The following is a 113,186-nucleotide window of genomic DNA, read 5'->3' on the forward strand; positions in this document are numbered from 1 at the left end:
CCCCCCCCACCACAACCCCACCCGCCGTGTGGCGCCCCCGCGGCCCCCCCCGCCCCCCCCCCCCCCCCACTACAGCGGAGGAGGCGCAACGATGTCGGAGACACCGTCGCGCGCCACCAGCGGACCAGCCCCATCGCCCAGGTCGAACGACCCGGCGATGGGGCCGGTGCTGCACCGGGATCCACTCTCCGGCACGTGCTCGTTCATCGATCAGCAGTTGCACAGCGCGCTCCGCGTGCTCGCCCCCAACCTGAGGCGGCACAGCCTCGCCCCCGGCGATCGCATCTTCGGCGTCGGTGCGGAGGTCGGGGCGGTCTCCATCATCGAACGAGGTCTCGTCGCACTGCGCAGCCCGGGTTGCGCGACCCTGATGCTGCTGCGCGACAGCGGTATCGTCGGCGACGTCGAGGTGATGACCGAGACCAGGGCGGAGAAGGAAGCCACCGCCTTGCTCGACACCGACATCGTCCGCCTCCCCGGCGACGAGTTCCGCTGGCTGATCCAGCGGTCCCCGGAGTTCGCCCTGCGGTGGAGCGATGCGATGGCGTGCCGGATGGCCGGGTACGAACGCCGGCTGCTCGACATGCTCGCGGGCGACATCCGCGCGCAGGTCTCGTCCCTGCTGCTGCACGAATTCGCCGACGCCGACATCACGCGGCTGACCCACCAGATGATCGCCGAACTGCTCGGCGTGCAGCGCAGCAGCGTCAGCCGGGTCATGAGCCAGCTCGTCCAGCACGACATCGTCGAAACCGGCTACGCGCAGATGCGACTGCGCGACCGCTCCGCGCTGGCCCGGGCCGCGCTAGGCTACTCGGCCGCCCGACACACCTGAGACCGCAACCAGGCGGGAGTTCAACACATGAACGGCAACACGGCGTGGAACCCGGACGAGGAATCCGAGATCCTCCGCCATCGCGAGGGTGAAGTGATGCGCGGCCTGCTCTGGGAGCTCAAGAAGGTCATCGTCGGCCACGAGCAGGAGACCGAGGAGATCGTGGTGTGCCTGCTCGCAGGCGGCCACTGCCTGCTCGAAGGACTGCCCGGGGTCGCCAAGACGCTGACCGTCAAGACGCTGGCCCAGGCCGTCAACGTGGACTTCACCCGCATCCAGTTCACCCCGGACCTGGTCCCGTCGGACATCGTGGGCACCCGCATCTACCGGGCTTCCCGCGAGGAGTTCGACATCGAGCTGGGCCCGGTGTTCACCAACTTCGTCCTCGCCGACGAGATCAACCGCGCACCGGCGAAGGTGCAGTCGGCGATGCTGGAGGTGATGGCCGAGCGGCAGGTCAGCATCGGCGGTCAGACCTGGTCGATGCCGCGCCCGTTCCTGGTGATGGCCACCCAGAACCCGATCGAGACCGAGGGCGTCTACCCGCTGCCCGAGGCCCAGCGGGACCGGTTCCTGGTCAAGATCCTCATCAACTACCCGCAGGCCGGCGACGAGCTGGAGATCGTGCGGCGGATGAGCAGCGGTGCGCCGAGCCCGAAGCAGGTCCTCGACGCCGACCGGCTCACCGCGCTGCAGGAGGCGGCCACCCAGGTCTACGTCGATCCGCTGGTGATGGAGTACGCGGTGGCGCTGGTGATGTCGACCCGCACGCCCAGCGAGCTCGGTTTCAGCGACATCGCCCCGTACCTGGCGTGCGGCGCGAGTCCGCGCGCGAGCCTCGGCCTGATCTCGGCGGCGCGGGCGTTCGCGCTCATCCACGGGCGCGGTTACGCGGTTCCCGAGGACGTGCACCACCTGGCTCCCGCCGTGCTGCGGCACCGGCTCATCCTGACCTACGAGGCGCTGGCCGACGGGGTCACCGCCGACGACATCATCGACAAGCTGCTGCACCGCGTGCACCAGCCCCGCCCCGCGAAGAACCGCTCCCCGCTGTGGGGTCGGTCCTGATGCAGGCGCATCACGAGGAACCGACCACCCGCAGGGTGCTGGCGCAACTGGAGCTGCTCATCTCGCAGCGGCTGGCCGGTGCCGTGCACGGCGACTACCAGGGGTTCTTCCCCGGGCCGGGCAACGAGGCCGGCGAGGGGCGGCCGTACGTGCCCGGCGACGACGTGCGGTTGATCGACTGGAACCTCACCGCCCGCACCATGCACACCCACGTCCGCGACCCGATCCAGGACCACGAGCTCGACGTGTGGCTGGTCGTGGACCTCTCCGCCAGCCAGTCGTTCGGCACCAGGGGTGGTGAGAAGCGGCAGCTGGCGCTGTTCGGCGCGGCCGCCTTCGGCTTCGCGGCCACCTGGCTGGCCAACCGCGTCGGAGCGCTGCTGCTCGTCGACGGCGAGACCGAGGTGCGTCCGCTGCGCTCCGGGAAACCCAACCTGCAGGCGATCCTGCACCGGATCGCGCGGATCAACATGCGCACTGCGCGTCCCGATCCGCCCGCCGGCCGCACCGATCTGCGCCCGGCGCTGACCCAGGCCGGGACGGTCGCGCCGCGACGCGGCTTCGTCGCGGTCATCTCCGACTTCTTGGTCGAACCGGGATGGGCCAACGAGCTGCACCGGCTGTGCCAGCGGCACACCGTGGTCGCGGTGGAGCTGGTCGATCCGCTCGAACTGCGGCTGCCCGCCGTCGGCGCGCTGACCGTGGAGGATCCCGAGACCGGGACCCGGATGACCGTCGACACGCTCGACGGGGGGCTGCGGGACCGCTACGAGGAGGCGGCCCGGCAGCAACGCGAGCGGATCGCCTACATCATCCGCAACGCCGGAGCCGAGCACCTCCAGCTGCGCACCGATCAGGACTGGATCGGCCAGCTGGTCCGCTTCTTCCAGCTCCGGCGCCACCGGCAATTCGGATATCGGCGGTCATCATGGGCTGGATGAGCTTCGCGTCCCCGGCGTGGTTGTGGCTTCTCGTGCTCGTCGCGGCGCTGGTCGTGGGTTATTTTCTGGTCCAGCGCAGGCGAATTCGGTACACGGTCACGCTGACCAACCTGGACCTGCTGGCCTCGGTGATGCCCCGGCGTCCCTCGTGGCGCCGGCACGTGCCGCCCGCGCTGATGCTGCTGGCCACCCTGATCATGGTGCTGGGCCTGGCCGGGCCCACGGTCCGGATGCCCGATCCGTCCCGCAACAGCGTCGTCGTGCTGGCCGTGGACGTCTCACCGTCCATGATGGCCAATGACGTGCCGCCGAACCGATCCGATGCGATGAAGACCGCGGTCCAGGACTTCCTGGAGTCGGTTCCCGGTGACACGGAGGTGGGCCTGGTCAGCTTCGCGGCTTCGGCCAACGTCGACGTCCCGCCGACCAGCGATCACCAAGCGGTGACCAACGCGCTCGGCGGGCTGCGGTTCCAGTCGAACACCTCGCTGAGCCAAGCGGTGCTGACCTCGCTGAACACCCTGCGCGCCACGGGCGGCAACGCCGCCGGGATCATCGTGCTCTCCGACGGCCTGAGCAACACCGGACCACCGCCGGAGGCGGCGATCGAAGCGGCCCGCCAAGCGCGCGTTCCGGTGTCGACGATCGCGGTCGGCACACCGGGCGGGAAGGTCCAGCTGGCCAGGGGCCCGGTGGACGTTCCGCTCGACACCAGGGAGCTGGAGCGCCTGGCGCGGGACACCGGTGGTCTCACCTTCACCGCGGCCAACGAGCAGCAGCTCCAGGCCATCTACAGCAACATCGGCCAGGACGTTTCGCCGCCGATCGTTCCCGTCGACATCAGCAGCTGGTTCTTCCTGTCCGCGCTGATCTCGATGGTGGTGGCCGGCGCCCTGTCACTGCTGTGGTTCGCCAGAATGCCGTGATGTCGGACATTGTCAGTCCTGGTCGCGCAGCCTCATCGTGAATTGCCGCAATCGCGCTGCGGCCGCGTGATCGGGGTCTTCCCTGCGATCAGCGAGACTGCTCTTGATGTCGAGGTACACGCGCAGTTCCAGCCCGCACGCACGGCAAGCGTCGAGGTGCTGCTCGAACACCTCGACGTCCGAGGGGTCGAGCTCGCCGTCGATGTAGCGCTGTAGCAGGGAAAGGGCCTCGAAGCACTGCTTCTGCCGCTCGCTCCTGGCGCGCTGCGCCCACTTCTGGGACCGCTGGTTTCGCCGCAGGGGTTCCAACCACGCTCTCACCGCACACCGCCTTCCCGGCAGTCCACCTCACGTGGGTGCAGACATTCGCCAGTCTACACCCCGGTTCTCGGCGCGATTCGGCCTTCGGGCATCTCGTCGGCACCCCCTGGTGTGACTTTGTGCCCTTTATAGCTCACGGGTTTCCCGGGATGGTTCGTATTAAGCCGGATTGCTCCTAGTACAACACCATCAACACCGAATGGAAGGCCCCCGCGCTGATCGAGGTGCGGTGAGTGCTGTCGCTCCGCGCGGTCACGGTCACGTACCACCCGTCGCATTCAAGCAGGCGTCTTCCACCCAGAAGGGGGTGTCGAGGCAGTGGACAAGTCCGACACTTTCTCCGTGGTCGAGAAGCAGGAGTTGTTCGACCTGTACATCGTCCCGGAGATCCCGCTGCTGCTGCGGGTCGCGCGGTCGCTGACCAACCAACCCGCCGACGCTGAAGACCTGGCGCAGGACACGCTGCTGCGGGCCTACCGCGGCATCACCGGTTTCGACGGCTACTACCCGCGGGCGTGGCTGCTGCGGATCTTGCACAACACCCACATCAGCAGACTTCGCCGGCGCACTCCGGCGCTGATGTTCGGCAACGGCGACCGCGACGAGACCGTCAGCGATCCCGCCCCGCACGTCTCACCGGAGAGCGTCGTGGTCGACGACTCCTTCGACGACGTCGTCGAGCAGGCGCTCGGCATGCTGCGGCAGCCGAACAAGAAGGTCATCGACCTCGTCGACATCGCAGGGCTCTCCTACGCGGAGGCGGCGATCGCGCTGCAAGTCCCGATCGGCACCGTGGTCAGCCGTCTTCACCGCGCTCGCAAGCAGATTCGCGAGCACTTGGCCGACCACGGCGACCGCCACCACCGGAGTGGATGAGACCGGATCACCGCGCAGGTCCGTCGACCAGCCCACGGGCCTGGTCGATCGGGACGGTGAAGCCGAGTCCGGCCGCCTCAGTGCCCTCCTTGCCGTTGGCGACCGCGGTGTTGATGCCGATGACCTCGCCGTCCATGTTGACCAGCGGACCACCGGAGTTGCCGGGGTTGATCGCCGCATCGGTCTGGATGGCGTCGCCGAGACCCGCTCCGTTGCCGGTCGGGACGTCGCGGTGCATGGCGCTGACGATCCCGCTGGTGACCGTTCCGGGCAGACCCAGCGGTGAACCGACCGCGATGACCTGCTGGCCGACCTCGAGCTGCTCGCCGTAGGCGAGCTTGGCCGGGGTCAGGCCCTGCACACCGTCGGCCTGCACGACCGCGAGGTCGCGGCCGGGGTCCTGCTGGACGACGTGGCCCTGCGCCTTCTTGCCGTCGTTGAAGGTCACCGTCACCGGTCCGCCCGCTGCTTTGGCGATGACGTGGTTGTTGGTCAGGATGCGCCCGCCCTCGTCGAGGACGACTCCGCTGCCGGTGCTCTTGCCCTGCGGACCGGACAGGTTGAGCGAGACGACGCTGGGCTGGACCGCGGCAGCGGTCGCCTGCGGCGAGGCGGCCGGCTGCGACGCGTACGAGACGAGCCCGTAGGTGGCGGCCGCGGTGGCGCCGCTGCTCAGCAGCGCGGCACCGAGCACCACCACTGCGGTCACGCCGCGCTTCTTGCCGGACGGCCGCTTCAGCCCCGCGCGCTCGGGAAACCGGGGGCGCGGCAGGCGCTTGAACCGCTCGCCGAGTCCGTGCAGGGGCGCGCGCTCGGTACTCGTGTCAGGCTTCGCCTCGGGAGTTTCGGTGGGTTCCGCGGGTTCGGTGGTGCCCCACGGGTCGTAGCTCCAGGGGTAGTCGTTCCGCACCCGCTGATACTGCGCCGGTGTGTACGGAGTGTGAGTAGGTGCTTGCTCCATGACCGGAATTCTCCGCACCAGACCCCGAGATCGCCAGCACTCGCTACGTTCGGTAAGTCACTCCACGCTTGGCAGGGTCTAAATGCCCGGATTATCCACCCCGTTCGGGTGAAGATCCTCGGCGCTCTCTTCCCGCACCCGTCGGGCACCCTACCCGAAACCCTTGGGACGGAAGTGAAAATTGCGCCTCGTGGGACGAGAGTGACCAGATCCCACTGCGATCCGGCCCGAGTTCCGTCACCGAACGTGCGCGCCACCTGGAACAGCACCAACGAAAACCGCCACCCGGCAGTCATTTCCCAACCAGGTTACCAAACCGGCGGCCACGGGTCAGGACCCCACGAGCCTTGAGGAGCGGAAGGCCGCCGGCTCGGGAGTTGCGTCCCGGGCCGGCGGCGGTGCGCGTCAGAGGGAGGCCGGGACGACCAGGAAGCTCCACGCCAGGATCGGGCCGATGCCGACGATTCCCGCCGTGTAGCCGATGATCTGCTTGTAGAAGCGCTCCCGGTCCACGCCGCGCGCGTTGCTGAGCACCAGCGCCCCGTTGGTGGAGAACGGCGAGGTGTCCACGATGGTCGTCGAGATCGCCAGCGCCGCGACGAGACCGACAGCGCTGAGGTGGCTGGCGAGCAGCAGCGGTACGGCGATCGGGATGATCGCGGTGAGGATCGCCGTCGAGGAGGCGAACGCCGACACCACGGCCACGACGAGGCACAGCAGCAGCGCGACGAACAGCGGCGCTCCCATCCCGGCGGCACCGTGCGAGATCGTCTCGATGGTGCCGGCCTTCTCCAGGATCTCGACGTAGGTGACCATGCCCGCCACCAGCAGGATCGTGGACCAGCTGATCCCCTCGACGGCCTTGGCCTGGTTCTTCATGTCCACCAGCGCCAGCACCGCGCCCGCGGCCAACGCGAGGAACCCGATCTCCAGGTGGAACACCAGCGCGCCGACCACGAGTCCTGCCAGGGCGACCAGCGTGAGCCCCTGCCGCCAGGTCACGTCCGGGTCCGCAGCGGACTCCTCGCCTTCGGCCATCGGTTCGCGGGCCGCTTCGGGCGTGCGGCGGCGCAGCAGCAGGAACGTCAGCGCCGACAGGAGGAAGTTGAACCCGAAGCTGGCCAGGAACAGCGCCAGCGGCGACACGGCGAGCGGGGTGTGGCCGACCATGCCCAGCACGAGCGCACCCGAGACGGCAATCGGCGAGAAGGCTCCGGCGTGCGCGCCGCTGATGACCATCATGCCGATCATCAGCTGGCTGATGCCGTAGCGGTAGGCGAAGTTCATCCCGACCGGCACCAGCAGCGCCACGGCGGCCGGGGTGAAGGTGCCGAATGCGGTGAGCACCGCGGCGACGCCGAACAGCACCCAGGGCACCAGCGTGGCCTTGCCGCGCACGAGCTTGATCCCGACCCGCACCAGCAGGTCGATCGTGCCGTTGCGCTGGGCGACCGAGAACAGGTAGGTGACGCCGACGATGGTCACGAACAGCGAGACGGGGAATCCCTCGAAGATCTCGTCCTCGGTGAGCCCGAGCGAGGAGGTGCCCACGACGAACGCGCCGATGAACGCCAGGATCCCGATGTTGATCGGTAACAGGGTCGCGACGACGAACATCACGCCGAGCGCGCCGATGGAGATCATTTCAGCAGACATCTTTGTCCTTGAGGTGGGAATCAGGCGGAATGCTAGGCGGGAATCGACTCGGGAACCACGATGTCGGCCGCGCACAGGATCCGGGCGGCGCGGCGGACGGTGACCCGCCGCGGCCCTGACGTGGTGAGATCACCGCTGGTGACGGTGATGACACCGGCTGCTGTGGCGATGCGGAGCTCGGCCGCGCCGGGGGCGCTGGAGGCCGAGTGGACGACCGACCCGTCGAGCAGGTTGGCGACCGCGACGCCGACCGCCGAGGTGAGCCCGATGGCCGGGTGCGGGGCGTTCATCGACAGCATCCGCACCGACACGTCGTGGTCGGCGGCGGTGACCTCGTCGCCCAGCGAGGTCCGGTAGGCGCGCGGCGGGCCGACGACGCCGACCTTCGGCACCGCGTCGGTGACGGCCTCGCCGGGTCGCGTCAGCCCCATCCGCTCGGCGGCGTGGTGGCGGAACCGCCGCAGCGCTTCCACGTGCGCACCCATCTCGCGGAGGCTCTCGGCGCCGGTGAGCCCGGCGGCGTCGAGCAGGACCATCGGCGCACCGGCGTCGAGCACGGTGACCCGGGCCCGCAGCCCGTCGATCTCCCACTCCTCGGCGACCTCGCCCGCGGGCAGCAGCGAACCGGTGGTGTCGCCTGCCGGGTCCAGGAACGTCAGACCCACCGCCACTCCCCCGGCGCGCGTGCCGGGAACGGTCTGGGTGCCGAACTCGGGAACCGCTCCGCCGGGGGTGTCCACCTCGGCTTCGAGGACCGCGCCGGTGTTGGTGTTGCGCATGACCACGCGCGTCCGGTCGCCGCTGACCGGGACCAGTCCGCGGGCCACCGACCACAGCGCGATCGCGGTCGCGCAGTTGCCGCAGTTGCTGCCCCACTCGACCCGGCCGGTGCCGATGCCGACCTGCGCGAACAGGTAGTCCACGTGCACACCGGGCGCACCGGAGGGGCGCACGACCGCGGCCTTCGACGTGGTCGGGGTGGCGCCGCCGATGCCGTCGAGCTGGACGGGGTCAGCGGCACCGTAGGCGTTGACCAGCAGCGCCTCGATGTCGCTGACCGACGCGGGCAGCTCGGCTTCGTCGAACAACCAACACTTGCTGGTGCCACCGCGGACCAGCGTTGCCGCAACGTGCACGCCAACCTTCTTCCTCGCTCCGAATCGTTGGCGCTCACCCTGACAAGACCCCGAGTTCAGTACAATGTTCGAACTCTTACGCTGGCTTAAGTTTCACTAATAGCTCATGGGAGGCGGCGTGCTCGACGTTCGCAGGGTGTTGCTCCTGGTCGAGGCGGCGGAGCACGGGTCGCTGACCGCCGCCGCCGACGCGCTGGCGATCACGCCGTCGGCCGCGTCGCAGCAGATGTCCCGGCTGGAAGCCGAGGTCGGCCAGCCGCTGCTGCACCGGATGCCGCGCGGGGTCCGGCTCACCGACGCCGGGCAGGCGCTGGCCGAGCGGGGCCGGGCCATCCGCCGCGAACTGCGCGGGGCGCAGGCGGATCTGGAATCGCTGGCGCAGCTCGACCACGGCACGCTGCGGCTGGGCTCGTTCCCGACCGCCAGCGCCTCGCTGCTGCCGCTGGCGCTGACGCGGTTCTCCCGCAAGCACCCGGGGATGCGCACCACGGTGCGCTCGGCGCTGTTCGCCGAACTGCTCGAACTCCTCGACACCGGTGAGATCGAGCTGGCGCTGCTGTGGGACTACGAGTGGAACCGCATCGACGAGCAGTCGCTGCACGTCGAGCACCTGCTCGACGATCCGACGGTCCTGGTCGTCCCGGCGAACTCGGAGCTGCTGGAGGAACCGAGCATCAGCCTGGCCGACCTGGCCAGCCAGGAGTGGATCATCCGCGCGGACAACCACCCGGTGGCCGAGGTGCTGCGGCGCAGCTGCCGCCTCGCCGGGTTCGAGCCCAAGATCTCCTACGAGTCGCACGACTACCAGGAAGCCCAGGCGATGGTGGCCGCCGGGCTGGGCATCGCGATCGCACCTCGCCTGGCCCTGACCAACCGCCGCCACGACGTGCGCCTGGTGAGCTTCGCCGCCGACGTGCCCGCCCCGACGCGGCGAATCCTGTTGACCCGCACGGCGAACCGCCCGCCGACACCGGCTGCCTCGGCCATGACCGACATCATCCGCGCGGTCGCCCAGCGCTTCACCGACTCCAACCTCCACCGCACCCAGCTCGGCACGGTGCGCACCGGGTGAGGCGGCTAACCGAGCGCCGCGGGGTGGACGACGGCGGCCGCGGCGACGAAGGCCGCGACCACGATGACGACGACGGCGAACCATCGGCGCACCGATGCCGGGTCGAGCCTGCCCGACATGCGCGCGGACGCGGCCGAAACCGCAGCAGCGGCCCCGGCGAAGACCGCCAGAACCCCGTAGTCGATCTGGTCGGCGGTACCGGCGTGGGCGGCGAGACCGGCGACCGAGTTGATCAGCACCACGACCAAGGAGGTGGCCACGGCCTGCTGCGCGCTCAGGCCGAGCAGCAGCGCGAGCGCCGGCACGACGACGAAGCCGCCTCCCACGCCGAACAGGCCGGTGAGCACGCCCACCGCCGCACCGGCCAGCACCGACTTCGGCAGGCAGCTGCGCCAGTTCACCCCTCCATCGCGGGTGCGGCAGGCTCCGACGTGCTCGTCACCGCCGCGCAGCATCCGCACGGCCACGACCAGCATGAGCGCGGCGAAGGCCAGCAGGAGCCACCGCTGCGGGACCGCACTTCCGAGCGCGGTCCCGGCGAAGGCCGCCGGAACGCCGGCCGCGCCGAAGACCAGCGCGACCGGCCACTGCACGGCGTTCCGGCGCTGCCGGGGAAGCAACCCGCTCACCGAGGACAACGCGACGATGGCCAGCGACGTCGGGATCGCCGTCTCCAGCGGTTGCCCGACCCCGTAGACCAGGGCGGGGACGGCGAGGATCGACCCGCCCGCCCCGAGCAGCCCCAGCATCAGCCCGATGACCGCGCCGAACGCCGTTGCCCACACCACGGGAAATCACCTCACCCGGCGGCGGTCAGCGCCGCCAGCTGGGCTGTGGGATTCGTTCGGGGCGTGCGGTTGTGCGGCAGCAGCGAGAGCAACCGGGCCATGGCGCACGTGTCGGTCAGCGCGGCGAACGTCAGACCACCGCCGACGAATCCGGCCAGCCACTTGACCTTCTCGTGGCGGGTGCTGGCCAGCACGCCGATGAGCACGAGCAAGCCGGCCGCCAGCCGCACCTGCCGTTCCATCGCCCACGCACCACGACCGCGTTCGAGCTCGCCGCCTTCGCCCTCCCAGGACGTGATTCCGCCGCGCAGGACGCTGAGCCGCTCCCATCCGCCGTTCTTCAACAGCGTGCGGGCCTGTTCGGCGCGGTTGCCCGAGGCGCAGATCAGCACCACGGCGTCTTCGTGGTGCGCGGTGAGATCCGCGTGCCGTTCCCGCAGCAGGTCCAGTGGGACGTTGTGCGAACCCGGGATGTGCGCTGCGGCGAACTCGCCGGGCGTGCGCACGTCGATGAGCCGGATTCGCGCGTCACCGCGCCGCTCTCGCAGTCGTGCGGGGTCCACGTGCGCCGGTAAGGACGGGGTCATGCCTGCGTTCCTCTCAGTCGGGGTGCGAGCTCAGCTGCTCATCGGGACGCCGGCGTCGGCGGCGCTGCCGAAGTGGTCGTCGATGAGCACGGCGGTGCGTCCTGCGCTCTCCAGCGAGGAGACCGCCGCCGTGGCGCGGTAACCGCTGCCGCAGTGCACCCACACCACCCCGGCGGGGACCTCGTCGAGCCGGTGCGCGAGTTCGTAGAGCGGGATGTGCACCGCGCCGGTGACGTGGGCGGCGGCGAACTCGTTGTTGGTCCGCACGTCCAGCACCACCTCCGGCGAGGGCAGCGGGCCGGCTCGCCCGTCCAGCGCAGCGGCCAGGTCGGCGAAGGTCGCGGTGCGCGTGCTGCGCAGCTGGCCGGGCTCGGCGGCCAGCTCGTCCGGGGTTCCCACGGCCGCACCGGCGAACTCGTCGATGCCGATGCGCGAGAGTTCCCGCTGCGCCTCGGTGACCTGCTCGCGGGATTCGCCGAGCAGCGTGATCGGCGCGCCCCAGTCGATCATCCACCCCAGCCAGGTGGCCATCGGACCGTCGAGTCCCAGGCTGACGGTGCCCGCGAGGTGCGAGACGACGAAGGCCTTGCGCGAGCGCAGGTCCACCACCCACTCGCCGAGTGCGAGCCGCCGCTGCAGCTCGTCCGGTTCGGCCCGGGTCGGTTCGCGCAGGTCCAGCGGCTCGGGACCCTCGGTGTTGCGGACGCCCATGTGGGCGTAGTAGGCGGGGTAGGCGTCCAGGCCTGAGAGGGTGTGCCGCACGAACTCGTCCTCGCCCAGCCTCAGCGCGGGGTTGCTGCGCTTCTGCTCGCCGAGCGTGGCCGAATCGCCTTGGGCCTGCGTGGCCGAGCAGAAGCTCCCGAACCCGTGGGTGGGCCAAACCTGGGCGCCGTCGGGCAGCTGCTCGGCGAGCTTGCGGGCTGAGGCGTGCTGCCGGCGGGCGAGGTCTTCGCTGTGCTCGGTGCCGAGCAGGTCCGTGCGGCCGGTCGTGCCGAACAGCAAGGAGCCGCCGGTGAACACGCCCACCGGGCCTTCCTCGCCTTCCAGCACGTAGGACAGGTGGTGGAAGGTGTGCCCGGGCGTGGCCACGACGCGCAGCCGCATCCGCGCGGAGAGCGCGACGACGTCGCCATCGGCCAGCCCGCGTCCCGCGAACGGCAGCTCGTCGGCGGAGGCCACGCCGTAGTCGGCGCCGGTCAACCGCGCGAGCTCAAGACCGCCGGAGACGTAGTCGTTGTGCACGTGGGTCTCGACGACGAGGGCGATGCGCGCTCCTGCGCGACCGGCCGCGGCGATCACCCGGTCCACGTCGCGCTGCGGGTCGACCACCAGCGCCACCTCGCCGTCGGAGGCCAGGTAGCTGCGATCCCCCAACGACGAGGTCTCGATGACCTCGACGGCCAGTCCTCCGGCCAGGCGCTCGGCCCGCTCCTCCAGGTTCGGCGCAGTCACGGTTGCACTCTCCCTCCACGTAGATACCCACCGGGGTATGCAGTAGGCACACTTGTCTCCTGGACCTGGTCGTGGGCGCGCTCAGGCGAGCGCGAGGAACAGCCGCTCGAGCTCCTGCTCGGTCATCGGCGGCTCGTCGCCGTCTTCCTTGGCCTGCTGGCAGTGCCGCATCCCGCTCGCCACGATCTTGAAGCCGGCGCGGTCCAGAGCACGGGAAACCGCCGCGAGCTGCGTGAGCACCTCAGCGCAGTCGCGCCCCTCCTCGATCGCCTCGATCACACCGCCCAGCTGGCCGCGCGCCCGCTTCAAGCGGGTCAGCGCATCGCCGACCATCTCCGGCTTCATCTCCACGGTCACCATCTCCCTTCGCCCAACCCAACGTAGCAAACCCCCGGGGGTATTCCGAGCGGACATCGTCCCCCGAGCTCTGTAGCCCGACAGCCGCTCCGACACGTCTTGCCTAAGGTCGTGGCATGTCGTTGCTCCACGCCAACTCGTCGGCGCTGCTCGTGGTGGACCTGCAGGAGCGGCTCATGCCGGCCATCGCCGGTGGGGACGCCGTGCTGGAGAACAACGCCCGGCTGGTCCGGGCCGCGACGCGGTTGGGCGTCGATGTCCGGGCGACCGAGCAGAACCCGCGCGGCCTGGGCCCGACGGTCGAGGAGATCGCGGCACTGCTGCCGCGCCCAGCTCAGGCCAAGACCTCGTTCGCCGCGGGCATCGATCCGGGCCCCGGAACCGTCGTCGTGACCGGCTGCGAGGCACACGTGTGCGTGCTGCAGACGGCGCTGGCGTTGCGGGAGCGCGGACGCGACGTCGCCGTGGTCGCCGACGCCGTCGGCAGCCGGGCCGAGTCGAACCGCGATCGCGCACTGGATCGCATGCGGGACCACGGCGTGGACGTGGTCACGGCGGAGATGGTCGTGTTCGAATGGCTCCACGACAGCGATGCACCCGCCTTCCGCGAGGTGCTCGAGCTCGTCAAGTGAGGAGCGAACCGGATGACCGTGCGAGTGGAACGCGCCGGATCGGTGCAGGTCATCACGATGGACCGGGCCGAGCGGCGCAACGCCTTCGACGGCGCGATGACCGAGGCCCTGGACGCGGCGTTGAACGCGTTCGAGGACGACGAGACCGCGCTGGCGGCGGTGCTCACCGGCGGGCCGGACTTCTTCTCCGCGGGTACCGACATCCGCGCCTGGGCCGGTGAGCCCACCGAGCGCGGCGGCCCGTACGGGATCGCCGGGCGCGCGCTGCGCAAGCCCGTGATCGCAGCGGTCGAGGGTGCCGCAGCCGGCGGTGGGTTCGAGATCGCGCTGGCCACCACGATGATCGTGGCTTCGAGGACCGCTCACTTCTCCTTCCCGGAGGTCGGCTTGGGGCTCATCGCCGAGTGCGGCGGCCTGTTCCGCGCGCCGCGCGCGCTGCCGCTCAACATCGCCCGGGAACTGCTGCTCACCGGGGAACGGCTCCCCGCCCAGCGCGCCTACGACCTGGGCGTGGTCAACCGGCTGACCGAACCGGGCGATGCGCTGCCCGAGGCCCTCGCGCTCGCCCAGCGCATCGCCGAGCAAGCACCGCTCGCCGTTCGCGAAACCTTGCGCGCCGCCGAAGCCGCCCACCCGGCCGACGACGAAACCGACTGGGCACGAACGACTCTGGCCAAGCAGCGCGCTCGCGCGTCCGCCGACGCCATCGAAGGCGTCGCCGCCTTCCTCGACAAGCGCCCACCGCGCTGGACCGGTGCTTAGATCTTCTCGGCGAGGAATGTGTTGATGTGGGTGCGGATGTCCTCGGCCATGTCGACGTCCTGGCCGTTGAGCCAGAGCAGTTCCAACCCTTCGGTCATCGCGAGGGTGCTCAGCGCTGCGGCGCGCGGGTCGACGCCCTCGCGCAGGGCGCCGTCGCGTCCGGCCTGCTCGTAGGCGGTCGCCACGGCTGAGGCGATGCGGGTGAAGCGGTCGCGGAAGTAGCCGTGGGCGGGGTGGTCGGAGTCGGTGGCCTCCGCCGAGAGGATCGTGTAGAGCTGCACCGCGCCGCGCAGGCCCGCTTGGTCGCGCGAGATCTCGACCAGCCCGGTCAGGAAGTCCAGGCCCGTGCGCCCCGCCAGCACCTGCTCGGCCCGCTCGTCGCGGCGTTCGAGCACCGCCTTGAGCAGGGCGGTCTTGCCGCCTTCGAAGTGGTGCAGCACGCCGGTCTGGGTCATGCCGACGGTTCGGGCGATCTGGTTCACCGAGCCCGCCGTGTAGCCGTGCTTCGCGAACACCGCGAAGGCGGCCTCGACGATCTGCTCGCGCCGCTGCGCGCTCTTGCGGTATTCGCCCCTGGGACCGGCCATACCAGGGAGAATATCCGATCTCCGCGAAAATTTTAAACCCTTTAGGTTTTTGTACACCAGTACCCCATGGGGGTATCTATACCCGAGGGGGTACAGGTGTCAATTCGCGCGCACGAGCCGGACCGTCAGTCCGTCGCCATCACCGGCGGGAACTCCGCGACCTCGGGTTCACGAGCGGCAGGTGCTGCTGGGGTCTCCACGACGCGCGGGGCGGGGTTGCGGTTCACCAGCAACCGCAGCACGTCCGGCCGCGAGTAGTGACCGACCGGGTCCGCAGCCGACTTGGCGATCGCGATCAACGCCGGATCGAGCTCGGCGTGCAGGATCCCTTCCTCGTCTTCCGGCAACGGCTCGGCCAGCGGCGAGCCCTCGGGACCGTAGATGCGCGCGTACCCACCACCGAGCTGCAGCAACTGCCGCTTGGCCTCGGTATCGCAGAACAGCTCCTGAGCCGCCTCGCCGATGACCGCCGTGGGCGCGACGACGAACGTCTGACCCTCGACCGCGTACATCAGGCTGGCCGCCGTGTTCACCTCGGGCGAGAGGGCGCGGGCCGCACCGCGGTAGATCGAGAAGCTCGGCCAGGCCCCGACGTGGATCTGCTCGTCCATGCTGTACATCGCGTACTTCGTCAGCGGCTGCAGGTGCTCCCAGCAGTTGAGCCCACCGAGCCGCCCCAGCGGCGTGTCGTGCACCTGCAGGTCGCTGCCGTCGCCCTCGCCGAACACCGTGCGCTCCACGTGCGTGGGTTTGAGCTTGCGCCGCACGGAGATCACCTCGCCGGTGTCGGAGATGAACGCCTGCGCCATGTACAAGCTGCCGGCCGCACGTTCGCTGAAGCCCAGCACCACGTGCACACGGCAGCGGGCCGCGGCCTCGGCGATCCGCTGCATCTCCGCGCCGTCGCGGGTCATCGAGTTCTGCGCGTAGCGCGGGACGTAGGCCATGCCCGCGGCCGGTGAGTCCAGCCAGATCCACCAGGGGTAGCCGGGGATGAAGGTTTCACCGAAGGCCACGAGCTGCGCTCCGCCTTCAGCAGCTCGGCCGATCAGCTCGATCGCCTGGTCCACCCCCGCGTTCAGATCGAGCCAGGCGGGCTCGGCTTGAACCGCCGCAACGCGAACTGCGCCCTGCATGGTGCCTCCTGAAACATCGCCAACAGCGTGATGGCTGTCACGATGCGCGCAGCGGGCGCCGCTCGGCTGACCGCACGTGCCGGCGTTACTGACCGGCTGTGCCGCATCGGCGGCGGTACTCAGCAGGCGTCTCTCCCGTGGCGGCGCGGAACGCCCGGTAGAAACCCGATTCCGTGGCGAAACCGCACGCCGAGGCCACCGCGCCGACGGGCCGATCGCGGTCCGCCGCGAGGAGCTCCCGAGCTCGTTCGACGCGCATCCGCCGCAGTCGCGTGGCGACGCCCTCGCCGTCGAGGGCCCGGTACAGGGTGCGCCGCGAGACGTTGCAGGCCTTCGCGACGGCGTCCGCGTCGAGCGTCGAGTCGGACAGGTTGCGCCGGAGGAAGTCGAGCACGCGCTGGCTCGTCAAGCTCTCGACCGCTTCTCGCGCCGGAGGAGCTCCACCCGCGTAGGTCGCTGCCGCCGACAACAAACCGATCGCGTGCGGCACGAGGCCGAAGCCTCCGTCAGACGAGTTCGCGGCCGTCTCCGACAACGACCGGAAGAACGCCGCCACGACAGCACCGGGCGTTCCTGCGCCCAGCGTCCTGCTGGTCAGCCCGCGCGTGTCGCGCAGCCACAGCTCGCGCTGGGGCACCTGCACGACCAGCTGGTGGAACGCCTCGTCGAAGTGCAGCGCGTACGGCCTGGTGCTGTCGTAGAACGCCATCTCACCGGGCGACAACTCCGCGACCCGGCCGTCCTGCTCGACCCGTCCACACCCCTCGACCTGGATGCTGGCCAGCAGGTACTCCTCCGTTCCCGCCGAGATGAGACCGCGCGTCCGGCGCACGTGCTGGCCACCCGCGACCACGGTGGACAGTTCCACGTCACCGACCGGAACGTGCTCGATCGAGCCGCTGAACCGGGGGCCGTCCACCGGCTCGGCGGCCAGTCGCACGAACGTCGCGCAGATCATCTCCCGCCAGTAGGCGAACGCGTCCCGCTCCCCCACCTCATCCGTGCTGAGCTGGGCATACCGATGACGATCCACAACAGCGGACACGTGTGGAGTATCACGCCAGGCGCCCGGGGGTGTCCAGCAGCGCTGAGCACCTGGCGTGATCGCCGTCCAGTCGCGTCAGTTCGCGGACTGGCCCTGCACGGCCGAAGTTCCGAGGTCGCTCTTGTCCAGGGGCTTGGTCGCCGAGACCGCCTCGGTCCAGGTGGCGGTGTCGGTGACCGCGGCCCAGTTGGAGTGGAGCAGGACCATGAGCGTCTCGTGCACCTGCTGGGCCGAGACCTTGCCCGCCTCGTTGGCCAGGTGGATGGCTCCGGTGGCGTCCGAGAGCACCTCGACGGCGAAGCCGAGCGGTTCGGCGGCCGCGGCCGTGGCGAGCACGCAGTTGTTCGTCATGTAGCCGACCAGGGTGATCGTGTCGACTCCGTTGGCGCGCAACCACTCCGCGAGGTCACCGGCGGCGAACACGCTGGAGTAGCCCTTGATCACGTGCTTCGACGCCGACGACGCGCGGCGCTCGATCTCGGGGTGCAGCTTCCAGCCCTCCGAGCCGGGGGCGAACACCGGTGCGCCTTCCGGGGTTTCGTGCTGAACCGTGATCACCGGAAGCCCGGCGTCGGCGGCGGTGTCCATCGCACCCGCGATCCGGGCCAGGGACTCATCGCGGGGCGGGTGCTGGACGGTCAACGGCCCTTGGAAGTACTCCTGCTGGGCGTCGATGACGACGAGGGCTCGGCGTGGGGCGTTCACTGGAAATCCTCCGGAGCTGTGGGGGTGATGGCCGGTCGCACCACCACCTCCCATCGTGCTGGCCACCGCTCCGGTACCGTGAGTGGCAGAGATGCCTCTCTTCGATGAAATCGGGCCAACCATGCGGATCGCCATCCACGCCTTCGACGGGATCACCACGTTCCACCTCGCGGCGCCACTGCTCACCTTCGGCGAGGTCGCCCGCCAGGACCTCGCCGAAGGCTGGAGCACCACCGTCTGGAGCTCCGACGGACGCCCCGTGCGCGCCGACGAAGGCGTGGTCATCGATGACCTCGCCGGCCCCGACGCGACCGCGTCGGCCGACGTGCTGGTGTTCCCGTCCTGGCCCGTGTCCCTGCCCGACCCCGAGCCGGGTTTCCTGGACCGCATCCGCGAGGCGCACGCGCGCGGCGCGACGATCATCGGGCTCTGCCTCGGGGCGTTCCCGGTGGTCGCCAGCGGTGTTCTCGACGGCCGCACCGCGACCACCCACTGGGCCGCCGCCACCGAGCTGGCCGACAAGCACCCGACCGTGCAGGTCCAGGCCGATGCGCTGTACCTCGACCACGGGGACGTCCTCACCTCGGCGGGCACCGCCTCCGCGCTCGACGCCTGCCTCCACCTCGTCCGGGCCCGGCTCGGGTCGACGGCCGCCACCACCATCGCCCGCCACCTCGTCATCGCCCCGCACCGCGACGGCGACCAGGCCCAGTACATCGAACGGCCGCTCTCCAGCAGCGACGACGGCCTCATGGGCGAGACCATCACGTGGGCGCTGGCGAACCTCAACCAGTCGCTCACCGTCGAGGACCTGGCCGCCCACTCGTCGATGAGCCCGCGGAACTTCACCCGCCGCTTCCGCGAGACCACCGGCATGAGCCCCGCGCGGTGGGTGCTCACCCACCGCCTCGACGAAGCGCGCAGGCTGCTGGAGACCACCACCTGGAACGTCAGCCGCATCGCCGAAGCCTGCGGGTTCGCCAGCGCCGTGACCTTCCGGCAGAACTTCGTCAAGCACTACAACACCACCCCGACCTCCTACCGGCACCGGTTCACCACCGCACCGTGATTCACGCGCGAGCGCGCCTCGTGGACACGGCGATGACCGCGGGAACGGTGATGAGCACCAGCGCGGCGCCGACCAGGGAGAGGATCGGGTAGCTGGTCGCCGCCACGACGAGGCCGGAGGCGATGCCGCCGGTGGCTCCGGCGACGGCAACGGCGACGTCGACCACGCCCTGGGTCTTCGCGCGGGTGTCGATGGCAACGGCGTCGGTGATGATGGCGGTGCCGCTGACGAGGCCGAAGTTCCAGCCGATGCCGAGCAGCACCAGGGCCAGGGTGAGCAGGACGACGGAGTCGTCGGGCGAAGCGGCGGCGGTGATCCCGGCGGCCAGCAGGGTCGTCCCGGAGGCGGCGACTCCCGCGGTCGGTCCGAAGCGGTCGGTCAACGCTCCGGTCAGCGGCGAGGGCAGGTACATCGCGCCGACGTGCATGGCGATGACGAGCCCGGAAGCCGCGGCGCTGTGGCCGTGATCGTGCATGTGCACCGGGGTCATCGTCATGATCGCGACCATGACGAGTTGGCTGAGGACCATCACCAGGACGCCGAGCCACAGACCGGGGCGGCGGCGCCCGGCAGGCTTCGCGCCCTCGGATTCCGCGCGGGCGTCGGGTTCGCCGGGCATCGAGCGGGCGAGCACGAGGGGATCCGGGCGCAGCCAGACGATCAGGACCAGCGCGGCGACGGCGAAGGCGGCACCGGAGATGAGGAACAGACCCGTCAGCGCCGGAAGCCCGAGGGCGGCGGCGAGGTGACCGGCGGGCGCGGCGAGGTTGGGGCCGACGACGCCGCCCACGGTGGTCGCGACCAGGACGGTGGACACGGCGCGTGCCCGGTTCCCGCTGGCGGCGAGGTCGGTTCCCGCGTAGCGGGCCTGGAGGTTGGCCGCCGTCCCGGCGCCGTAGAGGAACAGCGCGAGCAACAGCAGCGCGGGAAGTTCTAAGGCGGCAGCGGCGACGACTCCGGCACCGCCGAGCGCACCTGCGAGGTAGCCCGCGGCCAACCCGGGGCGGCGGCCCCGGGCGTGGGAGAGGCGACCGATGCTGACTGCGGCGACCGCGGAACCTGCGGTGAGCAGCGCGCTGGGCAGCCCGGCCAGGGCGGTGGAGTGCAGCATGTCCTGGACCAGCAGTGCGCCGACGGTGACCCCGGCCGCCAGCCCCACTCCGCTGAAGATCTGGGAGAGCAGCAGGACGCGGAGGGTGCGCTGCTGCGTCTGGGCCGTCGAGCGCGCGGTCGCCGAGGCGTCGACCTGCGGGCACGGCGGCTTGGATGCGGCGTTGTGCAAGGTGTCTCCACGTCCGGTGTGGTCGGTGACTGTTCGACGGCGCGAAGAGCGCGCAGCTTCTCGCTTTTCGGGGTTCGGGGTCATCAGCGCGGGGCGGACGGCATCGCGTAGGCGTCAGCGAGGAGCTCGGTGGAGCGCAGCAGGGCCTGCGGGGTGTGCCCGACGGAGCCGAACATGATCTCGTCGGGGCGAGCTCGCTCGTGCAGCTGGTCGAGGAGCGCGGTGACCTGCTCCGGCGTGCCGTGCAGGACGCTGCTGGTCCAGTGGTCGAGCACCTGCCGCTCGGCGTGCGCGTACGGGTAGGACTCGGCCTCGTCGGGGGTGGGCAGCAGGAACGACTTGCCCTGCAGCATGCGCATCATCGCGTGGGCGTAGCTGCGCGTCTGCCGCTGGGCTTCGGTCTCGTCGTCGGCGGCCATGACGCTGACGCTGACCAGCGCGTACGGCTCGGCGAGCGCCTCGGAGGGGGTGAACCGGTCGCGGTAGAGCTGCAGCGCCGGTGCGACGCCGTCCGGGGAGAACTGGGCGGCGAAGGCGAAGGGCAGGCCGAGGTGGGCGGCCAGCTGGGCGGAGTAGCCAGATGAGCCCAGCAGCCAGACCGGCGGCCGACCGGCGGTCCGCGCAACGTCGTTCTCCCTGTCCTGGCCGGGCCCGGGCACCGCGTAGACGCGGTCGCGGTACGGGTGCTGATCGGGGAAGCCGTCGTCGAGGAAGTGCAGGAGCTCGAGGACCTGCCGCGGGAAGTCGTCGGCCGAGCTGCCGCGGCGCAACGCGTCGGCGGTGGCCGGGTTGGTGCCGGGGGCGCGCCCGAGGCCGAGGTCGATCCGTCCCGGGGCGAGGGCCTGCAGCAGGCCGTACTGCTCGGCGACGACCAGCGGCGGGTGGTTGGGCAGCATCACCCCTCCTGCCCCGAGCCGAAGCCGCGTCGTGTGCGCGGTCAGCCGGGCGAGCAGAACAGCTGGGCTGGAGGCCGAAACCCCTGGCATGGAGTGGTGTTCGGTCACCCAGTACCGGGTGAAGCCGCGCTGGTCGGCGAGCCGGGCCAGCGCGATGCTGCCGGCCAGCGAGTCGGCGGCGCTGATGCCGCGGCCGGCCAGAGCGGTGTCGAGGACGGACAGCGGCGCAGGAGCGCGTCCACGGACCGCGCCCTTGATCGGGTCGTTCACGAGGTTTCCTTCGGGGAGTGCCCGGCCGTGGGGGGCCGCAGCCTGGCGCGGCCTCACGGAAGGGCTGATTTGTATCCGTGACCATAGCGGTTTGTCACGGATATCGCCACCATGTACCGTGAGAATCGTGAGCGGGTGCGGATAATCCGGCCGACCCCGCCGCGCACGTCGCGGCCTGCGGGCCTCACACCCCGGAACGGGCACCTGTCCCGCGACCGGCACTGCCATCGATCCACCGCTGAGGAGCACCGCGTCCGATGACCGCCACGTTCACCCTGCTGACCTCCGGCTACGACGTCCGCGACCCGCGCAACGCCGGTCGGGACGGTTTCGAGAAGCCTTGGCACGTCGCCTCGACCGTCTCGCTCCTGCGCGACGGCGACCACGCCGTCGTGGTCGACCCCGGCATGGTCGAGGGCCGCGAGCTCATCCTCGATCCGCTCGCCCACGCCGGTCTGGGCCCGGAACAGGTGACCGACCTGGTCTTCAGCCACCACCACCCCGACCACACGCTCAACGCCGCCCTGTTCCCGCACGCGCGGGCCCACGACGTCTGGGCCATCTACCAGGGCGGCCTCTGGTACGACCGGCCCGCCGACGGCTACCAGGTCTCGCCCTCGATCAGGCTGATGGAAACCCCCGGACACACCCCGCAGGACATCAGCACCGTCGCGGAGACCGACCAGGGCACGATCGTGTTCACCCACGCCTGGTGGAGCGCCACGGGCCCCGCCGAAGACCCCACCTCCAACGACAACGAGACCTTGCGCGTCTCCCGCCGGAAGATCCTCGACCTCGAACCCGCCCTGATCGTCCCCGGCCACGGGGAGGCGTTCGTCCCCGACGAGGACACCCCGGTCTGATCCCCGGCGACGACCGGCAGGCGCGGACGACGCACGTCCGGGAGATCAGCCCCCGACGTGCGTCATCCCGCCTCCGAGCGGGTGCGGCGAGCGTAGGCGCGGGCCGCGCGAGCGCGATCGCCGCAGCGAACGGAACACCAGTGGCGACGCCCCTGGCGCAGGAGGAACCGGTTGCAGGGCGTGGAAGCGCACGCGGTGAGGCGTTCGGCCTCGGGCGAGGTGAGCAGGTCGGCGGCGTCGGCGGCCAGGGTGGCCAGCGCGTGCTCGACGATCGCGGTGGTGGGGTGCGGCGGCGTGCGGTACGGGCCGGTCGTGTCGTCCCACTGCAGGAGCGGCGCGGTGGGCACGCGCGTCATCGCGTCGTTGATGGCCGCCACCGCAGCCGGCAGTGCTGCGACTCCGGCGGCACGCGAGGCGAACAACGACCTGATCTGCTCGCGCAGCGAACGCAGTTGCGCCGCGCACATCTCCTGCACATCGGCGTGCGCCGGAGCCAGATCGCGCTCCACCAGCCAGGTGTTCGCCTGCGCCGGAGTCCCCAGGAGGTCGATCGTCTGCTCGCCGGGCAGCGCCACGGCGGTGTTGGCGAGGGCCAGAGCCGGGTGCTCGACCTCGCCCTGCGCAGGCGGTAGGCCGGTCTGCGCGACCAAGGACTCCTTCATGCCTCTCATGCTACAGCTCGCACCCATCCGTGATGCGCACTCCGCGCTCGGCCGCTCTAGGTCTTCGGCACCGGGCGGGACCAGTCGGTGATCTCCACGCGCACCGCGGTGCGGGGCCGCCGGATTCCGTACGGGGCACCGGTGTGCAACCGCGGACATGCGGTCGACGAGGTCGAGGTCGGCGTCGTCGAAGAACTCGACCGCTCTGCCCTGGGCGGTGATGGCGTCGTACCAGCTCTCGCGGCCCAGCGCCGTGATCGAGACCAGCGGGTGGGCGCGCAGGTGGGCCAGCCGGTCTCCTCGGGCGTTGGCGGCGTCGACGCTCAGCAGCAGGTGCCGCTCGTCCTCGACGAGGTACACGGCCACGACCGCGAGATCACCGCGGACACCTTGCGCCGGATGCGCGAGCTGTTCGCCCAGGAACCCATCGCGCGGCACCTCGTCGGGGAAACGGTGCCCGGGACCGACGTCACCGACGAGCACGAGATCGCCGACGTGGCGCTCAACCGCGGGCACTGCGGCTACCACGCCGTCGGCACGTGCGCGATGGGGCCGGACCCGCACGACGTGGTCGACTCCCGCTTGCGCGTGCGAGGCGTCGAAGGGCTCCGCGTCGTCGACTCCTCGGTGCTGCCGACGATGATCTCCGGCAACCTCACCGCACCGGTCATGGCGATCGCCTGGCGAGCCGCCGATGTCATCCTCGACGGGACTCAGCCGTCCTGAACGGGGCTGCTGCGGGCCGCGAGCTCGGAGCGGGAGCGGATTCCGAGCTTCGCGTAGATGCGGGTGAGGTGGTACTGCACCGTCTTGCTGGACAGGTACAGCTCGGCTGCCACCTCCTTGTTGGACAGCCCGCGCGCCACCAGTCGCACGACCGATTCCTCTTGCGGCGTCAGCGCGTTCGGCTTCGGCTCCGGGCGAACCCGGTGCACTCCCCCGGCCTTGAGCTCCCGGTCGCAGCGTTCGACGTAGGTGCGGGCGCCCATCGCGGCGAAGCCGTCGCGGGCGGCGCTGAGCACGACGTCGGCGCGAGCGCGACGGCGCAACCGGCGCAGCGTCTGGCCGTAGCTGAAGTTGATGCGGGCCTGGTCGTAGCGCAGCGGGAGCGCGCCGATCAGCTCCAGCGCTTCGTCGAACGAGGCCGAGGCCGCGTCGACGTCGCCGCTCGCGCCGTGCAGCCGTCCCCGGGCGGCGGCCAGGCGGGAGCGCATCGAGGTGTGGCCGCGCTTGGCCGCCAGCTTCTCGTGCGGGTCCAGGAAGGCGTCGGCCTCGTCGAGCCTGCCGAGCAGGACCAGGGCGTGGGCGTAGACGTCCTGCCACGGCCAGTGGCCCGGTTCGTCGGTGCTGGCGCTCGGTGACGGCCTGGTCAGCGGGTACAGGGCGCGCAGCACGCCGTCGGAGTCGGCGCGCGCCTCGGCGAGGTGCGCCCGGGCGAGCAGGCTCGGGACGCGCATGATCTGGTAATCACCCGCGCCCGTGGCGCTGCGCAGGAGCACGTCCTCGGCCTCGTCGAAGTCGCCGCGCAGGGCGTGCACGGCCGCTTCGGTCCACCGCAGCAGCGGGCCGGTCACCAGGATCCCGGTGCGCTCCTGCATCTCCACCGCCTCGCGCACGGTGGCCAGCGCCTCGTTCCACTCGCCGGTGAGGAACTGGACCCTGGCCAGCCACGCCCGCGCCCACAGCGAGATCCGGGCCGACCCGCCGAGGTAGGCCGTGGGGATGGCGCTTTCGAAGTCGACGCGCGCGTCGTCGATCCGGTCGCTGATCAGGTTGATCCAGCCGCGCGCCATCGTGGCGCGCTGCCACTGCGCACCGTGGCGCAGGCTGGCGATGAGGTGTTCGTAGTGGCGCTGGGCCTGCTTGACGCTGCCGGTGGCCGCCAGCCCGATGCCTCGGATGGCGGCGGCTTCGACCGCGGTCGGGGAATCGGCGCCCGCCAGCTCGACGGCGCGGTCCGCCCACAGCACGAGGTCGCGTCCGTCGTAGCGGCACAGGGCGTCGAGGACGTGGCGTTGGCAGATCAGCGCGGCGGTCTCGGGTTCGCGGTCGGTGTTGACGATCGACCAGGCGCGGCGGAGCCGGTTCCCGGCTTCGGCGGAGCGTCCCCGGACCATCGCGAGGTAGCCGAGAACGGCGTCGCGCAGCGGGGTTTCGCGGATGCTCTCGACCTCGGGGACCAGTGCCGTCGCCCGGAACACGTCGCCGGCGCCGATGAGGGCGTCGACCGCGCGGGTGATCAGGGCTTGCTGGTGCAGTGGATCGTCGGTGAGCCTGCTGGCGTCGCTGAGCAGCGTGGCCGCCGTCCCCCACGCGCCTTCGGCGGCGCGTTCGCGGGCAAGGTCGTCGAGCCTGCCGGCGACCTCGGCGTCGGGGACCGGGCTGGCGGCCACCAGCAGCCGCAGCGACCGGACGGGGTCGTCGACGAGCGCGGCGGCCCGGCGCTGCAGTTCGGCGCGTCGCGCCGGGCCGAGTTCGGTGAGCACGGCGGCGCGCACCATCGGTTCGGGCGGGCTGACGTAGGTGAGCCCGCGCGGGGCCAGCTCCACCAGCCCGGCCGCCGTCGTCTCGTCCATCAGCGGGAGCGGTTCGGCGTCGAGCCCGGCCAGCGACATCACCTTGTGGACCGGGGCGTCGGTGCCCAGCACGGCGGTGGCCTCGGCGAACCGGCGCGCCCGTGCGGTGCTGGCGGCGAGGCTCTCCCGCACCCGCGCTTGGACGACGGCGGGCGCGGGCAGGGCCGGTTCGAACTGCGCCCAGGTGCCGCGCGGGAGTTCGGTGAGCAGCTGCACGACCGGTCGCGGCCTGCCGAGGGTGTGGCGCCGGAGGCGTTCGGCCATCGACGGGTGCAGCGCGATGCCGTGCACGGCGGCCAGTTCGCTGACCTGCGCGGCGTCCAGCGGCGGGATGCTCGGCGCGTCGGTGGCGATGCGCGGCAGCAGGTCCAGGACCTCGGCGGCGGCGCGTCGATCACCGGTGGCGCAGGTGGCCACCACTTGCAGCGCGGTCCGCGGGTGGTGGCGCTGGGTCGAGGCGAGCGCGCGCAGCGAGTCCAGGTCGCCGAACTGCGCGTCGTGGACGACCAGCAGGGTGCGCGGTGTCAGCTTCCCGGCCAGTTCGGCGGCTGTGAGCAGCGGTGTGGACGTCGGCAGGTCGGGGAAGAGCTGCGCCAGCAGCGAGTGCGGCTGGTCGGACTCCCACTCGGCCGCCGTGGCCCGCAGCACCGGGCCGTCGTGCCGGGCTGCGAGGTGTTCGGCCAGCGTCGAGCTCCCGATCCCCGGTGGCCCGCTGAGCAGCACGAACCGGCTCTGGCCGCTCTGGAGGAGTGCTTCCAGAGCGGCCATGAGCTCGCCCCGCCCGATCAGCGGGTGCGCTGGTCCCATCAACGTCCACCTCTTCGCGGGTCCGCGCCCCTGCGACGCGTCGTGCTGCCGTCGAGGGGCGCGGACCAGCTTAAACGGCGCGCGGGGCGGCGGCCGCCGTCGCGGCGACCGGCGCGTCCTGCGCCGTCTCCTCGTGCGAGCGCGGCACCAGCAGCGTCACCGCTGCCGCACCGGCGGCGATGGCGGCGAACAGGTAGAAGGCGGTGGTGCCGCCGAGCCCCGCGCCGACGAGCACGCCGCCGACCACCGGGCCGACGATGCCGCCGATCCGGCCGAAGCCCGCGCACCACGCGACGCCGGCGGCGCGCGCCCGGGTCGGGTAGTAGTTGGACACCATCCCGTAGATGAGCACCTGCGTGCCGATCGTGCCGATCCCGGCGACGGCGACGGCGAGCATCAGCACGAAAAGCGGGAGTTTCAGCGGCAGCAGCGCGAGGGTGACCGCCGCGAGCACGAACGTCGTGGCCACCACGCGCTTGGCCCCGGCCCGGTCTGCCCACAGCGATGCGGCCAGGCCGCCCACGATGGCGCCGAGGTTCAGCACGAGCAGGAACGCCAGCGAATAGCTCTTGTCGTAGCCGTTGTTGGCCATGATCTGCGGCAGCCAGGTGTTGAGCCCGTAGGTCAGTAGGAGTCCTGCGAAGCCCATCAGGCCGAGCAGGGCCGTCGGCCAGGCCAGTTCCTTCGACGCCAGCGCCGGGAATCCTGCGCGGGCGGTGCCCTCCGGCGCGGCGGGGGCGGTGGGCAGCGCGATCCCGGTGCGTTCGGCGAGCGCTGCGGCCTGCTCGGTCTTGCCGCGGGAGGCGAGCCACTTCGGCGACTCCGGCAGCTTCACCCACGCCAGCGGGAGCACGAGCACGATCGGCAGGGCGCCGATCCAGAACAGTCCGCGCCATCCCGCCACGTCGTCGAGCACGAGCGCGAGCAGAGCGGCCAGCACGCCACCGGCCGGGACTCCGCTGTAGACGACGGCGTTGAGCCGGTTGCGGCGTCCGGGTTCGGCGAACTCGGCCACCAGCGGCCCGACCGTCGCCACGAGCGCACCGACGCCGATCCCGGTGAAGAACCGGCCGATGCCGAAGGCCGCGACGCTCTGGGTGAGCGCGGTCGCGCCCATCCCGATCGAGAACCAGACGAGGTTGATCAACATGATCCGGCGGCGGCCGATCAGGTCGCCGAACGCGCCCGCGGCCAGCGCGCCGACGAGCACGCCGACGAGCGCGTAGCTGCCGAGGGTGCCCGCCTGGCCCGGCGTGATCGCTCCGAGCTGCGAGGGGTCTTTGAGGAGGGTGGGCAGGACGGTCCCGTAGACGACGAGGTCGTACCCGTCGAAGATGAGCACGATGGTCGACAGCGCGACCACCCAGGACACGGTGCGGTGGCGCCGACGCGTCGTTGAGCCGGTTTCGGGCATGGGGGTCTCCCGGAGATGTGGGGGAAGGGAGTTCGGCCTGGACGGGCCGTGTTGGCGGCGCGCAGCCGCTCCGGATGAGATGCGGGACGGGGACGCCCAGCGCGCCCCGTCCCCGCGGCGTCAGCCGAGGTCGCCTCCGGCGACCGGGAGGACTGTGCCGGTGATGTAGGAGGCCTCGTCGGAGGCCAGGAAGGTGATGGCCGCGGCTTGCTCGTCGAGGGTGCCGTAGCGCTTCATCAGGGACGTGCCCAGCGTCTGGTCGATGTGGGCCTGGAACCAGGTCTTCTCCTGCTCGGTCTCCAGCGGCGATCCGCCGCGCGAGATCCGGCGCGGTGGGGCTTCGGTCCCGCCCGGTGCGGTGGCCACCACGCGGATGCCCGAGTCGGCGCACTCCAGGGCCAGGGACGCGGTGATCGCGTTGATCCCGCCCTTGGCCGCCGAGTACGGGATCCGGTGCACACCGCGGGTGGCGGCCGAGGAGACGTTGACGATCACGCCGCTGCCCCGCTCGCCCATCGACGGCAGCGCGGCCCGGCAGGTGAACAGCGTCGTCAGCAGCGAGCGGCGCAGCTCGGTCTCGATCTGCTCCGGGGTGAACTCGGTGAAGGGCTTGAACCAGATCGCCCCGCCGACGTTGTTGACGAGCACGTCGATGCGCCCGTGGCGGGCGATCGCGGCGTCCACCACCGCCTGCGCGCCCTCCCAGGTCTCCAGGTCGGCCACGACGGGGGCGCCCGAGAGTTCCTCGGCCAGGCCTTCCACCAGCGACGACCGGTCGGCCAGCACGACGTCACCGCCCTCGGCGGCGATGCGGCGGGCGGTCTGCTCGCCGATGCCCTGGGCCGCACCGGTGACGACGACGACCTTGCCCTCGAAGCGCCCGGGCGTGATGAAGCGCGGCTTCTTGGACGCCTCGGCGTCGGCCATCGCCCGCCGGGTGGTGACCTTGGAGCGGTCGGCGTGCTCGGCGATGAGCCGCCGGGCCGTCGTGCGGTCGCCCGCTTCGAAGGCGCTGACGATGTCGAGGTGGTCCTGGGTGCAGCGGGGGTCGCACCAGGTGGCGTTGCGCAGCGTGGTCTCCATGTGGCCCTTGACGCCGAGGGCGCGGTAGGCCTGCAGGAGGTGCTCGTTGCCGGTGAGGGTGAACAGGTAGTCGTGGAAGGCCGCGTTGGCCTCGGTGTAGGCGGCGGCGTCGACGAACCGGTCGCCGTCGACGTGGGGCACCGCTGATTCGGCGAGCAGCCGGTATCCGGCGAGCTGCTGCGAGGTGAGCCTGCCGATGGTGAGCTCCAGCGCGCCCAGTTCGAGGGCTTGCCGGGCCTCGAAGACCGCGTCCGACTCGTGCACCGACGGGTGCTCCTCGCCGATCTCGTAGCCGCCGGGTGCTGGTGCGACGAGCGGTTCGAGGTCGGGCCGCGCGGACAGGACCTCCTGCCCGGCGATCGAGCGCGCCTCGGCGTCGCCGATCAGTGCCGCACCTCCGTCGAGGGAGCCGGTGCCGCTGCCTGTTCCGGCCCAGATCCGCTGCCCGGCGATCGCGCTGGCCGTGGCCGTCTCCTCCTCGACCGGGCGCTGCGAGCCACCGCCGAGCGCCGCGACCGCGGCCTCGGGGAAGATGTTCTGCCCGGCCAGCTTTCGCCCTCCACCGGGGTGTCCCGCCTGCGCGGGCTCGGTTTCGGGCTCCGGATCGACGTCGACGGCCGGTGCGGGAGCGGGTTCCGGATCCGGCTCGGGCTCGGCTTCCGGAGCCGCCGTCGCGGCCAGGGCGAACTTCTCGTAGTAGAAGCCGGTCGGCTCGAACCCGTCGTCGGCGAAGTGCCCGCGCACCGCCTCCACCATCGGCGGCGGCCCGCACAGGTACACCGCGAGGTCGCCGCCGTGCAGGTGCTCGTCCCGGATCAGCGTGGTCACGTAGCCCTTGTTGGGGGCCGTGCTGCCGGGGTCGGCGACGCAGTAGTCCCAGGTGAAGTTCTCGATCTCGGCGGCCAGCTGCTTCACCGAGTCGATCTCGACGAGGTCGTCGTCGGTGGTCACCCCGTAGATGAGGTGCGCGGGGCGCTTCGAGCCGCAGGCGCGCATTTTGCGCAGGATCGACAGGATGGGCGCGAGCCCGGTCCCACCGGCCAGCAGCAGCACCGGCCGGTCGGTTTCGCGCAGGAAGAAGCTGCCGTGCGGACCGGTGAACGACAGCTCGTCGCCCGGTTTCGCCCGCTCGGTGAGGTATTCCGACATCACCCCGCCCGGGGTGATCTTGATCAGGAACGTCAGCTGCTCGTCGTCGGGTGCGCTGCTGAAGGAGTACGACCGCGTTTCGTCGGTGCCGGGGACGGCGATGTTGACGTACTGACCGGGCAGGAACGCCAGCTCGTCGCGCTTCGGGGTGGTCAACGTCAGCGACATCGTGGTCGGCGAGAGCCGTTCCACCGCGGTGACGGTCGCGGGGAAGGTCGCCGCCTGCGTCTTGGCCACCGCCGAGGTGCTGGCGATGCGCAGCACCAGGTCGGACTTCGGCGTCATGCTGCACGGCAGCACGTAGCCGCGCTCGGCTTCGCCGGCGGTGAGCGCGTCGTCGATGTAGGTCCCGCCGTCGTAGTCACCGGACTCGCAGAACGCCTTGCACGTGCCGCAGGCGCCGTCGCGGCAGTCCAGCGGGATGTTGATGCGCTGCCGGTAGGAGGCATCGGCCACGGTCTGGTCCGGCGCGCACGTGATGAACCGGGTGACGCCGTCCTCGAAGGACAGCGCTACTTGGTGGGTCATGGCCGCCTCGCTCAGATGTGGTACACGTCGACGACGTGGTGGATGTAGTCGTTCTTGAGCACCACGGTCTTGCGGCGGATCAGCGGCGCCGGCCCGGAGAAGTCGATGGTGTAGAACGACGTCCCGTAGTAGGGGTCCACGGTCTTGTACCGGAAGTACATGGTGTGCCAGTTGAAGCGCACGTCCACGATGTCCCCGCGCCGTTCGATCAGCTCCACGTTGCTGATGTTGTGGCTGGTGCGCGGCTCCGGGATGGACGTGGCGCTGGAGCGCTCGGTGCGGATCCGGAACACCCGGTCCTCCAGCCCGCCCTTGTTCGGGTAGTAGATGAGCGAGATGTCGGTCTGCGGGTCCTCGGTGAGCAGGTCGTCGTCGCCCCACGAGGGCATCCAGTAGACGACGTCGTCGGCGTAGCACTCCAGCCACTTCTCGAACTCGCGGTCGTCGAGGTAGCGGGCTTCGCGGTAGAGGAACTGCTCGATGTCCTGCTGGGTGATGGTCTTCCCGGCGGTGGGGGCGTTGACGGTCATCGGGAACTCTCCTGGCGCAGAAGGGGTCACTGGGAATCGGCGGCGCGTTCGGCGGCGATGGCGGCGCGCATGGTCTCCTGCCAGTAGCCGTGCTGGACCGGGTAGAGGCCCTCGTCCTCGTTCTTCTGGCCCGCCGAGATCACGCCCTTCATGTCCAGCGCTTCGGCGACCTCGTCGGGACCGGTCAGCCAGTGCTCGGCACCGCGGCTCATGTCGTTCCACGGCGCGGCGGTGGCGCGGAAGGTCAGCTGGCAGGAGCGGAACTCCTCCAGGTCGTCGGGGGTGGCCATGCCGGAGGCGTTGAAGAAGTCCTCGTACTGCCGGATCCGCCAGGCCCGCGACTCGGCGCTCTCGCCCTTGGGGGCGATGCAGTAGATGGTGACCTCGGTCTTGTCCGGCGCGATCGGCCGGAAGTGCCGGATCTGCGTGGAGAACTGGTCCATCAGGTAGACGTTCGGGTACAGGCACAGGTTGCGGGAGCCGCGCACCATGAACTCGCCCTTGGCCTCGCCGAACTGCTCCTTGAGCTCGTCCATGCGCGGCCACAGCGGGCGGTCCTGCGGGTTGCCGGCCCAGGTCCACAGGCACAGGTGCCCGTTCGGGTAGGACCAGTAGCCGCCACCGGACTTGCCCCAGCTGCCGGCGTCGAGGGTCTTGGTGCTGTTCTTGGACTCACCGGTGTTGCGGCGGGCGGTGGTGGCCGCGTAGTTCCAGTGCGTCGCGGTGACGTGGTAGCCGTCGGCGCCGTTCTCGGCCTGCACCTTCCAGTTTCCGTCGAAGGTGTAGGTCGAGGCGCCGCGCAGCACCTCCAGCCCCTCCGGGGACTGGTCGACGAGCATGTCGATGACCTTGGTGGTGTCGCCCAGGTGCTCGCTCAACGGCACCACGTCGGGGTTGAGGCTGCCGAACAGGAACCCGCGGTAGGAGTCGAAGCGGGCGACCTTGGTCATGTCGTGCGAGCCGCCGGTGTCGAACGAGTCCGGGTAGCCGGCGCCGTCGGGGTCCTTGACCTTGAGCAGCTTGCCGTCGTTGCGGAACGTCCAGCCGTGGAACGGGCACGTCAGCGTGGTGCGGTTGTCGGCCTTGCGGCGGCAGATCATCGCTCCGCGGTGGGCGCAGGCGTTGATCAGGCAGTGCAGCTCGCCGTCCTTGTCGCGGGTGATCACCACCGGCTGGCGGCCGATGTAGGTGGTGAAGTAGTCACCCGGGTTCGGCAGCTGGCTCTCGTGGGCGAGGTAGATCCAGTTGCCCTCGAAGATGTGCTTCATCTCGAGCTCGAAGATCTCCTCGTCGGTGAAGATCCGGCGGTTGGCCCGGTACACCCCGGCCTCGCGGTCCTCGACCACGGCGTCTGCGACGACGTCGGACACGCGGTTCAGCATCTCGGTCATGGATCCTCCAACGGCCCAGATCGACTCTGATCGGCCTCCCGGCGACACCTGGCCGCCGTGGCATGACTCGGAACCATGACAGCTCGTGACACCAGTCACACCGGACAAAAACCTAGACCTGACCTAGGGTGGCTTTCATCGATGCTGTTTATCAATCGTGCGAAACCAAGTCTTTGTCTTCGATGAGCGGTGTGCCTACCGTGAGGAAAGTCGGCGACGAGGACGAGGGAGGGTTTGCCGTGGAGCTCCGCCACCTGCGCTACTTCGTCACCGTCGCCGAGACGTGCCACTTCGGCCGCGCGGCCGAGCAGTTGCACATCGCCCAGCCCGCGCTGTCGCACACCGTGCGGCAGCTGGAGGACGAGCTCGGCGTGGCACTGCTGGCGCGCACGACCAGGCAGGTCCGGGTGACCCCGGCGGGCGAGTTCTTCCTGGACGAGGCCCGGCGGGTGCTCTCCGCCGTCGACGCCGGGGTGCGCGGGGTCCAGCGCATCGGTGAGGGACAGCTCGGACTGGTGCGCGTGGGCTTCACCGGCACCGCGGCCTTCTCCTACCTGCCGCACCTGGCGCGGGCGCTGGCCCAGCGGGTTCCGCAGGTCGAGCTGGAGGTGCGCGCCGAGCTGCTCACGGCCGACCAGTGCGCGCAGCTGCGCGACGGTTCGCTGGGCATCGGCGTGCTGCGGCCACCGGTGACCGGTGACGACATCGACTACCGCGTGATCGAGGTCGAGCCGCTGGTGCTGGCCGTCCCGGCCGACCACCGGCTGGCGGTCGAGCCCGTGGTGTCGATGACCGACCTGCGCGCCGAACCGCTGGTCACCTACGAGGGGCGGAACTCGGTGGTGCACGCGGCGGTGCTGCGCAGTTGCCGGGACGCGGGTTTCACCCCGAACCAGCAGCACCAGGCCCCGGGCACGGCCGCGCTGCTCGCGCTCGTCGCAGGAGGTCTGGGCGTGGGCGTGGTTCCCGCGTCGGCGCGCTCGCTGCCGCTGGCCGGGGTCGTGTTCCGCGACCTGGCCGGTGCGGCGACCGTCGAGCTGGCGCTGGCCTGGCACCGCGACACCAGCTCTCCCCTGGTCAACACCGTCCTCGCCGAGCTCGAGGACGTCTTCCCGTCCGCACGACCACCAGCGGAGGCCGGCTCGTGAAGATCACCCAGGTCGAGGCGATCCCGTTCGCCATCCCGTACCGCAAACCGCTGCGCTTCGCCTCCGGCGAGGTGCACGCCGCCGAGCACGTGGTGGTGCGGGTGCGCACCGACGACGGGATCGTCGGCGTGGCCGAGGCACCGCCGCGACCGTTCACCTACGGCGAGACGCAGGCCGGGATCATCGCCGTCATCGACTCGATCTTCGCCCCGCAGCTGGTCGGGCTGAGCCTGCTGGAGCGGGAGACCGCGCACGCCCGGCTCGCGCGCACCGTCGGGAACCCGACCGCGAAGTCGGCCATCGACATGGCGATGTGGGACGCGCTGGGCCGCAGCCTGGACGTCTCGGTGACCGAGCTGCTCGGCGGCTACACCGACCGGATGCGGGTGTCGCACATGCTGGGCTTCGACGAGCCGGCCGCGATGGTCGCCGAGGCCGAGAAGATGCGCGACACCTTCGGGATCACCACGTTCAAGGTCAAGGTCGGGCGCCGTCCGGTCTCGCTGGACACCGCCGTGGTCCGCGCCCTGCGCGAAGGCCTCGGCGACGCGGTGGAGCTCTACGTCGACGGCAACAGGGGCTGGACGGCCGCCGAATCGGCGCGTGCCATGAAGGAGATGGCCGACCTGGACCTGCTCTTCGCCGAGGAGCTGTGCCCGGCCGACGACGTGCTCGGGCGCCGCTGGCTGGTGCAGCAGCTCGACGTGCCGTTCATCGCCGACGAATCCGCCGTGACCCCGGCCGACGTCACCCGCGAGGTGCTCGGTGGTTCGGCCACGGCGCTGAGCATCAAGACCGCGCGGACCGGGTTCACCCGCTCGCAGCGCACCCACCACCTCGCCGAAGGCCTCGGCCTGGAAGTCGTGATGGGCAACCAGATCGACGGCCAGATCGGCTCGCTGTGCACGGTGGCCTTCGGGGCCGCCTACTCGCTGACCTCGCGCCGGGCCGGTGAGCTGTCGAACTTCCTGGACATGAGCGACGACCTGCTGGCCGAGCCGTTGCGCATCACCGACGGCGAGCTCACCGTCCGCCCCGGCGCCGGTCTGGGCGCCGAGCTCGATCCCGACAAGCTGCGGCACTACCGCCAGGACCGCTGATCCGACCCACCACGAATCAAGGAGGATTCACATGACCACCGCTCACGACACGGCCACCGCCGCAGCTTCCGGCGCCAGCGCGACCGAACGGTTCAAGAGCGACAAGCTCACCGGGGTGGAGGGCACGCCGCCCGAGCGCGTCAGCCTGCTGGCCCGCGAAGTCCTCGACGCCGTGCACGCCACCATCCGCAAGCACAAGGTGACCTACGACGAGTACAACGCCCTCAAGGCATGGCTGATCAGCGTCGGCGAGGACGGCGAGTGGCCGCTGTTCCTCGACGTCTGGGTCGAGCACGTCGTCGAGGAGGTCGCCACCGAGCACCGCGAGGGCAACAAGGGCACCATCGAGGGCCCCTACTACGTCCCGGACGCCCCCGAGCAGGGCTCCAGCGGCTCGGTCCCGATGCGCGACGACGAGCCCGGCACGCCGCTGACCTGGACCGGCCGGGTGACCTCCACGAGCGGTTCGGCGCTGGCCGGGGCGAAGGTGGAGCTGTGGCACGCCGACGCCGACGGGTACTACTCGCAGTTCGCGCCGAACATCCCGGAGTGGAACCTGCGCGGCACCTTCACCACCGCCGCCGACGGCAACTTCGAGATCCGCACCGTGCGCCCGGCGCCGTACCAGATCCCCACCGACGGCGCGTGCGGCAAGCTCATCGCCGCGGCCGGTTGGCACGCGTGGCGTCCGGCGCACCTGCACGTCAAGGTCTCGGCCCCGGGCCACGAGCTGCTGACGGCGCAGCTGTACTTCCCCGGCGACGAGCACAACGACGACGACATCGCCTCGGCGGTCAAGCCGGAGCTGATGCTGGCCCCGAAGCCGGTCACCGGCGGCGAGGCCATCGAGTACGGCTTCGTCCTCGACCCCGCCTGATCAGTCCACAGGAGACAGACACGTGCTCTACCACATCCGCATGGACGTGAACCTGCCGCCGGACCTCGATCCGGAGGTGCGCGCCGACCTGCTGGCGCGGGAGAAGGAGTACAGCCAGAAGCAGCAGCGCGAGGGCAGGTGGCCGCACCTGTGGCGGGTCGCCGGCGAGTACGCCAACATCTCGGTGGTCGACGTCGCCGACCACGACGAGCTGCACGCGATGCTGTCCGGGCTCCCGCTGTTCGCCTACATGGACATCGAGGTCACGCCCCTGGCGGGCCACCCGAACAAGATCGCTGACTGAAGGACTCCGCGGATGCCGGGTGTCCGTTGTGGACACCCGGCATCGTTCTGCCCGAGGAGGGATCGTGACCAGCGCGCTCGACGAGGTCGACACCGAGAAGCGGGTTCGCCGCGAACGATTCGAACGTCCCTCCCCCGCCGGAGCCCGCCAGGTGCTCCGGGACCTGAGCGGGTCGTCGGTCGCGGGCGGTGTGGTCGGGCTGGTGTTCTCCGCGACCGGCCCGATCGCGGTGATCCTCTCGGCAGGCACCCACGGCGGCCTGAGCTCCGGTCAGCTCGCGTCGTGGGTGTTCGGGGTGTTCTTCCTCAACGGCATCCTCACCGCGATCGCGTCCTGGGTCTACCGGCAGCCGCTGGCGTTCTTCTGGACCATTCCGGGCACCGTGGTGGTCGGCGCCTCGCTGAACCACTTGAGCTGGCCGGAGGTCCTCGGCGCGTTCGTCGTGACGGCGCTGCTGATCCTCGCGATCGGGCTCACCGGCTGGGTGCGCACGATCATGGCCGCCCTGCCGATGCCGATCGTGATGGCGATGGTCGCGGGAGTCTTCCTGCGCTTCGGGCTGGACCTGGTCACCGCGACCGGCGCGGACGCGGCCGTCGCCGTGCCCATGATCGCGGTGTTCTTGCTGCTCAGCGCGTTACCCCGGGCGGGCAAGCTGATGCCGCCGATCCTGGGCGCGCTGATCGCCGGAGCGCTCGCGGTTGCCGTGTCGGGCCGCTTCTCCCCGGCCGGCGCGGGCTGGCTGGCGCAACCGCTGCTGCAGGCCCCGGAGTTCTCCTGGCGCGCGATCACCGAGCTCGTCGTGCCGCTGGCGATCACGGTCCTGGTCGTCCAGAACGGCCAGGGCACCGCCGTGCTCAAGCAGGCAGGTCACCACCCGCCGACGAACGTGGCAGCGGTGCTGTGCGGGCTCTGGTCGCTCCCGGCCGCCGCGGTCGGGGCGGTGTCGACCTGCCTGACCGGCCCGACCAACGCGCTCCTGGTGGCCTCCACGGAACGCTCCCGCCAGTACACCGCGGGCATCGTCTGCGGTCTCGGCGCCGTCGTCGTCGGCCTCTTCGCGCCCGCCTTCGTGCGGTTCATGCTGGCCACACCACCGGCGTTCATCGCCGTGCTCGGCGGCCTGGCGATGCTCCGCGCCCTGCAGGGCGCTTTCGTCACGGCCTTCAGCACGAACTTCACGCTCGGCGCCCTGCTGGCCTTCCTCGTCACCGTCTCAGGCGTGCACCCGCTGAACATCAACTCGGCCTTCTGGGGCCTGCTGGCGGGGGTCCTGCTCTCCCTCGCCCTGGAGAGGACCCACTTCCGCTCCGCCTAGACCCACCACCCATGCACTCGAACCGCCGGATCGCAAGGCTCGATCTTCGGGGGATGTGCGGGTACGGTCCGCTGCGGTCGGCTTGGGAGGTTCGCGGTGAACGCAGACGAGCAGGAGCTGAGCAGGCTGCGCGAGCAGGGCATCGACGTCTCGACCCCGAACGTGGCGCGGATGTACGACTACTACCTGGGTGGTGCCGCGAACTTCGCGATCGACCGCGAAGCGGCGGAGAAGGCGCTGGCGGTCACCCCGGAGATCGGCAGGTTCGCGCAGGCGAACCGGAACTTCCTCGGCCGCGCGGTGACCTACCTCTGCGAGCGCGGGATCGATCAGTTCCTCGACCTGGGCTCGGGCATCCCGACCGTCGGCAACGTCCACGAGATCGCCCAGCGGCACAACCCGAACGCCCGCGTCGCCTACGTCGACCACGAGGCGGCCGCGGTCATGCACGCGCGCTCGCTGCTGGCCGAGGACCCTCGCGCGAGCATGACCCACGCCGACATCCGCGACCCGAAGGCGGTCCTGTCCGCGCCCGGGGTCACCGATCTGCTGGACTTCACCAAACCGGTTGCGGTGCTGGCCATCGCGATCCTGCACTTCGTGCCCGACGAGGACGACCCGGCCGGAATCCTGCGCGCCTACGCGCAGGCGTGCGCGCCGGGCAGCTACGTCGCCTTCTCCCACGCCGCGACCGTGACCATGACCGAGGACCAGGTCTCCCGGGGGCGCAAGATCTACAACAGCACCACCACTCCCCTGGTCATCCGCGACAACGACGCGATCCGGGTTTTCCTCGACGGCTTCGAGCTGGTCGAACCCGGCGTCGTGCCCGTCAACCACTGGCCGGTCCCCACCGGCGAAACACCGGCCAACGGCTACGGAGCCGTGGCAAGACTCCCGTGATCCGGCACCTCCCGGACCGGTGTCGACACGGCCTACGATCCTGGGCATGACCGTCGCGATCGGATGGGTCGGGGTCTGCGGTGCCGCCATGCTCGCGCTGCTGGTCCTGGGCGTCTTCAGCTGACACGGCGCGCCGCGCACGTCTGGCCGAGCTCTCCGGCAGAGGTCATAGCGGCCCCAGCACCTGGTCGGGATCGGCATCGAGAGCGAGATCCTCCAGCACCGGCAGCAGCTTGCGCTCTTCGAACCGGAAGTGGCTCTCCATGATCGCGCTGATGCCGTCCAGGTGGTGCTCCAGCTCCGCCGGGGACGCCGCCCGGCCGATCGCGGCCTGCATGTCCGACAGCAAGTGGGCGATCATCGAGTGGTCCTGCTCCAGCGCGCGCAGCGTCTGCCGAAGCTCCGGGTGGGCAGCCGCGATCGCCGGGAACAGCTCCCGGTCCTCGCCTTCGTGGTGACGTGTCAGCGCGGTGCAGAAACCGCGGCAGAACACCAGCAGGTCGCGGCCGACCCGCTCGGCCGGAGCGCCGCTGCCCAGCTCGTGCCGGGTGACCTCCAGCGCTTCGCGCAGGCGCCCGTGAACGCGCCGCAATTCCTGGCTCCAGGCGACCAGCCTGGTCTTCTCGCCCTCAGTCACGTGAGGGCGAAGGCTTCGACATCCGCATGTCGCATCCTTCGAGTTCCACGCCTCCATGCCTGGCACGGACTGCCACCAGCACGCGACGCTGCCGCCAACCTAGCACCACGCCCCTGATCGGGGAACGGGGTTCTGGTATACCCGTGGGGGGTATGTGGAGTAGGGTCGCGCCCGTGCCGCTGGAGGCGGCACCGGACGACATGACAGCGAGGAAGGGCGAGAGGCACTCTCACGACGAGGAAGCCACGTTCATGGCCGACATCAAGGAGGCCGCGCCGGAGATGGTGGCGGCGTTCTTCGGCTTCGACAAGGCCGTGTTCGACAAGAACAACGGGAACCTCGCCTTGGCCACGCGTGAGCTGATCGCGGTCGGGGTCGCGGTGACGACGCAGTGCCGCTACTGCATCGAGGACCACGCCAAGCGCGCGGTCAAGGCCGGCGCGTCCAAGGCGGAGGTCGCCGAAGCCGTCATGGTCGCCGCCGCTCTGCGCGCCGGTGGCGGCGTCACGCACGGGTGGAAGGCGATGAAGAGCATCAGCGAGGACGAGCAGGCCCCCGCCGCTCGTGGCGGGCCGCTGAGCAGTTCTCCCGATGCAGGTCTCCGGTGCGGCGCATAGCCTCGACCGCCGACCCGGAGACCCCATGCAGTCCCAGCAAGACCCGACCACGACCTCGCGATCCAGGAGGGGCATCGGCATCGCGGTGGCCGCAGCGCTGCTGGTCGCAGGTGGCGGCGTGGTGGCGCTCGGCGCCGCGATGGGCTTCGGCGACGCCTGCACCTTCACCCCCGGTGCGCTGCACTGCCCCAACGGCGAGGTCAGCTACGCGAGCTACTGGACGCTGCTGGCCCTCCCGCCGCTCGGACTGCTGGCGGCGCTGCTGGTCGGCGGCATCGGAGGCGGGATCGCCCTGCGCCGCAGCCGGACCGGTCTGCGCTGGGCGGGCGCGGCATGGGCGGTCTTCGCCCTGTACTTCCTCATCACGATCATCGTCGGCCACTTCGTGATGTGGTGACTCCGGGCAGTCCTGGTCCAAGTTGACCGGACGCTCCAGACATCGATCACGGGCGGTTTGGGCAAAACTGCCACCGCACCCCCGGGTTTCGACGGCGCGACCCCCGTCACACCAGCACTGCGAACAGCCCGCCGATCACGGCCGCACCCACCACCGAACCGCCCACGACCTGCGAAGTCGTGTGGTCACCGAGCCGCACGCGCGACCAGCAGATCGCCGCGACGACCAACGTCGAAAACCACCACACCGGGCCGTGCAGCACCACCAGCACCCCCGCCGCACCGGCGGCCACGGCGGCGTGCATGGACACCTTCCACCAGATCGTCACCACCCCGGTGACGAGCAAGGCGGCCACCATCGTGACGTCCAGCGCCACCAGCGTCCACGGCGCACCCAGCACGACGAGCAGCACCAACCCGACGCTGCTCAGCACGATCAGGGCGAGGAACGGCACGAGCCTGCCCTCCCGGTCGCGGACGTGATGCCCGTCCCAACGCCCCGAGCGCGCACCCCACACGATCACCGCCATCGGGAGCACGCTGCTGGTCAGGGCCACCAGCAGCCCCCACCCCAACGCCGGGACCGCAGCACGAGTCGCCTGCCACGCCACCACCAGCGGAAGCATCGTCACGACCACCCACGGTGCCAACACCTCGGTGATCGCCCGCGCGATCCGATCAACCCACGGCTGCCGCTCGAGCCCGTCGCCCGCCTGCACCTCGACCTGCATCTCAACCTCTCGCCGCCAGGAAGCCCCTCACCGTTCAGGCATCCGCCTGGAGGAGGCGTTCTCCCACGCCGCCTCTGCGTGATCATGCAGGCAGTGCGCGGAACCGATTCGACCAGGGCTGCCCGAAGGATCAGCGCGCCGGGTGGCCTGCGCGACATCTCGTGTCATTCGTGGAATACGGGTTCGCGCGGGTTGTTGAACCGCGTGGTCGGTCGTCGCTGCTCGGGGAGACCAGCATGCAGTTCGGGGTCGGTGATATCTCGCCCGGTCGCAGGGCGACGGTGGTGGTCATCGGTGGCGGCCAGGCCGGTCTGTCGGCCGGTTACCACCTGCAGCGCAAGGAGTTCGCCAGCGCTCTGGAGCACCCCGAGGCCGAGCAGAGCTTCGTCGTGCTCGACGCCGGCCAGGCGCCCGGTGGGGCGTGGCGGCACCGCTGGGAATCGCTGCGCATGGCGACCGTGAACGGGATCTTCGACCTGCCCGGGTTCACCCAACCGCCGGTCGACCCGGACGAGCCCAGCCGAGTGGCGGTCCCGCGCTACTTCAGGGCCTTCGAGGAGGCCACCGAGCTGCCGATCCTGCGTCCGGTGACCGTCACCGCTGTCCGGCGCGCCGACCACGGCGAGGACCTGGTCGTGGAGACCGACCGCGGAGCGTGGACCACCCGCGCGATCATCAACGCCAACGGGACCTGGACCAACCCGGTCCTGCCCCACTACCCCGGGCAGGAGACGTTCACCGGTACCCAGCTGCACACCCGCGACTACGTCTCCGCCGAGCGCTTCGCCGGATCGCGCGTCGCCGTCGTCGGCGGCGGCATCTCGGCTCTGCAGCAGTTGGAGGAGATCTCCCGGGTCGCGACCACCTTCTGGTACACCCGCCGCGAACCCGTCTTCCGGGAAGGCGAGTTCGACCGCGACGTCGGGCGGCAGGTCGTCGCGCAGGTCGCCGCCGACGTGGAAGCCGGCCGCCCCACCGGCAGCATCGTCTCTTACACCGGGCTCGCGTGGACGCCGTACGCGCGGGCCGCCGAACGACGCGGAGCGTTGCAGCGCCGCCCCATGTTCACCGCGATCGAACCCGCCGGGCTCCGCGAAGCCGACGGGACCTTCACCCCGGTCGACGCCATCCTGTGGGCCACCGGGTTCCGACCCGCCCTCGCCCACCTCGATCCGCTCGGGCTGCGCAACGAACTCGGCGGCATCCGGATGCGCGGCACGCAGGTCGTGGGCGAACCCCGGGTCCACCTCGTCGGTTTCGGCCCCTCGCAGTCCACCGTCGGCGCCAACCGGGCGGGCCGCGACGCCGCCAACGCGCTCGTCCGCCACCTCCGGCAGCAGGACCTCGCCGGGGCATCCGCCCGCTGACCCGGCTCGCCGTCAGCTGAACTCCGCGTCCACGGAACTGCGCTGGTCCATGCGCAGCAAGGTCGCGGCGAGCAAGTGCACCCCGGTGGCGATCTCGTCGGGCTCGGTCCACTCCTCCGGGCAGTGGCTGCGGCCGTCGTGGGACGGCACGAAGATCATTCCCGTCGGGCAGCGCGCCGCGAGGTGCGCGGCGTCGTGACCCGCCGCGCTGGGCATCGCCAGCCACGGCAGCCCCAGTTCGTCGGCCGCGTTCGCCGTCAGGTCCTGCACGCTGGCGGCGGTGGGGACGACGTCGTTGTCCGAAGTCCAGTCCAGCAGCGCCTCGACCCCGTTCTCGGCGGCGAGCCTGCCGATCTCGCCGGCGACGCGCCGCTGCACTCCGGAGAGCCACTCCCGGTCGTCCGAGCGGAACTCGGCGGCGAGCACGGCACGCCCGGGAACGACGTTCTCCGCGGCGGGTTCGACGTCGAGCGTGCCGCAGGTCGCGACCGCCGCCTCCGGCCCCGTGCAGCCGATGCGCTCCACGGCCAGCACCGTCTTCGCCGCCGCCACCAAGGCGTCCTTGCGGTCACCCATGCGGCGAGTACCGGCGTGGTCGGCGCGGCCGACGAAGGTGGCGAGCAGTCGTTCGATGCCGACGATGGCGGTGACCACTCCGATCCCGACGTCTCGTCGCCGCAGCGTGGGGCCCTGCTCGATGTGCAGCTCGACGTAGCCGTGCAAGGGGGTGACGGCCCAGCTGGGGCGCAGCATGCCTCCGGGATCGATGCCGAAGCCCTGGAGGGCGTCGCCGAGCCGCGCGCCCTTCCCGTCCCGCAGGTCGAGGTGGTCGGCGGTGAGGACCCCGGTGGCCGCCTGGCTGCCCAGGCAGGTGCCGGAGTGGGGATTGGCCTCCTCGCCGAGGAAGTCGACCACCAGCAGGTCGTGGTCGAGCTCGGTACCGGTCTCGCGCAACCTGCGCACCACCTCGACCGCTCCGAGCGCGCCGACGACACCGTCGAACCGGCCGCCGCCCGCGACGGTGTCGGTGTGCGAACCGGTGACCAGCGGAGGTCCACCGAGACGCCCCGGACATCTGCCGACGATGTTGCCCGCGGGGTCGGTGAAGACCTCCAGCCCGGCGTCCCGCATGTGCGCGCGGACCCACTCGCGCGAAGCGCGGTAGGGCTCGCTGAACAAGCGGCGCGTCCAGCCCGCCGAGTCGGGCTCGGCGAACTCGGCGAGCTCGTGCACGTGCGACCACAACCGTTCCCGGTCCGGTTCCAGCAGCTCGACGTCCACCGCACCCACCTCCCAGTGACCCACCCCGACGCTAGGTCTCCGCACGAGCAGGGGGCAACGACTGGCGCACAAAAAACAGCCGAAAACCGCCAGGAACGGTCAACACCGGGCGCTGCTCCCGTTCTTCATCGATTTCGGAACCTCCACGACCCCATTCGTTTTCCGCGTTCTCCGCCGCCGTGTGGTGTACTGCGTTCAGGAACGGCTGACTGCCGGATCATCGAACTTCGAACCCGTTCCGCGAAAGGATCAGTTCACTACCACTTCGTGCGGCGAAATCCAATCAACAAATTCATTTCCTTCACGAACGAACGTCTTCAATCCGGGCCGCGGGAAAATTCTTCCCCAGCAGCATTTTCTCCCTTGAAAGCGCTCCTGGAATGAAGCAGCAACACGTGGGTGCGCACGCTGGAATGCGCGACACCACCAGCTCAGACACGTCCGGTCCGGAGAAGCAGCAACAAGGCATTCCACTTAACCGCCCAATCGTAATGTTCGAAACGATTGCCAGGAACGGGTTTTCCGGAGTTAGCCTGACTTCACGAACGAGGACTCTTCGGCCCCTTGGACTCGGTCGAGACCGCACCGCTGAATCCTCGGACACGAGCAGTCGCGAAAGGCTTTCCGGTGGAGTTGAGCGCACTTCCCCGCTCGCCGCCGGATGCAGACCGCGGCCAGGATCCCCCCCTCCTGGCCGCGGTCACCCCGGAACGGAGAAGCACGTGCACGAATCAGCGGAACGGGCCTTGTGGTTCCAGTACCGGAGCGACGTGGTGTCCGATTTCCACCGGGTCACCCATTGCGCCGCTGCGCCCGGTTTCCAGGGCGAGATCCAGTCGTGGTGCGGGCAGGAGTTCTCCGCGAGCGACGTCGAACGCGCTGCGGGGCCGGGCGAAGCGGCAGGCCCCGACAAAGCGCCTCCCGCGGCGCCGTGCACCGCGTGCCTGATGAAGCTGACCGCAGCGATCAACACCACCACCGAGCCCGTGCCCTCGACCCCTGCCGGCGGGACGTCCGACGACAGGGAGCTCGCCGTCGTGCTCCGCAAGGCGCAATGGCTGCTCGACGACACAGCGCACCACCTGCTGGCGGGACGTTGCGGCCCGGAGGAGCGCGAAGCGCTCGCCACCACGCTCGAGCAGCTCGCCGCCCTCGTCCGCGACCGACCTCCGCCGCACCTCGATCCAGAGCCCCGGCGGCTCCGGGCACAGCGCCGACTTCCGGAGGGACGGGTCGAGTAGTCCCGCGGACGCGGGTCGCTCAGGGCACCCGGTGGCCCGCTGCCCGCAGGAGTCCGTACCACTCGCCTCGGGTGAGGCGGATGTCCGAACCGGCTGCGGCGTCGGTGATGCGTTGTGGGGTGGTGGTGCCGAGGACGACCTGCATGCCCGCGGGGTGGCGGGTGATCCAGGCGGTGGCGATGGCGATCGGGGTGACGTCGTACTTGGCGGCGAGCTCGTCCAGCAGCGCGTTGAGCTCCGGGTGGTCGGGGTCTCCGAGGAAGACCCCGCCCTGGGCGCCCTTCTGGAACGGCGACCAGGCCTGGAGGGTGATGCCGTTGATGCGGGAGTGCTCGACGAGGCCACCGCTGTCGCGGGTGATCGCGTCGTCGTCGGCCGTGTTGGCCGCCAGGCCCTGCGCCACGATCGCCGCGTGCGTCACCGACAGCTGCACCTGGTTGGCCACGATCGGCTGCCGCACCGCGGTCTTCAGCAGGTCGATCTGGCGCGGGGTGTGGTTGGAGACGCCGAAACTCCGCACTTTGCCCGTGGATTCGAGGTGGTCGAAGGCGCGCGCGACCTCCTCCGGCTCGACCAGGGCGTCCGGGCGGTGCAGCAGCAGCACGTCGATGTGGTCCGTGCCCAGCGCCCGCAGCGAACCCTCCGCGGAGGACACGATGTGCTCGTAGGAGGAGTCGTAGTGCCACTCCTCGTCCACGATGCTGGTCTTGGTCTGCAAGGTGATCTGCTCGCGCTCGGCGCTGGAGAGCCCCAGCGCCTCGCCGAACCTCCGCTCGCACCAGTGCGTTCCACCGCCCGGATGCCGGAACCCGTACAGGTCCGCGTGGTCGAAGAAGTCGATCCCGGCCTCGCGGGCCGCGGTGTAGATCTCGCGGATCTGCTCATCGGTCTTGTCCGCGATCCGCATCATCCCCGAGATGATGTTGGGCGCCTGAGTCGTTCCGAGCGGAACGGTCCGCATAGGTCGTGTCACCTCACCGCACGAGTTCGTCCAGGAGCTCCCGGACCCGTCGGTCGATTTCACCACGGATCGCGCGGACGGCCCCGACTCCCTTCCCCGCGGGATCGGTGAGCTCCCAGTCGAGGTAGCACTTGCCGGAGAACACCGGGCAGGCATTCCTGCAGCCCATCGTGATGACGACGTCGGAGGCCTCGACGGCGCCGGTGGTGAGCTTCTTCGGGATCTCCTGGGGCAGGTCCAGACCGAGCTCCGCCATCACCTCCACCCCCGCGGCGACCCGGCTTGCTCGGCGCCCAGCGGCTCGCGCACCTCCGGTGAGCAGCACAGCTCCCCACCAGCCTGTTTCGACCTGTTTCTATATTGACATCCATCGAAACAGAGGAGCAAACTGGTCATTGCCCCAGACATTTCTCGAACCAAGGGAGCAGAGATGTCCCGCATGCAACTGGCGCTCCGCGTGGGCGACCTGGAGGGTTCCATCGCGTTCTACTCGAAGCTCTTCGGCGCCGAACCGGCCAAGCTGCGGCCCGGTTACGCCAACTTCGCCATCGCCGACCCGCCGCTCAAGCTCGTCCTCCTCGAGGGCGAGCCCGGGCAGGACACCGCCCTGGACCACCTGGGCGTGGAGGTCGACAGCACCGAACAGGTCGGCAACGCCACCGACCGGCTCGAGGCGCTCGGGCTGCCCACCGAGGCCGAGCAGGACACCACCTGCTGCTACGCCCGGCAGGACAAGGTGTGGGTGCACGGCCCCGGCCGCGAACCGTGGGAGGTCTACGTCGTCAAGGCCGATTCGCAGACCTTCGGCGCATCAGCGGAGACCTGCTGCGCGTGACCGGCGATCAGGCGTCCAGGACGTCGTTGAGGCGGCGGGCGAGCGCGACGTCGTGCTCGGTCGTCCCGCCTTCGTCGTGGGTGAGGGAGGTGACGGTCACGCACTTGTAGTCGTGGATGCGGATGTCGGGGTGGTGGTTGGCCCGGTTGGCGACCCAGGCCACCACGTTCGCCAGCTGCACGGCCCCGTTGAAGCCCTTCAACGTCCAGGTCCGGCTGATCGAACGCGCGTCACCGGTCCAGCCGGTCAGGTCCGGCAGGACGCGGGCCACCTGCTCGTCGCTGAGCATCGCGACTCCTTCCGACCCGGGGGTGGTCGACGACGCCGAGTCTACTTCTCGCCCGGTCGGCTCGGTGTCGCCGGATCAGGGCCTTCGTCCCTTCCCGTTCCGAGCCGGAGTCGCGATGGTGGCCTCAACGGGTCGGCCGACCGCCGGAGGACGCCATGCTTCAACCACATGAACGCCGCATCCTCGGGGAAATGGAGCGCCAGCTGCGCACCGAAGACCCCGCGCTCGCCGGCGAGATGACCAAAACCCGCGGCCGCTTCCGCACCTGGCTGAACACCCGCAGAGCCCTGGCGCTCGCGGCAGCGACGCTGGCGGTCCTGTGCCTCGCCCTCGGCGAAGCCACCGCCTTCTTCACCACCGCACTCCTGGCCGCAGCCCTGCTCCTGTCCCAGGGCTGGACCGTCAAGTCCCGAGAGGGGCCGAGCGGGTGGAGCCCGCCGCACTGATCGCTTCGGCGACGAATACACGACGATAATTCCGGACGGTGGAACCGAACTTCCTTCTTGAGGAATTCGCGATTGTTGTACTAACGTACGCGTTGCGTGTCAGGGGTCGTTTTCCGCGCGGCTTCCTGCTGGTTCCCCCGCAAGATCCGGAAGGTCGTCATGTCATCTTCGTACTTCTACGACAGCACCGCTGAGTACCCGCGAGACCTGCTCGGGTACGGGGAGGACGGGTACGACCCGAAGTGGCCCGGGGGCGCGCGCACCGCGGTGCAGTTCGTCCTGAACTACGAGGAGGGCGGCGAGAACAACGTCCTGCACGGCGACCCGGCCGCCGAGACCTTCCTCTCCGAGATGTTCAACCCCACCCCGTACCCGGACCGCCACATGTCGATGGACGGCATCTACGAGTACGGGTCCCGTCAGGGCGTCTGGCGGGTGCTGCGCGAGTTCGACCGCTTCCGCCTGCCGCTGACCGTCTTCGGCGTGGCCACCGCGCTGCAGCGCAACCCCGCCGTCACCGAGGCGTTCCTCAAGCGCGGTCACGAGATCGCCTGCCACGGGCTGAAGTGGATCCACTACCAGGAGGTCCCGGAAGACCTCGAGCGCGCCCACATGGAGCAGGCGCTCGAGATCGTGCAGGAGCTGACCGGCGGGATGCCGCTGGGCTGGTACACCGGCCGCGACTCGCCGAACACGCGGCGGCTCGTCGTCGACGACGGCCGCCTGCTCTACGACTCCGACTACTACGGCGACGACCTGCCGTTCTGGATGCAGGTCGAGAGCTCCAGCGGGGACAAGAAGCAGCACCTCGTCGTGCCCTACACGCTCGACTGCAACGACATGCGCTTCGGACTCCCCCAGGGCTACAGCGACGCGGAACCGTTCTACCGCTACCTGCGCGACCAGTTCGACGTCCTCTACGAGGAGGGCGACCCGAACGGGCTGGCGCGTCCGAAGATGATGAGCATCGGGCTGCACTGCCGCATGGTCGGCCGCCCCGGCCGGCTGACCGCGCTGCGCCGCTTCCTGGAGCACATCACCAGCAAGGACGACGTGTGGGTCACCACCCGCGGCGAGATCGCCCGGCACTGGGTGGAGAACCACCCCGCCCCCACCGCCTGACCCCTCGGCCGACGGCGCAGCACCGCCCGGCGAGCCCGACCATCACGGTCGGACTCACCGGGCGGCGTGCGTTGCGCGCGGGCCTCAGCCCAGGAAGAACTGGGCGATGAGGGCGGAGACCAGGAAGCTCGCGGCGAAGGACACCATCCCGACGGGGACGATCTTCCAGCCCATCCGCTTGAGCGCGGGCAGGTCCTTGCCGATGCTGAGCCCGGCGAAGACCAGGATCGGCGTGGTCATGGCCAGGAACTCCACCGGGTCCACCAGGGACAGCACCACGTCGGCGACCGGCGAGATCGGCGAGGTGACCAGGATCGCCAGCACGGAACTGCCCACCACCGCGGGCAGCTTGGTGAGCTTCTTGATCGCCAGCCCGAGCAGCACCACGGCGCTGACGAGCGCGAAGCCGAGCAGCGCGCGCGGGTCGAACCCGCCCGAGTAGACGACGTTGGCCACGAGCATCCCCCCAGCGCGATGCCGATGGCCGCCAGCGGGTGCACCCGGGAGGTCTCCGCCTCCTCCGGTTCGGGCACCGCCTGCGGCTCCGGCGCCTCGGCGGCCGGAACCGGGCCGGTCCTCCTGGTCAGCAACCGGTAGAAGCGGTCGGCCAGGGGCAGCGCGACGAACATCCCGACGTAGACGCCGAGGAGCGTGGTCACCAGGTTGCTCACCGCCGCCAGGGCGACGATCTGGTCGGCCATCTCGGGGAATTGGGCGGCGATCGCGGCCGACGAGGCGGCCATGACCGAACCCGAGCCCACGCCGGTGCCCATCGCCAGCGCCAGCGGGCTGAGCCAGCCGGTTCCCGCCAGCACGCTGGCCAGCAGCGTGACGTAGAGCGCGCCGACGACGCTGCCGAAGATGTACATGCCGAGAACGCCCCGGTACTCCTCGGAATCCGGGCCGAACCGCTCCGAGACCATCGCGAACGACGATTCGCGGTCGATGGAGAAGCACGCCCCGACCGCCGAACGACCCATCTTGAGCATCACCGCCAGCGGCAGCGACAGGGCGATCGTGCCGAAGAGGTGGCCGATCTCCTGGAACAGCAGCGCGGCGCTCGCCTCCTTGAGCACCGGCAGCTCGTGGCCCACCACGAAGCACAACCGCACGCCGAGCAGCAGCACGCCCACTTCGACGACGTGGGTGGCGGCGCGCTGCAGCCGGACCGGCACCGGCCGGATCCGCTGGATGCGCACCGCCGCGCCGAGCAGCAGACCCCAGATGATGGGGAACAAGGTGATGGCACCGGGGCCGATCTTGACCTTGTGGCTGCTGATCAGCTCGGCGGCGGCGGTCAGCACGAGCGCGATCAGGGTCAGCACGAGCAGACCCGGTCGCATTCCGCGGGCGCGGACGGACCGCTCGCGCACCGCGGTGGTGTTGTCGGACATCTTCGTCCTCCCTGGACGTTCTGGAAGGGGCGGTTGGGTTCAGCAGGCGACGACGTTGAGGGCGAGCCCGCCCAGCGCCGTCTCCTTGTAGCGGTGGCTCATGTCGGCGCCGGTCTCGCGCATCGTCTTCAGCACGGTGTCCAGCGACACGACGTGCGTGCCCTCGTCGTTGAGCGCGATGCGCGCGGCCATGATCGCGGTGTTGGCGGCCACGGCGTTGCGCTCGATGCACGGGATCTGCACCAGGCCGCCGACCGGGTCGCAGGTGAGGCCGAGGTGGTGCTCCATGCCGATCTCGGCGGCGTTCTCGACCTGCTCGGGCGTTCCGCCCAGCACCTCGGCCAGTCCCGCCGCCGCCATCGAGCAGGCGGAGCCGACCTCGCCCTGGCACCCGACCTCGGCTCCGGAGATCGAGGCCGCCTGCTTGCACAGCGATCCGACGGCCGCTGCGGTCAGCAGGAACCGGATCACGCCGTCCTCGTCGGCGCCGGGCACGAAGCGGGTGTAGTAGTGCAGGACGGCCGGGATGATCCCGGCGGCACCGTTGGTGGGTGCGGTCACCACGCGACCGCCGGCGGCGTTCTCCTCGTTGACCGCCAGGGCGTACAAGCTCACCCAGTCCTGCACGCCCAGCGGGTCGGCGGAACCGTCGCCCTGGTCGAGCCGGGTCCGCAAGCGGGCCGCTCGGCGCGGCACCCGCAGCGCGCCCGGAAGTTCGCCGTCGCGCTCGCATCCGCGCCGCACGCAGTCGCGCATCGCCGACCAGATCTCCAGGAGCCCTTGCCGCACCTCGGGTTCCGGGCGGCGCGCGGTCTCGTTGGCCAGCACCACGTCGCTGATCGAGGACCCGGTCCGGCGGCACCACCCGATGAGCTCGTCGGCGGTGGCGAACGGGTGCGGCAGGACTTCTCCGCCCTGGGCGGGTGTTTCGCCGTCGGCCACCACGAACCCGCCGCCGACCGAGTAGAAGGTCCGCTCGGAGACGCCGTCCTCGGCCCAGGCCGTGAAGACCAGTCCGTTGGGGTGCCCGGGCAAGCTCCGATCGCGGTGCAGGACCAGGTCGCTGCCGGGGTCGAAGTCGATCCCGCGCGCACCGAGCAGCTCGATCCGCCCGCTGTCGTGGACGCGCCGGACCTGCCCGTCCACGACGTCGGGGTCGACGGTGCCGGGGTGCTCGCCGAGCAACCCCAGCAGGACCGCCTTGTCCGAGCCGTGGCCGCGTCCGGTCGCGCCGAGCGAGCCGAACAGCTCCACCCGCACCGACCGGACCCCGGCCAGCAGACCGGCCTCGTCGAGCTCGACGACGAACCGGCGGGCCGCAATCATCGGGCCGTTGGTGTGCGAGCTCGACGGGCCGATCCCGACGCTGAACAGGTCGAACGCGCTGATGCTCACGGTCTGCCGCCCTCCGCTGCCGAGCTGGTGCGGGCGGCGAGCTCGCCGAGGAACTTCTCCCGCAGCACGGCGTCCGAGGCCACGTCCACGGCGGTGAGCGCCATCGCGGCGGCCCCGTCCACGACGGCGGCGTCCGCGGCCGGGGTTCCGGCGTCCTCGGCGAAACCCCGTGTGTGCGGCGGGTTCTCGGACCCAAGGATCGCGATACACGGGTGGATGCTGGGAACGACCTGCGACACGTTGCCCATGTCCGTCGATCCGCCCCGCATCGTGCGGTTGACCTGCAGCTCCCTGCCGAGGGACTTGATGTGGCCCGCGAAGAGCTCCGACATCGCCGGCTCCTGCCACAGATCGGCGTAGTCCGGTTCGGTCGGCGCCACGTCCATCGCCGCGCCGGTCGCCTCGGCACCGGCCCAGAAGCACGACAGCACGCGCTCCTTGAGCCCCGACAGCGATTCGATGTCGGTCGAGCGCACCTCGCAGTCGACCACGGAGGTCTCGGGGATGATGTTGGTGGCAGTGCCGCCTTCGCGCACGAACAGCCCGATCCGGCACTCGTCGGGAACCTGCTGGCGCAGCAGTCCGATCGCGACCTGGGCCACCACGGCGGCGTCGCCGGCGTTGACGCCCAGGTGCGGTGCCGCGGCGGCGTGCGAGGCCCGTCCGGTGTAGGTCACGGCGAACCTGCTCACCGCCTGGCTGGAGAACTCCGCCGGGTGGAGGTCCTGCTGCGAGGGGTGGACCATCATCGCCACCGCGACGTCGTCGAACACGCCCCGCTCGAGCAGCAGCACTTTGCCGCCGCCGTGCTCCTCGGCCGGTGTCCCGATCAGCTTCACGCGGATCCCGAGCTCGTCGGCGACCGCCGCCAGCCCGATCGCGGCACCCACCGCCGCGGCGGCGATCACGTTGTGGCCGCACGCGTGCCCGATGTCCGGCAGCGCGTCGTACTCGGCGCAGATCCCCACCGTCAGCTCCCCGGAGCCGCGCACCGCCGAGAACGCCGTGGGCACATCGGCCGGTCCGGGTTCGAGGTCAAAGCCCGCCTCGCGGAGCACCGCGCTGATCTTCTCCACCGACCGGTGCTCGGCGAAGGCCAGCTCGGGTTCGTCGTGCAGGCTGCGGCTGAGCTCGATGAGGCGGTCCCGCCACGCCTGCTGCTCGGCGCGCACCCGCTGCGCGCACCCTCGCCCCTGATCAGTCACTTCCACTCCTCCGGTCCGCTTTCCAACCTGGACACGCAGGGTCAGCGATGAGACCCTTCTCGCCTACTGACTGCAGGAACACACCAGAATTCGAGACCTGATGCAAGATTCAGCCACCGTGGACGAAGTCGACCTCGCTCTGGTCAACGCCTTGCAGATCCGGCCGCTCGCCTCGTGGTCCCTGGTCGGCCGGGTGGTGGGGATCGACCCGGTCACGGCTGCGCGCAGGTGGGAGCGCTTGGAGCGCAACGGGCAGGCGTGGATCTCGGCGTACCCGCCGATCACGCCCAACCAGGCGAACGCCTTCGTCGAGATCGAGTGCGAACCGGGACGGGGCCTGCCGGTGGCCGCGGAGCTCGCCGAGGACCCCCAGGCCATGACGGTGGACGTCACCGCGGGTGGGCGGGACGTGCTGGTCACGGTGAGCGCGCCGAACCCGGAGGTGCTGTCGAGCTACCTGCTCGAACGCATGAGCCGGGTGCGGCACCTGCGGCACGTGCGCAGCCACCTGGTCATCAAGACCTACACCGAGGGCAGCCGCTGGCGGCTGCGCGCCCTCGACCAGGAGCAGCTGGCGCGGATGGCGCGCGAAGCCAACGATTCCGCCGAGCAGCCGGCGGGCCAGCCCGGCGAGGAGGACTGGGCCATCGCCGTCACCCTTGCCGCCAACGGGCGGGCCGCGATCAGAGAGCTGGCCGAAGCCGCTTCGACCAGCGCCAGCACGGTCCGCCGACGGCTCGCTCGGCTGACCGCCAGCCAGCAGCTCCGCCTGCGCTGCGAACTCGCCCGCACGTTGACCGGGTGGCCCGTCTACGCGTGGTTCTTCGCCCGGGTCGCCACCGCGCACCTCGACGAAACCGGGCGCGCGCTGGCCCGGATCCCCGAGGTCCGCTCCGTGACCTCGACCGCCGGGCCCTACAACCTCATCATCGCCGTCTGGCTGCGGTCCCTGGTCGACGTGCAGGAGCTCGAGACCCAGATGACCCGAGGCCTCCCCCACCTCGACGTCATCGACCGCAGCATCGCCGTGCGCCCGGTCAAGCTGGTGGGCCGCCTGCTGGACGAACGCGGCTGCGCCACCGGCTCGGTCTCGCTGGACACGCGGCGCTGCCCGTGAATCCGCGCACGACCGCTGCCGATCACGGCTGCGGTGGCAGTGCGAGGCGGAGGCAGAAGCAGGCACCGCCGGGTTCGTGCGGCTCGTACCAGGCGCTGCCGCCGTTGGCCTTGGCGAGGCTGAGCACTATCCACAGCCCGAGGCCCGTGCCCTTCACCTCGCGGCTGGTGTTCGGTTCCCGGCTGAACCGCTGGAACACGCGGGCGACGAACTCCTCCGGGACTCCCGGTCCGCGGTCGCACACCCGCAGCTCCACCCAACCCGACCGCTCGACCGCCTCGACCGACACCGGCGGGCGCCCGTGGATGAAGGCGTTCTCCAGGTAGTTGGAGAGCATCTCGGAGAACTCCTGGCGGTCGACGAAGGCCTCGAGGTCCGGGCTGCAGGAGACCGTCACGTGCCGGGTCTTGTCGCCGAAGTCGGCCAGCCTCTCGAGGATCGCCTCGAGCACCGCCACGGGTTCGCGGAAGGCGCGGGCCTCCTCCGCGTCGATCCGGGAGGCGGTGAGGAGCTTGCGCATGAGCGCCTGGAGCCCGTCCATGCGCTTGATGATCTGGTCGACGATCTCGCCACCGCGCTCGTCGCGGTCCGCGGACAGGTGGTCGCGGAGCAGGTGCACCAGCAACTTGATCTCCGCGACCGGTGCGCGGAGTTCGTGGGCGGCGACGGCGACGATCGTCGTCTGCTGCTCCAGGGCGAGCTCGAGGTCGCGTTCGACCTCCTTGCGGCGGGTCACGTCGTGCAGTACCGCGACGTGGATGCGCTCGCCCTGCCAGACCGTGGTGGTCACGCGCATCTCGACCACCTGCGGCGGCCCGCCGGGTGCGAGCAGGTCGATCTCGCTGGTCTCCTGGGCGACCACCGGGAAGCCGAACGGGCTTCCGATGAGCTCCTCCGCCGAACGGCCGAACAGCGCCTCGGCGGCCGGGTTGCACAACCGGATGATCCCGCTGTGGTCGACCGCGACGATCCCGTCGGCGGAGGCCGTCACCAGCGCCCGGTCGCCACCGCCGCGCAGCGGCGCGCCGGGGTCCCGTGCTCCGCTGTCTCCGCTGGGCTGAGCGTTCGGGCTCTCGCTCATCAGGTCACTGCTCCGCCGGCCGCCGCGGCTGCTCGGGCACCACGGGGTTCGCGAACAGGGCACCGGAGGCGGCCTGCAGGGGTTCGCCGATGTGCATGCCGCGATCGTCGACATCCACCTGGCGGATGCGGTGGTCGTGCGCGGTCCCGCGGGCCTGGACGACGGCGATGGCCCGCCGGATCTCGCCGCCGTGCTCGAAGTCGCGGAGCGCGATCGTGACGTCGACGAGGCTGGCGATCTCCACGGCGACCTCGGGCGTGAGCGACGGCGTCAGGCGCGGCCCCGCCGCCGAGGTGAGCAACGTGGTGATCTCGCGGGGGCGCACCACCGCGCCCAGGGCGACGAGGAAGTCGAGCAGCGCGCGCTGGGTCGTGATGCGTTCCAGCGCCGAGAGCGTGTCGATCACCATCCGGTGGGGGCGGAAGGAGGTGACGGTGCGCCGCAGCCGGATGAAGTGGTCCTCCAGCGACGACTCCTCCGGGTACTCCGAGACCACCCGCAGCAGCCCGGTCTCCTCCATCGCGTCGAGGTCCAGTCCCCAGCCGGCGGCGTTGCGCACGAGCTGCTCGCGGGTCTCGTCGAAGGTGTAGAGCAGGCATCGCTCGCGCGCTTGGACCGAGGAGGCGGCGAAGCTCAGTCCCACCAGCGTCTTGCCCGCGCCGGGAGAACCGCTGAGCAGAGCCATCGCGTCCCGGTAGAAGCCACCGCCGCACATCTCGTCGAGGCCGGGCGTGCCGGAGGACACCCGCCGCCGCGACGCGCGGGGGCGTTGCCCGAGGAACGCCAGGTGCATGACGACGATCCCGTCCTGCGGGTCGATGGCGAACAGCCACTCCCCCGTGCGGTGCGCGGCGCCGCGGAACTTGACGATCTCGACGGTGCGGCGGCGCTGCTCCTCGCGCGGGACGTTGCGGAGGATGATCACGTTGTTGAGCACGAACTCCTCGACGCCCAGCATCGACACCCCGTCGTGCTCGACGGTGCGCTCCGCGGTGAGCACGGCGGTGACCCCGATCCTCTCCAGGGACCCGGCGATGCGGAACAGTTCCTGGCGAACGTTCCCGGCATCGCTGAACCGGGTGAGGATCGCGCCGATCGAGTCGAGCGCGACGCGGGTGGCTCCGGTGCGCCGGACCGCGTCTTCGACGCGGGCGACCAGCGCGGCGAAGTCGTAGTCGCCGACGGTTGCGGATTCTTCGATGTCGGCCGAGGCGTCGACGAAGGTCCACCAACCCTGGCTCTCCCACTCCTCGATGGGCTGGCCCGGCGACGCGGCGTTGCTGCGGATGGCCGCGGCGGTCTCCTCGAACGTGACGAAAACTCCGGCCTGGCTGGAATCGCGAATGCCGTGGGCGAGGAACTCGATGGCGAAGAGCGTCTTGCCGCTGCCGGTCGTGCCGGTCACCAGCGTGGAGCGCCCAGCGGGCAAGCCGCCCATCGCGACCTGGTCGAAACCGCTGATGCCGGTCGGGAGCCGTTCGATCGCTTCAGCGCTCACGAGCCGCACCGCCTCCCGATGAATGCCCGTCGGTCTCGGGCAGGCCCAGCGCGGTCGTCATGCGGTATTCGTCGGACAGGTCCCCGATCACCCGTCGTTGCGGCAGCGGAGCGAGCCGGACCACCGTCGGGGTCGCCAGGATCCGCAGCTCGCCGGCCAGGTCCGGGCGTTCGGCGGCGTCGACGACCTCGATCTCGTAGCGGCCGGGGACCCGGCGTTCGCACACCGAGCGCAGGTTCGTCCACGCGGCCTGGGAGCGCTCCGTCTGCCCGACCACGAACAACCTGAACCAGAATTCGACCACCTGACCACGCGCTTTCGCCCATCTGGGACTGAGGGGCCGGCGCCGTCCGCCGCCGACCGGCTGTGTCCCCATCGTGCCCCAACGAGCGCGGCACCGCGTTCCACGAACCCCTGGTGTGGGGCATCAGGCGTAGACTGGGATCAACGAGGTTCTCGGCAAAGTGGGCAGTCCAGCTCGACAGTCCCGGGGGTCAGCACCGGTCGTCCGTCGATCGGGGAGGAGGTTCCGACATGGGACCCGACCAGCCGCGCACGAGCACCGCTCCGCGCTTCACCCTCAAGCCCACGCCGAGCGCGCGCGGCTACGTCGACGGGGCCTGGTGGCCGCGCTCGAACGACCCGGCCACCGAGTTCCCCGCGCTGCTGTCGGCGATCACCACGGACTGCGGGCCGGTCACCCGGCTCAGCTACAACCTGAGCACGTGGGGCGCATCACCCAAGCGGCTCGCCGTTGGCGGGCACCCGGTCCGCATCGAGGGCTTCCGCACGCTCGACCCGCGCACGGTCAGCCTGACCGACCCGAGCGGGCACCGAACGGTGCTGCTGGTCGTTCCCCCGGAGGCGACCGAACGTCGCGGGCACGCCCTCCTCGCGCGCGCCGCAGCACCGGACAACCTCGCTTCTCCGCGGGACCTGCTCGACGACGAGCCGGACCCGCTCGCCGCGAGCATCCCGGAGCAAGCCGACGAATCACCGGAATCCCGCTGGGAAACCGAGGGCGGGCACCTGCTCGCCGACCGGTGACCTAGCTCGTTCGAGACCGTGGGCCGGTTCGATCTCCTCAGCCTGCCCACGCGAAGCGGGGGCGACGACCTCCCGGCCGTCGTCCCCGCCACTGGCGTGCCTCAGCCCATCTCCTCCAGCGTCCGGCCCTTGGTCTCCGGGATCCACTTCCACACGAAGTAGATCGACAGAGCCGCGAACGCGGTGTGTCCGACGTAAGCGCCGCTCAAGCTCAGCTCGGACAGCGACGGGAACGTGACCGTCACCAGCCAGTTGGTCACCCACTGGGCTGCTGCCGCCACGGCCAAACCCGAAGCGCGGATCCGGTTCGGGAACATCTCGCCCAGCAGCACCCACACCGCCGGGCCCCACGAGATCGCGAAGAAGAACACGAACGCGTGCGCCGCGACCAAGGCCACCACCCCGTAGGGGTCGGGCATGGTGGGTTCTCCGTTGACGATCTGCGCCTGGGCGAACGAGAACGCCGCGGCGGCCAGGGTGACCGCCATGCCGATCGACCCGGTCAGCAGCAGCGGACGACGGCCCGCCCTGTCGAGCAGCACGAGGGCCACGACGGTGCCCGCGATGTTGAAGATCTGCGTGGACATGCTCAGCAGCAGCGAGCTGTCCTCGTTGATGCCGACGGACTGCCACAGCGCCGAGGAGTAGTAGAAGATCACGTTGATGCCCACGAGCTGCTGCAGCATCGACAGCCCGATGCCGATCCACACGATCGGCAGCAGCGCGCTGCCCTCGGCCTTCAGGTCGCTCAGCCGCGGTTTGCGGTTGCTGCGCAGCGAGTCCTGGATCTCCGACAGCCGTGTGTCCACATCGGACTGTTCTAGTGAGGCGAGCACTTCCCGCGCCTCCCCGGACCGCCCGGTGGCGACCAGGTGCCGGGGCGATTCCGGGATCGTGAACGACAGGATCCCGTAGAGGACGGCCGGTACCGCGGCCACGCCGAGCATCCACTGCCACGCGGAGAGCATCCCGAGGGGCTGGGTGGCACCGCCCGCGGCTTCGGCGATGGCCCAGTCCACGACCTGCGAGATGGCGATGCCCAGCACGATGGCCAGCTGTTGCAGGGTGCCGAGCTTGCCGCGCTGCGAGGCGGGCGCGATCTCGGCGATGTAGGCGGGCGCGATGACCGAGGCCATGCCGATGGCGACGCCGCCGACGAGTCGCCAGAACCCGAGGTCCCAGGCCGAGAACGGGATGGCGGAACCGATCGCGCTGATGCAGAACAGCACGGCGGCCAGCCGCATCGCCGGCAGTCGTCCGAACCGGTCGGCCAGGGAGCCGGCGAACCAGGCGCCGACGGCGGAGCCCAGCAGTGCGATGGCGACCGTGATGCCGGTGGCCACTGCATCGATTTGGAAGTGATCTCGGATGGCGTTGACGGCGCCGTTGATGACGGCCGTGTCGTAGCCGAAGAGGAATCCACCCAGGGCCGCCACCGACGCGAAGTGCAGTGCCTTCAGACGTCTCGGACCGGTAGTTCTACCGACACTCGGGGTGACGGCACCGGCGCTTTCCGCCATGCGTTGCTCCGTTGCAGTGCGTTGTTCGCTTGCGCCGCGTGCGCGGCGGAGTTAGTAAAGGCTACATACCAACCGGGCGTCAAGGGAGGCGGTGCTCGCCGTGACCGCGCATCCGGGTTCGCGCCTGCCCGGGCATACTTCCGGGGTGTCCCCGAACGGCCCGCACATGGTGCGCCAGCTCAACCGCCGGCTGGTCCTGGACCTGTTCCGCGACGGCCACGTGCTCTCCCGCGCGGACGTGGCCCGCCAGACCGGCCTGACCAAGCCGTCCGCGTCGGCGATCGCCGACGAGCTGCTCGCGGAGGGCTTCCTGATCGCGGCGGGGGTCGGCGAACCCGGTGCGGCGGGCGGCAGGCGGCCGAACCTGCTGCGGTACAACGAGCTCTGCCGGACCTACGTGGGTGTCCACTTCGGCGCCCAGCGGACGATGGTGCTGCTCACCGATGCGCTGGGGAAACCGCTGGCGCGCGCGTCGGCGGCGAGTTCGGTCGGCGATGCCGAGCGCGGGATGCGCGCGGTGCGGGGGCTGGTGCGGCGCGCGTGCTCGCGCGCGGAGCTCTCGCTGGGCCTGATCGCGGCGGTGGGCGTCTCGGTGGCGGGACTGGTCGACCAGAACTCCGGGAAGTGCGTGCTGGCGCCGAACCTGGGGTGGCGCGACGTGCCGATGCGCTCCCGCCTGGAGGAGCTGCTGGGCGCTCCGACCACGGTGTTCAACGAGGCGCACGCGGGTGCGCTCGCCGAGCACCACGACGGCGTGGCCGCCGGGGTCGGCTCGTTCGTGCGGCTGAGCGTCGGCGCCGGTGTCGGTTCGGGTGTGGTGCTGGGTTCGGAGTTGTTCTCGGGCAGCACCGGCATCGCAGGCGAGATCGGGCACTGCAGGGTCGAGGAGGACGGGCTCGAGTGCGGCTGCGGGAACCGGGGATGCCTGGAAACCGTGGCCAGCGAGCAGGCCATCACCAGAGCGGTCGATGACGCGCTGCGCTCCGGTGCGGCGAGTTCGCTGCGGGAAGGCAGTCATCTGCGCCTGATCATCGAGGCGGCGCACGGCGGTGACGCCACGGCTCGCGCGGCGCTGCGGCGCGCGGGACGTGGTCTGGCGCGCGGTGTTTCGTACCTGCTCAACGTGCTCGATCCGGATCTGGTGGTGATCGGCGGTGAGGTCCGGGAGGCCGGCGGGCTGCTGCTGGAACCGCTGCGGGAGGAGTTGCCGCTGTCGTCGCTGCCGCAGCACCGGGCGTGCCAGGTGGTGTTCAGCGAGGTGGCCGACGCCGAGCTCGACGGCGCCGTGCTGCTGGCCCGCCGGCTCGACGAGGCCGCGGCGTCATGAGGCGGCCGACGATCATCGACATCGCGCGTGCGGTGGGCGTGTCGAAAGCGGCGGTGTCCTACGCCTTGAACGGCCGGGGCGGGGTCTCGCAGGAGACGCGGGAGCGGATCCTGGAGGTGGCCGCGGAGATGGGCTGGCGGGCCAGCAGCGCGGCTCGCGCCTTGTCGAGCGATCGGGCGGCGACGGTGGGCGTGGTGCTGGCGCGCTCGCCCGAAGTGCTGCGGACCGAGCCGTTCTTCATGCAGGTGGTGGCGGGCCTGGAGCAAACGCTGTCGGCGCACGGGTTCTCGCTGCAGCTGGCGCTCGCCTCGGATCCGGGCACCGAGCTGGAGACCTACCGGCGCTGGTGGGCGGAACGCCGGGTGGACGGGGTCCTGCTGACGGATCTGCGGGTCGACGACCCGCGGCCCGCGTTGCTGCGGGAGCTGCGGATACCGGCGGTGTTCTTCGGCACCGAGCGGCCGATGGCCGGGATTCCGGTGCTGTGGGTGGACGAGCACGACATCGCCGACAACGCGGTGGGACACCTGGTCGATCTGGGGCATCGCCGGATCGGGCACGTGCAGGGCCCGGGGCAGTTGCGGCACACCGCCCGCCGGGAGCGGGAGTTGCGGCGCGCGGCCGAGGATTCCGGGGTGGACTTGGTGCAGGACCACGGCGACTACACCGAGGACGGCGGGATCGCGGCCACGGCCCGGCTGCTGGCGGTCGAGGCTCCGCCGACGGCGGTCATCTTCGACAACGACGTGATGGCGGTGGCGTCGGTGGCTCGCGCCGAGGAGCTCGGCGTGCGAGTTCCGGCGGACCTGTCCGTGCTGGCGTGGGACGACTCGATGCTGTGCCGGGTGGTGCGCCCGGCGATCACGGCGTTCTCGCACGACGTGGGCGCGGCGGCGGCGCGGGCGGCGCTGATGCTGCTGGAACTCATCGAGACCGGCGTGGCCGATGACGCCCGCCTGCAGCCGAGGGAACTGGTCACGCGCGACAGCACCGCTCCGGCGCCCGGACTCGGCTGACCGGAGCACCCACCGCGCACCACCGGTAACGAATCGGTCACGCCGCTGCGCCCCGCCCTTCTGGTTAACCGGTTAAGTCCCTAGCTTGAGCGGCGGACCCAACGACGGGTCCGACGAGGCCGAGGAGTCGTTTCGTGATCAAACGCTCACTCGCGGCGGTGTCGCTGATCGCGACGCTGCTCGCCGGGACGCTGACGGGCTGCGCGGGCTCGGCCGAGGACCCGAACACGATCACCTACTGGGCCAGCAACCAGGGCGAGAGCGCCGAGCAGGACATGGAGATCTTGCACGACGAGCTGGCCCAGTTCACCGCCCAGACGGGCATCAAGGTGAACGTGGAGGTCATCGGCTGGTCGGATCTGCTGAACCGGATCCTGGGCGCGGCGACCTCCGGAGTGGGCCCGGACGTGGTGAACCTGGGCAACACCTGGGCGGCGTCGCTGCAGGCGACCGGCGCGTTCGTGCCGTTCGACGACGCGCTGATGCAGCGCTTCGGCGGCCGGGACAGGTTCTTGGCCAGCAGCATGAGCTCGACCGGCATGGCGGGCCAGGTCCCGACGTCGCTGCCGCTGTACGGGTTGAGCTACGGCGTGTTCTACAACAAGAAGCTCTTCGCCGAGGCGGGTGTGGCCCCGCCGCGCACCTGGGACGAGTTCGTCGCGGCGGCCGAGCGGCTGACCGATCCGGCGCGAAACCGCTGGGGGCTCACGGTCGCGGGCGCCAGCTACACCGAGAACTCGCACTTCGCCTTCATGTTCGCCCGCTGGGAGGGCGTCGACCTGATCACCCGGAACGGGCCGGAGTTCGACTCGCCCGGCGCGGTGGCCGCGGTGCAGCGCTACCTGGACCTGATGTCGACGCAGAAGGTGGTCAGCCCCGGGGACGCCGAGGAGGGCAACACCTCCAGCGCCGCCGAGGACTTCACCGACGGCAACGCGGCGATGCTCATCGCGCAGAACAGCGTGATCCCGACGCTGCAGGACAACGGGATGTCCGAGGACGCCTACGGGGTGGTGCGGCTCCCTGCACCCGATCCACTGCCACCGGGCGGGACTCCCGCGTTGAGCCACGTCGCGGGCTCCAACATCGCCGTGTTCGCCGACAGCCCGAAGCGGGAGCAGGCGCTGAAGCTGGTGGAGTTCCTGACCAGCAAGGACATCCAGGCCTCGTTGAACAAGAAGTACGGGACGCTGCCGGTGGTCACCGACGCCTACGACGATCCGGCGTTCCACACCGAGGAGGACGCGGTCTTCTCCGACGTCCTGGCCAACTACTCGGAGCCGGCACCGATGATCCCGACCGAAGCGCACTTCGAGACGACGGTGGGCTCGGCGATGCGGGACCTGTTCGCCGAGATCGCCACGGGACGCCAGGTCACCACCGATGACGTGCGGGCGGCGCTGGCCGACGCCGAGCAGAAGATGCGAGGTACCGGCGGATGACCAGTACTGCTGCCCCCTCCCCCGCCTCCACCGCGGCACCGCCGGAGCCTCCGGCGCGGCGCCGGTGGTCCCCCTCCCGGCGGATGCTGCCGTACCTGCTGGTGGCGCCGGCGCTGTGCTTCGAGCTGCTGGTGCACCTGCTGCCGATGCTCGGCGGGCTGTACATGAGCCTGCTGGAGCTGACCCAGTTCTACCTGCGGGACTGGTTGAACGCGCCGCTGGCGGGTGTGGCGAACTTCAGCTTCGCGCTGGACTTCAACAGCGCGGTCGGGGTGACGCTGCTGCGCTCGTTCGCGGTCACGGCGGGTTTTTCGGTGCTGACCGTGGGGCTGTCGTGGCTGCTGGGCGTGTTCGCCGCGACGCTGCTGCAGCGCTCCTTCCGGGGGCGCGCGGTGCTGCGGACGTTGTTCCTGGTGCCCTACGCGCTGCCGGTCTACACCGCGGCGATGATCTGGAAGTTCCTGCTGGACCAGGACGACGGCATGGTCAACGCGACCTTGGGCGGGCTGGGCCTCACCGACGGCCAGACGTTCTGGTTGCTGGGCGACAACGCGTTCCTGGCGACGGTGGCCACGGCGACGTGGCGGTTGTGGCCGTTCGCGTTCCTGGTGCTGATGGCGGGCATGCAGTCGATCCCGCACGACGTCTACGAGTCGGCGACGGTCGACGGCGCGGGGCTGTGGCAGCAGTTCCGCTCGATCACGCTGCCGATGCTGCGCCCGGTGAACCAGGTGCTGGTGCTGGTGCTGTTCCTGTGGACGTTCAACGACTTCAACGTGCCCTACATCCTGTTCGACAAGTCGGTGCCGAACGCCGCGAACCTGCTGTCGATCCACATCTACAACAACTCGTTCATCACCTGGAACTTCGGCCTGGGGTCGGCGATGTCGACCTTGCTGCTGCTGTTCCTGCTGGTCGTCACGGCCGGGTACCTGGCCTTCACATCGCGGAGGATGAAGGATGCCTGAGCCGAGGTGGTTCCGCGTCCTGCGGGTCGTGGGCCTGACGCTGCTGACCATGTTCACCGTCGTCCCGCTGTACGTGATGGTGACCTCGGCGCTGAAACCGCTGGGCGCTGTGCGGGACCGGTTCCAATGGCTGCCGGAGGACCTGACGTTCCAGCCGTTCATGGACATGTGGTCGACGATCGACCTGGCCGACTACTTCATCAACAGCGCGGTGGTGGCGCTGGGCGCGGCGCTGGTCTCGCTGACGCTGGCGATCCTGGCGGCCTACGCGGTGAGCCGCTACCGGTTCCGGGGCCGGGACGGGTTCCGGATCGTGGTGCTGTCGACGCAGATGTTCCCGGGCATCCTGTTCCTGCTGCCGCTGTACCTGATCTACGCGACGATCGGCCGCTACACAGGCATCGAGCTCTACGGCAGCCAGCTGGGGCTGATCGTGACGTACTTGACGTTCTCGCTGCCGTTCGCGATCTGGATGATGGTCGGCTACTTCGACACGATCCCGCGAGATCTGGACGAGGCGGCGCTGATCGACGGTGCGAGCCCGGTGGGCGCGTTGTGGCGGGTGGTGCTGCCCGCGGCGCGGCCGGGGATCGCCGCGGTGGGCATCTACGCGTTCATGACGGCCTGGGGCGAGACGTTGTTCGCCTCGATCATGACGGATTCGGATTCTCGGACGCTGGCGGTCGGTTTGCGCGAGTACTCCACGGAGACCTCGGTGTACTGGAACGAGGTGATGGCGGCGTCGCTGGTGGTCAGCATCCCGGTGGTCATCGGGTTCCTGGCGCTGCAGCGCTACTTGGCGCAGGGGTTGACGGCGGGTGCCGTGAAGTGAGCTGTGCTGTCTGAACGTGCCGTGCAGGTTCCATCGCTGCGGAAGGGTTCTCATGCGACGCAATACCGCCAAGGTGACGGTGGCCGGTCAGCCCCAGGTGTGGTTGGGGGCGAACTTCTGGTCGCGCACCGGTGGCCCGCTGATGTGGCGGAACTACTCGCCCGAAGTGGTGCGCGAGGAGCTGCGGGTGCTCCACGAGCACGGACTGCGGCAGACCAGGTCGTTCTTCTACTGGCCCGACTTCATGCCCGCACCGGGCTCGGTGGACGAGCAGAAGGTGGCGCACTACCGGGATTTCCTGGACGCGCACAGCGAGGTGGGCATGACCTCGATCCCCACGTTCATCGTCGGCCACATGTCCGGTGACAACTGGGACCCGGAGTGGCGCGGCGGCCGGGACCTCTACGCCGACGTGTGGCTGGTGTCCGAGCAGGCGTGGTTCGTGCAGCAGATGACCGAGCGCTTCGCCGGGCACCCGGCGGTGGCGGGCTGGTTGATCAGCAACGAGATGCCGATCTACGGCCGGCTGCGGCACGAGCCGAAGGCCCCGACGGAGCAGGTCAGCGCGTGGGCCCGGCTGATGGTGCAGGCGGTGCGCGCCGGCGGCGGCACGCAACCGGTGTCGCTGGGCGACGGCGCGTGGGGCATCGAGGTCACCGGGGTGGACAACGGGTTCTCGGTGCGCGAGACGGGCGCGATGGTGGACTTCGTGGGCCCGCACGTGTACCGGATCGACAGCGACCCGGTGCGCCAGCACCTGATCGCGGCGTTCATCTGCGAGCTGTCGGCGGTGGCGGGAAAACCGGTGGTGCTGGAGGAGTTCGGGCTCTCCAGCGACCAGGTGTCTCCGGAGAACGCGGCCCACTACTACCGGCAGACGCTGCACAACTCGCTGCTGGCGGGGTCGACGGGCTGGGTGGCGTGGAACAACACCGACTACGACGAGCTGATCGCGCAGGGCCCGTACTCGCACCACCCGTTCGAGATGCACTTCGGGATCACCGATCACACCGGAGCGCCGAAGCCGCCGCTGCGGGAGCTGGCGGCCTTCGCCGAGGTGCTGGAGCGGGTGGACTTCGCCCGGTGCGAGCGCAGTGACACGCGGGCGGCTCTGGTGGTGACCGAGTACCTGGAGCGCGGGTACCCGTTCACGCAGGACGACGACCGGCCGTTGATCTTCGACACGCTGCACCAGGCGTACGTGGCGGCGCGGGAGGCGGACCTGCCCGTGGGATTCACCCGCGAGCGCGACGGCATCGACGCCGACTGCGACCTGTACCTGCTGCCGTGCGTGAAGCAGGTACAGGGGCCCACCTGGCAGCGGCTGCGGCAGCGGGTCGCCGAGGGCGCGGTGCTGTACCTGTCGTACACGGCGGGTGAGGTGGGGCATCACCGGCAGCCGTGGATCCCCTACTTCGACGAGACCTTCGGGGTGCGCAAGGACATCACCTACGGGGTGGTCGACGAGGTGGTCGACGAGGAGGTGCGGTTGACCTTCGCCGAGGACTTCGGCGGCATCCAGCAGGGCGAGGTCCTGCGGTTCCGGGTGTCGGGCAACGAGCACAGCCGGTCGTTCCTGCCGGTAACGCCGGAGGGGGCGACGGTGGTGGCCACCGATGCCCGCGGCAACCCGGCGCTGCTGCGCTTCGCCACCGGTGCCGGCGAGGCGGTGCTGTGCACGTACCCGGTGGAGTTGTTCGCGGCGCGCAGCACGCGGGCCAACCCGGACGACAGCCACCGGCTCTACGCGGCGCTGGCCGACATCGCCGGGGTGGCGCGCGAGGTCGCGGTGGACGACCCGGGGGTGTTCGCCGACGTGCTGGTGCACGAGGACGGACGCCGGTTCGCGTGGCTGGTCAGCCAGCACGCCGAGGCCACGACGGTGGTTCCGCGCAGAGCGGGCTCGCTGCGGAGCCTGTCGGGTGAGCCGGTCTCGGAGGTGGCGTTGGCGCCGTTCGGCGTCGAGGTGCTCGAGCTGAAGTCCTGATGGCGTGGGGGGGGGGGGGGGGGGGGGGGGGGGCGAACGGCCCCCCCCCCCCCCCCCCCCCCGCGCACGGAAAACCCGGGGCGCGGCCTCTCCCCGCCGCTGCTCATGACAAGCGGTGCGCGAGCACGCATACTCCCGGTGACGTCAACGGCGACGGGATGGGGCGATGTCTCGCGAGATCAGCACGGTTGCGGACGGTTTCTCGTTCTTGGAGTGCCCGCGGTGGCACGACGGCAAGCTGTGGGTGTCGGACTTCTACACCGGCCGGGTGGTGGCCACCGACGGCCGCCGTGAGCCGGCGGTGCTCGCCGAGATCCCGGGCCAACCGGCCGGGCTGGGCTTCTTGCCGGACGGCCGAGCGCTGATCGCCTCGATGCGCGACAAGCGGTTGCTGGTCCGCGACGAGGAAGGCCGGTTGTCCGAGCACGCGGACCTGTCGCGGGTGGCGCCGGGCTTGCTCAACGACATGCTGGTCGACCAGCGCGGGCGGGCCTACGTCGGCAACTTCGGCTTCGACCTCATGGCCGGCGCCCCGATCCGCAGCACCGGCTTGGTGCGGGTCGATCCGGACGGGTCGGTGGCCGTGGTGGCCGAGGACCTGCGCTTCCCGAACGGGATGGTGCTGCTTCCGGGCGGCGTGCTGGTGGTGGCGGAAACGTTCGCGGGGCGGCTCACCGCCTTCGACGTCGGCGAGGACGGGTCGTTGCACGGCCGCAGGGTGTGGGCGGCCTTCGGCGAGGCCCCGGACACCGACGACGTGGAGCGGGCGTTGGGTGCGCTCGCGGTGGGCCCGGACGGCCTCTGCGCGGACGCCGAGGGCGCGATCTGGGTGGCCGACGCCCTCAACGCCCGGGTGCTGCGGGTCCGCGAGGGCGGTGAGATCGCCGACGAGATCCCCACGGGACTGGGTGTTTTCGCCTGCATGCTGGGTGGTGCGGACGGGCGGACGCTGTTCCTGTGCACGGCGCCGTCGTTCGCCGAGCACGAGCGCCGCCCGGTCCGCGAGGCCGAGCTGCGCGCGGTGCGCGTCGAGGTGCCGCACGCCGGTCTGCCGTGATGGGTGCGGGGCCGGCCGCCTGCGCCGAGGGCCGGCCCCGAGCGGGCTACGCCGCGGACTCCTCGGTTCGAGGGGCGGATTCCGGGACGTAGCCGCGATTTCCGCGGGTGGCCACGATGGTGACCACGGCCGCGATGGTGGCGGCGGCTCCGGCGAGGACGCCCGCGTACCGGGTCGCGGCCGGCGGCACCGCGATCGATCCGGACGTGATCGCCCAGCTGCTGACCAGGACGCGTCCGGGACCGGGATTGGACCGGTTGAGCCCGCGCGAGCGCGACGTGCTGGCGCTGATGGCGGAGGGGTTGGGCAACGCGGCGATCGCCGAGCGGCTGGTGGTCACCGAGGGCGCGGTGCACAAGCACATCCGCAGCATCTTCGCGAAGTTGGACCTGCCGCCGGATGATCGCGCGGATCGCCGGGTCACGGCGGTGCTGAGCTACTTGGAGCGCTCTCCGTCGCGGCCGCGATGACCGGGGATGTCGTACTCGTCGCGCCTGCCGCACATGCCGAACCCGCCGCGCCGGGCGGGTTCGGTCACGGTGACGCGGGCGTCGTCGAGGTGGCGGGGGTCGCCTTCGGCGAGGGCGCGGAGCTGGTCGCCGGTGCGCTCGGCGGCGCGCAGGGCTCCGTTGCGCCAGCGCGGCACCCAGTCGGCGATCTTGGCCGCGACGAGCTTCGCGGCGGCGCGGTGGAATTCGCGCAGCGGTCCGCTGTCGCCGTCGAGCAGCGCTTCGCGCAGTTCGAGGTAGCCGGTGACGGCGAGGTCGCGCCGCCGCCGGGCGGCGAGCTCGGCTTCGGGGCCTTCTTTCGCGGGCAGCGCGGCTGCTTCGGCGTAGCTGTCGGGGTCGGCGAGCACCGGTGGCGGGAAGGTGAACACGGCGTCGCCGGCTTCGGGCAGTCCGTTGTTCTCCATGATCACGGTGACGCGCAGTCCGGAGCCTTCGACCATGCGGTGCACGGCGCCGGGTTCGAACCACGCGATCACGCCTGGTTCGAGGGGTGTTTCGCGATATCCGGCGACGGTGAGGGTGTGCACGGCGCCGGTGCCGCCGGTGACGACGTAGGCCTCCGAGCAGGTGAGGTGGATGTGCGGGCTGCCGCCGCACACGTCGTCGGCGGCGGGCCAGTCGTAGGCGCGCAGGTGGGAGATCCCGACGGCTCCGGGCAGCGGGTGCGGCTCGTTCACGTGTCCTCCCACGGGTTGTCGGCGATGACGGCCTCGAGCTGCGGGCGGGTGCGGGCCCCGTCGAACACCAGCAGCCGGTAGGCCAGGCGCAGGGTGTCGCCGTCGGCGAGCTCCAGCGGCCGGTGGAACGCCAGCGAAGGGTTGACCACGGGGAACGGTTGGCTGCGCACGAACCAGCGCGGGTCGGGCACGGGGTTGCCCGGGTGGTGCAGGAACAGCAGCGTGGAGGTGCGGTCGGTGCCGTCGTGGACGCCGGTGAACGCCAGCCACGGCGCGGCGGTGCCCATCATCTCCTCGGCCGAGTCGCCGCCGGGTGAGGTGACCGCTCCCCCGGTGAACGAGCGCGGCCCGCGCCAGAAGAAGCCGCAGTAGCCGGCGAGTTGCCGCCCGAACACGGTGGGGCTGGCGAACTCCAGCGGCTGTCCGCGCACGTTGGTCAGCCGGCTCCGCACCTCCAGCTGCCACCCGCCTCGATCGCCTGGGACGAAACCGGCGCGAACGCTGCGGTTCTCGTCCACCCAGCGCTGCCCGTCGGCGGTGATCCAGTCGACGTCCTCGACGAATCCCGGTCGTGCGCCGTCGCGGAGCGACTGGAAGTCGCGGTGCCGCAGTGCTCCGACGTTGGGCAGGTCGACGTATCCGGTGCCGGGGGCGCCGGGCGTGTAGGTGCCGCCGCCCCAGAAGTTCTGGCCGGACAGGTGGGAGGCGGTCATCGCCAGGCCTTTGTGCCAGCGGTGGTCGTGCGGCCGGTGCCCGGTGACGATCTCGCCGTTGAGGTCGCGCAGCGGGTGGAAGTGGGGTGCCGGGCACTCCCGCGCCGGGGTGGCGTCGCGGTAGGTGTAGCGGAGGAGTTCGACGTCGCGGGCGCGCACGCTGATGCCGGAGCCCATTTCGTGCACCACGGTCATGGTTTCGGTGGTCGCGGCTCGTCCGTTGTCGGTGTGCTCGGGCGCCGTCCCGGTCATGCCGTGCTTCCCTCCTCGGTCCCGGAGGGCACCCAGCCGGGCGTGTTGCCGTGCAGGTGGTGGTAGAAGGGGTCGTCGGGGGTGAGCTCGTGGCGGCCGACGGTGCGGCCGGTGAACGCCGACTCGTAGAGCGCGGTGACGAGTTCGAGGGTGCGGCGCGCGCTGTCGCCGCTGGCGGGTGGCCTGCGTCCGGTGTCCATTGCCTCGAGCAGGAGGTCGAGCTGGGCGGTGTGGGAACTGCGGACCTGGGCCGGTGGGGTGCGCCAGCGGCGGATGCGGTCGGGGTCGGTGACGTGCGGTGCCGGGGTGTAGCGCCAGTCGGCGTTGCCGTAGCCGTAGAGGTGGGTGAGTTCGACGGTGGCGTCGGTGCAGTCGATGCGCAGGTAGCTCTCCTCGCGCGGGCAGAGCACGCTGTTGACCACGGAGGCCAGGGCGCCGCTGGCGAAGCGCACGGTGGCCATCGAGACGTCTTCGGTGTCGACGTCGCGGTCGAGTCGTGCGGTGACGGCGTGGATCTCGGCCCAGTCGCCGAGCAGCTCGAGCAGCAGGTCCATCTGGTGGATGCCGTGTCCCACGGTGGGCCCGCCGCCTTCGGTGTGCCAGCGCCCGCGCCACGGCACCTGGTAGTAGGCGTGGTCGCGGAACCAGGTGGTGCGGCAGTCGGCGACGAGGGGCCGTCCCAGCTGCCCTTCGGCGAGCAGCCGCGCGGCGTGGCGTCCGGCGGAGCCGAACCGGTGCTGGCAGACCACGGAGGCGTAGGGACCGCCGTCGCGTTCGGCTTCGCTGATGCGGTCGTGCTCGGCCAGCGACAGGCAGGCGGGTTTTTCGACCAGCACCCACGCCCCGGCGCGCAGGGAGTGCACGACGGCGTCGACGTGCGCGAACGGCGGTGTGCACACGTGCACCAGGTCGGGTTCCTCGGCGGCCAGCATCTCGGCGGTGCTGCGGTAGCCGCGCGGGACGCGGTGGGTGTCCCGGAACCGCGCGAGGCGCTCGGGGTCGACGTCGACGGCGGCGACGACCTGGATGCGGTCCGCGGCGGAGCGCAACGCCGGCAGGTGGCGCTGCTCGGCGATGCCACCGGTGCCGATCACCGCGGCGCGCAGTTTCGGCGTGCCGTTCATCCGCGCCTCCCGCTCCGGTGCGTGCTGCGGATCGTGCCGAGTGCGGCGAGAGAGGGCCCGGCGGTGACCGCCGTGCGCACGAACTCCCGGTGCGGAGAACGCTACGAACCCGTTTCCCCGCCGTCAACTGGTGCTCCGGTCGGCGGCCTGCCCCTGTCCGCCGACCGGAGCGGTTTCACTTGCCCGCGCCCGCGGTGAGTCCGGCGATCATGAACCGGCGGCCGAGGACGTAGAGCACCAGCACGGGGATCGCGGAGAGCACGACGCCGGCCATGATGGCGGGGACGTTGACCGTGTACTGGCCTTGGAACTGCCACAGCATCACCGGCAGCATGGCGGTCTCCTCCCGCTGGGTGAGGATGAGCGGGAACAGCAGCCCGTTCCACACCTGCAGTGCCTGGTAGATGCCCACGGCCAGCAGGGCCGGTCGCGACAGCGGGAGCACGAGGTCCACCAGCACGCGGAACTGCCCGGCACCGTCGAGGCACATCGATTCGTAGAGCTCCTCGGGGATGTCGCGCAGGAAGTTGCTCAGGATCAGCACCGACAGCGGCATGGCGAAGGCGATGGCGGGCAGGATGATGGCCAGCAGGCTGTCGTAGAGCCCGGCTTCGACGATCATCACGTAGACCGGGATGATCGTGGCTTGCAGCGGGATCGCCAAGCCCGCCAGGAACATCCGGAACAACCACTGGTGGCGCCGCCGCTTGCCGCGCACGACGACGTAGGCGGCGGGCAGGGCGGTCGCCAGCACCACGACGACGGTGAGCCCGGTGGTGAGCAGGCTGTTGAACAGGAACTTGAAGAACCCGTCGGAGAACACCAGCCCGTAGTTCTCCAGCGTCGGGGAACCCGGCAGCGACAGCGGGTTGTCGGTGACGGCTGCTTCTTCGCCGCGCAGGCTGGTGACCACCACGTAGTACAGCGGGATGGCCACGACCAGCGCCCACAGCAGGGCGGCGGCGTTGGGCAGCAGGCCTCTGGTTCGCAGCATCACGCGCCCTCCTGCTCGCTGCGCATCCGGGCGAAGCCGGAGTACTTGGTCAGTCCCAGCGACAGGGCGGTGCCGAGCGCCACCAGCAGCAGCGCGATCGCGCTGGCGTAGCCGAGCTGGTACTGCTGGAAGCCGGTGACGTACATGTTCACCGGCAGGATCCGGGTGGCGTCACCGGGGCCGCCTTCGCTGAGCACGTAGAACAGGTCGAAGTAGGTCAGCGAGCCGACCAGCATCAGGGTGCTGGAGGTGACGATGGTGTTGCGCAGTTGCGGCAGGGTGATGAGGAAGAACCGCTGCACGGGTCCGGCGCCGTCGAGTTCGGCGGCTTCGTAGAGCTGGGCGGGGATCTGCCGCACGCCTGCTTGGTAGATGAGCGTGTGGAACGGGATGAACTGCCAGGACACCACGAAGATGAGGGTGTGGAGGGCGAAGTCGGCGTCGCCGAGGAGGTTCAGGCCGGGCAGGCCGAGCGCGGGCAGCACGCCGAATTCGGGGTCGACGAGGTTGCGCCACACGATGCCGATGCCGGTGGACGACAGCACCAGCGGCAGGAAGAACAGCGCGGCGAGCACGGCCCGGTGCTTCTGCTGTCCGGCGACGTAAACGCCGAGCAGGATGCTGATGGGTGTTTGCACGACCCAGCACAGGATCATCACCTGCAGCGACACCCACACCGAGTGCCACATGCCGGAGTCGGTGGCCAGTTCGCTCCAGTTGCCCAGGGCGTTGAGGCTGGGCGAGCTGATGCCGTTCCAGTCCATCATGGACAGCACGATCACCACGACGATGGGTGCGATGACGAACGCGGCGAAGAACACCAGGGCGGGTGCGGCGAACCAGGTGGAGGGTTCGGTCCAGTGCCGCGCGGAGCGGCTCGGGGGTTCGGTGGTGGCGGGTGGCGCGGGGCGCAGTGCCTCGGTGGCGGTCATCTCGAGGACTCCTCCATCAGCTGGGAGAACTCTTCCGGGCTGATCTGGTCGAGGAACAGCTTCTGCAGGTTGATCAGCACGTTCTGGGCGGGCCCGGGTGGCAGTGCCTGGTCCCAGGACTGCTGGAAGTGGGGCGCGTTCTTGGCCAGCTCGTAGACGAAGGTCATGTAGTCGGCGTCTTCGGAGGCGCGCAGCTGGTCCTCGATGCCGGTCACCGGTGGCACGTCGCCGCGTTCGAGGGTGCCCCGGGTGAACTCGGGGCTGGACAGCTCTCGCCGCAGGAACTCCACCGAGGCTTGCTGGTCGGGTCCGCTGGTGGCGGACATGAAGGTGGTGGGGTTGCCGACGAGGTTGTCGGGGTCGCCCTTGCCGCCTTCGACGGCGGGGAACTGCGCCCAGCCGAGGTGGCCTTCGCGGACCCACTTCTCGTCGTCGCCGAGCAGGTCGGAGTACCCGGAGCCGAGGTGGACCATCATGGCTGCGCGCCCGCTGGCGAGCAGGGTGCGCTGCTGGCCGAGTTCGGCGCTGGTGGAGGCGAAGGCGTTGCCGAACGCTCCCCTGCGCACGAGGTCCTGCAGCATGGTGTTGGCCTTGATGATGTCGGGGTTGAGCCAGGCGCCGGGCTTGCCGTCTAGGACGGTTCGGAAGGCTTCGGGACCGGCGACGCGGTCGACGATGGCCTCTTCCCACATCAGGTAGGTCCAGGAGTCGGCGCCGCCGAGCGAGATCGGCAGGTACCCGGCCTGCTGGAGCTTGGGGATCTGGTCGAGCAGTTCGTTCCAGGTGCGCGGCGGCTGCAGGCCGGTCTTGGCGTAGACGTCCTTGTTGAAGTACAGCAGCACGGGCTGGATGCCGCCGATGGGGATGCCGTAGGTGCCGCCGTGGATGTCGACGGGGCTCATGACGCTGGGCAGGAAGTTGTTGCGCCACTCGGGGTGTTCGCGCATGGCGGGCGCGAGGTCGGCGACCTTGCCGGCGTTGATGAACGCCTGCAGCGCTCCCCCGCCCCAGCCGAAGAACGTGTCGGGTGGGGTGCCCGATCCCATCGAGACCCAGAGCTTGTTCTTGTAGGGGTCGTTCTGGAAGAACTGGGTTTGCACGCGGCGGCCGGTTCGCTGCTGGAACTTCTGGGCCTCGCCGGGCATGAGCTCTTCTTCGCCGCCGCCGCTGATCGCCCACGTGGTGACCACGTCGGCGCTGCCTTCGCTGGGCGGTAGCAGCACGGCGCAGCCGGTCGAGGTCAGGGCGAGCGCCAGCGTCGCCCCCATCGCGCACAGACGTCGCAGTCCACGCATGGTCACTCCCGTCGCACCGTTGCGGACTCCTCCGGAGTTCCGGCGGCGGTGTGCACGCGGTCACACCGGGCTGCCGGACGGCGAGACGGTACCGCGCCGGCCGAGCGAACGACAAGGCTGAGTTTCCAAAACTTTCAGGCTTCCGCCGTGCTGCGAATTGGTGGGATTCGCGCAGGACTTTCGGCGAACGATGTGGCAACCTGTCGACCGTTACACCCCGGTGACCGGACCTCGCTGCCGAAATGTTTCGAAAGCGTCGTCCGGACGTTCGCCCAACCACGACGGGAGTCGCAGCACATGCCGCAGTCGCGCCCGACCGACGACCGCCAGCCCTACCGCGATCCCGCACTACCGGTCGAGGAGCGGGTCGCCGATCTGGTGTCCCGCATGACGCTGGAGGAGAAGCTCAACCAGCTCGTCGGGATGTGGATCTACGTCTCCGGCGCGGAGGAGCGCGTCGCGCCGCACCAGGAGGACTTCGCCGACGACACCCCGCCCTGGGACGAGATGATCAAGAGCGGTCTCGGGCAGCTCACCCGCGTGTTCGGCAGCGCCCCCATCGCCCCCGCCGACGGCGCCGCCGCCCTGACCCGCCTGCAGCGGGAGATCACCGGCTCCAGCCGGTTCGGCATCCCCGCCGTGGCGCACGAGGAGTGCCTGGCCGGGTTCACCGCCTGGGGCGCCACCGCCTACCCGGTCCCGCTGTCCTGGGGCGCCTCGTTCGACCCGCAGCTGGTCGGCGAGATGGCCGCGAGCATCGGCGCCGACATGCGCTCGGTGGGCGTGCACCAAGGCCTGGCTCCCGTGCTGGACGTGGTGCGGGACCTGCGGTGGGGCCGGGTCGAGGAGACCATCGGCGAGGACCCGTACCTGATCGGCAGCATCGGATCCGCCTACGTCGCGGGCCTGGAGTCCAGCGGGATCGTGGCCACCCTCAAGCACTTCGCCGGCTACTCGGCCTCACGCGCGGGCCGCAACCTGGCGCCGGTGAGCATGGGTGCCCGCGAGTTCGCCGACGTGGTGCTGCCGCCGTTCGAGATGGCCCTGCGCCTGGGCGGCGCCCGATCGGTGATGCACTCCTACACCGACGTCGACGGCATGCCCTCGGCCGCCGACGAAGCCCTGCTGACCGATCTGCTGCGCGACGAGCTGGGTTTCACCGGCACCGTGGTCGCCGACTACTTCGGTGTGTCGTTCCTGCACAAGCTGCACGGCGTCGCCGACGGCCCGGGCACGGCCGGTGCGGCGGCGCTGCGCGCCGGGGTGGACGTGGAGCTGCCCAACGCCCGCTGCTACGTCGAACCGCTGGCGCGCCTGGTGCGCACGGGCGAGGTCGACGAATCCCTGGTGGACCGGGCGCTGTCGCGGGTGCTGGGCCAGAAGGTCGAGCTGGGCCTGCTGGACCCGGACTGGTCACCGGAGGTGGACCGGCCGCGCGAGTTCGACTCCGCGCCCAACCGGGCGCTGGCGCGGCGGCTGGCCGAGGAGTCGGTGGTGCTGGTGACCAACGACGGGACGCTGCCGGTGCGCGAGCCGGGCCGGGTCGCGGTGGTGGGCCCGCTGGCCGATGATCCCTTCGCGCTGCTGGGCTGCTACTCGTTCCCGGCGCACATCGGGGTGTCCTACCCGGACTGGCCGAACGGCATCGAGCTGCCGACCTTCCGCGACGAGATCGCCCGGGTCGCCGCGCACGTCGACCACGTCAAGGGCTGCGACCTCCCCGAGGGCGGCGCTGATTTCGAGGCCGCGCGCAACGCCGCCGCGGGCGCCGACCTGTGCGTGGCGGTGGTGGGCGACCGGGCCGGCCTGTTCGGCCGCGGCACCTCCGGCGAGGGGTGCGACGCCGCCGACCTGCGGTTGCCCGGCGAGCAGGAAGCGCTGGTGGAGGAGCTGCTGGAGACCGGGACGCCGGTGGTGCTGGTGGTCTCCAGCGGTCGCCCGTACGCGCTGGGGAAGCTGGCGGATCGGGCCGCGGCGGTGGTGCAGGTGTTCTTCCCGGGCGAGGCCGGTGCGGCGGCGCTGACCGGGGTGCTCACCGGCGAGGTGAACCCGTCGGGCCGGTTGCCGGTGTCGATCCCGGCGACCCCGGGCGGCAACCCGGGCACCTACCTGACCGCTCCCCTGGGCGCGGTCAGCGAGGTGAGTTCGCTGGACCCGACGGCGCTGTTTCCGTTCGGCCACGGCCTGTCCTACACCAGCTTCGCCTACTCGGACCTGGCGATCAGCGCCGAGGAGGTGCCCACCGACGGCGCGGTGGACGTCTCGTGCACGGTCACCAACACCGGCGACCGCGACGGCGACGAGGTCGTGCAGCTGTACCTGCGGGACCCGGTCGCGCAGGTGACCCGGCCGGTGCGCCAGCTGGCCGGTTTCAGCCGGGTTTCGGTACCCGCCGGGCAGAGCCGGAGGGTGTCGTTCCTGCTGCACGCCGACCGCACCGCCTACTCGGGTGCGCGCGGGCGCCGCATCGTCGACCCCGGGCTGATCGAGGTGCACGTGGGCGGCGACAGCGCGAAACCGCGGCTGTCCGGTGAGTTCCGCCTGGTCGGCGAGGTGCGCGAGGTCGGAGCTGACCGGGTGCTGGACACTCCGGTGACGGTGTCGTCATGACGTGATCGGGTGTGGGCGGCAGTCCCGAAAGTTTCAGGTACGGTGGCGTCGGTCGAGCGAGGAGGCACGGTGGCAGAGGCGAAGAAGAATCGCGTGACGATCAGCGACATCGCGCGCGAGGCCGGAGTCTCGGTCCCGACGGTGTCGAAGGTCCTCAACGGACGCCCGGAGGTCGCCGCCCACACCCGCGAGCGGGTCGAGAAGCTCATCACCCGCTACAACTACTCACGCCGCGCCAGCCACGGCAGCGGCCGGGCGGGCTTGATCGACCTGGTCTTCCACACCCTCGACAACGAGTGGGCGCTGGAGATAGTGCGCGGCGTCGAGAGCGTCACCCACGACGCCGGGGTGGGCATGGTGGTCTCGGCGGCGCACGACGGCCGCAAGACCGAGCGCGCGTGGCTGGACAACCTCACCTCGCGGCGGTCGGACGGGATCATCCTGGCGGTCACCGAGCTCGGCCCGCGCCACGCCGAGCAGCTGCACGGGCTCGGCGTGCCGGTGATCATCATCGATTCACTGGGGCAGCCGGACCCGCGGGTGGCCTCGGTGGGCGCGACGAACTGGAGCGGTGCCCGCGCGGCCGTCGAACACCTGGTGGAGCTGGGCCACCGGCGGATCGGGTTCATCGGCGGCCCCCCGCAGTTGCAGTGCTCGGTGGCGCGCCTCGACGGCTATCGCTCGGCGCTGATGGCCGCCGGCATCGCCGTGGAGGACCAGCTGATCGTCGACGGCGACTTCACCCACGACCGGGGCCAGGAGGCCGCGGGCGAACTGCTGGCGCTGCCCGAGCCGCCGTCGGCGATCTTCGCGGCCAACGACCAGCAGGCCTTGGGCGCCTACCGGGCGGCCGAGCAGCGCGGGCTGCGCATCCCCGACGACCTCAGCGTCGTCGGTTTCGACAACCTGCCGATGTCGCAGTGGATCTCCCCCGCGCTGACCACCGTCGACCAGCCGGTCGCGACGATGGCCGCCGAGGCGGCGCGGATGGTGTTGCGCCACGCCGAAACCGGCCGGTTCGACACCAACCGCGTCGAGCTCGCCACCGACCTGGTCGTGCGCGGCAGCACCGGGCCGGCGAGCGGGTCCTGACCGGCGGTCGCCGCCCGGCCACGCCGCGCATGCGGGGCCAGATCACATGTCCACCGGGAAATATCGCCGCCCCGCGCGGCGTTGCCACGATTGACCGGGGCGCGGTGCTCCGGCGCGTGGCGCGTGTGGAAAGGCTGATCCTGCCGTGACTGTGGCTCTCTCCGTTCTCGATCTGGCGCACATCGGCGACGGGGAGACCGCCGCGGACAGCTTCACCGCGAGCGTCGACATGGCCCAGCGCGCCGAACGCTGGGGCTACCACCGCATCTGGTACGCCGAGCACCACAACATGCCGACCATCGCCTCCTCGGCGACCAGCGTGCTGATCGGCCACGTCGCCGCGCAGACCAGCACGATCCGGCTGGGCGCGGGCGGCATCATGCTGCCGAACCACTCGCCGCTGACCATCGCCGAGCAGTTCGGCACGCTGGAGACGTTGTTCCCGGGCCGCATCGACCTCGGGCTGGGGCGCGCGCCGGGCAGCGATCAGCGCACGATGCGCGCGCTGCGCCGCGACCCCACCTCGGCCGATTCGTTCCCGCAGGACGTGCTGGAGCTGCAGGGCTACCTGGCCGGCGAGTCCCGCATCGCCGGCGTCAACGCCACCCCGGGCTACGGCACGAACGTTCCGCTGTACGTGCTGGGTTCGTCGATGTTCGGCGCTCAGCTGGCCGCTCTGCTGGGCTTGCCGTACGCGTTCGCCTCGCACTTCGCGCCGGACGCGCTGGAGGCGGCGACCTCGCACTACCGGTGCGAGTTCCAGCCGTCGGCGCAGTTGTCGGAGCCGTACGTGATCGCCGGGGTGAACGTGATCGCCGCCGACACCACCGAGCACGCCGAGCAGCAGCTGCAAGCGGCCAAGCGCTACCGGGCGCGGCGGATGCTGGCGCAGGGACGCGACCTCAACGACGGGGAGGTCGACGCGCTGCTGGCCTCGCCCGCCGGTCGCCAGGTCGAGTCCATGACCCGCTACACCGCTGCGGGCACTCCGGCGGAGGTGGACGACTACCTCGCCAAGTTCGCCAAGCAGGCGCAGGCCGATGAGCTGATGGTGGTCTCCTCCGCGGTCGACCGCACCGCCTGGCTCCGATCCCTGGAGCTGCTGGCGGAGGTCCGCGACCTGGGCGACTGACCGTCGATCGGGATTTCACCGCGCGTCCGGGGCCGGCCTCGTCGGCCGGCCCCCGACGGCGGTCACCCGTTGAGCTTCGACTCGAGCTGGTCGGCGAGCTTGTTCATGATCTTGGCGTAGCTCGGGTAGCTCATCGGAGCGACGGCGTCCCACTCGGCGAAGCGCCCGGCAGCGGCCGCGGGCGTGGCGGCGAAGACGGGGTTCTGCTTCATCTGGTCCGGTGTCATCGACGCCGAGCGGGCGTCCCACAGCATGATGTCGCCCGGGTAGGCGTTGGCCTTCTCCCAGGACAGGCGCTCGTAGTAGCCGCCGCTGGCGGGATCGGGGTTGTTCGGCGTGGTGATCGGCAGCCCGAGTTCCTTGACGTAGTAGTCCAGGTCGGGGTTGCGGGCGGGCACGACGACGAAGAACTCCTCCTTGGTGCCGCCGATCGCCAGGATGGACTTGCCCTCGGCCTTCATCCGGGCGCCGAGGGCGCGCAGCCGGTCGGCGGCGGCGTTGAAGGCCTGCTCGTCGACCTTGACCTTCGGTGATTCCACGTCGGCGCCCAGCGCCCGGGCGAGCTGCTCGTACTTGCCGATGGCTTCCGGTAGCGCGATCCCCGACTGCTGCACGCCCAGGGTCGGCACGATCTCCTTGACCTTCTGCTCCTGGTCCTCCACCAGGTGCCACAGCCCCGGGTATTCCGCGTACTTGCCGCTGACCAGCAGGTCGGGCTGCAGCGAGGTCAGCCGTTCCAGGTTGATCTCGCCGTACCCGGCGCCGGTGACGTCGGCGACCTGCTTGGGATCGAGGCCACCGGCTTCGGGTTCGACGGAGCCGTCGTCGCGCACCAGGGGCCCGAAGGTCCCGGCGATCTTCACCCCGAAGTCCTGCAGCGCAGCACCGGCGGAGACCTGGGCGACGATCTGCTGCGGGCGTTCGGGCCGGGTCACCGCGATGCCGCGGTCATCGGTGTAGGACCAGCCCGTGCCGGTCTGCTGCTCGGACTGCGATGATCCGCACGCGGACAGCGTGCCGATGGCGGCGAGCGAGACCGCGGCGAGTGCCGCGGCCCGGATCGAGTGACGCAAGGTCGACCTCCCCATGTTCTAAGGCTAGGCTAACCTAGCAGCACCATCGGGAGGTTTCGGATGACAGTGGCGCAGAGCGGGCGGAACACCGCCGCGAAGCCGGGCTACCGCCTGTTCCCGGTCGAGGTCACCCGCGTGCTGCGGCTCGGCCCGAGCTTCACGCGGATCACCTTCGGCGGAGCGTGCCTGGCCGAGTTCGGGTGCGGCGGGCACGACCAGCGCATCAAGATCGTGCTGCCCAAGCCCGGCCGCGCGCTCGAGGACTTCCCCGAAGGCGACGACTGGTACCCGCGCTGGCTGGCCCTGCCCGAGGACGTCCGGCCCGACCTGCGGACCTACACCGTGCGCGACTACCGGCCCGAGGCGTGCGAGGTCGACGTGGACTTCGTGCTGCACGGGCTCGACGACGGCCACGCGGGTCCGGCCTCCTCCTTCGCCGCCGCCGCGCGTCCCGGCCAGGTCATCGGCCTGTTCGCACCCGACCGGCCCGGAACGGGGCGGATGTGGGGCTGCGAGTGGGCGCCCCCGGCTTCGGCGGAGCGGCTGGTGCTGGCCGGCGACGAGACGGCGGTGCCCGCGCTCGCGGCCATCGTGGAATCGCTGCCCGCGCACGCGCGCGGCGTGGTGTGCGCGGAGGTGCCCGAGGACGGCGACCGGCAGGAGTGGACGGGCCCGGCGGGGGTCGAGGTGCGCTGGTACGCGCGCGACGGCGCGCCGCACGGCAAGTTGCTCTGCGAGGGCGTGGCCGGGGTGCTGCGCGAGCTGTGCCCCGTCGGCGCGGCCGGAGCCGGGGACGGCGAGCTGGAGGACGTCGACGTCGACACCGGCGTGCTGTGGGAGGTGCCGGAGGCCTCGACCGAGTCGATCTACGGCTTCCTGGCCGGTGAGGCCGCGGTGATCAAGCGGTTGCGCCGGTTGATGGTCGACGAGCACGGCGTCCCGAAGCGGGCGGTGGCGTTCATGGGTTATTGGCGCGAAGGTCGGAGTTGACCCCTTTGTCGGAGCATCGCGCTACGGTCTTCGGCGTCGGGTCGGGCCACCTCAGACCGAAGGGCCAGCGCCATGCCAGTCACCTCGACCGCGCCTGCCGATGACTTCCTCGCGCAGGCGGACTCCTACCGCCGGGAGCTGCTCGCGCACTGCTACCGGATGCTCGGGTCGTTGCAGGACGCCGAGGACCTGGTGCAGGAGACCTACCTGAAGGCCTGGCGGTCCTACGACCGCTTCGAGGGCCGCAGTTCGCTGCGCACCTGGCTGTACAAGATCGCGACCACGACCTGCCTGACCGCGCTGGAGAGCCGCAAGCGCCGACCGCTGCCCAGCGGCCTGGGCGCCCCGGCCGACGACGTGCCGCACGAGAAGGTCGTGGCCTCCGGCGAGGTGCCGTGGCTGCAACCGATGCCGGACGGGATGATCGCCGACACCGACACCGACCCCGCTTCGGTGGTGGGGTTGCGGGAGAGCACGCGGCTGGCGTTCGTGGCCGCCCTGCAGCACCTGCCCGCCCGGCAGCGGGCGGTGCTGATCCTGCGCGACGTGCTCAAGTGGCGGGCGGCGGAGGTCGCCGAGGCGCTGCAGGTCTCCACCGCCGCGGTCAACAGCGTGCTGCAGCGCGCCCGCGCGCAGCTGGCGGACGTGGCACCGTCGGAGGAGGACCGGCCGCAGCCGCTGACCGACGAGCAGGAGCGGCTGCTGGAGCGCTACGTCAAGGCGTTCGAGGCCAAGGACGTGCCGGCGATCGTGGAGCTGTTCACCGCCGAGGCGGTGTGGGAGATGCCGCCGTTCGAGCTGTGGGTCAAAGGCGGCGAGCGCATCGGGCAGCTCAACGCCCGGCAGTGCCCGGCCGGTCCGGACGGGCTTCGGCTGCGCCCGACCCGGGCCAACGGCCAGCTCGCCTTCGGCGTCTACATCCGCTGCGACGACGACGTCTTCCGCCCCTTTCAACTGCACGTCCTCGAACTCGGCGAGCAGCGGGTGGAGCACGTGGTGTGCTTCTTCGACGTCGACTTCGCGCAGTTCGGGCTCCCGGACTCGGTGACCGGCTGATCTGTGCCGATCGGTGCTGTCTCCTACAGTGGGGCGCGGAGACGTTCGGGGTCTGGTGGCCCCCACGGCCTTCAAAGCCGATGGCGCCGGGCAACTCGGCGCGGCGGGTTCGATTCCCGTCCGTCTCCGCCAAGACCTCCTGCACCGACCGCGAGGACGGGATCGATGGGCGGCTACCGGCTCACCCAGTACGCGCACGGCGGCGGATGCGCTTGCAAGATCCCACCCGGCGAGCTGGAGGACGTGGTCGGCGGGCTGATCCCGGAGGTGGCCGAGCCGAACGCGAAGCTGTTGGTCGGGTTGGACACGGGGGACGACGCGGCGGTGGTGTGCACCGACGAGGGCACCGGGCTCGTGGTGACCACGGACTTCTTCACGCCGGTGGTCGACGATCCCGCCGACTGGGGCCGGATCGCGGCGGCCAACGCGCTGTCCGATGTGTACGCGATGGGCGGAACGCCGGTGCTGGGCGTGAACCTGCTGGGCTGGCCCCGGGAAGTGCTGCCGTTCGAGCTGGCCGGTGAGGTGCTGCGCGGCGGCGCCGAGGTGGCGGGCGCGGCGGGGTGCCACCTGGGCGGCGGGCACAGCGTGGACGATCCGGAGCCCAAGTACGGCCTGGCGGTGACCGGCGTGGTCGATCCGGACCGGATGTTGCGCAACGACGCCGCGCGGCCGGGTTCGCCGCTGTCGTTGACCAAACCGCTGGGCATCGGGGTGCTCAACACCCGGCATAAGCGGACCGGGGAGCGGTTCGAGCAGGCGGTGGCGGCGATGACCGAGCTCAACCGGGATGCTTCCCGCGCGGCGCTGCGGGCCGGTGCGGTGTGCGCCACGGACGTGACCGGTTTCGGGTTGCTGGGGCACCTGTTCAAGACGATGCGCGCTTCGGGCACCGCGGCCGAGGTCGACGTCGCCGCGGTGCCGTTCCTGGAGGGCGCGCGGGAGGCGGTGCGCGACGGATTCGTCAGCGGCGGCACGCGCCGCAACCTCGACTGGGTGCGCCCGCACCTGGACCCGGGCGGTACCAGCGCGGACGAGTTGTTCCTGCTGGCCGACGCCCAGACCTCGGGCGGTCTCCTGATCGTCGGCGAGGTCCCGGGCGCCCCGGTGATCGGCCACGTGCTCCCCGGCCGCACCGACGACATCCGCATCACCTTGCGCTGACGAACCCCGATTACCGCAGTATTCAGGAACCCGATTACCGCAGTATTCCGGCACCGGATTACGGCGGTATTCCGGCACCGGATTACGGCGGTATTCCGGGACCCGATTACCGGAGTAATCCGGGTTCGGGTGATGGGGTTGTGCCCACATCTTGGGCTTCGTTGACGGTGTTGCGCCGCGGTTCTAGCTTGGGGACATGGCTCACCGGCTGCGATTGGTCACGCGCGACCACATCGACCTGCTCCGGATCATCGCCGCCGCCTGTCCGCGGTGACGGGCGAATCTTCGCCACCTCTCCCCCGTTTCCCGCACGTCTCCCGGTTCACCGGTGGCGCGTAGCGGTGTCCGGCACCGCCTAGCAGCGGTGTTCACCCCTCGACCCGCGCCGCGCGCGCAGGGAGGACACGAGGATGGTTCGACCGACTCAGTTGCACGTGGCGGTGGCGCTCGACGGGACCGGCTGGCACCCGGCCTCGTGGCGTTCCGCGCAGGCCAGGCCCGGGGAGCTGTTCACCGCCGGGTATTGGCTGGACCTGGTCCACCGCGCCGAGACCGGGTTGCTGGACTTCGTCACCTTCGCCGATTCGCTGGGCCCGCAGTCGAGTTCGCCGAACGGGCCGGATGAGCGCACCGACCGGGTGCGCGGCCGGTTGGACGCGAGCCTGGTCGCCTCCCGCGTGGCGCCGCGCACGCGGCACGTCGGGCTGGTGCCGGTCGCGGTGGTCACCCACACCGAGCCGTTCCACATCTCCAAGGCCATCGCGACGCTGGATCACGTCTCAGGCGGCCGGGCGGGCTGGTTGCCGCAGGTCAGCGCCAGCCCCGGCGACAACGCGCACTTCGGTCGCCGGGAGATCGCCGCGGGTGAGCTGCTGGCCGAAGCCGCCGATCACGTCGAGGTGGTGCGGCGGTTGTGGGATTCGTGGGAGGACGACGCGGAGATCCGCGACGTGGCCACCGGGCGGTTCATCGACCGGGACAAGCTGCACCACATCGATTTCCACGGCGAGTGGTTCAGCGTGAAGGGCCCGTCGATCACGCCTCGCCCGCCGCAGGGCCAGCCGCTGGTGACCGCCTCCGCCAGCGACCGGGCAGGTTTCGAGTTCGCAGCCAGATCCGCGGACGTGGTGTTCACCCCTGTGGCGGATCCGGATTCCGCGGCTCGCGCGGTCTCCGAGGTTGCCGCGCACCGGGTTCCGGGCGAGCCGGTGCACGTCTTCGGTGACCTGCTGGTGTTCCTGGGCTCCGAGGCCGCGGACCGCAAGGCGCGCCTCGACGAGCTCGACGAACCGTCCACATCGGACGCTCCGGTGTTCGTCGGCGATGCCGGGCGGTTGGCCGACCTGCTGCTGTCGCTGGCCGAGGGCGGGGTGACCGGGTTCCGGCTGCTGCCGGGTGAGCTTCCCCGCGACCTGGAGTCCATCACCGACGAGCTGGTGCCGGAACTGCAGCGGCGCGGGGTCTTCCGCACCGAGTACGCGCCGGGCACGTTGCGCGACCGGCTCGGGCTGGCCCGGCCCGCCAACCGCTACGCGAGAGCTGGAGGCACGTCGTGACCAAGCAGATCCACCTGGCCGCGCACTTCCCCGGGGTCAACAACACCACGGTGTGGAGCGATCCGCGGTCGCTGAGCCAGATCGAGTTCTCCTCGTTCGCGCACCTGGCCGACACCGCTGAGCGGGCCAAGTTCGACTTCCTGTTCCTCGCCGAGGGGCTGCGGCTGCGCGAGCACGCCGGCAAGATCTACGACCTGGACGTGGCGGGCCGGCCGGACACGTTCGCGGTGCTGGCGGCGCTGGCCGGGGTGACCGAGCGGCTGGGGCTGGCCGGCACCATCAACTCCACGTTCAACGAGCCCTACGAGGTGGCGCGGCAGTTCGCCAGCCTCGACCACCTCTCGGCCGGGCGTGCCGCGTGGAACGTGGTGACCTCGTGGGACGCGTTCACCGGCGAGAACTTCCGGCGCGGCGGGTTCCTGCCGGAGGACCAGCGCTACGAGCGGGCTCGGCAGTTCCTGGCCACGGCCACCGAGCTGTTCGACTCGTGGCGCGGCGACGAGATCGTCGCCGACAAGGACGCCGGGGTGTTCCTGTCGGATCCGAGGGCCGGGGAGTTCGAGCACCGCGACGCGCACTTCGACATCCGCGGCCGGTTCAACGTCCCCCGCAGCCCGCAGGGTCGTCCGGTGATCTTCCAGGCCGGTGATTCCGATCCCGGCCGGGAGTTCGCGGCGTCGGCGGCCGATGCGATCTTCACCCGGCACGGGACCTTGCAGGCGGGCAAGGACTTCTACGCCGACGTCAAGTCGCGGCTGGCCGCGCACGGCCGCTCCCGCGACGAGCTGCTGGTGTTCCCGGCGACCAGCGTGGTCGTGGGCGACACCGACGCCGACGCGCAGGAGCAGGCGGCGCTCATCCGCAAGCAGCAGGTCAGCGGGCCCACCGCGATCTCGTTCCTGGAGCAGCTGTGGAACACCGATCTCGGCGACCACGACCCGGACGGTCCGCTGCCGCCGTTCGACCCGGTCGTCGACGGCGACGCGATCACCCAGGGCCGGGCCAGCACCCGCATGTTCGGCGACCGGCTGGCCACCGCCCGGCGGTGGCGGGAGCTCGCCGAGGCCAAGAACCTCTCGATCCAGGAGCTGATCATCGAGGTCACCGCGCGGCAGTCGTTCATCGGCAGCCCGGCCTCGGTGGCCGAGGAGATGAACCGGTTCGTGCAGGAGGACGCCTCCGACGGCTTCATCCTCGTTCCGCACCTCACGCCCGGCGGCCTGGACGACTTCGTCGCGAAGGTCGTGCCGCTGCTGCAGGAGCGCGGCGTCTACCGCACCGAGTACCCGGGGTCCACTCTGCGCGAGAACCTCGGGCGCGCACCCGTTCCCTGAGATCCGGAGGCCTTTCGATGCCAGCTTCGCTGTCGGTCCTGGACCTGTCGCCGATCGTCTCCGGGCAGACCGCGACCGACGCCCTGCGCAACACGCTCGACCTGGCGCGACGCACCGAGCAGTTCGGCTACCGCCGCTACTGGGTCGCCGAGCACCACCTCACGCCCGGTGTGGCCTCGGCGGCGCCCGCGGTGCTGCTGACCGCGATCGCCGGGGCGACCAGCACGATCCGGGTCGGGTCGGCGGCGGTGCTGCTGGGCCAGCACTCGCCGCTGACGGTGGCCGAGCAGTTCGGCACCTTGGCGCAGCTGCACCCGGGTCGGGTCGATCTGGGCGTGGGCCGTTCCGGCAAGAAGCGCGCCCGGGAGCTCGCCGAGCGGTTGACCGCGCCCGCCGAGCACGAGGGCTCCACCGTCGACGGCCTGGTGGTGCCGCCGAAACCCCGTGCGGTGGCGCGTTCGGCGAACTACGCCGCGCGGCTGCGCCAGCAGGCCGAGCTCGTCGGCGCTCCCGCCGAGGAGTTGGAGTACCGGGAGCAGGTCACGCGCCTGCGCCGGTTCGTCGAGGGCGGGTTCCCCGGCCCGGACGGTGCGCCGGTGCGCGCCAACCCGGCCGAGGGCGCGGACCTGGACCTGTGGGTCCTGGCCTCCAGCGGTGGTGATAGCGCGGTGACCGCGGGGGGACTGGGTTTGCCGTTGGCGGCGAGCTACCACATCACGCCGTCGACGGTGCTGGAGACGGTGGAGTCCTACCGCGCGCACTTCCGGCCGTCGGATCGCTGGGGCCGGCCGCACGTGGTGGTCTCGGCGGACGTGGTCGTGGCCGAGACCACCGAGCAGGCGCGGGAACTGGCCTCGCCGTACGGGATGTGGGTGCACAGCATCCGCGCCGGTGCGGGCGCGATCCCGTTCCCCTCCCCCGCCGAGGCCGCCGAGTTCGACTGGGACGACGAGTCCCGCGAGGTCGTCGCCGACCGCCTCGCCACCCAGTTCGTGGGCACCGCCGAGGAGGTCGCCGAGCAGCTCACGACCCTGCAGCGGGTGACGGCGGCCGACGAACTGGTCATCACCACCATCACCCACCGGCACCCGGACCGGGTGCGCTCCTACGAACTCCTCGCCAAGACCTGGAACCAGGGCTGAAGGGACGGCTGGAACTTCGGTGTCCTCAGCCGCGGCCGATGAAGGGCATGGTGGTGGCGGTGATGGTCATGAACTGGACGTTCGCCGACAGCGGGAGCCCGGCCATGTAGCGCACCGCGTCGGCGACGTGCTGCGGGTCGAAGGTGGGTTCCGGGCGGACCGAGCCGTCGGCCTGGGCGGCGCCGGTGGCGATGCCGGAGGTCATGTCGGTGGCGGCGTTGCCGATGTCGATCTGCCCGCAGGCGATGTCGTGCGGCCGCCCGTCCAGCGAGATCGACTTGGTCAGCCCGGTGATCGCGTGCTTGGTGGCGGTGTAGGCGGCGCTGCGCGGGCGGGGCGCGTGCGCGGAGATGGACCCGTTGTTGATGATGCGCCCGCCGCGCGGGTCCTGGTCCTTCATGATCCGGAACGCGTGGTGGGCGCACAGGAAGGAGCCGGTGAGGTTGGCCTGCACCACGGTGTTCCAGTCTTCTGCGGACAGTTCTCCGACGTCGCCCGCGGGCCCGAAGGTGCCGGCGTTGTTGACCAGCAGGTCCAGCCGTCCCCACTCCTGCTCGACGGTGTCGAACAGGGCGCGCGCGGATTCGGCGTCGGCGACGTCGGTGGGGATCGCGCGCGCCGCGGTGGAGTCGCCGGCGACCTCGGCCAGCGGTTCGGGACGGCGCCCGGCCAGCGCCACCCGGTAGCCCTCGGCCAGCAGGGCGCGGGCGATCACCCGCCCCAGTCCCGAACCGGCACCTGTCACGACCGCGACTCGCTCGTTGCTCATGGCCACATTGATACCTGATGGCCGAGCTCAGAAGCCCCAGCCGCCGCATCCCCAGCGCCGGTCCCACGTGGTGGTTACCTCCTCGCCGCCACTCGCTCGGAGGGCAGCGCGAAGTCCTGGTCGCGGCCGCGCCCGCTGCGGACGGCGACCCGGTCCACGGCGGGTCGGCGGCCGGGGGCCGACACGACGACGGTCACGAAGCCTTCCGGCAGGTCGTGGACCTCGTACTCGCCACTGGTGGAGGCGACCAGGCGGGCCAGCTGCATCCCGGACTGGTCGGTGATGGTCAGGATCGCGCCGGGCACCGGGGTGCCGTCCTCGTCGCGGACGCTCCCCGAAAGGGTGCGGTGCTTGCGGGGTTTCGGGGCTTCGAGCACGGGATCGACGACCACGCCGGCCGCGTCGTCCTCGTGCTCGTAGCTGCCTGCCGCGGTGACGGACTCGGGGTCGGTGCCGGCCTTGCGGCGCACCCACCACCGGTGCCCGGCCACCAGCGCGATGCCGAGCGCGAACCAGCAGCACAGGCCGATGATGCCGCGGGGCGCTCCGACGCCGTCGAAGTAGAGGATGCCGCGCATGGCGTCGACGGCTTGGCCCAGCGGCAGGAACCCGTGCAGCGCCTGGAAGAACGGCGGGACGACCTCCTTCGGGATCGCGCCTCCCGAGGAGGGCATGCTCAGCAGCACGAAGGTTCCCATCGCCACGCCGGGCAGGAACTGCTTGACGAAGGGCACCAGCCCGAACGAGGTCCACCCGACCGCTTGGGTGAGCAGGAACCCGACGAGCAGCAGCAGCGGCTGGTCGTAGATGACGCCCATCGACAGGGCGGCGGTGTAGCAGACGACGGCGGCGAAGGCGCCGACTCCGACGAGGGCGGCGAGCTTCTGCCGGGTGCGCAGTTCGGCGCGCAGAAGCATCATCACCGTGACGTAGGGCGGGATGTTCATCGCCAGCAGGCAGTAGAGCAGGCCGGTGCCCATCACGTCGCCGGGTGCCGAGGGCGCCAGGTCGGTGAGCACGAGGTGGTGTCCGGTGGCCGAGGCGACGGGGGTGAAGATCTGCTGCAGGATCATCATCAGGGCCGACCCGTTGGCCTTGGCGTAGAGCAGTTCGCCGTTGTCGGGGTCGTAGCCCGCGACGGCGTCGCGCTGGGTGATGGCTTCGCGCGCGCTGGCCTCGTCGGGCACCGGGGTGATGTCGAGGCCGCCGGGCATGCTCGCCTGGAAGGTGGCGGCGAGCTGGTGCGCGGCGTGGTCTCCGACGACCACGACGGGCATGTCGTGGGGTTTCGGGGCGTGCAGCGGCAGCAGGTAGCACAGCATGAAGCCGCAGATGAAGAACGCGGGGAACCACAGGGTGTTGACCAGCGTGCGCACCGTCGAGGGCGGCTGTGCCTCGGTCAAGGAACCTCCTTCTCGTGGGCACGGGTGATCGCCGTGCGGGATGGGAGACGGTTGACTCGAACAACCGTTAGCCACACTAACTTATTCCGGATATCGCTCCGCTTGACACCCGCGACCTCGATCGAAATGCGAATTCCTTCCAGATCCGTAGCCTCGACTTCGGGGGGAAGGAGTTCGGCCGCACCATGCGCACGCGCTTACCCACGCTCTCCGCCGCACTGATCCTGCTGGTCGCGGGCGCGACGGCATGCCAGCCGGAACCAGCACCGCCACCGCAGGGCGGCGGGGTGTCCTCCGAGCAGCAGGGCGGCACCGGGACGCCGAACGGACCGCCGGTGGTCGCGGTCAAGATCGACAACGCGGCCGAGGGCCGTCCCCCGGTGGGCCTGGACGCGGCCGACGTCGTCTACGTCGAGCCCGTCGAGGGCGGGCTGAGCCGGATCCTGGCGATCTTCGCCACCAACAAGCCGCAGACGATCGGCCCGGTGCGCAGCGCCCGGGAGACCGACGCCGAAATCCTCCCGCAGTACGGCAGGCCGACGCTGGCCTACTCCGGCGCCGCGCCCGAGGTGCTGCCGACGATCGCGGCGGCCCCGCTCACCGACGCCTCCGACGCGCACGTGCCCGCCGCCTACTCCCGCGACGACTCCCGGCCCGTGCCGCACAACCTGTTCGTCGACTCCACCAAGCTGCCGCCCGGCCAGCCCTGGACCGGAGCCAGCCGACCGCTCATCGGCGACGTCCCGCCGGGCGGCGCTCCCACCGAGCGCTACGAGGTGCGCTACCCCGCCACGACCGTCGGCTTCTTCTTCAACCACCAGAACCGGCGCTGGATGGTCTCGATGGACGGCGAGCCCTACGCCGCGGTCAACAGCGGCCGGCTGGGCACGTCCACCGTGATCATCCAGAAGGTCCGCACGCACGAGTCGGTGGTGCGCGACGCCGCTGGCAACCCGTCACCGGTGGCCGAGTCGATCGGCAGCGGGCAGGCCCTGGTGCTGCGCGAGGGCAAGGCCTTCGAGGGCACCTGGACCCGCCCCTCCCCCGAAGCCCCGACCACCTACACCGACCCGGCCGGCGCACCACTCCCGGTGGCGGCCGGCCAGGTCTGGGTGGTCCTGGCGCCGGTCTAGAACTCGTTCAAGCATGCGGCGGAGCCGCATTTTCCTTCGCCGCCCTGGCAGCTGGCACCGCCGCGGGTTCTGAGCGGGTTCGTGGCGAGTACGCCGTGACGCCGTGTTGGCCATACATCAGGAGCGGCGCGCGGAGTCCACGGAGCCGCTCAGGTTCCGCCACCCGCACCGCCAAGCAAGACGACCACCAACAGCTCCTAGAACTGGTCGACCAGGAGCGCGATGGAGAAGTAGCCGTAGAAGACCACGGCGACGCACATCATCACCATGCGCCAGCCGCCCAGCCGGATGGAGCGGGGCAGGAACTTGCGGTTGGTGAAGATCAGCAGCATCGAGTACAGGAACATCACCACGCCGCCGGCCGACGAGGAGATGAGGATCAGCGCCAGCGGCTCCTCGGTTCCCGACAGCAGGATCGCCGAGCCGGCGATGATCATCGTCCAGATCACCGTGAAGTAGATGCGGCTCTCGGTGACCTTGGTGCTCTCCCGGAAGAAGGTGACCTTGACCGTGTCGGCGGTCAACCGGCTGACCCAGTCCATGATCCCGAGCTGGGTGGAGAACAGCGCGATCGCACCGGCCACCCAGAAGGCGGTCTGGAACCAGCCGCCGAAGTTCTGGCCGAAGATCTCGCCCTGCGCCTTGATGAAGTCGAAGTCGTCCTCGGGCAGCGGTACGCCGAAGACCGTGGCGTAGGCCAGCACCGACATGATCACCAGGGTTCCGCAGCCGAGCAGGAAGAAGGTGCCGAACTGCTCGACGTTGGCGACCTTCCACCAGCCCTTCCAGCGGCGCCGGTTCTCGTCGCTGTCGAGGAACATGTGCCCGGTTCCGGCGGCCGCCGCCTCCTCACCGGTGAACGGCGAGGTCACCCGCGGCATGAACTGGCCCATGCCCATCTGCTTGTCGCGGGCCCAGTTGCTCTGCACCAGGTTGTTGCCGCCGCCGGCACCGGCGAAGGCGATCGCACCCAGCAGCGCGGCCACACCGCCGACCTCCTCCATCGGCGGCAGCTGGCCGACGTTGGCGAAGCTGGCGCCGAAGGCCGCCCAGTCCGACAGGCCGGTGCCCACGAACAGCGCCACCACCAGGAACACCGCGATCCCGCCGACCAGCACCATCTCGACGCGTTCAACGGTCTTGTAGACCACCTTGGACAGCGTCAGCGCCGCGCCGATGGCCACCATCGCCACGATCGCGATCGGCACCGGAGCTCCCGCCCCGGCCACGTAGGTCACGATGGTGGCCGCGCCCGTCGCCCAGCCGGGCCACAGGTTGGGGGTGATCGCGATGACGGTGATCAGCACGCCCAGCGGTGGCCAGATCCGGGTGAAGCCGGTGACCGCGGTTTCGCCGGTGGCCAGCGTGTACCGCTCGATCTCCATGTTGAGGATGTACTGCATGAAGAAGCCGAGCACGGCCGTCCACATCAGGACCAGGCCGACCTGGCTGGTGATGTAGGGCCACAGCACGAACTCGCCGGAACCGATCGCGGTGGCGGTGAGGATGATGCTGGCCCCGAAGATCTGCCGGAACGTGCGGGGCTCGGGCAGGTCGCGGTACTTGGCTGCGGGAAGGAACTTGCTGGGCAGTTCGCGGGCCACGGCCCCTGCCTTCGGTACCTCTCGATCCTGGATGGCCACGATGCCTCCTGGCGGGAGCGGATACGGCCGATCAGGTGTAGCAACCCGAACCGGCCCTGTGAACCAGCTCACACATCTGGATCCATCCCGAATGTCCGAATCGAGACCCGTGCGCTGGGGAAACACCCTTTCGAACGCAGCTGGCCGAACGCCGACCTCAGGTAAAGTGATCTTTTCTGACACCTTGGCGAAGGGACCCGCACCAATGCCCAAGTTCTCCTGGCACACCGACCCCGTTCCGGCGGGCCTGGCGGTGCGGCAGGTGTACGGGTTCCTGTTCGTCCCCGACGGCAGGCTGCTAATCCGCCTCGACGGCAGCAAGCACACGCTGCCCGGCGGCCGGCCGGAACCGGGCGAGGCCGCCTACGCCGACATCCTGCGCCGCGAGGCGATGGAAGAGGTCACCGTCGACATCGACGAGCCGCACTACCTCGGCTACCAGTGCGTCGACGACGGCATCTCCCCCTACGCGCAGGTCCGGATGGCCGCGGTGATCTCCTGCGCGCACCCGGCCGCGCCGGACCCCGACAGCGGCCGCACCTACCGGCGGCTGCTGGTGCACCCGAGCAAGGCCGGCGACCTGCTCGCGTGGGGCGAGACCGGCTACCTGCAGGCCACCGCGGCAGCTGAGGCCGCCCTCGAGGTCCTCGGCCTGCCCGCGGACGGCCTGCCGCCGACCGGCGAGCTCTGACCTCCCGAAACACCTTCAAGCAGGCGAAACCCCTCTTGACCGGGGAGCAGTGGCTCCCTTATCGTTCGCATACAGCACATCTGTTCACTATGCGCACAACGAGAGGTGGTCGGGGTGGCACGCATCCTGAGCCTTCGCGAGGCCGTCGCGGAGCTCGTCCACGACGGCGACACGGTCGCGCTGGAGGGGTTCACGCACCTCATCCCGGTCGCCGCCGGTCACGAGATCATCCGGCAGCGCCGCAAGGACCTCACGCTGGTCCGGATGACGCCGGACATCGTCTACGATCAGATGATCGGCGCGGGCTGCGCGCGCAAGCTGGTCTTCTCCTGGGGCGGCAACCCCGGTGTCGGCTCGCTGCACCGCTTCCGCGACGCCATCCAGAACTCCTGGCCGGTCCCGCTGGAGATCGAGGAGCACAGCCACGCGGGCATGGCCAACCGCTACGCCGCCGGCGCCTCCGGGCTGCCGTTCGCGGTGCTGCGCGGCTACACCGGCACCGACCTGCCCGGCCAGACCGACACGATCAAGCCCATCGAGTGCCCGTTCACCGGTGAGCGCCTCACCGCGGTCCCCGCGGTGAACCCGGACGTGGGCATCATCCACGCGCAGCGCGCCGACAAGGCGGGCAACGTGCAGATGTGGGGCATCACGGGCGTGCAGAAGGAGACGGTGCTGGCCTCGGCCCGGTCGCTGGTGACCGTGGAGGAGGTCGTCGACGAGCTCACGCCGGTGCCCGGTGCCGTGGTGCTGCCGCAGTGGGCGGTCACGGCCGTGGCCGAGGTGCCGCGCGGTGCGCACCCGTCCTACGCGCAGGGCTACTACGAGCGCGACAACGACTACTACCAGGACTGGGATCCGATCGGCCGGGACCGCGAGCGCTTCGAGCAGTGGCTGGCCGGCGAGGTCTTCGGTGCGGAGAGGAGCGCGCGATGAGCCTGGAGTTCACCTCCGACGAGATGATGACCGTCGGCGCGGCCCGGTCGCTGGCCGACGGCGCCAAGTGCTTCGTGGGCATCGGCCTGCCCAGCACGGCGGCGAACCTGGCGCGCCGCACGCACGCGCCGAACCTGGTGCTCATCTACGAATCGGGCACCCTGGGCGCCAAGCCGGACCGGCTGCCGCTGTCCATCGGTGACGGGGTGCTGGCCGACACCGCCGATTCGGTGATCAGCGTGCCGGAGATCTTCAACTACTGGCTGCAGCCGGGCCGCATCGACATCGGTTTCCTCGGCGGTGCGCAGGTGGACCGGTTCGGCAACATCAACACCACCGTCATCGGCGGCGACTACCGCAACCCGAAGGTGCGCCTGCCGGGCGCGGGCGGCGCCCCGGAGATCGCGGCCTCGTGCCGCGAGGTGCTGATCGTGATGCGGATGAGCCCCCGCAGCTTCGTCGACAAGGTCGACTTCACGACCTCGCTGGGCTACGGCACCGGCAAGGGCGACCGCGAGCGGCTGGGCCTGCGCGGCAAGGGCCCTGTCAAGGTGATCACCGATCTGGGCGTGCTGCGCCCCGACCCGGACACCTGCGAGCTGACCCTCACCGAGCTCAGCCCGGGCTCGACCGCGGAGCAGGCCAGGGAAGCCGTCGGCTGGGACCTCAAGGTCGCCGACGAGCTCACCACCCAGGATCCGCCCAGTGAAAAGGAGCTGGAAGTCCTGCGAGCCCTCAAGGCTACGGTCTAGAACCGCCGCGAGAAGACTTGGCACCGAAGCTGTTCAAGGAGCCCCTATGACTGTTCACGAGACGCGGTCCGGGTCCGGTCTCATCCTGCCGGAGTACGCGCCCGACGATGCGTCGCACCCGCCGCTGGACTCCGGGGAGTACCGGTCCTCGACGCTGCGGCACCCGAAGCAGCCGTTGCAGTACCTGCCGCAGTACCTGACCGAGGTGACCGGCCCCCTGCTCGGCCAGGACCGGTGCGGCGAGCACGACAGCGACCTCACGCTGCAGCACGACGGTGAGCCCCTCGGCGAGCGGATCATCGTCAGCGGCAAGGTCCTGGACTCGGCCGGCAAGCCGATCCCGAACACGCTGGTGGAGATCTGGCAGGCGAACGCGGCGGGCCGATACCTTCACCAGGGCGACCGGCACCCGGCTCCGCTGGACCCCAACTTCTCGGGCACCGGCCGGTGCGTGACCGACTCCGAGGGCAACTACCGGTTCGTCACCATCAAGCCGGGCGCCTACCCGTGGCGCAACCACGACAACGCGTGGCGCCCGGCGCACATCCACTTCTCGCTGTTCGGGCAGGCGTTCACCCAGCGGCTGATCACCCAGATGTACTTCCCGGGCGATCCGCTGTTCTACCAGGACCCGATCTTCAACTCGGTGCGCGACGAGAAGGCGCGGGAGCGGATGGTCTCCCGGTTCGACCTGGATTCGACGGTGCCCGAGTGGGCGTTGAGCTACAAGTGGGACATCGTGCTGCGCGGCCCCCAGGCCACGGTGTTCGAGGACGAGGAAGAGGAGGACGACGACTGATGCGCGCTCCCGCCACCACCCCGTCGCAGACGGTCGGCCCGTTCTACGCGCTGCCGCAGGGGATCCTGTGGGACGACGGGCCGGAAGTGGTGCCCGCCGACCGCGAGGGCGCGTTCGTGCTGCACGGCGTTCTCCGCGACGGCAACGGCGACCCCGTCCCGGACGGGGTGATCGAGATCTGGCAGGCCGACGAGCAGGGCCGCTTCGACCACCCCGACGACCCGCGTCCCGACACCTCCGGCTGGCAGGGTTTCGGCCGCTGCGGCACCGACACCGAGGGCCGGTTCTGGTTCCGCACGGTCAAGCCGGGCCCGCTGCCCACCCCGGCCGGCGAGACCGAGGCTCCGCACATCGACGTGACCGTGCTGGCCCGCGGCATGCTCCACCGCGTGGTCACCCGCGTGTACTTCCCGGACGAGGCGGCCAACGCCGCCGACCCGGTGCTGGCGGCGGTTCCGGCCGAGCGCCGCGACACCTTGATCGGGGTGGCCGACGAGCGGGGCGTGCGGTTCGACATCCGCCTGCAGGGCGATGGCGAAACGGTGTTCTTCGCGGTCTGATGGTTCCGCGAGTCCACACAGGATCGAAGGAGGCCGGCTTGTTCGGTTCGATGTCCAGCACCCCGGAGGCCACCGCCCGCACCGGCGATGCGGCGTGGCTGCAGGCGATGCTGGACTTCGAGTCGGCGCTGGCCGCCTCCCAGGCCGAGGCCGGGATCGTGCCCGCCGAGGCCGCCGAGGACATCGCCGCGCACTGCCGCGCGGAGCTGTTCGACGCCGCGTCGATCGGTGAGCGCGCGGTGTCCTCGGCGACCCCGGTGATCGCGCTGGTCAAGGACCTCACGGCGCTGGTCGGCCCGGATTCGCGGCCGCACGTGCACCGGGGCGCGACCAGCCAGGACGTCATCGACACCGGCGCGATGCTGGTGATCCGCGACGTGCTGGAGCTGGTGCTGGCCGATCTGCGCGCGGCGGCGCGGCAGTGCGCGCGGCTGGCCGAGGAGCACCGGGGCACGGTGCTGATCGCCCGGTCGCTGCTGCAGCAGGCGTTGCCGACGACGTTCGGCTTGCGCTGCGCGGGCTGGCTGACCGCGCTGGACGAGGCGATCGCCGGTGTCGCGCGGTTCGCACCGGCCGTGCAGTTCGGCGGCGCGGCGGGCACGCTGGCGTCGCTGGGTTCCCGCGGGCCGCAGGTGCTTTCGGGCGTGGCCGAGCGGCTCGGGCTGGCCGAACCGGTGCTGCCGTGGCACACCGACCGCACCCGCATCGCCGAGCTCGCCGGAGCGCTGGGCACCGCCTCGGGCGTGCTCGGCAAGATCGCGCTGGACGTGGAGTTGCACGCCCAGACCGAGGTCGGTGAGCTCACCGAGGGCAAGCCGGGCGGCTCGTCGGCCATGCCGCACAAGCAGAACCCGGCCGCCTCGGTGCTGATCACGGCCGCCACCCAGCGCGTCCCGGGGCTGGTGGCGACGCTGCTGTCGGCGATGCCGCAGGCCTACGAGCGCGCGGCCGGGGCGTGGCAGTCGGAGTGGCAGCCGCTGACCGAGCTGCTGCGGCTGTCGGCGGCCGCGGCCCGCCGGACGCGGGAACTGCTGGAGGGCCTGCGGGTTCACCCCGACCGGATGGCCGCCAACCTCGACCTCACCCGCGGCCTGGTGCTCGCCGAGAACGCCGCCGGGCGGCTGATGGGCGCGCTGGGCCGCACCGACGCCCAGGAGCTGGTCGCCGAGCTGTGCCGGCGCACCGCGGAACGCGGCAGCACGCTGCGGGCCGAACTGCTCGCCGAGCCGCGGGTGCGCGCGGTGCTGTCCGAACCGGAGGTCGTCGCGGCGACCTCGCCGGAGGACTACCTGGGCGCCGCATCGGATTTCATCGATCGGGCACTGGCCGCACACACCGGATGGGAGAAGCGTTGAACGTCAACCACGAACTGACCGGGCCCGAGGGGGCTCCGGTCGTGGTGCTGTCCAACTCGCTGGGCACCGACCTGCGCCTGTGGGACGAGCAGGTCCCGGCGCTGAGCGACCGGTTCCGCGTGCTGCGCTACGACCAGCGCGGCCACGGCGGCACCGGTGCGAAGCCGGGCCCGTACGCGCTGGCGGAGCTGGGCGGTGACGTGCTGGAGCTGCTCGATCGGCTGGGCATCGGCAAGGCGCACTTCGCGGGCGTGTCGCTGGGCGGCATGACCGGGATGTGGCTGGCCGAGCACGCGCCCGAGCGCATCGACCGGCTGGCGCTGATCTGCACCTCGGCGGACCTGGGCAGCGCCTCGTGGCTGGAGCGCGCTGCGACGGTGCGGGCCGACGGCATGGCCGCGATGGTCGAGCCGTCGCTGCCGCGCTGGTTCACCCCGGCCGCGGCGGAACGGCCCGAGATCCGGGAGAAGTTCGGCGGCATGATCAGCAGCGCGGACGCCGAGGGCTACGCGGGGTGCTGCGAGGCGATCGCGGGCATGGACATCCTCGACGGCCTGCCCGGGATCGCGGCGCCGACGCTGGTGATCGCCGGTGCCGAAGATCCCGCCACTCCCCCGTCGCACGCCGAGCGCATCGCGGCCGGCGTCCCGGGCGCGCGCGTGGAGGTGCTCTCGCCGGCCGCGCACCTGGCCAACGCCGAGCAGCCCGAGGCCGTCAACCGGCTGCTGCTGGAGCACTTCGGAGGAGCCGCATGAGCGAGCGAAACCGCTACGACGCGGGCATGGAGGTGCGCCGCGAGGTGCTCGGCGACGCGCACGTCGACCGCGCCAACGCCCGCAAGACCGACTTCACCGAGGGTTTCCAGGACTTCATCACCCGCTACGCGTGGGGCGAGGTGTGGACCGGCGACGGCGTGGACCGGCCGACGCGCAGCATGCTGACGCTGGCGATCCTGGCCGCCACCGGCTGCGAGGAGGAGTTCGCGATGCACGTGCGGGCCGCTCGCCGCAACGGCCTGGAGCCGGAGCGGATCAAGGAGGTGCTGATGCACGTGGCGATCTACGCGGGTGTGCCCCGCGCGAACACGGCGTTCGGCATCGCCAATACGATCCTGGCCGAGGAGCAAACGGGGTAACTTCAGCAGGGTTGCGCCGACGAGGGGATCACCGATGGAGTCCGAGTCCGACACCAGCAGCGGGTACGTGCAGTCGCTGGCGCGCGGGCTGCTGGTGATCCGCGCGTTCGACGAGGCCAACCCGGAGATGACGTTGTCGGAGGTCGCGCGCGCGACGGACCTGTCGCGCGCGGCGGCCCGCCGCTTCCTGCACACGCTGGTCGGCCTGGGTTACGTGTGGACAGACGGCCGGGTGTTCGCGCTGACGCCGCGGGTGCTGGAGCTGGGTTTCGCCTACCTGTCGAGCGTGTCGCTGCCGGAGATCGCCCAGCCGCACCTGGAGCAGCTGGTGTCGGAGGTGCACGAGTCGGCGTCGGTGTCGGTGCTCGACGGCACCGACATCGTCTACGTGGCTCGCGTTCCCACCTCGCGGATCATGACGGTGTCGATCAACATCGGCACCCGCTTCCCCGCCTACGCCACGTCGATGGGGCGGGTGCTGCTGGCCGATCTGCCCGAGGACAAGCTCCACGCGCACCTGGACCAGATCGACCTGGCGCCGCTGGGCCCGCACACCATCACCACGCGCGCCGACCTGCTCGACGAGCTCGCCCGCATCCGGGAGCAGGGCTGGGCGCTGGTGGACCAGGAGCTGGAGGCCGGGCTGCGTTCGATCGCCGCACCCGTCCGGGACCGCTACGGCCGCGTCGTGGCGGCGGCCAACATCTCCTCCCACGCCAGCCGCACCACGCCGGAGGTCGCCCAGAACGACCTGCTGCCCCCGCTGCTGGACACCACCCGCCGCATCGCCGCCGATCTGGCGGTCTCGCCCCAGTCCCGGGCCGTCGTGCGCTGATCCCGGCCGGAGGAGTATTTCGTGCGTTGTCTCTGAGAGCGAGTGCGGAATCTGCGATCCCGCCCGTGACCGGAGAACACGGTGCTCATACTCTGCGTGGCGTGAGCGGGTGATCCCTGTCTGAGCGCGTCCGAGCGGGTGGACATCCGGCGCCGGAAAACGCCCCAGAAGCGTCGCGGTGATCCGCCGGGCTCGTGCCCGTCCTGCCGCTCGCGACCGACCAACAACCATCACTTGCGTGGGAAGTCGGCAGTGAACGCGTCCCGTGCCCGATCAAACTCCGGGGCCGCAGTCATCGCAAACATCATTGCCAATTGCTCGACGTGGACTGCGTGATACTGCGGGTAGCTGTGGTGATGGGTGAGGCAATACCGACTCGCCTGCCCCGGTTGGCGGATGTGCCACATGTACTCGGCTGCTGCTGTCAGTCCGCCCTGCATAAGCCGCTCCACCTGGGCATCGCGGGTCAGCCGGTAGTAGTCGTACAGACCATACGTGGCGAACACGTGACCATTGAAAGCGCGATCAGCACCCGGCTCCTTCGCGTACTCTTCGAACCACAGGTAGCCGCGATCATCGACATCAACCGTCCACGGCACACCAGGCCGCTTGAGGTTCTTGAAACTCGCGAACAGCCCATCGGCGATCTCACGGTACTGCTGCTTGCCAGTTACCTCGTAGAGCCGCACGAACGCACTCAGCGCCTGCCCCTGAGCCATCGCTGAGAACCACGGCGGTTTCATCACATTGGATTGATCGCCATGCAACGGCCACTCAAACGGATACGGCAGGTAAAGCGCCCCCCTGGAGTGAACAGCGGTAGTCGCCAGCCGCTTCGCATGCGCCTCCACGCGAGTCAAATATGCGGGATCATGGTTGTGGCGATAGCTACTGAGCCTGGTAAGCATAAACTGGGCCTGGAGCACCGGATGGTTGTACCGACGGCCATTGATCACCCTGACGGACACGCCTTCCTCGTCGTAGATCTCCTTGCCATCCAGCGGCTTCGGCGCAGAAGCGTTGTAGGGCCACGAATCGGCTGGCAAACCCCGGATGGTGTAATCAGCGCGTTTGAAGTCGAGTTCGGCCGCAGCTCCGCCTGCGGTTGTGGACGTCATCGCGAGCACTAGCGCTAGTATGAGTCGCCATCGCCACTTCGCCATGGTCCGCCTTCCCGATATGAGGTAGTCGTCAACATCGAGGAATCTTCGCCCGCGCCCGCCACGTGCGCAGGCCCTTGACTACCAATGAGCGACCCCGATCGCACCATCGCCCGGCTCATCGTCGGTGGCCGATTCAGGCCACCTGACTCCGCCATCTGGTCGTGGCTCTGTCAGCTGGCGCGGTCGGCTCCGACGGTGTTGTCCGACAATCGCCCGGAGACCTCCAGTTTGATCTGGGCACTGGTCAGAGTTCGCGGGCCCAGCCGTGGGCGTAGAAGGCGCGGATGTGGGCTTCGGTGAGCTCTTCGGCGGCCTTGGCGTCCCCGTCGCGCAGGGCCTGGTAGGTCTTGCGGTGGTCGCGGCGCAGCTCCTCGGCGATGGGGTGCCAGTCGTCGCCGAGGGCGTCGAAGGCCGCCAGCAGGGGCCGGCGCATCGATTCGCGGATGGCGATGGTCATGTCGGCGACGAGCCGGTTGCCGCCGGCTTCGGCGATGCGGACGTGGAACTCGGTGTCGAGGTCGTTGAACCGCGCCCGGTCGCAGTCCGGTGAGTCCATCTCGTCCAGCAGCTCCCCGAGCCTGTGCAGGTCGTCGGGCCGGGCGCGGGTGGCGGCGTGCCGGGCGCTCTCGCGTTCCAGCATGATGCGGGCGCGCACCACGTCGGCGACGGGGAAGTTCGCCAGCGCCACGTGCAGCCGCAGCAGCCGGGTCAGGGCCTGGCTGGGCAGGGCTGCGACGGTGGTGCCCGAGTCGGGTCCGGTGCCCACGCCCATGCGCAGCACGCCTTGGGCTTCCAGCGCGCGGAACGCCTCCCGGACCGCGGCGCGGCTGACGCCGAGCATCTTGGCGAGGTCGCGTTCGGCGGGCAGCCGGTCGCCGACCTTGAGCGCGCCGGAGACGATCTGCTCCTCGACTCGGTCGATGACCAGCTCGTAGGTGCGGGTGCGCGCCACCGGGCGCCAGTCGGCGTCGCCCGCGTCCGCCTCGGATTCGAAACCTGTCACTCGGGTCCCCTTTACACGCGCCGTCAGCGGTACCTAGGGTAAGTCCCCGCTATGGTCGGACCATACAATGGTCAGCAAGTCCGGTGTCGTGGCGCACTGTGCGCGAGGATGCTCCCGGAGGCCCGGACGGAGAGGAACCGGTGATGCGCGCATGAGGGTGGCACTGTTCGCGACCTGCCTCGGCGACACGCTCTTCCCCGCCGCCCCGAAGGCGACGGTGCAGGTCCTGGAGCGTCTGGGCTGCGAGGTGGACTTCCCCGCCGCGCAGACCTGCTGTGGGCAGATGCACACCAACACCGGCTACCGCAAGCAGGCGAAGTCCTCGGTGCGGACGTTCGTCGACGCCTTCGACGGCTACGACGCGATCGTGGCGCCCTCGGGTTCGTGCGTGGCCTCGGTGCGCCACCAGCACGCGCAGGTCGCCGACGGCGACCGCGAGCTCACCCGCGCCGTGGAGCACACCGCGCCGAAGGTCCACGAGCTCTCCGAGTTCCTGGTCGACGTGCTGGGCGTGACCGACGTCGGCGCCTACTTCCCGCACCGGGTCACCTACCACCCCACCTGCCACTCCGCGCGGCTGCTGCGGGTCGGCGAGCGGCCGCTGCGCTTGCTGCGCGCGGTGCGGTCGTTGGACCTGGTGGAGCTGCCCGCCTCCGAGCAGTGCTGCGGTTTCGGCGGGACGTTCGCGCTGAAGAACCCCGACGTGTCGGTGGCGATGGGTGCCGACAAGGCCCGCCACGTGCGCGAGACGGGCGCGGAGGTGCTGTGCGCGGGCGACTCGTCGTGCCTGATGCACATCGGCGGCCTGCTGTCGCGGCAGCGCTCCGGCATCCGGGTGCTGCACCTCGCCGAGATCCTGGCTTCGACGGAAGGAGACCAGCTGTGAGCGCCACTCCCCTGGGCATGCCCTCGTTCCCGACCGCGGCCAAGCGGGAGCTGGCGGATTCGCAGTTGCGGCACAACCTGGCCAACGCCACCGCCACGATCCGCCGCAAGCGCGCCGGTGTCGTCGACGAGCTCGACGACTGGGCGCAGCTGCGCGAAGCCGGCGCGGCGCTCAAGGCGCACACGCTGTCCAACCTGGACACCTACCTGGAGCAGTTCGAGACCGCGGTGACCGAGGCCGGGGGCACGGTGCACTGGGCGCGCGACGCCGCCGAGGCCAACCGGATCGTCACCGACCTCGTCCGGGCGACCGGTGAGCGCGAGGTCGTGAAGGTCAAGTCGATGGCCACCCAGGAGATCGAGCTCAACGAGGCGCTGGCCGAGGCCGGCATCGACGCGTGGGAAACCGATCTGGCCGAGTTGATCGTCCAGCTGGGACACGACGCGCCGAGCCACATCCTCGTTCCGGCGATCCACCGCAACCGGGCGGAGATCCGGGAGATCTTCCGCCGCGAGATGGGCAAGGTCGGCGCTCCCGCCCCCGAGGACCTCACCGACGACCCCGCGCGGCTGGCCGAGGCGGCGCGGCAGCACCTGCGGGAGAAGTTCCTGCGCGCCAAGGTGGCCGTCTCGGGCGCGAACTTCGCGGTCGCCGACTCGGGCACGCTGGTGGTCGTCGAGTCCGAGGGCAACGGCCGGATGTGCCTGACGCTGCCGGAGACGCTGATCAGCGTGGTGGGCATCGAGAAGATCGTGCCCAGCTGGCAGGACCTGGAGGTGTTCCTGCAGCTGCTGCCGCGGTCGAGCACCGGTGAGCGGATGAACCCCTACACCTCGACGTGGACGGGCGTGGCGGCCGGTGATGGGCCGCAGGAGTTCCACGTGGTGCTGCTGGACAACGGGCGCACCAACGCGCTGGCCGACGAGGTCGGGCGGCAGGCGTTGCGCTGCATCCGCTGCTCGGCCTGCCTGAACGTGTGCCCGGTCTACGAGCGCACCGGTGGGCACGCCTACGGCTCGGTGTACCCGGGCCCGATCGGGGCGGTGCTCACCCCTCAGCTGCGCGGCACCCAGTCCGATGTGGACAAGTCCTTGCCGTACGCGTCGTCGTTGTGCGGCGCGTGCTACGACGTGTGCCCGGTGGCCATCGACATCCCGGACCTGCTGGTGCACCTGCGGACCCGGGTCGTCGAGGAGCACTCGGGTGCCCGGGACAAGCCGATGGACGCGCTGATGGGCGTGGCGTCGTGGGTGCTGGGCGATGCCAAGCGGCTGGCGGTGGCGCAGAAGCTGGCTTCGTGGAGCCGGAAGGTGATCGGCCGGCGCGGCACGATCGGCCGGCTGCCGGCTCCGCTATCGCGCTGGACGGACGCCCGCGACGCGCCCGCTCCCGCGCAGGAGTCGTTCCGGTCCTGGTGGGAGCGCACCCGAGGAGGCAAGTCATGACGTCGGTTTCGGCACGCGAAGCGGTGCTGGGTCGGGTGCGGGAGGCGTTGCGCGGCACCGAACGCACTCCCCCGTCGGCGGTCCCGCGCGAGTACCGCACCACCCGCCCGGCGGCGGACCTGGTGGCGCTGTTCTGCGAGACGGTCGCCGACTACAAGGCCACTGTGGACCGGGTGGCCGCCGAGGCCGCGGTCTCGAAGATCGCCGAAGTGGCGCGCGCGGCCGGGGCTCGGCGGCTGCTGATCCCGGACGGGGCACCACAGGCGTGGTCGCAGGTGCTGGGAGAGGACTTCGAGCTGGTCGACCCGGAAGCGGGCACGGCGGCGTTGGAGCAGGTCGACGCGGTGATCACCACAGCTGCGGTGGGCATCGCCTCCACCGGCACGATCGTGCTGGACCACGGGCCGGGCCAGGGCCGCCGAGCCGCGACCCTGGTCCCCGACCTGCACATCTGCGTGGTCGCCGAGCCCCAGGTGGCCGATGACGTGCCGGCCGCGATCTCCCGCCTGGACCCGACCAGGCCGACGACGTTCATCAGCGGCCCCTCGGCCACCAGCGACATCGAGCTCAACCGGGTCGAGGGCGTCCACGGCCCCAGGACTCTGCACGTCCTGGTCACCCCGGCGGTCTGAGCGTCCCGACGTCCTCCCGCGCTACAGCGGCAGGACGTCGGCCAGGACCGCGCCGGGCTCCTTGAGGCGGTGCGCGGCGGGGCTGTCGTAGACGACCAGGAGCTCACCGGAGGGCAGCAGCGCGAGGCCTTCGGCGTGGTCGTCGCCCTCGCCGTGGGACACGTCGAGCTCGCGGTCCAGTTCGGTGCGGTGGACGACGTCGGCGGTGTCGAGGTTGGCCGCACCGGGCCAGCGGTAGACGCGCACCGGGCCGTCGAGGTCCATCGAGGGCCCGGCCAGCAGCAGCAGGTCGTCGCCGTGCACGCACATGTCGCGGATGCCCAGGCCGTCGAGGTCGAGGAAGATCTTGGCGTAGCGGTGGCCGTTGAGCTTGCGGAGTTCGAGCTCCCCGTCGTCCTCGCGCGGTTCCAGCAGCAGCACCACCGCCCAGCCGCGCAGCACCGGGCCGCGCAGTCCGAGGTAGACGCGTTCGTGGCCAACTTCGCCGTGCACGGCGATGCCTTCGACGTCCAGGCCGTTGTCCTTGCCGGGGATGGACAGGAACGGGGCCAGGTGCTCGTCGTCGGCGAGCAGGTCGAACAGCCCTCCCCTGCCGAGGGCGGCGCTGGGAGCACCTTCCGGGGTGGCTCCGGCGGGCACGTCGTCGGCCAGGGCGATGCGGGCGAGCACGCGGCGGCTGGGTTCGGCGGAGACCGAGGCGAGGCGCTTGGCGGCCTTGGCGTCGGAGTGGTGGGGTTTGACCTTGCGGCGCTTGGCGCTGTGCGAGCCCACCACCCACAGGAACGGGCCGTTGCGGGAGATCCCTTCGACGTCGACCTCCTCGTCGGCCTCACCGGGCAGGTCGATGACGTCGGCCAGCGGGAAGCTCACGTGGTCGCGGTAGGCGGTGGGCCTGGCGGGGTCGTCGCAGGTGAGCCGCTCGACGGTGGCGGTCTCGTCGCCGGCGATCCACAGGTGCACGCCGTCGGTGCGCACCGCCGAGAGGTTGACGTGCGTGTCGGTTTCGACCGCCCGTGCGGTGAAGGCCAGTCGCACCGTTCGTGCTACGTTCATCCATCGTTTCTACCAGGCCCTTCCGCCGTGAGCTCCTGGATCAGGGTTTCGTGATGATCTCCTCACCCACACGATCAAGTGAGTGCGGGAACCGGTGCGGCGGGTGCGCGGTCCTAGCCGATGTCGTTGTCCTCGCGTCTATGGGAGAAGGAAAGGGGTCGCCGTGCCAGACATCCGGGTCCGGCTCCGCGGTGGGCCGCAGGACGGTCAGGAGCTGACCGTCTCGGCCGACTCATCGGGCAAACCGATCCCGCGCATCACCCTGCCCGCGCGCGCTCGCAATCCGGAGGCCGTGCCACCGCGGCTGATCTACGAGCGTTCCGGCAGGAACGGTGATGGCACCTGGGAATTCCGCTACGTGGGTGCTGAAACCTGACACCTCGTCGCCACGGCAGGGCACGGAGCCGGGTGCCCTGCCGCGACTCGGCGTCCGACTTCCGGGCTGCCCCACCAGCCCGATCCGCGCTCGAACCCTTCAGTGCACCGGCGTGATCGCGGAGCTGCCGCGCGCGCCGGCGATCTCGTGGATCAGGGTGCGCAACGTGCCGGGCAGCAGCGATTCCCAGGAGTTCATCCGGAACTCGCCTTGGCGCTGCGCCTGCTTGGCGAAGCGCATGGGCCGCAGCGCTCCGGTCTCGCGCACCAGCAGCGCGAAGGTGACCTCGGTGAGGCGCTCGGGCACGGTGATGACGCCGTTGCCGGTGGTGGTGTCGGTGCCGGTGAACAGCTCTTCGAGCGCAGCGGTGGTGCGTCCGCACTGCGAGTCGGCGACGCGCCACGCCGCCGCCGAACCGCCGCGCAGCCCGCCGGAGATCGGGACTTCGCGCAGCACGTCGACCAGCACCAGCCTGCAGCGCACCTTCTCCACCGCGGTCCGCGACAGGTGTTCCAGCCAGGTGCGCAGGTCGTGACCGGCTTCGCGGCGGATCTCGCGCAGCACCGTCCAGGACAGGAAGTCCGGGCAGCGGCCGTTCCCGCTGGGTCGCACGTCGGGGGTGACGGCGATTTCCTCCTCCACGATCAGTTCGGCCAGCAGCCCGCCGGCGCAGCCCAGTGCGAGCCGTTCCGGGTCGATGCGCGGGGAGATGCGGTTCTCGCCGCTGTGGGCGGCCAGGAAGAACCGGTCCGCGATGCGCAGCGGAAGTCGCGTGTTGTCGAGCTCTGGAGCGGTCCGGCCGTGCGCGGCCTCGCCCTTCAACACGTCGTCGCTCTCCTTCACCTGCCAGAACGTGGTCGCCGGGGCTGCCCGACTCCGGAGGGTGTCCAGGGCGGGCACTCCGCGTGGTGCACGGCCATCGTTCAAGATCAACGCCGTTGATCGCATCGCCCGGGCAGCGGCTGTGGCCGAATCGTTGTGGTGGCCAACCGTCCGCTTCTCGACCGGGAACAACCGGGAGGCGCATTGACTTCCACCTAACACGAAGTCCGACGATGTAAGGGTCCCGAACCTGATCGACACCACCACGTCACGAAGGACCTCCACGTGAACGCCAACTGGTCGACGATGCGCTCGTTCGCTAGCGACAAGTCCGTCACCCGGCAACGCCTGTCCGCGGGCCTGCTGCGCCGCATCGGCGGCTACGCCCGCCCCTACCTGCGCGACATCGTGCCGTTCCTGGTGCTGGTGGCGCTGGCCGCCGCGCTCGGGGTGGTCAACCCGCTGCTGTTCAAGGCCATCATCGACAACGGCATCGTGCCGCGGAACTTCTCGCTGGTCGTGTGGCTGGCCTTCGCGGTGGCCGGGGTGGCGGTGCTGGAGGCGGCGATGAGCCTGGCCCAGCGCTGGTACTCCGCGCGGCTCGGCGAAGGCCTGATCTACGACCTGCGCCGGGAGGTCTTCGACCACGTGCAGCGGATGCCGATCGCGTTCTTCGTGCGCGCCCAGACCGGTGCGCTGGTCAGCCGGCTCAACAACGACGTGATCGGCGCGCAGCGGGCGCTGACCTCGACGTTGTCGTCGGTGGTGTCCAACGTGCTGAGCCTGGTGCTGGTGCTGGCCACCATGTTCACGCTGTCCTGGCAGATCACGGCGATCTCGCTGGTGATGCTGCCGCTGTTCCTGCTGCCGGTGCGCTGGGTGGGCCGCAGGCTGCAGCGCGTCACCCGCGAGCAGATGAAGCTCGACGCCGAGATGAGCTCGCTGATGACCGAGCGCTTCGGGGTGGGCGGAGCGATGCTTGCCAAGCTCTACGGCCGCACCGACGAGGAGTCCGAGCGCTTCTCCGCGCGCGCCGAGAAGGTCCGCGACATGGGCATCGTCTCGGCCATGTACAGCAGGGTGTTCATGGTGGCGCTGACGCTGCTGGCAGCGCTGGCCACGGCCGTGGTCTACGGCCTGGGCGGCGGTCTGGTGCTGACCGGGGCGTTCCAGCTGGGCACCCTGGTGGCGCTGGCGACGCTGCTCAACCGCCTCTACGGGCCGCTGACGGCGTTGTCGAACGTGCACGTGGACGTGATGACGGCGCTGGTGAGCTTCGACCGGGTCTTCGAGGTCCTCGACCTCAAGCCGATGATCACCGAGAAGCCCGGCGCCCGCGAACTCCCCGCCGGGGCTTCGGACGTGGAGTTCGACCACGTCTCCTTCCGCTACCCCGCCTCCAGCGAGGTGTCGCTGGCGTCGCTGGAGTCGGTGGCGCGGCCGGACAACTCCCCCGCTCACCCGGTGCTGCACGACATCACCTTCCGCGCCGAGCCGGGCCAGACCGTGGCGCTGGTGGGGCATTCCGGTGCGGGCAAGACCACCATCACCAACCTGGCCGGCCGGCTCTACGACGTCGATTCCGGTGCGGTGCGCATCGGCGGGCTGGACGTGCGCGAGACGTCGCTGGCCTCGCTGTACGAGCACGTCGGCGTGGTCACCCAGGACGCGCACCTGTTCCACGACACGATCCGCGCCAACCTCACCTTCGCCCGCCCGGAGGCCACCGAGCAGGAGCTGGTCGAGGCGCTGCGGACCGCGCAGCTGGGTCACCTGATCGACTCGCTGCCCGACGGGCTGGACACGGTGGTCGGCGACCGGGGGCACCGGCTCTCCGGCGGGGAGAAGCAGCGGCTGGCCATCGCCCGGCTGCTGCTCAAGGCGCCGCCGATCGTGGTGCTCGACGAGGCCACCGCGCACCTGGACTCCGAATCCGAGGCCGCCGTCCAGCGCGCTCTGGCCACGGCGCTGTCGGGGCGCACCGCCCTGGTCATCGCCCACCGGCTGGCCACCATCCGCGAGGCCGACCGGATCCTGGTCATCGACGAGGGCACGATCGCCGAGGAGGGCACCCACGAGGAGCTGCTCGCCCGCGGCGGGCACTACGCCGAGCTCTACCGCACCCAGTTCGCCCAGCAGCGCTCGGACTCCGGCGAAGCGGCCTGACCGACCGGGACCGAGCAGGTCACTCGGGGGGCGCCACCGAGAGGGTTCCCGCCGGGTCGACCTGCGCGAGCAAGGCCGTGCAGAGGTCGTCGAGGAGGCCCACCTGGTCCTCGTCGAGGCCGTCCATGATCAGCGAGCGGACCTTCTCGACGTGGCCGGGAGCCGAGTCGACGACCTTGGCCAGACCGGCTTCGGTGAGTTCGGCGATGCTGCCGCGCGCGTCGTCCTCGGCCTTGCGGCGGGCGACGAAACCCTGCTGCTCCAGCCGGGAGACCACGTGCGAGACGCGCGAGGGCGAGGCATTGGACTGCTGGGCGAGGTGGCTCATCCGCAGTTCGCGCCCCGGTGCTTCCGAGAGCATCGACAGCACCCAGTAGCCGAACATCGTCAGTCCGGCGTCGCGCTGCAACTGCGCGTCCAGAGCGGCGGGCACCACGGTCATCAGGGCCGCCAGCTTCCGCCAGGCGCGCTGCTCGTGGTCGTTCAACCAGCGCGTATCGCTCACCTGTCAGAGCCTAACAGGAGTTGAAGGTTCAAAGAGGCTGCCCGATCAGTGGTGACACTCCCCTGGCGGCCCGGAACGACCTGATCTCGTCCCGCAGCCGCACCGCTGCCGGGGCAGCCTGCAGCGGGGTGCGCTCCAGCGCCTTGCCGAGCCGCCGCAGCCGCCGCAGCACGGCCTCGGTGCGGCGGGTGCTGGCCGCGGCCAGCACGAGGTCGACCTGCTCAGCCGCGCCCTCGATGTCGCGGCCGCGCAGCCGCACCTCCGCCAGGTCCAGCCGCGCCAGGCACAGCTCGCCGATGCGGCGGAGCGGTTCGGGCTCCTGCGCGTACCCGGCGATGGCGGTGATGGCGTCGCGCTCGGCGTGAGCCAATCCCACCTGCCCGCCCAGCCACAGCGCGGTCGAGGAGGCGTAGCAGTACTGCTTGGCGACCGGGAACTCCAGCAGCCCGGCCGGGACGTCGGCGTCGGTGACCTCCTCGCGCGCCTGCTCGGCGCGGGTCAGGGCGCGTTCGGCGGCGTGGGCGTCGCCGAGCCGCGCGTGCGCGCGGGCTTCCAGCGCGGCCAGCCGGACCGCGGCGGTGCCCGCTTCGGGCGGGTGGCGCAGGCCGTCCTGGGCGAGTTCGACGGCGTCGCGGCACCGGTCGTCCCAGTAGGCCACCAGGCTCTGGGTGCCGCGGATCCAGCAGAGCAGCGCGTGATCATCGGCCTGCTCGGCGCACTGGAACGCGGTGCGCGCCTGGGCTTCGGCCGCCACCGGGTGCCCGAGGTCGAAGGCGGCGTTGGCCATCACCGCGCACGCCCGCCCGGCGGTGCGGAACCAGTCGCGGGCGTGCTCGGCGGGAACCCGGCGTTCCAGCACCTTCAGCGCCCGGTCCCGCAGGTCGCGCAGTTCCACGTACAGCGGGAACACCGGTTGGTGCGGGTAGCTTTCGATGATGCGCGCGACGTCGGCGCGGAAGCGTTCGAGGTTCTGCGGCCCGCCGTGTCCGGGCCGGGCGGGGGTGGCGGGTTCGGTGGCAGGCATGAGCGCCTCGCTCTCGACGTGGGCGGTGCCTCGAAAGCCGAGCCCGGAACCACGCTTCGCTTCGTCGCACCGGGGCTCACAGGTACCGTGACAGCCCGCGATCGGCCCCCGCAAGTGGGCTTCTACCGGGTGATATCCGCAGCTCGGCGGGTGTTGATGACGCGCTCGGCGGGGATGCCGCACTCCTCGGCGCGGGCGCAGCCGTGGGCGAGCCAGTCCAGCTGGCCGGGCGCGTGGGCGTCGGAGTCGATGCTGAAGGTGCAGCCGAGGTCGCGGGCCAGGCGCAGCAGTTCGCGGGGCGGGTCGAGCCGGTCCGGCCGGGAGTTGATCTCCACGGCCACGTCGTTGTCGCGGCAGGCGGTGAACACCTCCCGCGCGTCGAAGGTGGACTGCGGGCGCTTGCGGTCGCCGATGAGCCGCCCGGTGCAGTGCCCGAGCACGTCGACGTGCGGGTTGCGCACCGCGGCGACCATGCGGCGGGTCATCGGCCCGGAGCTCATCCGCAGGTCGGAGTGCACGCTGGCGACCACCACGTCGAGCTCGGCCAGCAGCTCCTCGTCCTGGTCGAGCGCGCCGTCGCCGAGGATGTCGACCTCGATGCCGGTCAGGATCCGGAACGGTTCGAGCTCCCGGTTGAGCTGCGCGACCACGTCGAGCTGCTCGCGCAGCCGCTCGGCCGACAGCCCGCGCGCGACGGTCAGCCGGGGTGAGTGGTCGGTCAGCGCCATCCACTCGTGGCCGAGCCGGTGGGCGGTGGTGGCCATCTCGGCGATCGGGCTGCCTCCGTCGGACCAGTCGGAGTGGGTGTGGCAGTCGCCGCGCAGCGCGCTCCGCAGCGCCCCGCCGTGCTCGGGCACCTCGGCGGCGTCGCGCAGTTTCGCGAGGTAGTCGGGCGTGCCACCGCGCCGGGCCTGGGTGATCACCGAGGCGGTGGTGCGGCCGATGCCCTCCAGGTCGGTGAGCGTGCCGTACTCGACCCGCTGGTCGAGGTCGTCGAGGTCGGTGATGACGGCGGCGGCGCGCCGGAAGGCCCGCACCCGGTAGGTGGGTGCGTACTGCCGCTCCAGCCAGAAGGCGATCTCGCGCAGCGCCGAGATCGCACCGTCATCGCTCACCTGTCCTTGGTAGCCGGACACGTGGACGTTCGCCACCTTGACAGCGCAGACCGTTCCCTTGCGGCGTCTGCGGGGGTTGGATGAGCATCGCAACTGTTCTCTCGATCGTGCGACGAGGTGTGCCAAGTGCAGCAGTACGAACTCGCGGTGTTGCCCGGTGACGGCATCGGCAACGAGGTCATGCCCGAAGCGCTGCGGGTGCTCGACGTGATCGGCGCGAAGTACGGGGTGCGGTTCGACTACCGGCACTTCGACTGGAGCTGCGAGACCTACCGCAAGACCGGGCGGATGATGCCCGAGGACGGCCTCGACCGGCTGCGCGACCACCACTCGATCCTGCTGGGCGCGGTGGGCTACCCGGGCGTGCCCGACCACATCTCGCTGTGGGGCCTGCTGATCCCGATCCGCCGGGTGTTCGACCAGTACGTCAACCTGCGCCCGGTGCGGCTGCTGCCCGGGGTGACGCCGCCGGTGCGCGACAAGCGCCCCGGTGACATCGACTTCTGGGTGGTGCGGGAGAACACCGAGGGCGAGTACTCCAAGCTGGGCGGGCGCCAGAACGAGGGGACCGACCGCGAATCGGTGCTGCAGACGGCGTCGTTCTCCCGCTTCGGCACCGACCGCATCATGCGCTACGCGTTCGAACTGGCCCGCAAGCTGGGCAAACCGCACGTGACCTCGGCGACCAAGTCCAACGGGATCTACTACTCGATGCCGTTCTGGGACGAGCGGTTCGCCGAGATGTCCGAGCAGTACCCCGATGTCGAGGTCGACCAGGACCACATCGATATCCTGTGCGCGCGGTTCGTGATGAGCCCCGAACGCTTCGACGTGGTGGTGGCCAGCAACCTCTTCGGCGACATCCTCTCCGACCTGGGTCCGGGCGTGACTGGCACGATCGGGGTGGCGCCGTCTGGCAACATCAACCCGGAGGGCGTCTACCCGTCGACGTTCGAGCCGGTGCACGGCTCGGCGCCGGACATCGCCGGCAAGGGCATCGCCAACCCGATCGGTCAGATCTGGTCGGCGGGCATGATGCTCGACCACCTGGGCCTGACCGAGGCGGGAGCCGACGTGGTGGCCGCGATCGAGAAGGTCCTCGCCGACGACAGCACCCCGCGCACGCCGGACATGGGTGGCACCGCTCGGACCGAGGACCTCGGCAAGGCGATCGCCGAGGCGATCAACGGCTGACGCGGGCGGCCACGGCGAACAGCCGGTCCTCCTGGCCCGGTCGGCCGACCAGCTGCAGGCCGACCGGGAGCCCGCCCACGGTTCCGGCGGGCACCGAGATGGCCGGGGCTCCGGCGAGGTTCCAGGGGCGGGTGAGCCCGATCAGCGGACCGCGCACCGGGGTCGGCGTGCCCCGCACGTCGACCTCGCGCTGGTCGATCTCGGGTGCGGTCACGCAGGTGGTGGGCATGGCCAGCAGCTCGACCTCGTCGAGCAGCTCGGCGACCACCGCGCGCCACTGGTCCCGTTCGGTCAGGGCCCGCACGTACTGCCAGCCCGCGGTTTCGCCGGCTCGGCGCAGGATCGCCAGCACGTCGTCGGTGAACAGCTGCGGTGCCTCGGCGACGCGTTCGGCGTGCACGGCGTGGGCTTCGCTGAACTGGATGGCGCCGAAGGCCCGCAGCATCGCGTCGAGCCCGCCGGGCCGCACCTCGCGCACGTCGAGCCCGTCGGTCTCCAAGGCGGCGCGGGCGATGCCGGTGACCTCCGGGTCGGTGGGGTGCAGCAGGTCCGGCGGGATCCAGCCGATGCTCACCTCCGAGCCGTGCTCGCGGCTGGGCATCGGCCGCAAGCCCGCCAGCGCGCGGTAGCCGAGCCGGCAGTCATCGGTGCTCGCGGCGAGCACGCCGACGTGGTCGAGGGTCTGCGATAGCGGGAACACGCCGTCGGCGGGCACCGCGCCGTAGGCGGGTTTGAACCCGGTGACCCCGCACAGCGAGGCGGGGATGCGCACCGAGCCGCCGGTGTCGGTGCCCAACGCCAGCGGCACGATCCCGGCCGCCACGGCGGCCCCGCTGCCGCCGCTGGACCCCCCGGTCATCCGCCGGGTCTCGTGCGGGTTGCGGGAGGCGCCGTTGTAGGCGCGGTCCCCGGTCGGGCCGAAGGCGAACTCGTGGGTGGTGGTCTTGCCGACGATCACCGCTCCGGCGGCGCGCAACCGCCGGACGCATTCGGCGTCCTCTGTGGACACGTGCTCGGCGAAGTGGGCCGAGCCCATCGTGGTGCGCAGCCCGGCGACGTCGATGATGTCCTTCACCGCCACCGGGATCCCGTGCAGCGGCCCCCGGTCGCGGCCGTCGGCGATTTCGGCGTCGGCCCGCTCGGCGGCGCGCAGCGCCCCGTCGCGGTCGGCGGTGACGAAGGCGTTGAGCTCGCCGTCGAGCGCGCTGATCGCGGTCAGCGCGGCCTCGGCGAGGTCGACCGCGCGCATCTTCTCCGCGCGCAGCTGCGCGCGGAGATCGTCGATGGTGCGGCCGTGGAAGAAACCTGTCGCGTGCTGCGTCGC

General features: G+C 70.8%; 109 protein-coding genes, 1 tRNA gene and 2 pseudogenes (1 of these 112 only partly in view). 60 read left to right on the forward strand and 52 right to left on the reverse strand.

Annotation, left to right across the window (positions count from 1 at the left end; genetic code table 11):
- The first annotated feature begins 91 nt into the window (after window positions 1–91).
- From R4I43_RS20685 to R4I43_RS20700, 4 genes are read left to right on the forward strand one after another with little or no spacing between them, the layout of a single operon-like run.
- A complete protein-coding gene (locus R4I43_RS20685) occupies window positions 92–835 on the forward strand; it encodes a Crp/Fnr family transcriptional regulator (RefSeq protein ID WP_324267315.1) in 744 nt (247 codons plus the stop codon).
- Between the two features lie 27 nt (window positions 836–862).
- Window positions 863–1,903, forward strand: coding sequence for an AAA family ATPase (locus tag R4I43_RS20690; RefSeq protein WP_324267316.1), 1,041 nt, complete (start codon window positions 863–865; stop codon window positions 1,901–1,903).
- Window positions 1,903–2,844, forward strand: a complete 942-nt coding sequence (locus tag R4I43_RS20695) for a DUF58 domain-containing protein (protein ID WP_324267317.1) — start codon at window positions 1,903–1,905, stop codon at window positions 2,842–2,844. The genes R4I43_RS20690 and R4I43_RS20695 overlap by 1 nt, the downstream gene beginning before the upstream one ends.
- Window positions 2,841–3,770, forward strand: coding sequence for a VWA domain-containing protein (locus R4I43_RS20700; protein WP_324267318.1), 930 nt, complete (start codon window positions 2,841–2,843; stop codon window positions 3,768–3,770). The genes R4I43_RS20695 and R4I43_RS20700 overlap by 4 nt, the downstream gene beginning before the upstream one ends.
- 12 nt (window positions 3,771–3,782) lie before the next feature.
- Here R4I43_RS20700 and R4I43_RS20705 read toward each other — a convergent pair whose 3' ends face one another.
- Window positions 3,783–4,091, reverse strand: coding sequence for an anti-sigma factor family protein (locus R4I43_RS20705; RefSeq protein WP_324267319.1), 309 nt, complete (start codon window positions 4,089–4,091; stop codon window positions 3,783–3,785).
- A 318-nt stretch (window positions 4,092–4,409) separates the two neighbouring features.
- Between R4I43_RS20705 and R4I43_RS20710 the strand changes: the two genes are divergently transcribed.
- A complete protein-coding gene (locus tag R4I43_RS20710; RefSeq protein ID WP_324267320.1) occupies window positions 4,410–4,967 on the forward strand; it encodes an RNA polymerase sigma factor in 558 nt (185 codons plus the stop codon).
- 7 nt (window positions 4,968–4,974) lie between these two features.
- Here R4I43_RS20710 and R4I43_RS20715 read toward each other — a convergent pair whose 3' ends face one another.
- The 3 genes from R4I43_RS20715 to R4I43_RS20725 all read right to left on the reverse strand — a co-directional run bounded on the left by R4I43_RS20715 (window position 4,975) and on the right by R4I43_RS20725 (window position 8,720).
- Window positions 4,975–5,877, reverse strand: coding sequence for a S1C family serine protease (locus tag R4I43_RS20715; RefSeq protein ID WP_324267321.1), 903 nt, complete (start codon window positions 5,875–5,877; stop codon window positions 4,975–4,977).
- A gap of 456 nt (window positions 5,878–6,333) precedes the next feature.
- Window positions 6,334–7,584 carry an SLC13 family permease gene (locus tag R4I43_RS20720; protein ID WP_324267322.1) on the reverse strand — a complete coding sequence of 417 codons (1,251 nt, stop codon included), beginning with the start codon at window positions 7,582–7,584 and terminating at the stop codon, window positions 6,334–6,336.
- 32 nt (window positions 7,585–7,616) lie between these two features.
- Entirely contained in the window at window positions 7,617–8,720 is a 1,104-nt protein-coding gene (locus tag R4I43_RS20725) for a PrpF domain-containing protein (RefSeq protein ID WP_324267323.1), read from the reverse strand.
- 118 nt (window positions 8,721–8,838) lie between these two features.
- On the opposite strand from R4I43_RS20725, the gene R4I43_RS20730 reads away from it, so the two are divergent.
- Window positions 8,839–9,792, forward strand: coding sequence for a LysR family transcriptional regulator (locus R4I43_RS20730; RefSeq protein ID WP_324267324.1), 954 nt, complete (start codon window positions 8,839–8,841; stop codon window positions 9,790–9,792).
- 5 nt (window positions 9,793–9,797) lie between these two features.
- On the opposite strand, the gene R4I43_RS20735 is transcribed toward R4I43_RS20730, so the two are convergent.
- From R4I43_RS20735 to R4I43_RS20750, 4 genes are all read right to left on the reverse strand, one after another.
- Complete coding sequence (locus R4I43_RS20735; protein WP_324267325.1) at window positions 9,798–10,580, reverse strand: sulfite exporter TauE/SafE family protein; 783 nt, start codon at window positions 10,578–10,580, stop codon at window positions 9,798–9,800.
- Between the two features lie 11 nt (window positions 10,581–10,591).
- Window positions 10,592–11,167, reverse strand: a complete 576-nt coding sequence (locus tag R4I43_RS20740) for a rhodanese-like domain-containing protein (protein WP_324267326.1) — start codon at window positions 11,165–11,167, stop codon at window positions 10,592–10,594.
- Window positions 11,168–11,197: 30 nt separating this feature from the next.
- Complete coding sequence (locus R4I43_RS20745) at window positions 11,198–12,619, reverse strand: MBL fold metallo-hydrolase (RefSeq protein WP_324267327.1); 1,422 nt, start codon at window positions 12,617–12,619, stop codon at window positions 11,198–11,200.
- An 81-nt stretch (window positions 12,620–12,700) separates the two neighbouring features.
- Entirely contained in the window at window positions 12,701–12,970 is a 270-nt protein-coding gene (locus R4I43_RS20750) for a metal-sensitive transcriptional regulator (protein WP_456115133.1), read from the reverse strand.
- A gap of 122 nt (window positions 12,971–13,092) precedes the next feature.
- Between R4I43_RS20750 and R4I43_RS20755 the strand changes: the two genes are divergently transcribed.
- Both R4I43_RS20755 and R4I43_RS20760 read left to right on the forward strand, forming a co-directional pair.
- A complete protein-coding gene (locus R4I43_RS20755) occupies window positions 13,093–13,608 on the forward strand; it encodes an isochorismatase family protein (protein ID WP_324267328.1) in 516 nt (171 codons plus the stop codon).
- Window positions 13,609–13,620: 12 nt separating this feature from the next.
- Entirely contained in the window at window positions 13,621–14,370 is a 750-nt protein-coding gene (locus R4I43_RS20760; protein ID WP_324267329.1) for an enoyl-CoA hydratase-related protein, read from the forward strand.
- On the opposite strand, the gene R4I43_RS20765 is transcribed toward R4I43_RS20760, so the two are convergent.
- From R4I43_RS20765 to R4I43_RS20780, 4 genes are all read right to left on the reverse strand, one after another.
- Entirely contained in the window at window positions 14,367–14,957 is a 591-nt protein-coding gene (locus tag R4I43_RS20765) for a TetR/AcrR family transcriptional regulator (RefSeq protein WP_324267330.1), read from the reverse strand. The two genes, R4I43_RS20760 and R4I43_RS20765, sit on opposite strands and share 4 nt — an antisense overlap.
- A gap of 125 nt (window positions 14,958–15,082) precedes the next feature.
- A complete protein-coding gene (locus R4I43_RS20770) occupies window positions 15,083–16,093 on the reverse strand; it encodes a carbon-nitrogen hydrolase family protein (RefSeq protein ID WP_324267331.1) in 1,011 nt (336 codons plus the stop codon).
- An 85-nt stretch (window positions 16,094–16,178) separates the two neighbouring features.
- Entirely contained in the window at window positions 16,179–17,087 is a 909-nt protein-coding gene (locus R4I43_RS20775; protein WP_324267332.1) for an AraC-like ligand-binding domain-containing protein, read from the reverse strand.
- Between the two features lie 126 nt (window positions 17,088–17,213).
- Window positions 17,214–17,843 (reverse strand): cysteine hydrolase family protein, encoded by a 630-nt coding sequence (locus R4I43_RS20780; protein WP_324267333.1) that lies wholly within the window; start codon window positions 17,841–17,843, stop codon window positions 17,214–17,216.
- A 121-nt stretch (window positions 17,844–17,964) separates the two neighbouring features.
- On the opposite strand from R4I43_RS20780, the gene R4I43_RS20785 reads away from it, so the two are divergent.
- Window positions 17,965–18,912, forward strand: a complete 948-nt coding sequence (locus R4I43_RS20785; RefSeq protein WP_324267334.1) for a GlxA family transcriptional regulator — start codon at window positions 17,965–17,967, stop codon at window positions 18,910–18,912.
- A 1-nt stretch (window position 18,913) separates the two neighbouring features.
- On the opposite strand, the gene R4I43_RS20790 is transcribed toward R4I43_RS20785, so the two are convergent.
- The gene (locus R4I43_RS20790; RefSeq protein ID WP_407691282.1) at window positions 18,914–20,098 is read right to left on the reverse strand and encodes an MFS transporter; all 1,185 of its coding nucleotides are present in this window, start codon (window positions 20,096–20,098) and stop codon (window positions 18,914–18,916) included.
- Window positions 20,099–20,277: 179 nt separating this feature from the next.
- Window positions 20,278–21,360, reverse strand: coding sequence for an LLM class flavin-dependent oxidoreductase (locus tag R4I43_RS20795; RefSeq protein ID WP_324267336.1), 1,083 nt, complete (start codon window positions 21,358–21,360; stop codon window positions 20,278–20,280).
- Between the two features lie 257 nt (window positions 21,361–21,617).
- Between R4I43_RS20795 and R4I43_RS20800 the strand changes: the two genes are divergently transcribed.
- Entirely contained in the window at window positions 21,618–22,223 is a 606-nt protein-coding gene (locus R4I43_RS20800) for an MBL fold metallo-hydrolase (protein WP_324267337.1), read from the forward strand.
- Between the two features lie 62 nt (window positions 22,224–22,285).
- Here R4I43_RS20800 and R4I43_RS20805 read toward each other — a convergent pair whose 3' ends face one another.
- Window positions 22,286–22,885, reverse strand: coding sequence for an ABATE domain-containing protein (locus tag R4I43_RS20805; protein ID WP_324267338.1), 600 nt, complete (start codon window positions 22,883–22,885; stop codon window positions 22,286–22,288).
- A gap of 87 nt (window positions 22,886–22,972) precedes the next feature.
- Between R4I43_RS20805 and R4I43_RS20810 the strand changes: the two genes are divergently transcribed.
- Entirely contained in the window at window positions 22,973–23,611 is a 639-nt protein-coding gene (locus tag R4I43_RS20810; protein ID WP_324267339.1) for a GMC oxidoreductase, read from the forward strand.
- Here R4I43_RS20810 and R4I43_RS20815 read toward each other — a convergent pair.
- The 5 genes from R4I43_RS20815 to benA form a co-directional block, all read right to left on the reverse strand.
- On the reverse strand, window positions 23,599–26,268 hold the full coding sequence (locus R4I43_RS20815; protein WP_324267340.1) for a LuxR C-terminal-related transcriptional regulator: 2,670 nt from the start codon (window positions 26,266–26,268) through the stop codon (window positions 23,599–23,601). The genes R4I43_RS20810 and R4I43_RS20815 overlap by 13 nt on opposite strands.
- A gap of 70 nt (window positions 26,269–26,338) precedes the next feature.
- Complete coding sequence (locus tag R4I43_RS20820) at window positions 26,339–27,682, reverse strand: MFS transporter (RefSeq protein ID WP_324267341.1); 1,344 nt, start codon at window positions 27,680–27,682, stop codon at window positions 26,339–26,341.
- Between the two features lie 120 nt (window positions 27,683–27,802).
- Complete coding sequence (gene benC, locus R4I43_RS20825) at window positions 27,803–30,442, reverse strand: benzoate 1,2-dioxygenase electron transfer component BenC (RefSeq protein ID WP_324267342.1); 2,640 nt, start codon at window positions 30,440–30,442, stop codon at window positions 27,803–27,805.
- Between the two features lie 11 nt (window positions 30,443–30,453).
- Window positions 30,454–30,972, reverse strand: a complete 519-nt coding sequence (gene benB, locus R4I43_RS20830) for a benzoate 1,2-dioxygenase small subunit (RefSeq protein ID WP_324267343.1) — start codon at window positions 30,970–30,972, stop codon at window positions 30,454–30,456.
- Window positions 30,973–30,998: 26 nt separating this feature from the next.
- Window positions 30,999–32,363 carry a benzoate 1,2-dioxygenase large subunit gene (gene benA / locus R4I43_RS20835; protein ID WP_324267344.1) on the reverse strand — a complete coding sequence of 455 codons (1,365 nt, stop codon included), beginning with the start codon at window positions 32,361–32,363 and terminating at the stop codon, window positions 30,999–31,001.
- Between the two features lie 239 nt (window positions 32,364–32,602).
- Here benA and R4I43_RS20840 point away from each other — a divergent pair, with 239 nt between their 5' ends.
- The 6 genes from R4I43_RS20840 to R4I43_RS20865 all read left to right on the forward strand — a co-directional run bounded on the left by R4I43_RS20840 (window position 32,603) and on the right by R4I43_RS20865 (window position 38,013).
- Window positions 32,603–33,511 carry a LysR substrate-binding domain-containing protein gene (locus tag R4I43_RS20840; RefSeq protein ID WP_324267345.1) on the forward strand — a complete coding sequence of 303 codons (909 nt, stop codon included), beginning with the start codon at window positions 32,603–32,605 and terminating at the stop codon, window positions 33,509–33,511.
- Window positions 33,508–34,611: a mandelate racemase/muconate lactonizing enzyme family protein gene (locus R4I43_RS20845; RefSeq protein ID WP_324267346.1), complete on the forward strand. Its 1,104-nt coding sequence runs from the start codon at window positions 33,508–33,510 to the stop codon at window positions 34,609–34,611. The genes R4I43_RS20840 and R4I43_RS20845 overlap by 4 nt, the downstream gene beginning before the upstream one ends.
- A gap of 31 nt (window positions 34,612–34,642) precedes the next feature.
- Window positions 34,643–35,488, forward strand: a complete 846-nt coding sequence (catA, locus tag R4I43_RS20850) for a catechol 1,2-dioxygenase (RefSeq protein ID WP_324267347.1) — start codon at window positions 34,643–34,645, stop codon at window positions 35,486–35,488.
- Window positions 35,489–35,510: 22 nt separating this feature from the next.
- Window positions 35,511–35,792 (forward strand): muconolactone Delta-isomerase, encoded by a 282-nt coding sequence (gene catC / locus R4I43_RS20855; RefSeq protein WP_324267348.1) that lies wholly within the window; start codon window positions 35,511–35,513, stop codon window positions 35,790–35,792.
- 64 nt (window positions 35,793–35,856) lie between these two features.
- Window positions 35,857–37,110, forward strand: a complete 1,254-nt coding sequence (locus R4I43_RS20860; protein WP_324267349.1) for a benzoate/H(+) symporter BenE family transporter — start codon at window positions 35,857–35,859, stop codon at window positions 37,108–37,110.
- 96 nt (window positions 37,111–37,206) lie between these two features.
- A complete protein-coding gene (locus tag R4I43_RS20865; RefSeq protein ID WP_324267350.1) occupies window positions 37,207–38,013 on the forward strand; it encodes an SAM-dependent methyltransferase in 807 nt (268 codons plus the stop codon).
- 166 nt (window positions 38,014–38,179) lie between these two features.
- Here the strand turns inward: R4I43_RS20865 and R4I43_RS20870 are convergent, their stop codons facing one another.
- Window positions 38,180–38,650, reverse strand: coding sequence for a hemerythrin domain-containing protein (locus tag R4I43_RS20870; protein ID WP_324267351.1), 471 nt, complete (start codon window positions 38,648–38,650; stop codon window positions 38,180–38,182).
- 251 nt (window positions 38,651–38,901) lie between these two features.
- Here R4I43_RS20870 and R4I43_RS20875 point away from each other — a divergent pair, with 251 nt between their 5' ends.
- Both R4I43_RS20875 and R4I43_RS20880 read left to right on the forward strand, forming a co-directional pair.
- Complete coding sequence (locus tag R4I43_RS20875) at window positions 38,902–39,267, forward strand: carboxymuconolactone decarboxylase family protein (protein ID WP_324267352.1); 366 nt, start codon at window positions 38,902–38,904, stop codon at window positions 39,265–39,267.
- 25 nt (window positions 39,268–39,292) lie between these two features.
- Entirely contained in the window at window positions 39,293–39,664 is a 372-nt protein-coding gene (locus tag R4I43_RS20880) for a hypothetical protein (RefSeq protein WP_324267353.1), read from the forward strand.
- A gap of 106 nt (window positions 39,665–39,770) precedes the next feature.
- Here the strand turns inward: R4I43_RS20880 and R4I43_RS20885 are convergent, their stop codons facing one another.
- Window positions 39,771–40,394 (reverse strand): phosphatase PAP2 family protein, encoded by a 624-nt coding sequence (locus tag R4I43_RS20885; protein ID WP_324267354.1) that lies wholly within the window; start codon window positions 40,392–40,394, stop codon window positions 39,771–39,773.
- A gap of 236 nt (window positions 40,395–40,630) precedes the next feature.
- Between R4I43_RS20885 and R4I43_RS20890 the strand changes: the two genes are divergently transcribed.
- The gene (locus R4I43_RS20890) at window positions 40,631–41,761 is read left to right on the forward strand and encodes an NAD(P)-binding domain-containing protein (protein ID WP_324267355.1); all 1,131 of its coding nucleotides are present in this window, start codon (window positions 40,631–40,633) and stop codon (window positions 41,759–41,761) included.
- A gap of 12 nt (window positions 41,762–41,773) precedes the next feature.
- On the opposite strand, the gene R4I43_RS20895 is transcribed toward R4I43_RS20890, so the two are convergent.
- A complete protein-coding gene (locus R4I43_RS20895; RefSeq protein ID WP_324267356.1) occupies window positions 41,774–43,042 on the reverse strand; it encodes a M20 family metallo-hydrolase in 1,269 nt (422 codons plus the stop codon).
- 722 nt (window positions 43,043–43,764) lie between these two features.
- Here R4I43_RS20895 and R4I43_RS20900 point away from each other — a divergent pair.
- On the forward strand, window positions 43,765–44,283 hold the full coding sequence (locus tag R4I43_RS20900) for a hypothetical protein (RefSeq protein ID WP_324267357.1): 519 nt from the start codon (window positions 43,765–43,767) through the stop codon (window positions 44,281–44,283).
- Window positions 44,284–44,302: 19 nt separating this feature from the next.
- Here R4I43_RS20900 and R4I43_RS20905 read toward each other — a convergent pair whose 3' ends face one another.
- Window positions 44,303–45,244, reverse strand: a complete 942-nt coding sequence (locus tag R4I43_RS20905; RefSeq protein ID WP_324267358.1) for an aldo/keto reductase — start codon at window positions 45,242–45,244, stop codon at window positions 44,303–44,305.
- 13 nt (window positions 45,245–45,257) lie between these two features.
- A pseudogene (locus R4I43_RS20910) lies at window positions 45,258–45,515 on the reverse strand (arsenate-mycothiol transferase ArsC); the annotation flags it as partial.
- A gap of 159 nt (window positions 45,516–45,674) precedes the next feature.
- Between R4I43_RS20910 and R4I43_RS20915 the strand changes: the two are divergent.
- Entirely contained in the window at window positions 45,675–46,079 is a 405-nt protein-coding gene (locus R4I43_RS20915) for an ArsI/CadI family heavy metal resistance metalloenzyme (protein WP_324267359.1), read from the forward strand.
- 7 nt (window positions 46,080–46,086) lie between these two features.
- Here R4I43_RS20915 and R4I43_RS20920 read toward each other — a convergent pair whose 3' ends face one another.
- Window positions 46,087–46,368 (reverse strand): 4a-hydroxytetrahydrobiopterin dehydratase, encoded by a 282-nt coding sequence (locus R4I43_RS20920; protein WP_324267360.1) that lies wholly within the window; start codon window positions 46,366–46,368, stop codon window positions 46,087–46,089.
- Between the two features lie 155 nt (window positions 46,369–46,523).
- Between R4I43_RS20920 and R4I43_RS20925 the strand changes: the two genes are divergently transcribed.
- Window positions 46,524–46,814: a DUF3040 domain-containing protein gene (locus tag R4I43_RS20925; RefSeq protein ID WP_324267361.1), complete on the forward strand. Its 291-nt coding sequence runs from the start codon at window positions 46,524–46,526 to the stop codon at window positions 46,812–46,814.
- 159 nt (window positions 46,815–46,973) lie between these two features.
- Complete coding sequence (puuE, locus tag R4I43_RS20930; RefSeq protein WP_324267362.1) at window positions 46,974–47,936, forward strand: allantoinase PuuE; 963 nt, start codon at window positions 46,974–46,976, stop codon at window positions 47,934–47,936.
- Window positions 47,937–48,020: 84 nt separating this feature from the next.
- On the opposite strand, the gene R4I43_RS20935 is transcribed toward puuE, so the two are convergent.
- The 4 genes from R4I43_RS20935 to R4I43_RS20950 are packed head-to-tail and all read right to left on the reverse strand — an operon-like array spanning window position 48,021 to window position 51,930.
- Window positions 48,021–48,176 (reverse strand): hypothetical protein, encoded by a 156-nt coding sequence (locus R4I43_RS20935; RefSeq protein ID WP_324267363.1) that lies wholly within the window; start codon window positions 48,174–48,176, stop codon window positions 48,021–48,023.
- A complete protein-coding gene (locus R4I43_RS20940; RefSeq protein ID WP_324267364.1) occupies window positions 48,173–49,330 on the reverse strand; it encodes a DUF3100 domain-containing protein in 1,158 nt (385 codons plus the stop codon). Before R4I43_RS20940 ends, R4I43_RS20935 begins: the two co-directional genes overlap by 4 nt.
- A gap of 39 nt (window positions 49,331–49,369) precedes the next feature.
- Window positions 49,370–50,725 (reverse strand): L-serine ammonia-lyase, encoded by a 1,356-nt coding sequence (locus R4I43_RS20945; protein ID WP_324267365.1) that lies wholly within the window; start codon window positions 50,723–50,725, stop codon window positions 49,370–49,372.
- Window positions 50,722–51,930, reverse strand: a complete 1,209-nt coding sequence (locus tag R4I43_RS20950; protein ID WP_324267366.1) for an amidohydrolase — start codon at window positions 51,928–51,930, stop codon at window positions 50,722–50,724. Before R4I43_RS20950 ends, R4I43_RS20945 begins: the two co-directional genes overlap by 4 nt.
- 118 nt (window positions 51,931–52,048) lie before the next feature.
- Here R4I43_RS20950 and R4I43_RS20955 point away from each other — a divergent pair, with 118 nt between their 5' ends.
- On the forward strand, window positions 52,049–53,047 hold the full coding sequence (locus R4I43_RS20955; protein ID WP_324267367.1) for an Lrp/AsnC family transcriptional regulator: 999 nt from the start codon (window positions 52,049–52,051) through the stop codon (window positions 53,045–53,047).
- Between the two features lie 22 nt (window positions 53,048–53,069).
- Here R4I43_RS20955 and R4I43_RS20960 read toward each other — a convergent pair whose 3' ends face one another.
- The 3 genes from R4I43_RS20960 to R4I43_RS20970 are packed head-to-tail and all read right to left on the reverse strand — an operon-like array spanning window position 53,070 to window position 55,903.
- Window positions 53,070–54,128, reverse strand: a complete 1,059-nt coding sequence (locus R4I43_RS20960) for a PAS domain-containing sensor histidine kinase (RefSeq protein ID WP_324267368.1) — start codon at window positions 54,126–54,128, stop codon at window positions 53,070–53,072.
- 4 nt (window positions 54,129–54,132) lie between these two features.
- The gene (kaiC, locus tag R4I43_RS20965) at window positions 54,133–55,626 is read right to left on the reverse strand and encodes a circadian clock protein KaiC (protein WP_324267369.1); all 1,494 of its coding nucleotides are present in this window, start codon (window positions 55,624–55,626) and stop codon (window positions 54,133–54,135) included.
- Window positions 55,616–55,903, reverse strand: coding sequence for a circadian clock KaiB family protein (locus tag R4I43_RS20970; RefSeq protein WP_324267370.1), 288 nt, complete (start codon window positions 55,901–55,903; stop codon window positions 55,616–55,618). Before R4I43_RS20970 ends, kaiC begins: the two co-directional genes overlap by 11 nt.
- Window positions 55,904–56,160: 257 nt before the next feature.
- On the opposite strand from R4I43_RS20970, the gene R4I43_RS20975 reads away from it, so the two are divergent.
- Window positions 56,161–56,673, forward strand: coding sequence for a DUF5994 family protein (locus R4I43_RS20975; RefSeq protein WP_324267371.1), 513 nt, complete (start codon window positions 56,161–56,163; stop codon window positions 56,671–56,673).
- 101 nt (window positions 56,674–56,774) lie between these two features.
- On the opposite strand, the gene R4I43_RS20980 is transcribed toward R4I43_RS20975, so the two are convergent.
- Complete coding sequence (locus tag R4I43_RS20980) at window positions 56,775–58,193, reverse strand: sugar porter family MFS transporter (protein WP_324267372.1); 1,419 nt, start codon at window positions 58,191–58,193, stop codon at window positions 56,775–56,777.
- Between the two features lie 145 nt (window positions 58,194–58,338).
- Here R4I43_RS20980 and R4I43_RS20985 point away from each other — a divergent pair, with 145 nt between their 5' ends.
- The 8 genes and pseudogenes from R4I43_RS20985 to R4I43_RS21020 all read left to right on the forward strand — a co-directional run.
- Complete coding sequence (locus tag R4I43_RS20985) at window positions 58,339–59,520, forward strand: ROK family protein (protein WP_324267373.1); 1,182 nt, start codon at window positions 58,339–58,341, stop codon at window positions 59,518–59,520.
- Window positions 59,517–60,536, forward strand: coding sequence for a LacI family DNA-binding transcriptional regulator (locus R4I43_RS20990; protein ID WP_324267374.1), 1,020 nt, complete (start codon window positions 59,517–59,519; stop codon window positions 60,534–60,536). The genes R4I43_RS20985 and R4I43_RS20990 overlap by 4 nt, the downstream gene beginning before the upstream one ends.
- 134 nt (window positions 60,537–60,670) lie before the next feature.
- The gene (locus R4I43_RS20995; RefSeq protein ID WP_324267375.1) at window positions 60,671–61,978 is read left to right on the forward strand and encodes an extracellular solute-binding protein; all 1,308 of its coding nucleotides are present in this window, start codon (window positions 60,671–60,673) and stop codon (window positions 61,976–61,978) included.
- The gene (locus tag R4I43_RS21000) at window positions 61,975–62,946 is read left to right on the forward strand and encodes a carbohydrate ABC transporter permease (RefSeq protein WP_324267376.1); all 972 of its coding nucleotides are present in this window, start codon (window positions 61,975–61,977) and stop codon (window positions 62,944–62,946) included. Before R4I43_RS20995 ends, R4I43_RS21000 begins: the two co-directional genes overlap by 4 nt.
- On the forward strand, window positions 62,939–63,778 hold the full coding sequence (locus R4I43_RS21005; protein ID WP_324267377.1) for a carbohydrate ABC transporter permease: 840 nt from the start codon (window positions 62,939–62,941) through the stop codon (window positions 63,776–63,778). Before R4I43_RS21000 ends, R4I43_RS21005 begins: the two co-directional genes overlap by 8 nt.
- A gap of 52 nt (window positions 63,779–63,830) precedes the next feature.
- Complete coding sequence (locus tag R4I43_RS21010; RefSeq protein WP_324267378.1) at window positions 63,831–65,765, forward strand: cellulase family glycosylhydrolase; 1,935 nt, start codon at window positions 63,831–63,833, stop codon at window positions 65,763–65,765.
- Window positions 65,766–65,931: 166 nt separating this feature from the next.
- Entirely contained in the window at window positions 65,932–66,822 is an 891-nt protein-coding gene (locus tag R4I43_RS21015; RefSeq protein WP_324267379.1) for an SMP-30/gluconolactonase/LRE family protein, read from the forward strand.
- Between the two features lie 170 nt (window positions 66,823–66,992).
- A pseudogene (locus tag R4I43_RS21020) lies at window positions 66,993–67,292 on the forward strand (helix-turn-helix domain-containing protein); the annotation flags it as partial.
- On the opposite strand, the gene R4I43_RS21025 reads toward R4I43_RS21020, so the two are convergent.
- The 6 genes from R4I43_RS21025 to R4I43_RS21050 all read right to left on the reverse strand — a co-directional run bounded on the left by R4I43_RS21025 (window position 67,259) and on the right by R4I43_RS21050 (window position 73,318).
- Window positions 67,259–68,008, reverse strand: coding sequence for a cupin domain-containing protein (locus R4I43_RS21025; protein WP_324267380.1), 750 nt, complete (start codon window positions 68,006–68,008; stop codon window positions 67,259–67,261). The pseudogene R4I43_RS21020 and the gene R4I43_RS21025 sit on opposite strands and share 34 nt — an antisense overlap.
- A complete protein-coding gene (locus R4I43_RS21030) occupies window positions 68,005–68,973 on the reverse strand; it encodes a DUF6807 domain-containing protein (protein WP_324267381.1) in 969 nt (322 codons plus the stop codon). The genes R4I43_RS21025 and R4I43_RS21030 overlap by 4 nt, the downstream gene beginning before the upstream one ends.
- Window positions 68,970–70,097, reverse strand: a complete 1,128-nt coding sequence (locus tag R4I43_RS21035; protein ID WP_324267382.1) for a Gfo/Idh/MocA family protein — start codon at window positions 70,095–70,097, stop codon at window positions 68,970–68,972. The genes R4I43_RS21030 and R4I43_RS21035 overlap by 4 nt, the downstream gene beginning before the upstream one ends.
- Window positions 70,098–70,272: 175 nt before the next feature.
- Window positions 70,273–71,091, reverse strand: a complete 819-nt coding sequence (locus tag R4I43_RS21040; RefSeq protein ID WP_324267383.1) for a carbohydrate ABC transporter permease — start codon at window positions 71,089–71,091, stop codon at window positions 70,273–70,275.
- Entirely contained in the window at window positions 71,091–72,023 is a 933-nt protein-coding gene (locus R4I43_RS21045) for a carbohydrate ABC transporter permease (RefSeq protein ID WP_324267384.1), read from the reverse strand. The genes R4I43_RS21040 and R4I43_RS21045 overlap by 1 nt, the downstream gene beginning before the upstream one ends.
- Entirely contained in the window at window positions 72,020–73,318 is a 1,299-nt protein-coding gene (locus R4I43_RS21050; RefSeq protein WP_324267385.1) for an ABC transporter substrate-binding protein, read from the reverse strand. The genes R4I43_RS21045 and R4I43_RS21050 overlap by 4 nt, the downstream gene beginning before the upstream one ends.
- Before the next feature lie 297 nt (window positions 73,319–73,615).
- On the opposite strand from R4I43_RS21050, the gene R4I43_RS21055 reads away from it, so the two are divergent.
- The 3 genes from R4I43_RS21055 (at window position 73,616) to R4I43_RS21065 (ending at window position 78,152) form a co-directional block, all read left to right on the forward strand.
- Window positions 73,616–75,928 (forward strand): beta-xylosidase/alpha-l-arabinosidase, encoded by a 2,313-nt coding sequence (locus tag R4I43_RS21055; protein ID WP_324267386.1) that lies wholly within the window; start codon window positions 73,616–73,618, stop codon window positions 75,926–75,928.
- Window positions 75,929–75,997: 69 nt separating this feature from the next.
- Window positions 75,998–77,020 (forward strand): LacI family DNA-binding transcriptional regulator, encoded by a 1,023-nt coding sequence (locus R4I43_RS21060; RefSeq protein ID WP_324267387.1) that lies wholly within the window; start codon window positions 75,998–76,000, stop codon window positions 77,018–77,020.
- Between the two features lie 145 nt (window positions 77,021–77,165).
- Window positions 77,166–78,152, forward strand: a complete 987-nt coding sequence (locus R4I43_RS21065) for an LLM class flavin-dependent oxidoreductase (RefSeq protein ID WP_324267388.1) — start codon at window positions 77,166–77,168, stop codon at window positions 78,150–78,152.
- A 62-nt stretch (window positions 78,153–78,214) separates the two neighbouring features.
- Here R4I43_RS21065 and R4I43_RS21070 read toward each other — a convergent pair whose 3' ends face one another.
- Window positions 78,215–79,225: an ABC transporter substrate-binding protein gene (locus R4I43_RS21070; RefSeq protein WP_324267389.1), complete on the reverse strand. Its 1,011-nt coding sequence runs from the start codon at window positions 79,223–79,225 to the stop codon at window positions 78,215–78,217.
- A 60-nt stretch (window positions 79,226–79,285) separates the two neighbouring features.
- On the opposite strand from R4I43_RS21070, the gene R4I43_RS21075 reads away from it, so the two are divergent.
- The 7 genes from R4I43_RS21075 to R4I43_RS21105 all read left to right on the forward strand — a co-directional run bounded on the left by R4I43_RS21075 (window position 79,286) and on the right by R4I43_RS21105 (window position 86,467).
- Window positions 79,286–80,215, forward strand: coding sequence for a siderophore-interacting protein (locus R4I43_RS21075; RefSeq protein ID WP_324267390.1), 930 nt, complete (start codon window positions 79,286–79,288; stop codon window positions 80,213–80,215).
- A gap of 72 nt (window positions 80,216–80,287) precedes the next feature.
- Window positions 80,288–81,271 carry a sigma-70 family RNA polymerase sigma factor gene (locus tag R4I43_RS21080; protein ID WP_324267391.1) on the forward strand — a complete coding sequence of 328 codons (984 nt, stop codon included), beginning with the start codon at window positions 80,288–80,290 and terminating at the stop codon, window positions 81,269–81,271.
- Between the two features lie 37 nt (window positions 81,272–81,308).
- Window positions 81,309–81,403: transfer RNA gene (locus R4I43_RS21085), tRNA-Sec, on the forward strand.
- A gap of 33 nt (window positions 81,404–81,436) precedes the next feature.
- Window positions 81,437–82,435 (forward strand): selenide, water dikinase SelD, encoded by a 999-nt coding sequence (selD, locus tag R4I43_RS21090; RefSeq protein ID WP_324267392.1) that lies wholly within the window; start codon window positions 81,437–81,439, stop codon window positions 82,433–82,435.
- 410 nt (window positions 82,436–82,845) lie between these two features.
- The gene (locus R4I43_RS21095; protein WP_324267393.1) at window positions 82,846–83,991 is read left to right on the forward strand and encodes an LLM class flavin-dependent oxidoreductase; all 1,146 of its coding nucleotides are present in this window, start codon (window positions 82,846–82,848) and stop codon (window positions 83,989–83,991) included.
- Entirely contained in the window at window positions 83,988–85,325 is a 1,338-nt protein-coding gene (locus R4I43_RS21100; protein WP_324267394.1) for an NtaA/DmoA family FMN-dependent monooxygenase, read from the forward strand. Before R4I43_RS21095 ends, R4I43_RS21100 begins: the two co-directional genes overlap by 4 nt.
- Before the next feature lie 17 nt (window positions 85,326–85,342).
- Window positions 85,343–86,467, forward strand: a complete 1,125-nt coding sequence (locus R4I43_RS21105; protein WP_324267395.1) for an MsnO8 family LLM class oxidoreductase — start codon at window positions 85,343–85,345, stop codon at window positions 86,465–86,467.
- A gap of 25 nt (window positions 86,468–86,492) precedes the next feature.
- Here R4I43_RS21105 and R4I43_RS21110 read toward each other — a convergent pair whose 3' ends face one another.
- Both R4I43_RS21110 and R4I43_RS21115 read right to left on the reverse strand, forming a co-directional pair.
- Window positions 86,493–87,236 (reverse strand): SDR family oxidoreductase, encoded by a 744-nt coding sequence (locus R4I43_RS21110; protein WP_324267396.1) that lies wholly within the window; start codon window positions 87,234–87,236, stop codon window positions 86,493–86,495.
- 74 nt (window positions 87,237–87,310) lie between these two features.
- Entirely contained in the window at window positions 87,311–88,639 is a 1,329-nt protein-coding gene (locus tag R4I43_RS21115) for a carboxypeptidase regulatory-like domain-containing protein (protein WP_324267397.1), read from the reverse strand.
- Window positions 88,640–88,824: 185 nt separating this feature from the next.
- Between R4I43_RS21115 and R4I43_RS21120 the strand changes: the two genes are divergently transcribed.
- Window positions 88,825–89,772: a DUF3048 domain-containing protein gene (locus R4I43_RS21120; protein ID WP_324267398.1), complete on the forward strand. Its 948-nt coding sequence runs from the start codon at window positions 88,825–88,827 to the stop codon at window positions 89,770–89,772.
- 197 nt (window positions 89,773–89,969) lie between these two features.
- On the opposite strand, the gene R4I43_RS21125 is transcribed toward R4I43_RS21120, so the two are convergent.
- The gene (locus R4I43_RS21125) at window positions 89,970–91,415 is read right to left on the reverse strand and encodes an Nramp family divalent metal transporter (protein WP_324267399.1); all 1,446 of its coding nucleotides are present in this window, start codon (window positions 91,413–91,415) and stop codon (window positions 89,970–89,972) included.
- A gap of 205 nt (window positions 91,416–91,620) precedes the next feature.
- Here R4I43_RS21125 and R4I43_RS21130 point away from each other — a divergent pair, with 205 nt between their 5' ends.
- The 9 genes from R4I43_RS21130 to R4I43_RS21170 all read left to right on the forward strand — a co-directional run bounded on the left by R4I43_RS21130 (window position 91,621) and on the right by R4I43_RS21170 (window position 98,478).
- A complete protein-coding gene (locus tag R4I43_RS21130) occupies window positions 91,621–92,106 on the forward strand; it encodes an NUDIX domain-containing protein (RefSeq protein ID WP_324267400.1) in 486 nt (161 codons plus the stop codon).
- A 114-nt stretch (window positions 92,107–92,220) separates the two neighbouring features.
- Window positions 92,221–93,042: a CoA transferase subunit A gene (locus R4I43_RS21135; protein WP_324267401.1), complete on the forward strand. Its 822-nt coding sequence runs from the start codon at window positions 92,221–92,223 to the stop codon at window positions 93,040–93,042.
- Window positions 93,039–93,794 carry a CoA-transferase subunit beta gene (locus R4I43_RS21140; RefSeq protein ID WP_324267402.1) on the forward strand — a complete coding sequence of 252 codons (756 nt, stop codon included), beginning with the start codon at window positions 93,039–93,041 and terminating at the stop codon, window positions 93,792–93,794. The genes R4I43_RS21135 and R4I43_RS21140 overlap by 4 nt, the downstream gene beginning before the upstream one ends.
- Before the next feature lie 46 nt (window positions 93,795–93,840).
- Window positions 93,841–94,593, forward strand: coding sequence for a protocatechuate 3,4-dioxygenase subunit beta (gene pcaH / locus R4I43_RS21145; RefSeq protein ID WP_324267403.1), 753 nt, complete (start codon window positions 93,841–93,843; stop codon window positions 94,591–94,593).
- Window positions 94,593–95,153, forward strand: coding sequence for a protocatechuate 3,4-dioxygenase subunit alpha (gene pcaG, locus R4I43_RS21150; protein ID WP_324267404.1), 561 nt, complete (start codon window positions 94,593–94,595; stop codon window positions 95,151–95,153). Before pcaH ends, pcaG begins: the two co-directional genes overlap by 1 nt.
- Window positions 95,154–95,191: 38 nt before the next feature.
- Entirely contained in the window at window positions 95,192–96,508 is a 1,317-nt protein-coding gene (pcaB, locus tag R4I43_RS21155; protein WP_324267405.1) for a 3-carboxy-cis,cis-muconate cycloisomerase, read from the forward strand.
- Complete coding sequence (gene pcaD / locus R4I43_RS21160) at window positions 96,505–97,263, forward strand: 3-oxoadipate enol-lactonase (protein WP_324267406.1); 759 nt, start codon at window positions 96,505–96,507, stop codon at window positions 97,261–97,263. The genes pcaB and pcaD overlap by 4 nt, the downstream gene beginning before the upstream one ends.
- Window positions 97,260–97,643 carry a 4-carboxymuconolactone decarboxylase gene (pcaC, locus tag R4I43_RS21165; protein WP_324267407.1) on the forward strand — a complete coding sequence of 128 codons (384 nt, stop codon included), beginning with the start codon at window positions 97,260–97,262 and terminating at the stop codon, window positions 97,641–97,643. The genes pcaD and pcaC overlap by 4 nt, the downstream gene beginning before the upstream one ends.
- Window positions 97,644–97,677: 34 nt before the next feature.
- Window positions 97,678–98,478, forward strand: coding sequence for an IclR family transcriptional regulator (locus tag R4I43_RS21170; protein WP_324267408.1), 801 nt, complete (start codon window positions 97,678–97,680; stop codon window positions 98,476–98,478).
- 230 nt (window positions 98,479–98,708) lie between these two features.
- On the opposite strand, the gene R4I43_RS21175 is transcribed toward R4I43_RS21170, so the two are convergent.
- Both R4I43_RS21175 and R4I43_RS21180 read right to left on the reverse strand, forming a co-directional pair.
- Window positions 98,709–99,596 (reverse strand): D-glucuronyl C5-epimerase family protein, encoded by an 888-nt coding sequence (locus tag R4I43_RS21175; protein ID WP_324267473.1) that lies wholly within the window; start codon window positions 99,594–99,596, stop codon window positions 98,709–98,711.
- Window positions 99,597–99,885: 289 nt separating this feature from the next.
- The gene (locus tag R4I43_RS21180; protein ID WP_324267409.1) at window positions 99,886–100,644 is read right to left on the reverse strand and encodes a FadR/GntR family transcriptional regulator; all 759 of its coding nucleotides are present in this window, start codon (window positions 100,642–100,644) and stop codon (window positions 99,886–99,888) included.
- 151 nt (window positions 100,645–100,795) lie between these two features.
- Between R4I43_RS21180 and R4I43_RS21185 the strand changes: the two genes are divergently transcribed.
- From R4I43_RS21185 to R4I43_RS21195, 3 genes are read left to right on the forward strand one after another with little or no spacing between them, the layout of a single operon-like run.
- Window positions 100,796–101,530: a (Fe-S)-binding protein gene (locus R4I43_RS21185; RefSeq protein ID WP_324267410.1), complete on the forward strand. Its 735-nt coding sequence runs from the start codon at window positions 100,796–100,798 to the stop codon at window positions 101,528–101,530.
- Window positions 101,531–101,547: 17 nt separating this feature from the next.
- Window positions 101,548–102,975 carry a LutB/LldF family L-lactate oxidation iron-sulfur protein gene (locus tag R4I43_RS21190; RefSeq protein WP_324267474.1) on the forward strand — a complete coding sequence of 476 codons (1,428 nt, stop codon included), beginning with the start codon at window positions 101,548–101,550 and terminating at the stop codon, window positions 102,973–102,975.
- Window positions 102,972–103,607 (forward strand): LutC/YkgG family protein, encoded by a 636-nt coding sequence (locus R4I43_RS21195; RefSeq protein WP_324267411.1) that lies wholly within the window; start codon window positions 102,972–102,974, stop codon window positions 103,605–103,607. Before R4I43_RS21190 ends, R4I43_RS21195 begins: the two co-directional genes overlap by 4 nt.
- Window positions 103,608–103,628: 21 nt before the next feature.
- Here R4I43_RS21195 and R4I43_RS21200 read toward each other — a convergent pair whose 3' ends face one another.
- A complete protein-coding gene (locus R4I43_RS21200; RefSeq protein ID WP_324267412.1) occupies window positions 103,629–104,660 on the reverse strand; it encodes a DUF3616 domain-containing protein in 1,032 nt (343 codons plus the stop codon).
- 163 nt (window positions 104,661–104,823) lie between these two features.
- Here R4I43_RS21200 and R4I43_RS21205 point away from each other — a divergent pair, with 163 nt between their 5' ends.
- Window positions 104,824–105,036, forward strand: coding sequence for a hypothetical protein (locus tag R4I43_RS21205; RefSeq protein ID WP_324267413.1), 213 nt, complete (start codon window positions 104,824–104,826; stop codon window positions 105,034–105,036).
- Window positions 105,037–105,135: 99 nt separating this feature from the next.
- Here R4I43_RS21205 and R4I43_RS21210 read toward each other — a convergent pair whose 3' ends face one another.
- Window positions 105,136–105,879, reverse strand: a complete 744-nt coding sequence (locus R4I43_RS21210; protein ID WP_324267414.1) for a GPP34 family phosphoprotein — start codon at window positions 105,877–105,879, stop codon at window positions 105,136–105,138.
- Window positions 105,880–106,164: 285 nt separating this feature from the next.
- Here R4I43_RS21210 and R4I43_RS21215 point away from each other — a divergent pair, with 285 nt between their 5' ends.
- On the forward strand, window positions 106,165–108,024 hold the full coding sequence (locus R4I43_RS21215; protein ID WP_324267475.1) for an ABC transporter ATP-binding protein: 1,860 nt from the start codon (window positions 106,165–106,167) through the stop codon (window positions 108,022–108,024).
- Between the two features lie 19 nt (window positions 108,025–108,043).
- On the opposite strand, the gene R4I43_RS21220 is transcribed toward R4I43_RS21215, so the two are convergent.
- From R4I43_RS21220 to R4I43_RS21230, 3 genes are all read right to left on the reverse strand, one after another.
- The gene (locus R4I43_RS21220) at window positions 108,044–108,529 is read right to left on the reverse strand and encodes a MarR family winged helix-turn-helix transcriptional regulator (RefSeq protein ID WP_324267415.1); all 486 of its coding nucleotides are present in this window, start codon (window positions 108,527–108,529) and stop codon (window positions 108,044–108,046) included.
- 28 nt (window positions 108,530–108,557) lie between these two features.
- Window positions 108,558–109,553 (reverse strand): ATP-binding protein, encoded by a 996-nt coding sequence (locus R4I43_RS21225; protein WP_324267416.1) that lies wholly within the window; start codon window positions 109,551–109,553, stop codon window positions 108,558–108,560.
- A 122-nt stretch (window positions 109,554–109,675) separates the two neighbouring features.
- A complete protein-coding gene (locus tag R4I43_RS21230) occupies window positions 109,676–110,668 on the reverse strand; it encodes a PHP domain-containing protein (protein WP_324267417.1) in 993 nt (330 codons plus the stop codon).
- Window positions 110,669–110,794: 126 nt separating this feature from the next.
- Between R4I43_RS21230 and R4I43_RS21235 the strand changes: the two genes are divergently transcribed.
- Window positions 110,795–111,862: a tartrate dehydrogenase gene (locus tag R4I43_RS21235; protein ID WP_324267418.1), complete on the forward strand. Its 1,068-nt coding sequence runs from the start codon at window positions 110,795–110,797 to the stop codon at window positions 111,860–111,862.
- Here R4I43_RS21235 and R4I43_RS21240 read toward each other — a convergent pair.
- Window positions 111,852–113,186: the 3' portion of an amidase gene (locus R4I43_RS21240; protein ID WP_324267419.1), read on the reverse strand. The gene runs 9 nt beyond the window's last position; 1,335 of the gene's 1,344 nt are visible here — the last part of the coding sequence; its start codon lies off the right edge, out of view; it ends in the stop codon at window positions 111,852–111,854. The genes R4I43_RS21235 and R4I43_RS21240 overlap by 11 nt on opposite strands.

Origin of the sequence: Saccharopolyspora mangrovi (genome assembly GCF_035320975.1) — a bacterium.
In the GTDB taxonomy this organism is placed as follows: domain Bacteria; phylum Actinomycetota; class Actinomycetes; order Mycobacteriales; family Pseudonocardiaceae; genus Saccharopolyspora; species Saccharopolyspora mangrovi.

Coding starts and splice junctions, on each gene's coding strand:
- R4I43_RS21130 (WP_324267400.1), top strand. CDS start 91,621: ATGCCCAAGTTCTCCTGGCACACCGACCCCGTTCCGGCGGGCCTGGCG.
- R4I43_RS21215 (WP_324267475.1), top strand. CDS start 106,165: ATGCGCTCGTTCGCTAGCGACAAGTCCGTCACCCGGCAACGCCTGTCC.
- R4I43_RS20700 (WP_324267318.1), top strand. CDS start 2,841: ATGAGCTTCGCGTCCCCGGCGTGGTTGTGGCTTCTCGTGCTCGTCGCG.
- R4I43_RS20980 (WP_324267372.1), bottom strand. CDS start 58,193: ATGGCGGAAAGCGCCGGTGCCGTCACCCCGAGTGTCGGTAGAACTACC.
- R4I43_RS20785 (WP_324267334.1), top strand. CDS start 17,965: ATGCGGATCGCCATCCACGCCTTCGACGGGATCACCACGTTCCACCTC.
- R4I43_RS20765 (WP_324267330.1), bottom strand. CDS start 14,957: ATGGCCGGTCCCAGGGGCGAATACCGCAAGAGCGCGCAGCGGCGCGAG.
- benA (WP_324267344.1), bottom strand. CDS start 32,363: ATGACCGAGATGCTGAACCGCGTGTCCGACGTCGTCGCAGACGCCGTG.
- R4I43_RS21225 (WP_324267416.1), bottom strand. CDS start 109,553: ATGCCTGCCACCGAACCCGCCACCCCCGCCCGGCCCGGACACGGCGGG.
- R4I43_RS20925 (WP_324267361.1), top strand. CDS start 46,524: ATGCTTCAACCACATGAACGCCGCATCCTCGGGGAAATGGAGCGCCAG.
- R4I43_RS21105 (WP_324267395.1), top strand. CDS start 85,343: ATGCCAGCTTCGCTGTCGGTCCTGGACCTGTCGCCGATCGTCTCCGGG.
- R4I43_RS20800 (WP_324267337.1), top strand. CDS start 21,618: ATGACCGCCACGTTCACCCTGCTGACCTCCGGCTACGACGTCCGCGAC.
- R4I43_RS20890 (WP_324267355.1), top strand. CDS start 40,631: ATGCAGTTCGGGGTCGGTGATATCTCGCCCGGTCGCAGGGCGACGGTG.
- R4I43_RS21050 (WP_324267385.1), bottom strand. CDS start 73,318: ATGCGTGGACTGCGACGTCTGTGCGCGATGGGGGCGACGCTGGCGCTC.
- R4I43_RS21035 (WP_324267382.1), bottom strand. CDS start 70,097: ATGAACGGCACGCCGAAACTGCGCGCCGCGGTGATCGGCACCGGTGGC.
- benC (WP_324267342.1), bottom strand. CDS start 30,442: ATGACCCACCAAGTAGCGCTGTCCTTCGAGGACGGCGTCACCCGGTTC.
- selD (WP_324267392.1), top strand. CDS start 81,437: ATGGGCGGCTACCGGCTCACCCAGTACGCGCACGGCGGCGGATGCGCT.
- R4I43_RS21185 (WP_324267410.1), top strand. CDS start 100,796: ATGAGGGTGGCACTGTTCGCGACCTGCCTCGGCGACACGCTCTTCCCC.
- R4I43_RS21075 (WP_324267390.1), top strand. CDS start 79,286: ATGACAGTGGCGCAGAGCGGGCGGAACACCGCCGCGAAGCCGGGCTAC.
- catA (WP_324267347.1), top strand. CDS start 34,643: ATGACCACCGCTCACGACACGGCCACCGCCGCAGCTTCCGGCGCCAGC.
- R4I43_RS21030 (WP_324267381.1), bottom strand. CDS start 68,973: ATGACCGGGACGGCGCCCGAGCACACCGACAACGGACGAGCCGCGACC.
- R4I43_RS20690 (WP_324267316.1), top strand. CDS start 863: ATGAACGGCAACACGGCGTGGAACCCGGACGAGGAATCCGAGATCCTC.
- R4I43_RS21015 (WP_324267379.1), top strand. CDS start 65,932: ATGTCTCGCGAGATCAGCACGGTTGCGGACGGTTTCTCGTTCTTGGAG.
- R4I43_RS21190 (WP_324267474.1), top strand. CDS start 101,548: ATGCCCTCGTTCCCGACCGCGGCCAAGCGGGAGCTGGCGGATTCGCAG.
- R4I43_RS20905 (WP_324267358.1), bottom strand. CDS start 45,244: ATGCGGACCGTTCCGCTCGGAACGACTCAGGCGCCCAACATCATCTCG.
- R4I43_RS20760 (WP_324267329.1), top strand. CDS start 13,621: ATGACCGTGCGAGTGGAACGCGCCGGATCGGTGCAGGTCATCACGATG.
- R4I43_RS20920 (WP_324267360.1), bottom strand. CDS start 46,368: ATGCTCAGCGACGAGCAGGTGGCCCGCGTCCTGCCGGACCTGACCGGC.
- R4I43_RS21110 (WP_324267396.1), bottom strand. CDS start 87,236: ATGAGCAACGAGCGAGTCGCGGTCGTGACAGGTGCCGGTTCGGGACTG.
- R4I43_RS21175 (WP_324267473.1), bottom strand. CDS start 99,596: ATGACGTCCACAACCGCAGGCGGAGCTGCGGCCGAACTCGACTTCAAA.
- pcaG (WP_324267404.1), top strand. CDS start 94,593: ATGCGCGCTCCCGCCACCACCCCGTCGCAGACGGTCGGCCCGTTCTAC.
- R4I43_RS20935 (WP_324267363.1), bottom strand. CDS start 48,176: ATGACCACGCCGATCCTGGTCTTCGCCGGGCTCAGCATCGGCAAGGAC.
- puuE (WP_324267362.1), top strand. CDS start 46,974: ATGTCATCTTCGTACTTCTACGACAGCACCGCTGAGTACCCGCGAGAC.
- R4I43_RS21080 (WP_324267391.1), top strand. CDS start 80,288: ATGCCAGTCACCTCGACCGCGCCTGCCGATGACTTCCTCGCGCAGGCG.
- R4I43_RS21095 (WP_324267393.1), top strand. CDS start 82,846: ATGGTTCGACCGACTCAGTTGCACGTGGCGGTGGCGCTCGACGGGACC.
- R4I43_RS21055 (WP_324267386.1), top strand. CDS start 73,616: ATGCCGCAGTCGCGCCCGACCGACGACCGCCAGCCCTACCGCGATCCC.
- pcaC (WP_324267407.1), top strand. CDS start 97,260: ATGAGCGAGCGAAACCGCTACGACGCGGGCATGGAGGTGCGCCGCGAG.
- R4I43_RS21170 (WP_324267408.1), top strand. CDS start 97,678: ATGGAGTCCGAGTCCGACACCAGCAGCGGGTACGTGCAGTCGCTGGCG.
- R4I43_RS20805 (WP_324267338.1), bottom strand. CDS start 22,885: ATGAAGGAGTCCTTGGTCGCGCAGACCGGCCTACCGCCTGCGCAGGGC.
- R4I43_RS20685 (WP_324267315.1), top strand. CDS start 92: ATGTCGGAGACACCGTCGCGCGCCACCAGCGGACCAGCCCCATCGCCC.
- R4I43_RS20720 (WP_324267322.1), bottom strand. CDS start 7,584: ATGTCTGCTGAAATGATCTCCATCGGCGCGCTCGGCGTGATGTTCGTC.
- R4I43_RS21120 (WP_324267398.1), top strand. CDS start 88,825: ATGCGCACGCGCTTACCCACGCTCTCCGCCGCACTGATCCTGCTGGTC.
- pcaH (WP_324267403.1), top strand. CDS start 93,841: ATGACTGTTCACGAGACGCGGTCCGGGTCCGGTCTCATCCTGCCGGAG.
- R4I43_RS20815 (WP_324267340.1), bottom strand. CDS start 26,268: ATGGGACCAGCGCACCCGCTGATCGGGCGGGGCGAGCTCATGGCCGCT.
- R4I43_RS21200 (WP_324267412.1), bottom strand. CDS start 104,660: ATGAACGTAGCACGAACGGTGCGACTGGCCTTCACCGCACGGGCGGTC.
- R4I43_RS20740 (WP_324267326.1), bottom strand. CDS start 11,167: ATGACCCCGTCCTTACCGGCGCACGTGGACCCCGCACGACTGCGAGAG.
- R4I43_RS20975 (WP_324267371.1), top strand. CDS start 56,161: ATGGGACCCGACCAGCCGCGCACGAGCACCGCTCCGCGCTTCACCCTC.
- R4I43_RS21140 (WP_324267402.1), top strand. CDS start 93,039: ATGAGCCTGGAGTTCACCTCCGACGAGATGATGACCGTCGGCGCGGCC.
- R4I43_RS20695 (WP_324267317.1), top strand. CDS start 1,903: ATGCAGGCGCATCACGAGGAACCGACCACCCGCAGGGTGCTGGCGCAA.
- R4I43_RS20940 (WP_324267364.1), bottom strand. CDS start 49,330: ATGTCCGACAACACCACCGCGGTGCGCGAGCGGTCCGTCCGCGCCCGC.
- R4I43_RS20885 (WP_324267354.1), bottom strand. CDS start 40,394: ATGCAGGTCGAGGTGCAGGCGGGCGACGGGCTCGAGCGGCAGCCGTGG.
- R4I43_RS20820 (WP_324267341.1), bottom strand. CDS start 27,682: ATGCCCGAAACCGGCTCAACGACGCGTCGGCGCCACCGCACCGTGTCC.
- R4I43_RS21040 (WP_324267383.1), bottom strand. CDS start 71,091: ATGCTGCGAACCAGAGGCCTGCTGCCCAACGCCGCCGCCCTGCTGTGG.
- R4I43_RS20755 (WP_324267328.1), top strand. CDS start 13,093: ATGTCGTTGCTCCACGCCAACTCGTCGGCGCTGCTCGTGGTGGACCTG.
- R4I43_RS21005 (WP_324267377.1), top strand. CDS start 62,939: ATGCCTGAGCCGAGGTGGTTCCGCGTCCTGCGGGTCGTGGGCCTGACG.
- R4I43_RS20875 (WP_324267352.1), top strand. CDS start 38,902: ATGGCCGACATCAAGGAGGCCGCGCCGGAGATGGTGGCGGCGTTCTTC.
- R4I43_RS21000 (WP_324267376.1), top strand. CDS start 61,975: ATGACCAGTACTGCTGCCCCCTCCCCCGCCTCCACCGCGGCACCGCCG.
- benB (WP_324267343.1), bottom strand. CDS start 30,972: ATGACCGTCAACGCCCCCACCGCCGGGAAGACCATCACCCAGCAGGAC.
- R4I43_RS21045 (WP_324267384.1), bottom strand. CDS start 72,023: ATGACCGCCACCGAGGCACTGCGCCCCGCGCCACCCGCCACCACCGAA.
- R4I43_RS20880 (WP_324267353.1), top strand. CDS start 39,293: ATGCAGTCCCAGCAAGACCCGACCACGACCTCGCGATCCAGGAGGGGC.
- R4I43_RS20770 (WP_324267331.1), bottom strand. CDS start 16,093: ATGCAGGGCGCAGTTCGCGTTGCGGCGGTTCAAGCCGAGCCCGCCTGG.
- R4I43_RS21195 (WP_324267411.1), top strand. CDS start 102,972: ATGACGTCGGTTTCGGCACGCGAAGCGGTGCTGGGTCGGGTGCGGGAG.
- R4I43_RS20915 (WP_324267359.1), top strand. CDS start 45,675: ATGTCCCGCATGCAACTGGCGCTCCGCGTGGGCGACCTGGAGGGTTCC.
- R4I43_RS20990 (WP_324267374.1), top strand. CDS start 59,517: ATGAGGCGGCCGACGATCATCGACATCGCGCGTGCGGTGGGCGTGTCG.
- R4I43_RS21010 (WP_324267378.1), top strand. CDS start 63,831: ATGCGACGCAATACCGCCAAGGTGACGGTGGCCGGTCAGCCCCAGGTG.
- R4I43_RS20960 (WP_324267368.1), bottom strand. CDS start 54,128: ATGAGCGAGAGCCCGAACGCTCAGCCCAGCGGAGACAGCGGAGCACGG.